The organism is Enterococcus sp. C74 (assembly GCF_040887125.1).
Taxonomy (GTDB): Bacteria; Bacillota; Bacilli; order Lactobacillales; family Enterococcaceae; genus Enterococcus_B; species Enterococcus_B hirae.
On the sequence record NZ_JBFOFA010000007.1, the window covers coordinates 57672 to 172277 of the forward strand.

Here is a 114606-nt window from a genome sequence, read left to right on the forward strand (position 1 = left end):
GCCATCCCACATGCAAATCCAAAATATGTAGTCAAAACAAAAATTTCTATTATCACTCTAAAAAACAAAATTACTTGGGGAGATGTAGATATAAGGGTTGTTTTATTCTTAGCGATTGCAGAAGAAGACATGATTCAAGTGAAAAATATGATTGCATTACTTTATGATGTCTTTGTCTCACCTGAGAGAATAAAAAGTATTGCAAGTAAAGAAACAAGGAATGAGATTATTAACGAAATTATAGGAAAGAGGAATTAAGATGACGAGTTATTTTGGAAAGAAAATTGCATTATTTCAATCTGAGGTAAAGAGTCAGAAGGAAGCTTTATCAATTATTGCAACTTGTCTATATCAAACAGGTTTAGTGAAGGATTCGTTTGCAGAGAATGTACTGAAAAGAGAAGAAGTGTTTCCTACTGGCTTATTAATCAATGATGTTGGGATTGCTATTCCACATACGGATGCAGAACACGTGAATGATTCTCAAATTGCATTTATGTCATTAAAAAAACCAGTAACTTTTTATGAAATGGGAACTGCAGATAAAGAAATTTCAGTCAGCTTGATTTTCATGTTGGCGTTGAAAGAACCACATGCACAGTTAGAAATGTTACAGAAGTTAATTACGATGTTTCAAAAAAAAGAGGTGGTTCAAAAGCTTCGAGCTGTAAATAATACTGAGGAGTATTATCACATTATTGAAAAAGAAGGATTCGTTTAATAACCATTTTGAGGGGGAGCATTATGTTAGATTTATTACAAAAATTTGTTGATCTCGGATCAATCGTTGTATTGCCAATCTTAATTTTTGTTTTTGGTTTGATTTTAGGAACGAAACCGAGTAAGGCTTTTATTTCAGCATTAACGGTTGGTGTTGGATTTGTCGGGTTGAATTTAGTTATCGATTTATTGACCAATAGCTTAGGACCAGCAGCACAAGCGATGGTTGAACGTTTTGGACTAAACTTAACAACCATTGACGTTGGTTGGCCGGCAGCAGCTGCGATTTCTTATGGAACCGTTTTAGGTAGTTTGGCGATTCCAGTAGCTATCGTAGTCAATGTGTTATTAATTATTGTTGGCTTAACAAAAACACTGAATGTTGATATTTGGAATATCTGGCATGCAGCATTTGTTGCTTCACTTGTCTACGCAGTAACGAATGACTTTGCAATGGGCATGTTGGCAACGGTTATTTATACAATGATGATTTTATTGTTTGGCGATATTTTAGGACCAATCATCAATAAATTCTATGGATTTCCAAATATTACCTTCCCACACGGAACAGCAGCACCCGGGTTTGTTTTTGCCTTACCTTTAAATTGGTTATTCGATAGGATTCCAGGATTGAAAGATTGGCATGCAGATCCAGAAACGATTCAAAAACGGTTTGGCATCTTTGGTGATTCAACAGTCATGGGCTTTTTAATTGGTTTGGTTATGGGGATTTTAGCTGGCTATGATGTTGCGGGAATTGGACAATTAGCGGTGAAAACTGGTGCTGTAATGGTCTTAATGCCTAAAATGGTGGCACTTTTAATGGAAGGCTTAACGCCTATTTCAGAATCAGCAAATTCATTTGTTCAAAAACGTTTCCCAGGAAGAGAATTATATATCGGAATGGATGCCGCATTGTCAGTAGGACACCCAGCTGTATTGTCTTCTTCGTTAATCTTAGTCCCAATCACGATTTTATTAGCAGTGATTTTACCAGGTAACACAACCTTGCCTTTCGGTGATTTGGCAACTATTCCATTCTTAGTTTGTTTGATGGCAGCTGTCTTTGGTGGAAACATTATTCGAACAATCTTAGGTGGGACGATCTACATGGTCACCATTTTATACATCACTTCATGGGTGGCACCATTTTTAACAAAAGCAGCACAAGCGGCAAACTTTGATTTACAAGGACATTCATCAGTAACTGCGATGGCAGAAGGTGGACTGTGGACAACACTTCTATACGTGGGTGGTGCAAAACTATTTGGTTACTTTGCCCTAGTCGGAATTGGTCTGATTATTACAGGTTTACTATTCTACGTGAATCGCATTTTACCTAAAAGAGCAGCTAAACAAACTGAAGCTTAATACAAAATAGGAGAGATGACAGATGAAAAAATTATTAATTATGTGCGGAACAGGTGTGGCTACTTCAACAGTGGTAACAGGAAAAGTAAAAGAATGGTTGAAATCAAAAGGACTCGAAAATGAAGTGAAACTATATCAATCAAAAGTTGCGGATGAGATTGGCAAAATTGATGACTACGATATTGTGGTCAGTACGACCGTGGTTCCTGACAACATTAAAGATAAAGTAATTATGGGGCTTCCTTTATTAACCGGAATTGGCATTGATGGGTTGTTTGACGAAATTGAAGCGAAGATTAAAGCCTAAAAAATACTTGAAAAGAAGGTAATCAAATGTTAGTTACAACGAAAGAGATGTTTGAAAAAGCACAAAAAGAAAACTATGCGATTCCGGCAGCGAACTTTTTTGATTTAGATTCTGCAAGAACCTTTGTAGAGGTTGCAGAAAAAATGCAAAAGCCATTAATTTTAGCCTTTGCACAAGCGCATATTGAAGAATGTCCTCTTGAAGAGGCAGCGTTAATTGCAACATATTTAGCCAAAAAAGCAAGTGTTCCAGTAGCACTTCATTTGGATCATGGACAAGATGAGGAAATCATCAAGCAAGCAATCGAGCTTGGGTTCACTTCTGTGATGATAGATGCTTCGCAGGATGAGATTGAAACAAATATTCGTCGTTCAAAAGCAGTTGCGGAATATGCTCATGAAAGAGGCGTTGTGGTAGAGGCCGAGATTGGACATGTGGGAACGGGAAATAGTTATGAATTTAAGGAAACCACGGACACCATTTATACCGAAGTGGAGGAAGCAGCACGTTTTGCGAAAGAAACCGGCGTCGATTCATTGGCAGTTTCGATAGGTACAGCTCATGGGCAATACAAAGGAACACCGAAAATCAGCTTTGAGCGGTTGGAAGAAATTAAAAATGAAGTTTCAATTCCATTAGTGTTGCATGGTGGTTCATCATCTGGTGATGAAAATCTCCACAAATGTGCTGTTTCAGGGATCAATAAAATTAATATCTTTACTGATTTTATTACAGCAGCAATGGATGTAATTAACGAAGAAAAACCAGAGGATTATTTTACACTTAAACGATTAGCGAACCAAGCGATTGCGGATACGTTATCGCATTATTACAAAGTATTTGCAACAAAATAGAGGAGGGTTCTCATGAGAACAGTAAGAAAACCATTTTTTGTGGTTAATCCTAAATCTTATTTGTATGGTGAACAGGCATTGGAACTAGCAAAAACAGCGGATCAATTAGCTGCAGCATACGACATCGATATCATTTTTACTTGTCAACATGTTGATGTTCGGCTAATTAAAGAACAGACAACGCAGTTGATTGTGAGTGTTCAACATATCGATGGGATAGTCCCTGGTAGAGGGATGGGACACGTTTTACCTGAAGGCGTTGCAGCGGCTGGAGCAGAAGCGACCTTCCTTAATCATGCAGAACGTCCTTTATCGGTTAGTGAGCTGTGTGATGCCGTCAAGCGAGCAAAGGAACTTGGTCTATTGACTATTGTCTGTGCGAATTCTTTAGAAGAGGCGAAGCTCGTAGCTTCATTGAAGCCGGATGTAATGGTTTGTGAGCCTACGGAATTAATAGGTACAGGTCAAGCAAGTGACATTTCTTATATGATTCAAACCAATGAAGCTGTACGTAAGGTGGATCCTGAAATTTTTGTTCTGCAGGCAGCAGGGATTTCAACGGTAGCAGATGTTCGCAAAGCACTTGATTCGGGGGCTGATGCAACGGGTGGAACCAGCGGGATTGTTTGTGCCAAAGATCCTGTGGACACATTGAAAGCGATGATTGAAGAAGTAAGTAAATGGAAAAAGGAGCAATCGACAAAATGATAACTTATACTGAGCAACTTGTTTTGACTTCAAATGGACAGCGAGTGACGTATCATAATATTACCGAACAAGTAAAAGAAATTGTGGCAAAAAGTGGGATAAAAAATGGCATTTGTCTTGTTCAGTCGCCACATACTACTTGTTCAGTTATTTTTGAGGAATTCATGCACGATTTGGATTTTAATGGGGATGAATTTTTACAGGTTGATTTAAATCGGATTCTTGATCGGATCATTCCTCGAGAATTAACGGAAAATACCGATTATCGTTATCCTGGTCCGAAGCATCTTGATTTCTTGCTGTCCTTAGATGATCCAGACTATGCTGGTGATGCTGGAACGATTTTAAATGGAGATGCACATATCCGAGCATCATTCTTCGGAGCAAGTGAAAATTTCATTGTCAAAGAGGAAACATTAATGACAGGAGCTGTCGGCTCGATTTATTTCATTGATTTTGATCAAAACCGTGTTAGAAATCGAAAATGCCATATTTTAGTAATGGGTGAATAGAAAAGTAATAAGAAACAAACATTTGGGAAACTAATTGAATGATCACACCTATAAAAATTAATACGAAAGATAATAGTTAGTTCATTCCGTTTTTTTGGTTAAACTACTAAAATTCATCATAGAGAATACTATAGGGAAACAAAAACTATTTAGTTTAGAAAAAGTATAGCCAGTTATCTGATCGGTAAATAAGATCATTGGGAAGACCTTGCTTAAGGCGTTCTTCTCAGTGATCTTAATTTATTGTTATTTAAATCCATCCTTGCTTTATTGCAAAATTTATCGCTTCAATTCGTGAACGTGATGCTGTTTTGCTTAGAATAGCAGAGATGTAATTACGTACAGTTCCCTCACTCAAAAATAGAGTTTGGGCAATTTGTTGGGTGCTGATGCCGGTTTTTAACAACGTTAAAATTTCAAGCTCTCTTGGGGTTAAAGGGTTTTTTTGAGTAATGAATGATTGAATAACCAATTCAGGTGAAAAAATCGTATCACCCGCCATGATTGAGCGGATTGAACGAATAAGTTCTTCACTGGGACTATCTTTTAGCATATAACCGTTGACATTGTTCTGTAAAGCTTGCTGAAAATAGTGTTCTTGCGCAAAGGTAGTCAGAACCATAATTCTCACATCCTGTTTTAATAAACGAAGCTGCTTAGCAATTTCCAAGCCAGTCAACTTAGGCATTTCAATGTCTAATAAAACGATATTTGGTTTCAATTTGATGATGTCAGATAATGCCGTATCACCATCTGTTGCAGAACCAATAACTTCAAAATCTGTTTCAAGATTCAAAATCATCGTTAATGCAGTGTTCAATAATTGTTGATCCTCTGCCAAATACAATTTAATCATGCTCATTCTCCTTAGGCAACGAAATGACAATCTTTACTCCTTGTGTTCCAGTGATCGTCAACTGTCCTTTTTCAGTTTGAATCCGTTCTTTCATTCCGCTGATTCCATAGCCGGTTGATTTTAGTTGAGTGAATCCTTGTCCATTATCTTGAATGGTAATAAAATAGGTGTCTATATTCTCGGTAAAATCAATCATCGCAATACTAGCTTTGCTGTGACGAATCATATTTGTGATGGCTTCTTTAATAACTGCGGATACTGTATGTTGAATGTTCGTCGGCCATTTTTCGGCTAGTTCCTCTCCTACAGAATGAAGCTGAATATTGGTAAGAACTAAATTTTTTTCTTCTTCTAGCATCGTTTGGGCAATTGTTCGCTCTTGTAAATTTGAAACGATCCCACGAACTAATGATAAGTTTTTTCGGGAAGTCTCAGCAATATCATGTAATTCATTGGTTGCTTGGCGTGAATCAATTGCTATTAATTTCTCCGCTAATTCAGCCTTTAATGAAATGATGGAAAACGCTTGGCCTAAATGATCATGGAGATCACGAGCAATACGATCTCGTTCATTTTGGCGCACAACTGCTTCTAAACGTTTATTTTGTTGGTTGAGGCGATAGATCCGCCGATAAGATTCCCCTACCGACTTAGCTGCTAGTGGTGTAATAATAGCAGCTATGATAGTGATACCTACATTAATGTAACTGGATGAATGGGTGAAACGAGTGGTCCACAACATAGCGCCAAGACTAATCATGACGCTTACATAATAACCAGTCAAATAATGATAGAATAAACGTTTGGTTACTGGCAGGGAGCCAATCTCCCAGGCAACGAAAATAAAGAGATATCCATTTTTTTGAAAGATACCAAATAAGCAGGCAATCAATAATTGAAGGAAAACGTCCCATGTTAAAAATTTATGAACTTCATAGCCATCTCGGTAAGCTTTTAAAAAAATAACTAAAAGTAATATAAATAACCAGTCAAACCAAGAAGTAAGGGGGAACAATGAATAGATCGTCGGTATTAAAAATACTAACCAGAAATAAGGTGCAATGCCGAATCGTTTTGGGAAAAATATGTGCTTTTCGAAAAAACTCATATGGTAGAAACCTCACTTTTACTTTGAAAAAAGACGACTACTTTGAACAGTACGAATAAAATGATCGTCCAAACTAAGAGTACCCCAAAACTAACAAAATTAAAACGTTGATAATTGATAAATCTTCTTAAAATTACAGCTGTTTGATAAGTTGGTAGCCAGTGTCCAACCTTTTGTACCCATGGGGGCATTATGCTAAGTGGCCACCATAGTCCGCTTAAAATTGCCATGGGAAAAACGATGAGATTACTAAGCAAATTTACTACGTTATCTGAACCTAATAGAGAGATGATCATTCCAATCAATATAAGTGGGAATGATAACAATGGAACGAGGAATAAAAGACCTATTAAATGAAACCAATTAATTGTTAGCTGATTTACTAAAATTCCAGTCATTATTAGTGCCAAAACCGAAAGTATATTTAACGATAGAAAGACGATTAACATCGATAGATAATATTGTGATTTTGAACCTGGACGTAGTGCTACAAATAAATCGAACTTTCTAGTATGATCTTCTAACAGAGTATGTGCGACTGTCATAACAGAACTAATCAATGAGCTATACACAATCATACTAATCATATAAGCGATATTCCATGTTTTCGAAGCTACTGGTTGTGTTATTACCTGAGTAAATATAAGGTAAAAGCCTGTTGGCATGGCGATACTGAATAAGAGGAAGCGCAAGTTACGGAATACGATGCGTTTATAGTTGATTTGAACTTGAAACAAGAATTTTTTCATTTACCGCTACCTCCAATTACTTTTTGAAATAAAGAAGCCAACGAATTTTGCTGAATGGCTAATTCGTCTAATTGATTAAGATAAGGAATTAAAGCTTCCATCACTACGTTTGGCTCATCAGTTATTAATTGAATATGCTGATTAGTTTTTAAACATTCTTTAACAGCTGAAATGGATGTGAATGTTTCTTTTGGTAATGGAGTGGTAAATTGGATGGTTATATGACCACTTTTTTTCCGCAATGATTTCAAGGTACCATCGTATACTAACCTAGTATCTTTTAAAATAAGGATTCGATCTGCAATCTGATCTAGTTCCTCCAGATAATGGTTAGTAATAAAAAAAGTCTTTCCATTTTGCTTCAAACGGTCAATACTTTCCCAGAATGATTGTCGACTATTACTATCCATTCCAGCAGTCGGCTCATCTAAAAAAATTAGTTGAGGGTTTCCTGCCATAGTTGTTGCAAAAGTCAACCGACGTTTTTGTCCGCCAGACAATTGATCTAAGTAACACTTCTCTTTTTCTTTTAAGTTGGCTAAGCGAATCAAGGCTTCATAAGATAATGGGTTGTGATAGTAACTACGAGCAAGATTTAAACACTCTTTGACGGTGACTCGTTCGAGTGATAAGTTTTGTTGCAACATTACACCGACTTTGTCACGGACTTTCCTGATATCTTGGGTTCCCATCACATAGGTAGTCCCTGAATTTGGTTGAATCAATTGGTTAAGTAGATTGATCAGAGTGGATTTTCCTGCACCATTTTCTCCTAATAGTGCGACAGTCTCTCCGGGTGCAATCTGAAATGAGATATTATCTAAAACGGTTGTCCTGTTATACACCTTCGATAAGTTTTGTACATCGATTATTGGATTCATATTCTTTCCTCCTGCTGATGTTATCTTAGCTATTTTTTGAGTTGTAAAACAGTCATGGATGTCATCAGTTGGACATGACAATTGTCATGTCTAAAGAACACAGAAATGTAGACTGCTGACTGAATAGTCAAAAAGTTGTTATTATTAATTAAAGAAGTGGAGAAAAGCTAAACTACCTTGTTGATTGTTCATTATGGAAACTCTTTTCACTTATATCTACTATTAAATTTCGCTAATTTTGATGTGGGGGAGACCTTTTGTTACTTGGAAATCAACTGATTTTTTTGGGAATTTGTGATTCAGGGGGCACGTAAATTACTCTAATCAGACGTTCTACGGTATAATAAATGACGGACATGTTTCATTCATTTTCCTCTTACAACCAATTGAAAGCGTTTGTATTTTTGATTCAAGAAAGATACTTAGATGCTTGGAGTATACTTTCGTTGATATCATTGATTGGAAAACGATACCTGATGCGCTTGTCACTAAAGTTTTTCCTGACAAGTGTGCATTTGGTGGTGTTCTAACTTCGTTTACTAAAGCAATTGAAATAAATTTGAGATGAAAAAGGAGCGGATAGGATGGCTTTTCCAGAGAATTTTTTATGGGGCGGTGCATTAGCAGCCCATCAATTTGAAGGTGGTGTAATTGGAACGTCAAAAGGGCTTTCGGTGGCTGACGTGATGACAGCTGGCTCACATGGTGTACCTCGAGTGATCACGGATGGAGTTGTGGAAGGTAATTATTATCCCAATCATGTAGGGATTGATTTTTACCATCGCTATAAAGAAGATATTGCACTGTTTGCTGATCTTGGGTTCAAATGTTTTCGTACATCGATTGCTTGGTCACGTATTTTTCCAAATGGAGATGAGCTGGAACCTAATGAAGAAGGTCTTCAATTTTATGACGATGTCTTTGACGAGCTGTTGAAATATGGAATCGAACCGGTTATTACATTGTCCCATTTTGAAATGCCCTATCATATTGCCAAAGAATATGGTGGATTTATGAATCGTCAAACGATCGATTTCTTTCTTAAGTTTGCAGAAGTGGTATTTAAGCGCTATCAAAATAAGGTGAAATACTGGATGACATTCAACGAGATCAACAACCAAATGAACTATTCAAATGATATTTTTGGTTGGACCAACTCAGGTGTTCATTTTGGCGATTATGAAAATCCAGAGGAGGCGATGTACATTTGTGGCCATCATACGTTAGTTGCTTCTGCTAAGGCGGTTAAACTAGGAAAATCAATCAATCCAGATTTCGAGATTGGGAATATGATTGCGATGGTGCCTATTTATCCATTTTCTTCTCGACCAGCGGATCAAATCTTAGCGCAACAGATGATGCATGATCGTTGGTTTTTCTGTGATGTACAAGTTCGTGGACACTATCCAAATTATGCCCTTAAAATGTTTGAGCGTAAAGGGTACCAGATCGATATAACAGAAGCAGATCGACAAGCACTCGCTGAAGGTACAGTGGATTATATCGGTTTTTCATACTACATGAGTAATACGGTCGATTCGCAAGTCCATCAAGATGTTTCAACGAATGTTAGTGGTGGAAGTACGTACTCCGTAACGAATCCATTTATTAAGGAATCTGACTGGGGGTGGGCGATCGATCCAGAAGGTCTCCGCTATTCATTGAATGCTTTTTATGAGCGTTATGAACTCCCATTATTTATTGTTGAAAATGGGTTTGGTGCCATTGATGTTCTGGAGGCGGATCACACGATTCATGATCCTTACCGTATCGAATATTTACGTAGTCATATCCAAGAGATGGAAAAGGCGATCAATGAAGATGGTGTCGTGCTTTTGGGTTACACGCCGTGGGGTTGTATTGATTGCGTGTCATTTACAACAGGGGAGATGAAAAAGCGTTACGGTTTTATCTATGTTGATCGGAACAATGATGGTTCTGGTACACTAGAAAGGTATAAAAAAGACTCCTATGATTGGTATAAGCGGGTAACAACCTCTAATGGAACAGAGCTTTAGACGAGCAAACATGTAAATAGACCACAAAAAATCAGCTGGTTGTTTTCAAATCAGCTGATTTACTATTTATTTGTATTAAATTGAAAGAGAGTAAAAAGTTTATGCAAGTTGACCAACCTTATTTATAGAACCGTTTTTATTTTTTCCCATAAGTGATCCAGATCCATTGTTCCGTACTCTGCTTTAGAAATAGCTATCACTGGTATCTGAGGGAATTTCTTTTCAATTTCTTCTTTGGCATAGGCAAACGTTGGGGTTAGTAAAATAATATCTGCTTCCGAGGCGTGTTCGTCTATCTGACTTGCTTCATATATTTTAAGAGCCCAAGATTGATTTTTTTCTCTTAAAAACTTCGCTAATTTCATTTCTAAGAACTGGGTTTGCAAACTACCATTGGTAGAAATAAAATTAAAAGACAGATCAAAAATGACAATAGTTTTCATTTTTTGTTCCGCATGTTTTTGAGGATTGTTCATCGAAGTAGTAGCCATTTGTTTTCTTCCTTTCGTTTCACCTATTCGTTATCTCTAGTATACGACAATTATTTTGTAAGCGCTATTTTAAGTTGGTAGAAATAAGTGTGCTTTTTCTTTTAATTTCATTTCATATAGCTACATAGTGAATAAATATGAATAAACAGCTATTTTATGTTGAACTTTCATTATTCAGCTCATAAAAGGGGTCAAACAATGCTATACTTTATCCAATGGAAAACAGAATAGGAGAAAAATGTATGGATCAAAAAACATTTATTGTGCTATTGATTTGTGGCGTGATCGTTTTGCTCATTGCTCTAGATTTCAATGCGCGTCGAAAATTAAAAGAAAGTGTCCATCAGAAATGGGGAAGAGTGCCTTATCAACCTCGATTTGATAAAGAAAAAAGTTTAAAGGAAGCGTGGCTCACAGAAAAAGAATTTCGTTCATGGTCAAGTGAAGTGGATGACTTGACGTGGTACGATTTGGATATGTTTGAAGTTTTTGAAGGCATCAACCTGACATACTCTAGTATTGGTTCAGAAGCTTTATATCAACGGCTGAGGAGCTTTAACTTTGGAAAAGATCAGCGATTAGAAAAGTTAATTGCTTTTTACCAAGAAAACCCTCAAACAAGAGAAAAAATCCAATATCAATTTGCACGACTAGGGAAAAAAGATGGTAATTTTACGAAGCAATATTTAGCGGATGGCCAAAGTAAACAGATCGGACATGTCGGCTTTTATACTTTTTTAGGTCTCTTACCGATCATTGGTTTAATTTTATTATTATTTGGACAAGTCTTAGGTATCTATCTAGCGATTGGTAGTTTGATTTTTAACACACTTTATTATCAAGTCAAGAAACAGACATTAGAAACTGAGATTAATAGTATGGGTTACCTAGTCTCAACGATCTCAACAGCGAATCAAGTAGCAAAGATTGCTACACCGGTTCAAGATGAATTACGGCAAAATGTTAAACCATTAAAAGATATTCCTAAATTTGGGTTTTCCTTTCGAGTTAAAAGTGGGTCGGAAGCAGAAATTTTATTTGATTATGTCAATATGATGTTCATGTTGCCGTTTATTTCTTATCACTTTGTTATTAGCAGGTTAGAGAAAAAAACGAAAGAGGCAATGAAGGTTTGGGAATTATTGGGAGAAATGGAAGTAGCGGCTGCAGTTCTCAACTACCGTACCTACATGCCTATTACCTGTCAGCCAGAATTTACGGATAATGGCGTAGAGGCAGAAGACCTCTATCATCCTCTCTTGAAAGAAGCGGTAGTGAACCCGGTAGATTGGCATCAGAACATTTTAGTGACGGGCTCGAATGCTTCAGGTAAATCTACTTATGTGAAAAGTATTGCGATCAATTGTATCTTAGCACAGACGATCCAAACAGCCCTCGCAGAAAAGTTTACCTTGCAGCACGGTCACGTACTGACTTCTATGGCGATCGAAGATGACTTGTTTGCAGGAGATAGTTATTTTGTTTCAGAAATCAAATCGATTAAACGTCTACTAGATCAAGTGGAAAAAGGAGAAAGATGTTATTGTTTTGTGGATGAGATTTTAAAGGGAACCAATACGATCGAACGGATTGCTTCTTCTGCAGCAGTAGTAAGATGGTTGGCAGATTATCCTTCACTAGCTTTTGTGGCGACTCACGATATTGAATTGACTGAGATCTTGAAAAATGAATGTGAGAATGTCCATTTTGAGGAACAGGTCACAGCAGAAAAAGGAATCAGTTTTGATTTTAAATTAAAGCAAGGTCCAGCAAAAACCAGAAATGCGATTGCATTATTGAAAGTCTTAAATTATCCGGAAAAACTAGTTGCGGATGCAAAAGAAGCAGCAACATTTTTTGATCAACATCGAAAATGGGAGGTAGTTGAATAATATAAATCTATTTTGGTTATCTTTATAAGTTCCGAAAGAAAAGACACTTTTTCCTAGTTGAAAGGTGTCTTTTTTGATATTTATTTAATAACTAAAAAACTTTAATTTTATTAGTAAATATATCTGTTTTTTGGTCAATAAATTATGTATATAATTAAGCTGATTTATTCAGAAGGAGAGGAAGAAATGAGTGAGGTAATTGGGAAAATTTTTGTGACAAAGGACTATGCAAAGTTCAAAAAATTGAAAGGAAATCGTCAAATAAAGAAAAATCAAAACTTAGAAGAATCGATAAAAAACAGTGGTATCATGATACCAATAGAAGTAAACGAACATTTTGAAATTTTAGATGGACAAAATCGTTTTGAATTAGCAAAAAAATGGAATCAATTGATTCCATATCGGATACTGGATGGTTCTGGAATCCAAGAAGTGATTGAACTTAATTCAACTACTAAATCTTGGACATTAATAGATTATATCAATAAATATTGTTTGGACGGCAAGGAAGATTATCTTTTACTGAAAGAACTAAAAAACAAATACATAAAAATACCTATCTCATCTTTAGCTTCGGCGGGTGAAGGATATTTAAACCTTAATCAACATGTAACAAATAGCATCAGAGAAGGAAATTTTTCCTTTTATAATTATGATATTTTTTGTACATTTCTCGAACAGTATTCGCTCTTTCTAACGGAAACAGGAATTAAAAGTGGGCAATATACATTGTTTGCTTTCTTTAACTTATATACCACAAAGGGGTTTGACCTTGAACGTTTAATTACGGGAGTCGCCAACGAAGTAGAGTCTGTTAATGATAATAATAATTTTTATGTAATCATGGAAATATTCCTCAAAGCTTATGAGTATAGTCGTCTAAAGGATAAAAAATCAGCTATTACCTACGAAATTAATGATAAGGAACAACCGGACATATTAACTACTAGAAATACAACATTATGGAATGGAAAAAGGTGAAGTAATGGATGAAGTAATGGATGCCGTGTATGGAGAAATTTATTCTACAAAGGATTATAGCCAATTCAAACTTATTCGTGGTAACAGAAAAATTTCAACAAATTTGAACTTAGAAAAATTAATTCAGAAAAGTGGTGTTTTAAGGCCTATAGTAGTAAATAAAGAGATGGAGATTTTAGATGGACAGCATCGTTACGCCATAGCAAAAAAGTACAAGCTAGAGTTGCCGTATTATATCAGTCCTTCTAAAAGTGTAGAAGATATCATTATTTTAAATACTTCATCAAAACGTTGGCAAGCAGAAGATTATATTCAAAAATATAAAGAAGATGGACTGAGAGATTATATTTTATTAGATAGAATACTTAAAGAGTATATTAAAATCCCACTAACGGATATTTGTTATTGTGCGCAAGGATACTTCAAGAAAAAAGGAAAGCTAATGGAAAAAGTAAAAGATGGACAATTTAAATTCATTGATAGCGATGGTTTTATAGAATGTTTAATAGATTTTCAAAAGTTTATATATGTAACAGGAATACATCCTATCAAAGGAGTATTTTCAGCTTTTTTTGGATTATATATCGTTGAAAAATTTAATTTAGAACATTTTATTAGCAAAGTTAATTCACAAGACTTAAAAACAAAAATAGTTGGTATTAACAATGAGAAACTACTGTTAAAGAGGTTTGTAAAAGACGCTTATAATTTTAATGTAAAGAAGACATCTGACAAATATATAAATTTTAAATTTAACAATGATAATGAAAAGAGTATTTATATTTTAGAAAAATTAAAAAAACATCTAATCCATCCTAAGTTTAACGATCGAATTTATTAAGAAAAAAATGTAAAAAGCTATCTCTAGTTAATAGAAGGTGGCTTTTTATGTTTCGTAGAAAAATGAGTAATTTAAATGTGAGGATACATTTATTTCTTTTAAAACATTTTTTATTATCCAAGTGTTGTATCCATGTTACAATAGAGAATCAGATGGAAAAAAGGAGATCGTTAAAAAAATGACACAGGCTCTTGAAATAAAGAATTTAAAAAAAGTATACGCAACGGGAGTTGAAGCGTTGCGAGGGATTGATTTAACGGTGGAAGAGGGCGATTTTTATGCCTTGCTTGGTCCTAATGGTGCGGGGAAATCTACGACAATTGGGATCATCACTTCACTTGTGAATAAAACTTCTGGTGAAGTAAAAGTGTTTGGTTATGACTTGGATACTGATTTGGTTCGTGCCAAACAACAAATCGGATTAGTACCGCAAGAATTCAATTTTAATCCTTTTGAAACAGTTCAACAGATCGTAGTGAATCAAGCAGGATATTATGGTGTTTCACGACAAGAAGCAATCAAGCGTAGTGAAAAATACCTTAAGCAATCCAATCTATGGGAAAAAAGAAATGTTCGTGCACGCATGCTTTCTGGTGGGATGAAACGGCGACTGATGATTGCTAGAGCATTGATGCATGAACCGAAACTATTGATTTTAGATGAACCTACTGCAGGTGTAGATATTGAACTAAGACGTGAGATGTGGGAGTTCTTGCGAGAATTAAATGAACAAGGTACCACGATTATTCTAACGACTCATTATTTGGAAGAAGCCGAAATGTTGTGTCGGAATATCGGGATTATCCAATCAGGTGAATTGATTGAAAATACAAGTATGAAATCATTACTTTCTAAATTACAATTTGAAACGTTTATTTTTGACTTAGCACCGTATGAACAAGCGCCAGTTCTACAAGGGTACACTAGTACGTTTGAAGATGAGAGGACCCTTGCTGTTGAAGTAGAACGGGATCAAGGGGTCAACGGAATCTTTGATCAATTAAGTGAACAAGGGATAAAAGTGCTTTCGATGAGAAATAAATCGAATCGCTTAGAAGAATTATTCTTGAAAATCACGGAAGAAAATGGTCATGTGGAGGAAAAAAATGTTTAGTCTTTATTTTACAGCTTTAAAAAGTTTAGCCATCAAGGAAACCAATCGCTACTTGCGGATTTGGGTCCAAACACTGGTACCACCAGTGATTACCACCTCACTTTATTTTGTGATCTTTGGGAAAATGATTGGCGGACGTATTGGTGATATGGGTGGATTTTCCTACATGGAATTTATTGTTCCAGGGTTGATCATGATGTCCGTTATCACTAGTTCTTATTCCAATGTTTCGTCCTCATTTTTTTCTCAAAAATTCCAGAAAAATATTGAAGAAATTTTAGTTGCGCCCGTTCCCACACATGTGATTATTTGGGGATTTGTGATTGGTGGACTGGGACGTAGTATCTTGGTCGGGGCGTTGGTAACAATGATTTCGCTCTTCTTCGTTCCGCTAAATGTCTTCTCTTGGGGCATCGTGATTGTTACTTTGCTGATGACATCGATTTTATTTTCACTAGCGGGTTTGATCAATGGGATTTTCGCACAGTCGTATGATGATGTGTCGATCGTGCCGACCTTTGTCCTTCAGCCATTGACATACCTCGGTGGTGTCTTTTATTCGATCTCTATGTTGCCACCAATCTGGCAGGCAATTTCTAAAGTTAATCCGATCGTTTACATGATTTCAGGATTTCGTTATGGGTTCCTTGGAACGACAGATGTACCCATCATAGTTTCGATCACGATTCTTGTGTTATTTAGTTTAGTGCTTTATTCACTATGCTGGTATTTAATCAATAAAGGTAGAGGGTTAAGAAGCTAGAGTTTGTGGAATGATCAAAAAAACTTATTCGGTTTTCTACAGAAACGGATTGATTTGATCAAATTTTTGGTAATAGACAAGAAATAGTTGAGTCTAGGATAGATGCTTATCCTAGACTTTTTTTGTTCGATTAAAGGACTTCCTCATACAAATTTAGACGATCTACTCTTAAATTAACTAAATATAATATGTTAAAATGATAACTAAACTTTAGTTTTTAGTGTCTTATCTAGTATAGAAAAATAAAAAGGGGATATGGAATGACAATTGAATTTCGCGAAACGACGTTAGCTGATGTGCCAGCCGTCATGAAAATCATTAATGAAGCAAAACGGTTGTTAGCTTCCGCTGATAGTCCGCAATGGCAAAATGGTTATCCAAATGAAGAAACGATCAGGCAAGATATCGAAAAAACATGGTCTTATGTTTTGGTAGTCGATGGAATCATTGCTGGAACATTAGCCTTACAAAAAACACCTGATAAAAATTATCAAGAAATCTTTGAAGGAAGTTGGGAAAAAGCTGATGCGCCCTATACAACAATCCATCGCATTGCACTAGCTGATGCATTTCGCGGACAAAAGCTGGCTTACCGACTCGTTGAGTATGCAGAAGCAGAAACAAAGGCCTTAGGAATGGCACAAGTAAGAGTTGATACGCACAAAAAGAATACTAGTATGCAACGTATCATGGCTCATTGTGGGTTTGAGTTACGTGGTATCGTCTATGTTGACGATGAGATAGACAATGAACGATTGGCGTATCAAAAATTGCTTTAGTAAAGGAAGCAGTGGTTTTGCTTCTTTTGTTGATTCCTAGTATAATGACTCTGTTTTTTAGAATAGTGAACGAAGAGTATTACATGGCGAAACTACAATGAAATGGAGAGTTATCAGTGAAAGAAAATTTTTGGGCAGAATTACCGAAGCCCTTTTTTATATTAGCACCAATGGAAGATGTCACAGATGTGGTGTTTCGACATGTTGTGCAGGCGGCAGGAGCGCCCGATGTGTTTTTTACAGAATTTACAAATTCCGATAGTTTCTGCCATCCTGATGGTAAAGAAAGTGTCAGAGGTCGCTTGACATTTACCGAAGATGAACAGCCGATGGTTGCTCATATCTGGGGTGATAAACCAGAATTTTTTAGACAAATGAGTATCGAACTAGCAGAAATGGGTTTTAAAGGGATCGATTTGAATATGGGATGTCCGGTTCCTAACGTTGCTGAACGTGGGAAAGGGAGTGGCTTGATTCTTCGTCCGGAAGTTGCAGCGGAACTGATCGAAGCAGCGAAAGCAGGAGGATTACCTGTAAGCGTCAAGACAAGAATCGGCTATACAGAACAAGAAGAGTTGGAAGGTTGGTTGAGTCATTTATTGAAACAAGATATCGCCAATCTTTCTGTTCATTTACGTACGAGAAAAGAAATGAGTAAAGTAGATGCTCATTGGGAGTTGATCCCTCAAATCGTAGCATTAAGAGATCAACTTGCGCCACAAACGTTGCTTACGATCAATGGCGACATTCCTGATCGGCAAACGGGCTTGGAATTAGTTGAAAAATATGGTGTAGACGGGATTATGATCGGTCGTGGGATCTTTAAAAATCCTTTTGCTTTTGAAAAAGAACCAAGGGAACATTCAGCAACTGAATTGATTGATCTTTTACGTCTGCAATTAGATCTCCAAGACCAATATGCCAAAGAAATCCCCCGTTCAATGACTGGGCTACATCGTTTCTTTAAAATCTATGTCAAAGGATTTCCTGGCGCAAGTGACTTACGTGTTCAATTAATGAATACTAAATCGACCGACGAAGTCAGAGCGCTTTTAAATGCTTTTTCTAATCAAGAATAACCGATGAAAATTTCAAGAATACTGTATTCTGTTTGTATTTTTGAATCTTATAAAAGAAATCAGAGGTAGATAAAACGCCGAATGATCCGAATGAATTTTCGTGATCATTGGGCTTTTTTTGTAAAAGTAGTTATTTAATGAGAAAATTGAATGGCAAATGAGACAAAAGTAGCATCTTCGGAAATAAGCTGAAATTTACCAAAAATTTGAGAAGCACCAAGTAGGTAACAATCAACATCAAAAACTAGTTTTTGTGTTTCTTGTCAATTTTCGGAAATTCCTTCTTATTTCTTGATGCTAAACACTTTTGTCTCAACCTCTTTGAGCATATTAGTTTATCACTTGATAAATTTTACGTTATCATTAAATTTATCAAGTGATAAAAAAGGTAAGTAGGTGATCCCATGAAAAAAATTATTGTCATTGGGGCGGGAGTAGCTGGATTAAGTGCCGCAGTTCGGTTGCAAAAGCTAGGATATGAAGTCACACTGTACGAAAAAGATCGTCAAGTTGGCGGGAAAATGAATCAAATCAAAACGGCAGGATTTACCTTTGATTTAGGACCAACGATTGTGATGATGCCAGAAATTTATCGGGAAGTATTTGAATTTTGTGGGAAAGACCCCGATGACTACATTCCAATGAAAAAAGTTGATCCAATGTTAAAACTGTATTTCAACAAAGAGGAACCAATCGAGTTTTCCAATGATTTAATTGAATTGACAAAGACGTTGGAAAACATTTCGCCAGAAGATACACAAGGTTATTTCGCATTTTTAGCAGATATCTATCAGCGATATACGATCGCAAAAGAAGCCTTTATCACGAAATCATTTCGTGGTTTTTGGGATTTTTATAATCCTAAATCATTATGGGCAGGGATCCGCTTGCGGACATTCAGCGATGCGTATACGTCTATTTCTAAATTTGTGAAGGATGACCGTTTGCGTAAATCATTGGCTTTTCAAACACTTTATATCGGGGTATCGCCTTATCAAGGTCCCTCTTTATATACGATTATTCCAATGATCGAATTATTTTATGGTGTTTATTTTATTGAAGGTGGAATGTATACGTTAGCGACTTCATTGGCTCGATTGTTTGAAGAATTAGGTGGAAAGATCGTTTACGAAACATCAGTAGATGAAATCCTAATTGACAATAAGATTGCTAAAGGGATCCGAATCGGGAAAGAACAAGTGATGGCTGATGCTATTGTATGTGGCGCTGATTTTCCTTATGCGATGAAGGAATTAATTCCTGATGAAAGAAAACGGGGAAAGTATACAAATAAAAAAATCGCTAAATTTGAATATTCATGTTCTTGTTTTTTGATGTATCTTGGCTTAGACAAGAAATACCCAGAGGAACACTTGCATAGTATTTATTTTGCAGAAGACTTTAAACAAAATGTTGATGATCTCTTTGAACGAGGAAAGTTACCAGATGATCCATCTTTTTATTTGTACCGACCGTCATTGATGGATGATTCGCTTGCACCTGAGGGTCAGGAAGGCTTATATGTCTTAGTACCAGTGCCAGAATTGTCAAAATATGAGAAGTGGACGGAACAAACGATGCAAGCCTATCGCCAAAAAATCATCCGATTGCTCAAAGAAAAGACGATTTTTAAGGATATCGATGAGCATATCGTATCCGAAACATTGATCACGCCCAAAGATTTTTCTGACCGTTTCAATGCTTATAATGGAGCGACTTTTGGCTTAAAACCGACATTGAAACAAAGTAATTATTACCGCCCGCATAACAAATTTTCTGCAGCAGAAAATTTATATTTTTGTGGGAGTAGTACCCATCCTGGCGCAGGGGTACCAATTGTTATGCAAAGCGCAAAATTAGCGGTAGAGGAGCTGTTGAGAGATGATAACCATTAACAATGATCCTTTTCAAGAATACCAAAAAGATTTTGCCTATTGTGAATCAATCATCAAAAAAAATTCAAAATCGTTTTACCTGGCTTTCTCACAGTTGCCTAAACGAAAAGCTCAAAGTGTCTATGCCGTGTATGCGTTTTGCCGACGTGCAGATGATTTGATTGATCGCGACAACAATCAAGCGGGATTGAGACAGTTAGAACGGCAATTGCTAGATTTTAATGAGGGAAAGGTTCCCAACGATCCAGTCTGGCGTGCGCTATCAGTGGTCTTTGACAATTTCCCCATGGTAACCGCTCCTTTTTTTGATATGCTGACTGGTCAACGAAAAGATGCTGATTTTAAGCAACCAGAAACAAGAAAAGATCTTGAAGAATATTGTTATTACGTTGCAGGTAGTGTAGGTTTGATGTTGCTTCCGCTTTTAACTGAGCGCCCAGCTGACATCGTTGTACCAGCTAAAAAATTAGGAGAAGCGATGCAGTTAACGAATATTTTACGAGATGTTGGAGAAGATTATCAAATGGGGCGAATCTACCTGACAAAAGAAGACATGACTAGATTTGGGGTGGCAACTACCATGTTAAAAGAGAAGCAAGCCCAAACACAATTAGTCGCTTTATGGGAATCACTGGCTAAGCAGGCTGAAAACTTATATGAAGAATCTTTTGAGATGTTTCCTCTTATCACGGAAGATTGTCGTCAAGCACTTGCCAGTGCTGCGTTTATTTATCGTGAGCAATTAAATATCGTGAGAAAACAGCATTATTCTTTATTTGATAATAAGAATAAAGTTAGTCATTATCGAAAAGTACAGCTTTTAAAAGAGGTCAAAAGTTATCTCAAAAGCTATTGAACCGTCTGATTATTAAAGAACCGAATATAAATTCAATATTGTTGTTTTCAAACGATTATTAGTTGAAAAAATTGAAAGCAATGAGCCCGAGACCAAAAAGGTTGTCGGGCTTTTTATCACTGTTTTGTTACATAGGTCTTTCTATGCGAGAAAAATTTTCAGATAAAAATAAAGATTTAGCGGAATATTTTAGAACTTGTCGTATATTATTCATGACCAAGGTAATAGTTTTACCAACTAAATGCTAGGAGGATGGAAGAATGGGACCAATTGCAGTTACGCCTGATCAATTAAAATCACAAGCGAAGATCTATCAGCAATCAGCGCTCCAAATACAAGAGGCTATCCGAAAAGTAAATACGATGAACCAGCAAATTGCTCATAATTGGAAAGGACAAGCTTTTCAAGCATATCTTGATCAGTATCACCAGTTAGAAGGTAGCGTTAAACAAATGACACAATTATTTGAAAGTATTTATGAGCAACTCAACAACTATGCGAATACCGTTTCAGAACGGGATCGTCAAGATGCTCGGAATTTTGGGTTGCTATAGCGTTTATCAGTAAAAACCAATCTTCGTTTGACTTGTACCCATTAAAGCAGCAAATGTCAGTTGTTTTTTAGCTATTTTCATTTGGTTTTTGTTTTGATTCCTTGACTTTGAATGTAAAAAATAAGCCATACATGAAAAAAGGGGTAACTCAATGAAACAGGGAATAGACATTGATATTTGTTTGCAAATCGAACAGCAAACGATCGACTTGCAAATACCTAGGGAAATAACCATTAGGCGCTTAAAGGAATTATTTGTGAACGCGCTTCAGGTTTCTTCGATCGTGCTACCGGCTGCGTTCGATTTAGAAGTGACAAATAAATCAATACGATTGAATGAAGAATTTCTTTTATCAGATTATCCAATTAGTCATGGTGACCAACTGTTAATCAAGCCACGTATCCTTAATGGTGGTGACAACAAGTAATTGAAGAGCGAAAAGGATGTATTTAAAAAAGAAGGTATTAAAATAACCGATGAACGAGTGGAAATTCAGCTACAAGCGAATCAATATGCGTTGGATCAGATCGAACAATATACATTTTTTTTAAAACCTAAAAGAAATTTACTGGCAGGTGACGTTAGCCATTTATCTACAGAAAAATTAATCATTCAATACAAAAAAACAAATCAAATGAAGTGTTTCTCACAGGTTTTGATTAAATTAGATTTTTACCAACGATTATTGCTTGCCCAAAAAGTCAATCAATTGTGTGATTTTATGAATGGACCGATCCAACCATTGTTTCATCCCGATAATTTGTTTCTGTTTGGAGAAGAGATTTTTCTTGCACATCGAGGGTTTATGCAAGTTATCGCTCCATATACGGTCACTGAAAATGATTTTCTGAAGCAATATCGGGCACTGGTGTTGGCTATCTTATATCCTAATTTGAGTTATGAGAGTTTAAATGGAGGAAGTGAAGGATTAACAGATGACTTGTCGAAATTGCTCCATGGAGCAAAAAATGTAACAGAAATCAATCAGATTATTAGCGACCAAATCGAAACACAAAAGGAGATTCGAACGACAGAATTACGTGTGGTCAGTAGGAAAAATTACTTTATTTTTAAATGGGGTAGCCTTTTATTCAGCTTGTCAACCATCCTTTTTGCTTTATTAACAGGAAATTATGCGTTTTATCAATTACCACAGATAGAACGGAGCGTGGATGCACAAGCAAAATATATAGCCAAGGATTATGCAGGTGTTTTAACGGCTTTAGCAGATGTATCCCCCAGTTTGTTTTCTCAAAGTATCAAATATATAGTGGCTGTTAGTGTCATTCAATTAGATCATTTAACTTCATTAGAAAAAACAGCTATTTTAAATCAATTATCTCAAGAGTCAAGTGAGAATCGTTTGCTTTATTGGATTTACATTGACAGAAATAATCTCCAACAGGCATTGGATATCGCTCAAAACACTGGAGATGAGCAGTATCTTTTGCATGTCTATACTAAGTTATATCTGACAGTAAAAATGAACGATCAAATGAGTGGTGAAAAAAAGCAAAAATTACTAAAAAACTATCAAGAAAAAATTAGTCAATATAGCAAAAAGCCAGGAGAGAATAAATCTGAAAATCCCACAAAATAAGACACTATGCACCGAAAATCAGATGAATATCAGTCTTTCCATCCTTTTTGATCTCTTTTATTTTGGGGAGATGTTTATTCATGAAGTATTTACTCAAAATGATAAAGAGCTGGTGATCGCCGGCAAAAAAATCTGTTATATCAAACAGCATATAAATTTTTCAGACTCTTCGATCAAAGATGATCCGAGGTTTCTGATATTAAAGCATGAAACATTGCAGAGAAAGTGGATCGATCCACCGAATCAATTGATTGATATTTCATGTGCAACGACCTCTGCTTTGATGATTGAATCAGATGCAATGATTGCGATAGATTATCAGGATAATAACTATCAATTGAGTATATATCCTAGTAAAGCACCCGTTTATTATAACCAGCAACTTGTAACAAAAGGTGTATTTACTTTCCAAGTAGGTGATCAGATCGTAGTGGATCAGTGGATTATCGAAAGGCGGGAAAAGCAGTGGCAGATCATCGGTTTAGGTCAAGCGATCCAATTAAATCCATGGGTACTTTCTGAAGTCCCTTATATACCTGAATATCCTAAGCACTTCCCCTTTTTTAGAAGAAGCCCTAGAATCTATCTGGAAGAGCCAAAAGTACAAGTGGAGGTTCGATTACCGAGACACGAAGCAGCTCAGGAGAAACAATCCTTTTTTAAATTGGTTCTCCCCTCTTTAGGCATATTTATCTTAAGCGGAATGTTTCTATTTTTTAGCAATCGAAACCTGCTTCTGATACTAGGTATGTATGGACTTAATTTATTGACGTCCAGTATCTCTACTATCAATTATTTATTAAATAAAAAGAAAATAAAACGAAAAAAAAGTGAACAAAAAATAACTATCCAACAATATAGAATCAAAAAAGCTTTTGAATTAAACAGGTTACAGCAAAGACAGAAAGAAGTTTTACAGTACATGTATCCTTCTAATAATCAATTAGCACGAATGACAAAGGAATGTCATCCAAGAATCTATGAACGTCGACCAAAGGATAAAGATTTTTTAACCGTTCGCTTAGGAATAGGCGAACGTCCATCCAGTTTTAAAATTGTTAGTTCTTATTTGGATGAGGATCAATGGAACGATGAAGTTCTATCCGATTTTATTCGTCCTTATCAGAAATTAAAGAACGCACCTATTGCGATTTCGTTAGCAACTCAGTCAGTGGGGCTTGTCGGTCCATCGAATGTTTTGCAGGAAGCTCTTCAATCTTTACTATTTCAAATTTCTGTCTTGCACTCTTACCAAGAGGTTGAGTTTATCACGCTTCTTCAAGAAAAAGAATATGAAAAAACATGGAAAAATTGGCGTTGGTTACCACATCATACGTTGCGATCCTTTCCACTTAAACAAAGAGGGCTTCTATTCAATTTAAAAAATCGAGAGTTGGTTTTGAGTGCATTTTATAAGATCCTTTCTAAAAGGAAGCAACAACTACAACATGCTGATTATCAGAAGATAGCTTTTAAACCAACTTATGTTTTTTCAATTATCACAGAAGAAGGCTTGTGGGAGCATGAAATCAGTGAGTTTTTAACGGAAGAATTAAATCGGTATGGTGTCGTAGTTATTTGGGCGAAGGAATCTATCGATCAGTTGCCTGAAACTGTAACGACGTTAATAGCGTATCAAAGTCAAGATATTGCTATGTTGATCAATCATAAAGAACAACACATTAATCAACCATTTACACCTAATCGTTTACCAACTAGTTATCCACTTGAACAAGCAATTTTTCGCTTAGCTAACTTATTCCATGAAGAAATTGAAAATCAAAATCTGCCAGAAAAAATCAATTTATTAGAGCAATATCAAGTTCAGACTGTTGAGGAGTTAATGATTTCTAAGCGCTGGTTGAACGCAGAGCCAAGTAAGACATTGCGTTCATTGATCGGCTGGCAGAGAAAAAATCAGGGGATCTACTGGGATCTCCATGAACAGGCACATGGACCTCATGCTTTAATTGGTGGCACGACTGGTTCAGGGAAGTCAGAATTTCTGATTACTTATTTAGTGGGATTAGCCATCAATTTTTCTCCTGAAGATGTAGGGATTCTAGTGATTGATTGGAAAGGTGGCGGCCTCGCACAAACAGTAAGTAAGTTGCCACATTTTATGGGTGCGATCACTAATTTAGACCGAGTTGGTACGTCCCGTGCATTGATCAGTATCAAAGCGGAGCTGGAAAAGCGACAAAGGTTACTTGCGACCTATGAAGTAAACAACATCAATGAGTATATGCAGTTATACAAACAACGAAAACAAAGGAACGTTTCTGAATACCCTGATCAGCCGCTGCCTCATCTTTTTCTAGTATCCGATGAGTTTGCCGAATTAAAAGTCAATGTGCCAGAATTTTTGGAGGAGCTGACTTCAGTAGCTCGGATTGGTCGTTCACTTGGCGTCCATTTAATTTTAGCTACCCAAAAACCAGCCGGAGTAGTCAACGACCAAATCGAGGCGAATAGTAAAAGTAAAGTGGCATTGAAAATGGCAAGTGTTCAAGACTCAAAGGAACTTTTACAAACAACAGATGCAGCTTATGTGTCAAGACCAGGGAGGGGTTATCTTAAGGTAGGAGAAAATGACGTCTATGAATTGTTCCAAAGTGGTTATACAAAAGCACCCTACGCACCAAACCAATCTCTTGAAGATGAACGGATCGTTGTTGTGAATGAATTTGGTCAAAAGGAAGTCCTCTTTTCTCCTACAGAAAAAGATTCGAGGAAAGCAGCGGGCAGTATAGTTACGCAATATGAGGCAGTCAGAATGTTGATTGTACAAACTTTTCAACAATCAACATTCAGCCAACCATCACAACCTTGGTTACCAGAATTACCAACGTGGTTAGTAATGCCTATCTTTAAGGGAAATGAACGGAATACATTAAAGGTTCCCATAGGCTTGTTAGATGTACCTCATGAGCAAAAGCAAAGTCATTATTACTATGATTGCGAGAAAAGTAGTCATACCGTTGTATTCGCTAGTTCTGGATATGGAAAATCTACGTTACTACAAACAATTGTTTTAAGTCTTGCAAGACAAAATACTCCAAATCAAGTATGGTTTCATCTAGTTGATTTTGGTACTAATGGCCTTTTACCGTTGAAGAAGTTGCCACATGTCGTTGACATCGTCACTTTAGAAGAAGAAGAAAAAAGACAAAAAATGTTTGTGAGAATCAATCGATCATTGGCGGAGAGAAAACAACTGTTTAAAGAAAAGGGTGCCACAAATCTCTACCAATACCAAGAAAAAACGAGCATCCAATTACCGATCATTTTTATTATATTAGATAGCTACGAGAGTTTGGGGATAGAGGATAAACGAAAAGATTCCATCGATGAAACAATCGTGCATTTACTAAGAGATGGTGCAAGTTTAGGGATTTATCTTATTCTATCTGCAAATCGTGTCGGGAGTATTCGCCTAAATATGATGAGTCAATTTGCAACAAAGCTGTTTATGTATTTACATGATGAAAGTGAAATCAAACAAGTGCTGGGAAGAGAAGCGATTGTTGCGTTGCCTATTAAAGGAAGAGGGCAAGTGATGCTTGACCGACCAACGATATTACAATTTTATTTACCCACTAATGGTCAAAATGAATCAGAAATATTCGAAAAAATGGCAGAAGAAATAACAAATATAGATCAAGACTGGGTAGGAAAACGTCCTGAAAAAATCCTGATGGTGCCCGAACGGTTAACAACAAAAATTTTCAGTCAGTTTGTGCGCAACAAAGAAAAAGACTTGGTGTATCTAGGTTTGAATAAGCAAACAGTTGAGGTGGAATCATTTGCATTTTTTCTTGGAAAGCAGCTAGGTTTATTTTTTACTTCCAATGTACAATTGCAGAGGATGTTTTCATGGTGGCTGTCACAAATGATGGATGTGGAAGAAAATGTTATTTTAATCGATGTTTCTGGAACATTGGAGCAAATAAAAAACGAAGTGACTTCGTATTTTAGCTTGCATGATGTCGCAAAACGAAGTGAGAAATTTACTCATTTCTGGGATGAACTGTGGTTCACGCCAAAAACGAGAAAAATCGTGGTTCTTAATGGACTGGCTGATTTCGTGGAAGAAATGGGGTTACTCTCGGGAGAAGTGGGCAAGTTATTAAATAGAGGAAATTCGCGTTTTCAATTCATTTTTATTGATCTGTTAGCGAAAACTGGCAATTTTTATGGTGGAATGACTCAAATAGTAAAAGAAAATGTTTCTCAGATCCTTTTTGATGGGAGTCTCCAAACTCAAGGATTTGTTGATGATTTTACATTTACAAGAGAAAATAACCCAAATAATAAAAATAGTTTTTACAGTTTAAAGGATGGAAAGTTGGAAATCATAGTAGTTCCTGTCGAAGAAGAGTGAGGGTAAAAATGATACCGCACTAAAAATAATGTACCCGAACAAGAGGACACGGGTGCAAGGGTTAGCTCCAACAACAGAAGGAAGAATTTTTTGTAATAGCTTCTCAAGTGTTCGAAAATTCATGCGATTTCGAGGAATTAATTCTGGAATGTCTATTTGGTAAGAAGGTATGCTCACCATTTATTCATTTTTACACCTAAAAGAGTCTGGGAAGTCCTTTTTTGTCCCAGACTCTTAACGGTAATTTTTTTGAAAACTTCTTCTTATTATTGAAGTTTAAAGCGTTTTTTTCTGTCTTTGGCAAAAAACTCAGGATCACTCGTAAATAACGTTGGCATAATAAATAGTTACATTTTTTTTTCGAGTAATTTTAATTCTTGGATCATTGCTTTTTTTCGCGGGTATTTTTCTTTTAATTCTTTGATCAACAATTGAACTGAGATCATGCTGTTTGGTAAAGTAGCCATTTCTTCAATATATCTCACCAGTTTATGATAATGATTCCGAGTAGTCATAGTGTGGGCTATTTTCCGCAATTCATATTCATATTTCTGTAATAGTGCTTCGGGAGTCTGTTTTTTTAAAATATTGAAATAACGATTAGCTTCTTTGATTCCAGAGGTCTCTAACACACGATTCAATAATAGATCATAGCATTTTTCCTGTGAATAAAGTAAGCCAATGTCTTGATGATTATGTAATTCTTGGAACAAACGGTTTCGCAACGATATCCATTCGTCTTTTGAACAAGTTTTTTTCAATTGATGAACTAGATTCATATCTAATGCATCATTCTCAATCAATAACTTAAAAACTTGATTTATGTATGCTTCTTTTTTTCCTAATTTATAATAGAGTTTTTTTAGAGAATAACGATGAAGTTGAACGAGATCAGGAGATTGACGATCCAAAAGCAGACTCTCCTGTAATACTTTTTCTGCTTCTTTGTATATTCTATTTTTAAGTAAGTAATTAACATATTGTGTCCTGATAGTAGGGGAGTGCCAGTTTTCTTGGATAGTATGTTGAATTTTTTGCTTGGAATAGTTTAAGTACTCCATTTGTTTAACAGATAAAATTTGTTTTTTTTTTTTCAATCCTCTTTTTTTGTCTGCGGGTTCTTTCTTCAACGAGGAAGCAGATTGTTTCTCATAGTATGCTTGATATTTATTGATATCAAAAGAAGCATCTGAATAAATATATTGTTGAAAACGTTTTGCTAAGTGGTCATTTTCCTTTAAAATCATCTTTAAAAAAGGACGGATTTGTGAATCTTCCGCGTAGGAAACCAAATATGCGCTGTTATTTGCATCTTTCTTTTGTAAGTATTTATTGTATTCGAATAAAACGGCTACTAAATGGGGACAATGATCGTTCGATAAGCAGGGGCAGCTACAAACCATTTTTTCTAAATAAAAGTGGTCAACGAGGTCAATGATTGCATGATAGTTTTCATTACTAGTAATGTTGGCAGTAATCTGTTTTTGCTTAACCTTAAAGTTTTTTACCTGTTCCCCAATAAAATAGGAGTATCCTAAATCTATTGTAGTTTCTAAAAAATATTCTTTCCAGTTGTTCACCTAATCTCCTCCTTTATATTAATTCTTACTTAATAAGTTTAACGGATAAATGAATGAAAAACAGTATTTTTTTGTTGATACGTAAGTTATTTAATTTTAATATAAACGGCTATTTTTAAGTATATTTTTTATAGTAAAATAATTACCAATTGTTGTTTAAAGAAATTTTTTTATTCTTTCGTGATTGTGAGGGCGTTTTTCAATTTCTAATACAGCAATTTTGTGTAGCAAAGAGTCTAACGTGATATGTGACATTTCTTCCTCTACTTTTGCTTGGAGTTGGGTATAGCTTGCCGTCAATGTTTCTTGAATATTCGCACCAACGATACAATTTGGGTTTGTTTTCGGATCCACTTGAATGAGATTAGTATTTCCTTCAATACTTTTATAAATATCTAAAAGTGAAATTTTTTCAGGAGAACGAGCTAAAGAAGGTGCAGCTTTTCCGACTTGCGTAATAATCAAATTCGCTTTTTTTAGTCGGCTCATGATTTTACGGACATTAGCTGCACTGGTTTCAATACTTTTCGCAATCATCTCACTAGATAACATATCGCTATCTTGAAAAATTGCTATGTAGGCTAAGATGTGGATCGCATCGCTCAATTGTAAAGAATATTTCATACTATCCCATTCCTTTCGACGTTTATTCTTGACTTATTTTAACATACTCTTTAAGATAATGGTGTAACTTAAAAATGTACAGGTTTTATTTAAAAAATTTATCAATGTGAAAAAAGGAGTGGTTAGAATGAATTATCTCATTACTGGAGCAACTGGTGGTTTTGGTAACTATGCTATGGAGTACTTAAAACAGCTCGTTCCTCAGGAAAATATCTATGTGTTGGCGCGGAATGAAGAAAAGGGAAAAACACTTGAAGAAAAGGGTTGGAATGTCCGTTTCGGAGATTATGCTGATTATTCTTCTATGAAAAATGCCTTACAGGGAATTGATCGCTTGTTGTTTGTGTCTGGTGCACCTGGTAATCGGCAAGCTGAGCATGAAAATGTTGTGAAGGCCGCAAAAGCAACTGGTGTTTCTTACATTGCTTATACTAGTTTTGCTGATGCCGATCACTCGACCAGTATTCTAGCGCCAGATCATCAGTTTACAGAGAAAGTAATTGCTGATTCTGGAATCGCACATACTTTTTTACGTAATAATTGGTACTTAGAAAATGAATGGCCACTCATTGAACTTGCCTTAAAGAATGGGCGCTTTATTTATTCAGCAGGTGAAGGTAAAACTGGCTGGGCATTAAAACGAGAATATGCCGAAGTTGCAGCAAAAGCACTAGCAAACTTGAACTTTCCAGAAGTTCTTGAATTATCGGGTAAACCGATCACGTATGAAGAACTAGCTAAAGAATTAAAAGAAGTGACAGGCAAACCTATTGATATCGCAGCTACCGATGACCATGAGTTCATCAAAAATTTAGAGGAGGCTGGTTATCCTGAATCTGCTGCACAAATGTTTGCAGCTATTCAAAAAGATATCAAGAATAATCAACTCGATGTTTCCTCAAAAGATTTTGAACAAGCTTTGGGACATCCACTTGTCTCTTTAAAAGATGGACTAGAAGAATTGTTGAATCAATAGTTGTAAAAAGCGGTTGAGACAACGTTATTAATTTTATGAAACAAGGGTAAATTCTCGCAAGTGACAAGAAGTATAAAAATAAGGTTTTTACGGTTGACACTTACCTGCTTACTGTTTCTTATTGCGTTTATTGCTGAAAGTTTAGTCAGTGAAAACCGTGAACAAAAGGTCGTGAAGTATCGTTTAGCTCTGATAACCTTAAGAAAGATTTTTTGGAACCAGTTTTTTGGTTTTGAAAAATTCGGACTTATTTCAAAGAGTAGCTGGTTGAACACTGTTTATTCGTTTTCACACCTATTTAAAGAGTCTGGGATCAGGCTCTTTTTTTTGCATTTAAGTGATAAGTAGAAGATTGACTTTTTTGAATGTAATAAAAAAAACACTTACGAGAAAATGAGAAATATGCTACGATACTTTTCGTGACAAATTTAAAGGAGTGGTATAGTTGCCTACAAACAAAAAAGAAGGAATTATTTTTACATCACTAATGTGTTTTCTCATGGTCTTAGGAATGAGTGTGTATAATCTCTGGCTTCATGGGGATTTATATTTTTCAAATCTATTGATTGGTTTAGTTCCAGGATTCATCGTGGCGTTTATTCTAGATGTCTTTATTGTTGGTGTGATTGCGAAAAAAATAGCTTTCAAGTTGCCAGTAAATTCAGAAAGTAAATTTCAAATGATCGTAACGATTTCTTGTCTGATGGTCCTAGGAATGGTTACCTGTATGTCGTTGTTTGGTGTTGTGATTGAGCAGGGAATACCTGACCAATTACTTTCAGCGTACCTTACTGCATGGAAAATGAATGTGATTGTTGCATTGCCTTTGCAATTACTAATCGTAGGTCCCATCTCTCGATTGGTATTAAGCACGATCCAAAACTAAAAAGATCTTTTAGATTATAAAAAAAGAGGATGCGACTTGTTTAGCATCAAGAGATAAAAGAACTTGCCTAAAATTGCGTATACGCTTATTAGGAAGTTTCGTTTATTTTTTGAATGAGCTACTTCAGTCACATGCTCTTTTTTTTAAGAACAATTAATCAAAAAATGTTTGCATCATTTCACGAACCTGTGTACACCATTGTAGTTCTTGCTGGCAAAGTAAAATTCTTCGTTGAATAACGACATAACGTCCAAATTCCTCTTTTTTATTTACTGAAAGATCTGCTAGTTTTGCTTGGTTTTTTTGCATGATTTTGTTTAATTGTTGTTCTCTTGTAAATAAAAGACCCGTCGCTGTTGTTTTATCTAAGGTAGAAAAAGCGTACAGTTTGGCTAAAAATTCATCTTTTTGAGTAGGAGCAGGGGTCTCTTCTTTGATCCATTCTTCTACGATCGCTTTTCCTTCATTGGTAAGGGTATAAATTTTTTTCTGCGAATGTTCTTCGATTTCCAGGACAGAAATATAACCTTTCTGGTCTAATTTAGCCAGTGTCGTGTAAATCTGACTGTGGTGAGCTTCCCAGAAAATGGTGATTAATTGTTTTAGTTCATAACCGGAACGAGGTTTAGACAAAAGAACGCATAATAAGATATAGGCTAAAGTATTCATACGATACCTCCTGACTGATTTTCTCTTATTATAGCATATTTTTTATTTTTGTTTTTACATGTGCATATTGACATGTAAAATAAATCATGTATGATGCTAGATAGAGAAAGGAATGGGGAATTTGGAGAATCAAATAGAAATCAAAGAAGAACTAACAGAGAAAGGACAGGAACAAAGTAAAGGAAAGAATTCAGCGTTAGTAGTCGCTGCGACTTGTATGTTTGCATTTATGGGAGTCGGCTTAGTAGATCCCATTTTAAAAACGATTGCTGCTCAATTAGATGCAACACCTGCCCAAACGACATTATTATTTACGAGCTACATGTTGGTAACGGGAGTAGTGATGTTGTTTACAGGTTTTTTATCGAGTCGAATTGGTTTGAAAAAAACATTGATGGCAGGTTTGGTCATTATTGTTGTATTTGCTGGCTTAGGTGGATTATCCAATGATATTGGTACATTGATCGGATTGCGTGCTGGTTGGGGTGTAGGGAATGCTTTATTTGTTTCAACAGCACTTGCGACTATTGTAAGTATTTTAGTGGGGAATACTGAAAAAGCTATTATGATGTATGAAGCAGCACTAGGCTGTGGGATGGCTGTTGGACCATTAGTTGGCGGCATACTAGGAAGTGGCTCGTGGCGGTATCCTTTTTATGGAGTAGCTACGTTGATGTTTATTGGCTTTTTAGCATTGGCGATTCTTCTTCCAGAGGCAGGAAAACCACAAAGAAAGGTTGGTTTTTGGGAAGGGGTCAAGGCATTAAGTAATCACAAATTGCGTTCAATTGGTCTGATTGCCTTATTATATAATTTTGGTTTCTTTACGTTGCTTGCCTATGCACCATTCTTATTAGTGGGGTATAGTGAGTTAGAGGTAGGTTTTGTTTTCTTTGGATGGGGCGTTTTATTAGCAATTGCTTCGATTTTTGTCGCACCAGTACTAGAACAAAAATTCACTACTTACCGAACGATTTTAGCAGCGTTTGTTTTCTTTATTATTTGTTTGGCGTTACTAGGTGCCGGTTCATCTATCCAAATTTTAGTGCCAATCAGCATTGTACTTTCAGGTTTTTTCCAAGGGATCATCAATACATTATTGACAACGATTGCTATGGAGATACCAGGTTTACCAAGAAATGTGGCTTCTTCAAGTTATAGCTTTGTTCGTTTCTTTGGTGGGGCATTAGCGCCATTTATTGCAGGGATCATTGGCGAAAAACTAGGTGAAAGTTATGCTTTTTATTTTGCTGCGATCATTGTCGTAATTAGTGTCTTTTGTATTATTCATCATCAAAATTATTTTGTAACAGATGAAGATCAATAAAAATGAGGTTTTGAAAGAAAGAATAAAAACCGAAAAAATAGTTAATGATGAATCAATAAAACCTTGAATTTCACATACTGTGTTTCAAGGTTTTTTTCTGTTATTTGTGACGTTTGATCTACAGTTCTGGTAACTGGTATCGTGAGAGGGTTTATTTTTAACATGTGTTTCAACGAAAAAGGTCAATGAATACACTGTTTTTGTCATAAATCATGTTATGATGAGAATAAGACACAGCCAGTAAAAAGTGAGGAAAAGCGATGATTGAAGAATATTTCAAAGAAGTAGGTATCACGTTGGTTGAACTTCCCATCGAGTTGGTGGATGATCGACCCGTTTATGGTGGTTATCTAAAAGAGCTGCCTGTAATCAATGCGACAGGAGAATCTCGAAAAATCATGCACCAGAAACTAGCGAGTATGTATCAAGCCTATCGTGAACAACTACTTACAGATATGGAAATAGAAAAAGAAAAAACAATGAATCTGTCGACAGAAGAATTGTTAAGATATTATGATGGTGAGACATTCGATGGGTTTGCTATTTTTTCTAACGATAATGAAGATCATCTTGGCTAAAATAAGCTATTATCGACTTAAAGTTACGCTAAATGCGTTTCTTTTAGTCGATAATAGCTTATTTCAATCATTGTAGTTATGAGGCATTCTAGTTAAAGCGCTTGGGTAAGTTATTTTTGTTTAATTGATATTTGAAAGACAAATGGAAAATCCCGGCAATCAATAAAGTGATCGTATAAGCAATCGAATGGTGGAACGCTAGATTGTAATTGATCACAGCTAAAATGCCTAAAGCGAGCATATAACTAACATGTAGCCTTTGAACAATGCCTTTAGGACCAATTTTTTGAAGATAAACTTGCCATTTTTCCTGAGTGGGATTAAAATTTCTTTTTTTTATTTGGAAAAAAGTGGCTAAAATCATCACTCCTATAAAGGCAGCGATGTTTAAAGAAATCAAGTATACTAAAAATATCGTGAAAATTTCGAACATAAAAGTAACCTTTCTAACTAAAAAACTTTTCAAGAATCAAAAAATAAAGAAAAATTTTGTCATATTTTTATTGTGAAGACTAAAATGTTTCGTGTGAAACATTTTAGCGGATTTGACCTTCGCCGTAAATGATATATTTCGTAGAGGTCAGTTCATTCAATCCCATCGGACCTCGAGCATGTAATTTCTGAGTAGAAATACCGATTTCAGCACCAAAACCAAAAACAGCTCCGTCAGTAAAACGAGTTGAGGCATTCACATAAACCGCAGCGGCGTCCACTTCGTTCAAGAAACGTTGGCTTGCTTGGTAACTATCCGTAACGATGGCTTCAGAATGTTTTGTATTATGGCGATTGATATGGTCGATTGCTTCATCTAAAGAATCAACGACTTTCACAGCCAGAATATAGTCTAGATATTCCGTATCCCAATCAGCTTTTTCTGCAAGGGTTGCAGTTTCTAAATATTCCATGGCACGCGTATCTGCACGTAGAGAAACCCCATGTTCTACTAATGCTTTTTCAATAACAGGTAAAAAGAAAGGGGCGATCTCTGAATGGATCAACAATGTTTCTGCAGCATTACAAACAGATGGACGAGAAGCTTTTGCATTGACGATGATATTCGTTGCCATGGTCAACTGAGCATCTTTATCGATATAAATATGATTGTTACCAGTGCCAGTCTCAATGATTGGGACTGTGGCTTGTTCCTTCACTCTTCTGATCAAATTTGCGCCGCCTCGAGGAATCAACACATCTAAGTACTCTGTTAATTTCATTAATTCAGCAGCCGTTTCATGAGATGTATCGTCCACAAATTGAACAGCATAAGGAGACAAGCCAGCATCAGTTAACATTTGTTGCAGAAGCTTCACTAATAATTGATTGGAAAAGAAAGCTTCCTTTCCGCCTCTAAGAATAACAGCATTCCCTGATTTAAAAGCCAAGCTGGCTGCATCAGTCGTCACATTCGGTCTAGATTCATAAATGATTCCGATGACACCAAGTGGGACACGTTTTTTTCCAATCAGTAACCCATCAGCATTCTTCCACATTTGTTCTACTTTTCCAATTGGATCCTCTAATGAAGCGATTTTACTGATTTCTTCAGCCATATCATGGATACGCTCAGGCGTTAAGCGTAAGCGGTCAAGCATCGTTTCGCTCATCTGATTTTCGGTTGCTTGCTCTAAATCTTTCTGATTGGCTTCAAGTATCGCTCCTTGATTTTTTTTGAGCATCAATGCCATCTGTTTGAGAAGGTCATTTTTCTGTTCTGTGCTCATCAAGGCGAGAGTTTGGGCGCTTTGTTTTGCATTTTTTCCAAGTTGATTTAAATCAGTCATACGTGTTCCTCCTTAAATAAGGTTCCAAGTTCTTTACCGGCTAAAAGATCGAAGATAATGGTAGGATTTTTTCCGTTTGCCAGGATCATTGTACTGTTGGCTTCAAAAATACGTAATGCTGCTTGTAACTTACTAGACATTCCTCCTGTTCCAAAGGTGCTGCCAGCACCACCCGCTTGTGCCATTAAACACTCGTCAATGACCGAAACAGTTTGATACATCTTTGCATCTGGATTTTTTGAAGGATCGGCGGAATAAAATCCGTCAATATCAGATAAAACAATTAATAAATCTGCTGTGATCAATTTTGTAACGATCGCAGATAGTTGATCATTATCACCAAATTTCGTTGTATGTTCAAGTTCATCGACTGCTACAGTATCATTTTCATTAACGATCGGGATGGTTCCCATTGCTAATAACTGTTCAAGTGTGTTGATCACATTGACTCTACTTTGAGGAAAATCGATCACATCCCGAGTAACGAGGATCTGAGCTGTTTGCTGATTGTAAACACTGAAACGTTGATTATAAATGTTCATCAATTCTGCCTGCCCGATCGCAGCGATTGCTTGTTGTTCCGGGATCGTTGTGGGGCGTGTAGCTTGATTCATTTTGTGCATCCCGACACCAACAGCGCCGGATGAAACTAATACGACTTCTTTCCCTTGATTCCGAAGATCAGACAAGACAAAGGCAAGCTGATCAATCGCAGCGAGGTTGATGTTTCCATTGGGATAGATTAAAGTACTCGTTCCCACTTTAATAACAATTCGTTTGGCTTTTGTAACTTCTTTTCGCATGTGACACCTCTAACTAAATACACGTTTTGATTTCGTTCTATTCTACTTGTTTTACACCATAAAGTCATGTATAAAATTTATTTTTTTATGACAGCAGTATTTTATTCATCTTAACATAAATTAATGAAGAATTTTTTAAGTCGTCCTTTTGGTATCATGAATATGGTAAAATAAATATAGTCTATTTTGGGAGGAAATTCGGTGAGAAAAAGAGGATTTGAAGTTATTTCAACATATGCACAACAAAAGATACAATTACCTCAACGAGCAACTCATCATGCTGCTGGATATGATTTTGAAGCGGCAGAAGATATTGTTATTCCAAGTATTTGGAAAGCTGGATTAAAACAAGGGATAACAGCTCTTTCAGAGGTATTGAAAAATGAAGAAACAACAGTCGACGAGAAAAAATTAAAACCAGTTCTTGTTCCTACTGGGATCAAAGCCTATATGGGAGAAGATGAATTTTTACAATTAGCCAATCGTTCAAGTAATCCGTTGAAGCGTTTTTTAGTTTTAAGTAACGGAGTAGGTGTCATTGATAGTGATTACTATAATAATGATGCAAATGAAGGGCATATCATGTTCCAATTTACTAATTTTGGTTTGAAGGATGTTGTCATCAAAAAAGGTGAGCGAATTGGACAAGGAATTTTCTTGCCATTCTTAAAAGCAGATCAAGACCAAACAGAACAGGCCCGTAAAGGTGGCTTTGGTTCATCAGATGTATAACCATTCAAGGTTTATTTAATTCAAAAATAATTATTTAAAGGAGGCGGGACAATGGCAAAAAAAGCGAAAGTCCAGTTTGTTTGCCAAAATTGTGGCTATGTTTCGCCTAAATTCTTAGGGCGTTGCCCAAATTGCGGGAAATGGAACACGATGGTCGAGGAAATCGAGCAAGATACGACTGACCGTAGAACACGAACAAGTTTGACTGGAGAAAAAGCCAAACCAACGAAAATTGCAGAAGTGATTCCTAAAAAGGAACCACGAGTCAAAACAAAATTAGATGAATTGAATCGAGTTTTGGGTGGGGGCGTAGTTCCGGGGTCAATGATTTTGATTGGTGGCGATCCAGGCATCGGTAAATCCACATTACTTTTACAAGTATCCCAACAATTAGCTGATATTGGCGGGAAAGTGTTGTATGTTTCTGGAGAAGAAAGTGCGGAACAAATTAAATTACGTGCCGAGCGGTTGGGCTCTATCAATACAGAATTTTACTTATATGCTGAAACTGATATGAATGAAATTAGCCGTGCCATCGAACAGATTTCACCAGATTATGTGATCATTGATTCGATTCAAACGATGACACAACCTGATATTACGAGTGTAGCAGGGAGTGTCAGTCAAGTGAGAGAAACGACTGCTGAGTTGTTGAAAATAGCGAAAACAAATGGGATTGCGATTTTTATCGTAGGACATGTAACGAAAGAAGGCTCGATTGCGGGTCCACGTATGCTTGAACATATGGTTGATACTGTTTTGTATTTTGAAGGAGAACAGCATCATAGTTTTCGAATTTTGAGAGCAGTAAAGAATCGATTTGGTTCAACAAATGAAATTGGTATATTTGAAATGCATGAACATGGATTAGAAGAAGTCGCTAATCCTTCCCAAATCTTTTTGGAAGAACGTTTAGAAGGAGCAACAGGCTCAGCGATTGTTGTGGCGATGGAAGGTACCCGCCCAATTTTAGTGGAAATCCAAGCACTGGTAACACCAACAATGTATGGAAATGCTAAACGAACCACTACTGGCTTAGATTTTAACCGAGTATCATTGATCATGGCAGTTCTCGAAAAACGAGCAGGCTTACTGTTGCAGAATCAAGATGCTTACTTAAAAGCAGCAGGTGGGGTAAAATTAAATGAACCAGCCATTGATTTAGCGATTGCTGTGAGTATTGCTTCCAGTTACAAAGAAAAAGGGACACAACCGACAGAATGTTTTATTGGCGAAATCGGGTTGACGGGCGAAATTCGCCGTGTCAGTCATATTGAACAGCGTGTCAAAGAAGTACAAAAGCTGGGTTTCACAAAAGTTTATTTGCCAAAGAACAATCTAGGAGGGTGGAATCCTCCGACTGGCATTGAAGTCGTAGGTGTCGCTACCTTGGCGGAAACGTTAAAACGTGTCTTTCGTTAAAAATAGTAAAATTAAAGAAATGGAGGAAAGAGTATGCAAAAACGTGTCATCACCTTGCTGATGATTATTGTCGGTGCCAGCTTAGGTATTTCTTTTTTACCAATGGCTTGGCAGACAATTGGTCAGCAAACAAATGGATGGCTGAATAATACATTTACCAATAGCCTGTTAGGTGCACTTATTTTCTTTTTATTGTCTTTGCTATTGGCAAAACATATCTCAGCTGTTATCAAGCAAATTGAGGAAAAATTAAGTGAGGTTAGTTTAACTTACCTATTGTTTGGTGCAATTGGTGGGATTATCGGGCTAACTTTAGGTGTAATTATTTCAACGCCACTATATAATTTGAAAATTCCGTTTGTAAATAGTGTTCTTCCCATCTTATTAATGGTTATTTTAGGCTATTTAGGATTCAGGATGGGAACCACTCGAATCGATGAATGGAAAAAAATCTTTGGTTCAAGAAACAAGAAAGTGGAACAAGAAACACCTAGTCAAGTGGAGAGCCAAATACTGGAACGGAAATTAGGCGAGAACTTTCATAAATACAAGATCTTAGATACTAGCGTGATCATTGATGGACGAATCTATGACATCACCAAAACTGGTTTTTTAGAAGGCACGCTGATGATTCCGAATTTTGTGCTTTATGAATTACAGTATATTGCTGATTCTGGCGATAGCCTAAAACGTGTTCGCGGACGCCGCGGGCTGGATATCCTCAATGCTTTGCAAAAAGAAGAAGGAATCTCTGTTGAAATGTATGACGGTGATTTTGAAGATATCACTGAAGTGGACAGCAAATTGATCAAATTAGCGAAACTTTTAGATGGTGTCATCGTGACAAATGATTATAACTTAAATAAAGTCTCAGAGTTTCAAAATGTACCAGTGTTGAATATCAATGCTTTAGCGAATGCAGTAAAACCGGTAGTTATTCCAGGTGAAAACATGAATGTTTTAGTCGTAAAAGCAGGAACAGAACGTCAACAAGGGGTTGCTTATCTCGATGATGGCACCATGGTGGTCGTGGAAGATGGACAGCATTATATGAACGAACATATCGAAGTGGTTGTTACAAGTGCCTTACAAACAGCTGCCGGGCGGATGATTTTTGCAAAACCAGCCCATGCAGGTCGTGGGATCGATAATAAAGACAATAAAAAAGAAACTGAAAAAAGTAAACATGCTTAACGAAAGAAAAATCGGAATATGAGTATAAAAAGTAGCCAACTGGTAAGGAAATTCAACCAGTTGGCTTTACTATTTCCCATATTAAAGGTAAAATTTGTGCTGAGTGGCTTTCATTTTAATGGAAAAGCCTTTAAGAAATATGAGGATGTAAAACAGAACATGTTTTTCGTGTTTTGTCTCATATTTTAAAGTCTAGTTTGAAAGAAGAGGAAGAAAATGACGAAAGTACGCGTACGCTATGCACCAAGTCCAACTGGGCACTTACATATTGGGAATGCTCGAACAGCATTGTTCAATTATCTATTTGCTCGCCACAACGATGGAGACTTTATTATTCGTATTGAGGACACAGACCAAAAACGAAACATTGAAGATGGTGAAAAGAGCCAATTGGAAAATTTGGCTTGGTTAGGTATCGATTGGGATGAATCTCCTGAAAATCCTGGAGAATATGGTCCTTATCGTCAATCTGAAAGAAAAGAAATTTATCAGCCTTTGATTGATCAACTTCTTGCAAGTAATCGGGCATACAAATGTTACTGTACAGAAGAAGAGTTAGAAGCAACTCGTGAAGAACAACGTGCACGTGGAGAAATGCCTCATTACGCGGGTACTTGTGCAAATCTAACACCAGAAGAACAAGCAGAAAAAGAAGCGCAAGGGATTAAACCAGTGATCCGATTCCGTGTACCACGTAATACGGAATATGCGTTCAAAGATATGGTCAAAGGGGATATCACCTTTGAATCAGATAATATCGGTGGCGACTATGTCATTCAAAAACGTGATGGTATGCCAACATATAACTTTGCTGTAGCTGTAGATGATCATATGATGAAGATTACTCATGTCTTACGTGGGGATGACCATATTGCAAATACACCTAAACAATTGATGATCTATGAAGCTTTTGGTTGGACACCACCAACATTCGGTCACATGACATTGATCATCAATACAGAAACTGGGAAAAAACTAAGTAAACGTGATGAATCGATTTTACAATTTATCGAACAGTATCGTGAATTAGGTTACTTACCAGAAGCAATGTTCAACTTTATTGCATTATTAGGTTGGTCACCAGTAGGCGAAGACGAAATTTTCAACCAAGAAGAATTGATCAACATGTTTGATCCAAATCGTTTGAGTAAATCACCTGCAGCCTTCGATGCGAAGAAATTACAATGGGTGAATAACCATTACATGAAAGAAATGGATTTAGATAAGTTAACAGACATGTGCTTGCCTTACTTGATCGCTGACGGTCGAGTACAAGAAAATCCTGATGAAAAAACGATCGAATGGGTCAAAAGAATCGTTAGTCTGTATCAACCACAAATGAGTTACGCAGCTGAAATCGTAGAAGCTTCTTCCTTATTCTTCAATGAACATCCTGTATTGAACGATGCGGCTAAAGAAGTATTAGCAGGCGAAACTGTCCCACTTGTTCTTAATGCGTTTAAAGCACAACTAGAACAAATGGAAGTCGTGGATGCCCCAACCGTAAAAGCAGCAATCAAAGCTGTCCAAAAAGAAACTGGTGTTAAAGGTAAAAATCTTTTCATGCCAATCCGAGTAGCTGTTTCAGGACAAATGCACGGACCAGAATTACCAGATACGATCGAATTGCTTGGTCGTGAAAAATCATTAGCACATTTAAATCAAGTCATCAACTAAACACGATGAACAGAAAGAAGTAAGTAATCATTGATCTCAAGAGAGGTGACGGGCGGTGGAAGTCACTGATCGATGTTTACTGAAATGCCTCTGGGAGTGGTTTCGGCGAGTGAAATAGACACATCTCTTTGTGACGAATTTCAGGTAGTCGAGAACGTATAAGCTTACGTTAACAGCTAGAGGTAATCATATCTGATTATAAATAAAAGTGGAACCACGCCAATTAGCGTCTTTTAATAAGGAAACTTGTTAAAGGCGCTTCTTTATTTGTCAGAGAACTACATAAATTATTGAGAGGAAGGAGCGATGACGATGGGGTGGTTTGCCCGAGCGGTAGAGGCAGCTAAAAAAAATGACCCGGCTGCTCGTTCAACATTAGAAATCGTTTTGACATATCCAGGGTTTCATGCCTTATTTTGGCATCGGGTGTCACATTACTTATATCAGCATAAACTTTATTTGCTGGCAAAAATCAATGCACAATTTTGGCGATTTATAACAGGAATCGAGATACATCCTGGAGCCCAGATCGGACAAGGTGTTTTTATCGATCATGGGATGGGGATCGTGATTGGAGAAACCGCAGAGGTCGCTGATGATGTAGTTCTTTTTCATGGAGTTACGTTAGGTGGTACAGGTAAAGAAACGGGCAAAAGGCATCCCACAGTGAAACAAGGGGCAATGCTTTCTGCCAATGCTCAAATATTAGGACCGGTCACGATTGGGAAACATACGAAGATTGGTGCCGGTGCAGTCGTTTTAAAAGACATTCCAGATTATGCTACAGCCGTGGGGGTTCCTGCAAAAGTAGTACGGATTAATGGAGAAAAAGTGAGGAGATCAGAATGATAAAAATTTACAATACATTGACTAGACAAAAAGAGGAATTTGTACCGATTCAAGCAGGAAAAGTCGGTATGTACGTGTGTGGTCCGACTGTTTATAACTATATTCATATTGGAAATGCCCGCAGCACGATTGCTTTTGACACGATTCGACGCTACTTTGAATATCGGGGATATCAAGTCGATTATGTTTCCAATTTCACTGATGTAGATGATAAAATCATTCGTGCTGCTAATGAATTAGGGATCACGGCGCCAGAAGTAGCCAACCGTTTTATCCAAGCATTTGAAGAAGATACCAAGGCGTTGAATGTGGAGCCAGCTACTGCGCATCCTCGTGTGATGGAACATATGTCAGATATTATTTCTTTCATCCAAGTATTGATCGAAAAAGGTTATGGATATGAATCAAATGGCGATGTCTACTACCGTACAAGAAAATTTCCAACCTATGGACAACTTAGTGATCAATCGATTGATGAGTTAGAAGTGGGCGCGAGTCAACGGACGGGAGCAGAACAAAGTCAGAAAGAAGATCCGCTTGATTTTGCACTATGGAAAAAAGCAAAACCTAATGAGATCTCTTGGGATTCTCCATGGGGACCCGGACGTCCAGGATGGCACATCGAATGTTCCGTTATGGCAACGAAACATTTAGGGGAAACAATTGATATCCATGGTGGTGGGCAAGATTTAGAATTTCCACATCATGAAAATGAGATTGCCCAAAGCGAAGCAAAAACGGGAAAGAAATTTGCCAATTATTGGATGCACAATGGTTACGTCACGATTGGCGATGATGATCAGAAAATGAGTAAATCATTAGGTAACTTTATTACTGTCCATGAAATGATCCAAACGGTAGATCCACAAGTGTTACGCTTCTTCATGGCAACAACTCAATATCGCCGACCGATTCGTTATAGTGAGGCAACGATGAAGGAAGCAGCGACAAACTTGCAACGCTTAAGAAATACATTTGATAATCTTAAATTCCGCCTAGCAACAGCAGAAAAATCTCTGGCGGATGACACAAAGTATTTAGCTGAGCTTGAACAAATCGAACAACGCTTTATTGAAGAAATGGACGATGATTTTAATGCTGCGAATGGAATTACCGTCGTTTATGAATTGGCAAAATGGTTAAACACGTATTTGGAGAAAACAACTGTTTCAGCGGATGTTCTAGCAAAAGGGGAAGCATTATTTACCCAATGGTTGGCTATTTTTGGTATTTTATTTACATCTGAGGAATTACTTGATGAAGAGATCGAGCAGTTGATCGAAGAACGTACGCAAGCAAGAAAAAATCGTGATTTTGCCCGTAGTGACGAAATCCGTGACCAATTAAAAGAAAAAGGGATCTTGCTTGATGACACACCGCAAGGAACTCGTTGGAGAAGAGAAGCATGAAAGACTATACACAATTAAACGGACTAGCTTTAGCTTATGTAGGAGATGCCATCTATGAGATCTATATTCGTGACTATTTGATCGAACAAGGGGCGACTAAACCGAATAAACTTCATAAAGCAGCCACGAATTATGTTTCAGCAAAAGCACAAGCTTATCTGATTAAAGAGATGCTAGAAGAAAAATTGATGACACCAGAAGAAGAAACTTTTTATCGTCGTGGTAGAAATGCCAAAAGTCATACAAGTGCAAAAAATGCAGATGTCACAACTTATCGAATTGCCACAGGTTTTGAAGCTTTGATGGGGTATCTGCATTTGACGAAACAAACAGAACGGTTAGAAGAATTAATTGAATGGTGTATCCAGAAAGTCGGTGAAAAAAATGGGTAGAGAACAAAAAGAACGTCATTATAACAAACGTAAAAAAGCAACGAAACAGCCAATGAACGCTTCATCACAGAAAAAATCGCAAAAAAAGCGAAACCATTATGACACTTCCTATGAACCTGTAGTTGGGGAGAAAAAAGAGGAAGCAATCGAAGATAATTTTGTCTTTGGTCATCATGCAACAGTAGAAGCCTTACAACAAGGTAGAGGGAATAAATTATTTTTACAAGAGGACTCACGGGGAGAAAAAACCGAAGAGTTAAAGAACATTGCTAGAGATCAAGCTGTACCAGTTAAATGGGTACCAAAACAAAAATTAGATACATTAAGTGATCATGGTGTACACCAAGGAGTAGTCTTAGCGATTACCCCGTATGAATATTTATCCTTAGACCAGCTTCTTCAGCAAACCAAAGAAAAAACAGAAACACCTTTCTTTGTCATTTTAGATAGTATTGAAGATCCTCACAATTTTGGTTCGATCCTACGAACAGCGGATGCAAGTGGGGTAGATGGCGTAATCATTCCTAAGCATCGGGCGGTAGGCATTACGCCAATCGTTACAAAAACCTCTACTGGAGCAGTCGAACATGTACCTGTAGCACGAGTGACCAATCTTGTTCAAGCAGTCCAACAACTAAAAGAAGCCGGTTTTTGGGTTTTTGGGACAGATATGGATGGTACAAATTTCCAAAAATGGAATGCAAAAGGCGCTATTGCTTTAGTGATTGGTAACGAAGGACGAGGAATGAGTCCTGGATTGAAAAAAGAAATGGACGAACTTTTGACCATTCCAATGGTCGGTCACGTTCAAAGTTTGAATGCGAGTGTTGCTGCTGGATTGTTGATGTATCAAGCTTTTTCTCAACGTCAAGGAGAGTGATCAGATGAAAAAGCAGCTCCTAATTGTTGATGGTTATAACATGATCGGTTCTTGGCCAGAACTCGTTTTGTTGAAAAAACAAGAAAAGATGGCGGATGCTAGAGAAGCTTTGTTGCATCGTTTGTCAAATTATGCCAAATACGAAGGAATTGAAGTGATAGTTGTTTTTGATGCACAATTGGTTCCAGGCATTCAGCAAAACTACAAGAAATACCAATTAGAAGTCGTCTTTACAAAAGAAGATGAAACGGCAGATAGTTATATTGAACGTATTGCTGGCCAATTGAATGATCGTTTAACGCAAGTAACTGTTGCCACGAGTGACTTAGCCGAGCAATGGATGATCTTTTCACAAGGGGCTTTGCGGACTTCTGCCTATGAATTATATAAAACGATCCAGAAAACAGAGAAAAACATTGCACAAGATAATATAAATATGCAATTTGATAATTTTCGTCGTAATTCGCCTTGGAGTAAAGAACAATTAGAAAAATTGTCCCAAAAGTTAGACGATTTAATGCGAAAAGATAGATAACACAGTTATATGATTAGTCAATCGGATGATTGATGGTAAGATTCCTCCATAATCGAAAGAGATGGAGGAATTATTTTATGTCTGAGGAGTTATTGCGCGCCGCACGTGACGGTGATGAAGAAGCATTCGCTATCCTATATCAAAAATATTTTCCACTTTTATTACGTTTAAAAAATATGTACTACCTAAGAAATTATGTGTATGAAGATTGGGAACAAGAAGCAAGGATCGCCTTATACCAGGCTTTAAAGACTTATGAAAATAACAAAGGCGTTAGCTTTGGCAGCTATTATAAAAGCATTATCAGTAATCAAATTTATTCATTATTAAGAAAACAAAATGCCTTGAAACGCAGAGACCAAAAAGATGAATTATCGATTGATCAGAAGGTTGAAACAGAAGGTCCGGACTTTTTAGCAGAAATCACTACTCAAGAACCACTTGCGATGCAACGATTACTGTTAAATGAAGCCATTGAAGATTGTGAAATCAAATTTTCAAAAAAGGAAGCAAAAATATTTTATTATTATATGCAAGGAACCGATTTCAAGAGGATGGCAGAGGAACTTTCAATGGATGTCAAACAAGTCAAGAGTGCGTATAGCCGTGTGAAATTTAAAATAAAACAACATCTCAAAAATTATCATGAGGAATAATTTATAAAATTATTAATGTTTTTCTTATTTGTTTTTATTGCATTTCTTTTTTTTATATGGTAAACTTGAAAATTTTTAGAAAGTGTGGTATATTGGGTAATGAGGTGAACTGTATGCCAACAACTTTAGCTACAATCAAAAAAGATTTAGAAGGTCGTATCGGCAGCCCAATCATGCTGGTTGCTCAGACAGGAAGAAAGCGTCAAACAGAACGCCGAGGCGTTTTAACAGAAACCTATCCTTCAGTATTCGTTGTTGATTTGGATCCTGAAGAAAATTCTTTTGAACGAGTATCGTATAGCTATTCAGATGTACTTACTCGAACAGTCGAGATTGAATTTTTAACTGAAGCAGTTTAAAAAGCAAGCGAGCCTAGTTTTTTATAAGGTTCGTTTGCTTTTTTGTTTGGAAATAGGTATGCTGAAAAAAAGAGAATTGGAGGCACTTTCAAATGGAACATTATGTAAAAAAATTTGCAGATTTGACCACTCAAGAATTTTATGAGATTGTCAAAGAACGCATTGCTGTTTTTGTCGTAGAACAAAATTGTCCCTACCAAGAAGTGGATGAAATTGATAGCCAAGCTTGGCATACGTATTTCAAAGATGAAGCAGGGAAAATTTCTGCTTATACACGTATTTTTGAAGAAGATGGAACCATTCATTTTGGTCGAGTGTTGGTCAATAGTGAGCATCGTAAAGAAGGGTTGGGACGTAAGATCGTGCAACGTACGATTGAAGTGATTGAAGCGAATTACCCTCAAAGACCGATCGTCATTGGGGCACAAGTTTATCTTCAATCTTTTTATGAGTCATTTGGATTCGAAGCCATTTCAGATGTTTATTTAGAAGATGATATTCCCCATATCGATATGAAAAAATTGAGCTAAAGTGATCATGAAGATTAAGTAGCGCAATACAAAAAAAGAACAGTTACAGTGAAAACTGATAGCTGTTCTTTTTTGTGTTATTTAGTTGTCTTTATTTTTCAGTTGTCTGATCAACTGTAGCTTGTGTAGTTGGTCGTCCGTTGTTTTCTGCTGTTTGTTGTGCAAGTAGATCACGAATGTCGCTCAAATAATCTTCAGCAGTTGGTTTGGCAGGTGCTTCTTCTGTTTCTTTTTCAGGACGTAATCTTTTAGCGTGATTGGCTGCTTTCACCACTAAGAATAAGACAAACCCTGTAATAATAAATGTTATGATTGCACTAATAACATTGCCGAAAGCAAACGTAACTCCTTTAGTAGGTGACCAGTCCAAGATAGAAAGGGCGCCTTCCAAATCAGACGTGCCAGTAATCATCGCTACAACCCAGCCTACAAGAGGTGTGATCAAACCTTGAACGATCTGATTGACAATGCTAGTAAATGCACTCCCGATAACAACCCCAACGGCTAAATCTAATACGTCGCCACGCATAATAAACTCTTTAAATTCTTTAATCATTTTTCTCCTCCTCTCATTTATCCTTAGTATAACGAAGAATAAAAAAATATAAAAACGACATGCATTTATGGCTAAGGTCTGTCGTTCAAGTACTTATATGCTATACTAGAAGGTGACTCTTAAGTGATGCAAGAGAGAATCAAAGCAGTAAAAAATAGTAGCCACATATTCTTTTATCCTCCAAGATAAAATCAACCATGTCGGAGAACGAACTGCTAATAAAGGAGCATGTACTATGACATATCAACTGGCAGAGGGTGTAAACCTCCACGTCTTGCAAACAAAACAATATAAAACGGTTCGTATCTTTGTTCGCTTTACTACGCGTTTAAAAAAAGAAGTCATCACGAAACGTTCCCTTTTAAGTAGCTTGTTAGAAACGAACAGTTTAAATTATCCTGACCAGACTCAGTTAAGTGCAAAATTGGCGGATCTTTATGGTGCTAGTTTTGGAACGTCCGTGAGAAAAAAAGGCAATCTTCACTGGTTGGATGCTAGCATCAACTTTGTCAATGGCAAGTATATCAACGATACCAGCATTTTAAACCAAGCTGTTGCTTTTTTGAAAGAAGTTCTCTTTTATCCAAACATTACGGGAGAAAAATTTGATCCAGCCACTTTTGCTTTAGAAAAAAACAATTTGAAACTTTATTTAGAGAGCTTAAATGAAGACAAGCAAACGATGGCTTCACTGGCGCTTCAAGAGTTGTATTTTGATCAGTCGGAGGCGCAGAAAATACCAAGTTTTGGAACAATCGAAGATCTAGATGAACTCACAGCTGAAGTGTTAGCTGACTATTATCATCAGATGATCACAGAAGATCAGATCGATATCTTCGTAGTGGGAGATGTCTCTCCTGCAGAAGTCCAAGCAGCTTTTAGTGAATGGGCATTTCCAGAGCGAGAAAGATTACACCCGGAAATTTTTTATAGCCAACCGCAAGAAAATATCATCAAAGAACGACAGATCGAAGAACCAGTGACTCAGGCGAAATTAAATTTGGCTTATCAAACCAATGTCTATTATGACCAACCGGATCGTTTTTCATTGATGGTCTTCAATGGATTATTTGGCGGTTTCCCACACTCTAAATTATTTATGAATGTTCGTGAAAAAGAGAGCCTAGCTTACTATGCTTCCAGCAGCATTGATACTTTTCGTGGATTCCTAAGTGTACAAACAGGAATTGATGGACGTAAACGTAACCAAGTATTGCATCTGATCCATGAACAATTAGAAAGTCTACGAAATGGGGAAGTCACAGAACTTGAATTGACACAAACTAAGGCCATGTTACGAAACCAATATCTATTATCATTAGATGCCCCGCAAGTAGCTGTCGAGACTGCCTATTTAGAGAATTGGTTGCCAGAAACGAAATTAACAGATGACGAATGGTTAAAACGGATGGAAAAAGTAACGGTCGAAGACATCCAAAAAATAGCTCGACAAATCGAGTTGCAGGCAATTTTCTTTTTAGACGGAGGTACAACAAATGAATAAAACAGAATATGATCAAATCAACGAAACACTGTACCATGAAGTATTACCAAATGGTTTGACTGTTTATTTATTACCTAAAAATGATTACCATAAGACATATGGTTTATTTAGTACAAATTACGGTTCGATCGATAATGAATTTATTCCATATGGTTCAGATAAAAAGATAAAAGTTCCAGATGGTATTGCCCATTTCTTGGAACATAAATTGTTTGAAAAAGAGGATGGCGATGTCTTTCAATTATTTGGACAACAAGGGGCCTCAGCTAACGCGTTTACCAGTTTTACCAAAACAAGTTATTTATTTTCAACGACAGATCAAGTTGAAAAAAATTTGACGACTTTACTTGATTTTGTCCAAGCACCTTATTTTACGGAAGAAACTGTTAATAAAGAAAAAGGGATCATTGGACAAGAAATACAAATGTATGAAGATGATCCAAATTGGCGGATGTTTTTTGGCATTTTGAATAATTTATACCCTGAACATCCTTTGCATATCGATATAGCTGGCACAGTTGAAAGTATTGAAGCAATCACTGCTGATGATTTATACACGTGCTATCGGACATTTTATCAGCCAAGTAATATGGTCTTGTTCGTAGTAGGAAAATTAGAGCCGGAAAAGTTGATGGAATTGATTCGAACCAATCAAAATGCTAAGGATTTTCCACCAGCTCAAAAAATCGAACGTTATTTCCCTGACAATAATGGTGATATTATTGCGAAAAGCTCAATGCGCTCAGCAATCACTAGAGATAAGTTTGTCTTGGGAATCAAAGGGCTAGATGTTTTACCAGCAGAAGGGAAGGAATTATTGAGATACAAGACTGCTCTCAATCTTTTATTCCAATTGTTATTAGGGAATACTTCTCAAAATTATTTGAAAATGTACAATGATGGTTTAATTGATGACAGCTTCGGTTTTGAATTTAGTTTAGATCGAGAATTTCATTTTGCTGACTTTAGCGGAGACACGGATCAGCCAGAAAAAGCAGCTGAAAAAGTGAAAGAAATTCTTCTGCATTTTGAAGAGGATCAAGAACTGTCTGAAGAAAATCTAACATTGTTGAAGAAAAAGATGTTAGGACAATATTTCCAAACATTAAATTCACTGGAATACATTGCAAACCAATTCACGCAAAGCCTATTTGGGGATCAAACATTATTTGATTTACCAGAAATTATTGAATCCATTCAATTAGCAGATGTATTAAAAGTAGGTCGTTCTTTTATCAAAGAAGAAGCGTTCAGTGAGTTTTATATGCAGCCAAATGTCTGATATAGAAGTAGAGATGACGAATGGGAAAGTAGTTAAACTCTTAAATTTCGTTATAGAGTGCATTTAATGTTACCCTAAGATAACTTCGTTTATGGTATTCTTAAGAAGATAAAGAATAAAAAATGGGCGTTGGTGTATGGCGTATTACATTCTTAACGAAAAGGAACAATTAGACGACTAGCGTTTATACAATTGCTGGTTAGAATAAAAAGACTGGAGAAGATGAACGAGTGGCTTTTGAAACCATCGGAGAAACATTAAGGCAAGCTCGCCTAAATAAGAAAATATCTTTAGATGAATTACAGCAGATTACGAAAATTCAAAAACGTTATCTAGAAGCAATCGATAATGATGATTTTGATCAACTACCTGGAAAATTTTATGTTCGGGCATTTATTCGTCAATATGCAGAAGCTGTCGGTGAAGATGGCGATCATTTAGTTGATGTATTTGATGGGAAAAGCAAATTATCAGCTGGAGAAGTTGTCGCACGTCCTGAACCAGAAACAGTGAGTGGTTCGAGAAAAGCGATGCATCAGGAAGAAGCCAATCCAAGTAAGTTTTGGACAAGTCTACCGGTTATTTTACTTGGTTTAGTCGCTTTAGCAATTATTACTGTTGTGGGTTATATGACTTGGCAGGATCGAAAATCTGACCCGATTATTGATACAACGGCAACTTCAGTTTCGGTTGACGGTGCAATTACACAAACGACATCTAGCACTAAGAAAGAGCGTGAATCCTCTTCTTCAACAAGTACGACAACCACTTCAACAACACAAGAAGAGAAAAAGATGGCGATTACGGCTGGTGAAGACACAGGTAGTACGATCGCAGTGAATGTTACGGATGCGAAAAAACCTGTTACACTTGAATTTGCAGCGACTAACCGAATTTGGATCGGTGTATTAGTGGATAATGCCTATGTTTATCAAGGGACATTAGCAGCAAATGAAACACAAAGCACGCAATTACCGGAAACGGCAACCAATGCAACGATTCGATTAGGAGCTGCAAGTAATGCAACGGTTAAGATAAACGGGGAAGAAATCCCTGTTAATCCAGGAGCGAATAATCAAAATCCTAAAAATGTCACATTGACACTACAGTATGCAGAGTAAATCGCTTATAAGTAGAATGATGTGAAAAAAGAAAACAAGATAAGTACCTGGGAAGGCAGATTCATCTTAGGTGCTTATCTTTTTTCACGACTGCTGATAAAAACTGATCATTATCGGTGGAAAGTTTAGAACGAGTCACGTAGAATAGGGAAGAAAGGAGTCGATAGTGTGAATTTACCAAATAAATTAACTGTACTTAGAATTTGTATGATCCCGATTTTTATTTTAGTTGTCGGATTACCCTTAGATTGGGGACAAGTAACCGTAGGAACAACATCACTTGCTGTGACGCAATTAGTAGGAGCGATTATTTTTGCTTTAGCAAGTATTACCGATTGGCTCGATGGAAAAATTGCTCGTGCCAGAGGATTAGTCACCAATTTTGGAAAGTTTGCTGATCCATTAGCAGATAAAATGTTAGTGATGACCGCTTTTATCATGTTGGTGGGGCAAGGTAAGGCACCAGGATGGGTAGTTGCGATTATCGTTTGTCGAGAACTAGCTGTTACCGGTCTGCGACTATTGTTAGTCGAAGATGGGGAGGTCATGGCAGCAGCGTGGCCAGGAAAAGTAAAAACGGCTACGCAAATGGTGGCTATTATTTTGTTATTCATCAATAATATTCCATTTAATCTGATCAATTTACCGATGGATCAAATCATGCTGTATGCTTGTTTGATCTTCACGATTTATTCAGGTGTTGATTATTTTATGAAAAATAGTGGTGTGTTCAAAGGTTCGATGTAAGATTCCTTACAAAGATGTACCATTTCGATAATTCGTCTTACCCCAAAATAACATTTTATATTTTGGGGTAAGACGAATTTATTTATGCTGATTCACGTTTCAATCATTTATTTGATCGCCATTTTTCTAAACTAGCTAGATGCCTAGCTATCTTATGATGAAGATGAAAATAATGAAACTCTTTATCAGAAAATGAGCAAATGATAAATGAAACGTTTAGCAAATGGCGTATACTATTAGTAGATAAAAAGAGATTGAGAAGAGACCAAAACAGGCCAACGAGAATTCGTCTGTTGTAATGAAGGAAGCGAAAAAATGAAATCAGAAATCATAGCAGTAGGGACAGAACTTTTACTAGGACAAGTAGTCAACACGAATGCCACGTTTTTATCCGAACAGTTAGCAGACCTCGGGATTGATGTGTATTATCAAACGGTGGTTGGTGATAATCCCGACCGCTTAGAATCATTACTCCAATTAGCAGAAACCAGAAGTGACTTGATCATTTTATGTGGAGGGTTGGGACCGACAGAAGACGACCTGACGAAAGAAGTTACTGCGAAACATCTAGGGAAAGAATTGATCCAAAACACCGAAGGCTATAAAAAATTGTTAGCATTTTTTGAAACGACCAAGCGTAAAATGACTGAAAATAATTTACAACAATCACAAATCATCGATGGGGGGATTGCTTTACCTAATCGCACAGGCTTAGCATTAGGTACGTTCTATCAAACAGCAGACCATGTCTATCTCTTGTTACCTGGACCACCGAGTGAATTAAAGCCAATGTTCATTGAACAAGCTCGCCCATTATTGGAGCAAAACTTTCCATCTGAAGAAATGCTGATCTCAAAAGTTTTACGTTTTTACGGTATCGGGGAATCCCAACTAGTCACAGAATTAAAAGACTTGATTGAAACACAGATCAACCCAACGATTGCCCCTTACGCAAAACCTAACGAAGTCACTTTACGATTAACTGTGAAGACCAAAGACAAACATGCAGGAAACCAAGCCTTACTTGCTTTGGAAGAAAAAGTATTGGCGACAGTAGGAGAGTACTTCTATGGATATGGTGATGATAATTCATTGCCTAAAGTGGTCGTAGAATTATTAAAGGAAAGAAACCAAACAATAACTGCAGCAGAAAGTTTGACTGCTGGAGCCTTTCAATCAGCTTTGGGAGAGATCTCTGGTGTTTCTCAAGTCTTCCCAGGAGGCTACATTACCTATTCTTTAGAAACTAAATCAGAATTTTTACACATCGATGATGCACTATTGAAGCAGCATGGAACCGTCAGCCAAGAATGTGCAGAACAAATGGCTATCCAAGCACGTAATTTAGCAAAAACAGATTATGCGATTTCGTTTACTGGAGTGGCTGGACCAGATACCTTAGAAGGACAGCCAGCTGGAACAGTTTGGATTGCGGTTGCAACAAGTGAAGGGGAGGTCATTTCGCAGAAATACCAATTTACCAGAGACCGTTCTCATATAAGGAATAGCGCAGTAATGCAAGGATTTGATCTCATTAGAAGACAACTATTAAGAAAAAAATAAATGCGAATATTTGTTCGGTTTTTTCTTGCTTTTTGTCATTAAAAACGATATGATTAGTACAATGAAATGTCGCACTGATTTGTGAATATAAGGAGGATTATCGTATTGGCAGATGATCGTAAAGCAGCCTTAGATGCTGCGTTGAAAAAAATTGAAAAGAACTATGGGAAAGGCTCGATCATGAAACTTGGCGAAAAAATCGACCAACAAGTTTCGACTATCCCAAGTGGTTCTCTTGCATTAGATGTTGCTTTAGGTGTTGGTGGTTACCCACGAGGACGTATCATTGAAGTATATGGTCCTGAAAGTTCAGGTAAGACAACCGTTGCCTTGCATGCAATCGCTGAAGTACAAAAAAATGGCGGAACAGCCGCTTTTATCGATGCTGAGCATGCCTTAGACCCACAATATGCTCAAAAATTAGGGGTAAACATTGACGAATTACTTCTTTCACAACCAGATACTGGGGAACAAGGACTAGAAATCGCTGATGCGCTTGTATCAAGTGGTGCAGTAGATATCGTAGTAGTCGATTCGGTTGCCGCTTTAGTTCCGCGTGCTGAAATTGATGGAGAAATGGGTGACTCTCACGTAGGGTTACAAGCTCGATTAATGTCACAAGCACTACGTAAACTATCTGGGTCGATCAATAAAACCAAAACGATCGCTATTTTCATTAACCAAATTCGTGAAAAAGTTGGAGTGATGTTCGGTAATCCTGAAATCACACCTGGTGGACGTGCATTAAAATTCTATGCAACGATTCGTTTAGAAGTGCGCCGTGCGGAACAATTGAAACAAGGAACAGACATTGTTGGTAACCGTACGAAGATCAAAGTAGTTAAAAATAAAGTAGCTCCACCATTCAAAATTGCTGAAGTCGATGTGATGTATGGGCAAGGAATTTCTCAAGAAGGAGAATTGCTTGATATGGCGGTTGAAAAAGATATCGTTGATAAAAGTGGTGCTTGGTATTCTTACAAAGAAGATCGTATTGGACAAGGTCGTGAGAATGCAAAAAATTACATGTCCACTCATCCTGAAATGATGGCAGAAGTTTCTGCTTTAGTCCGAGCGGCTTATGGGATCGGTGAAGATGTAGAAATACCCGAAGAAACGCAAGCAGAACTTCCTTTAGAGGAATAAGACGAAGTAAGAATAGAAATAATCGAATAACTATTCAAAGGATGTTTGAGCATCGAGAGAACTCGCGTCGTTCAGAGAAAGTGTTTTCCTTTGATATGTTGTCGATTGAATCTAATAAGCCGAAATTTTTTAAAATTTCGGCTTATTTTTTGTCTTTTAAGTAGTCATTTGACTATACTTTCTCCTAAAACATAATGGAAAATGGGGGATGTTTAAGCAGTGATTGACTACATCGACAGAAAGGGACTATTCTACTTAAATGAAAGGATAACATGTTACTTAAAAGTCATTTTTTGTTCTTAATTTTCATTAATGCAAAGTTATTTGTTCTTAATATGTTTTGGTTATTATTTAATATTATCTTTTATTCATAAAATGACCTTTAAATGAAAATCGAGAAAGCCGTTTCTTATGTATTTAAAGTTGACACTACGGGGTACAAACATTAGAATAAACTTGTGCATGTTTTTGTACACCTATGCATAAAGCATATTAACAAGTTTAGAGTACTTTATCATAAAAGTTATATAGATGATAAAAATGAAAAAGATAGTATGGAGGTGGATTTTATGGTATTCAATATTCTCCTCGCTATCATCGGTTTAATTGTCGGTCTTGGTTTAGGGTTTATGGTTGCAAAGTCACGTCATGAAAAAGAAATTGCAGGTGCTCAATCATCAGCAGCTGGAATTATTGATAGTGCAAAGAAAGAAGCAGAAACTCTAAAAAAAGAAGCATTGTTAGAAGCTAAGGAGGAAAACCAGAAATATCGTTCTGAAGTGGAGAGTGAGTTGAGAGAAAGCAAGTTAGAATTAAAATCTCAAGAAAATCGTTTAATTCAGCGTGAACAAACGTTGAATCGTAAGGATGACTCATTGGAAAAACGTGAGACCTCACTTGAAAGCAAAGAAGAAGCACTTAGTTCAAAACAGCAATTGATTGAAGAGCGAGAAAAAGACGTTGAAAAGTTGATTGAAGAACAACAAAGAGAATTAGAAAAAATTGCTGGTTTATCTAAAGAAGATGCAAAAGATGTCATCATGAAATCAACTGAAGAAGAATTGAATCATGAATTGACGTTAATGGTCAAAGAATCGGAACAACGTGCAAAAGAAGAAGCAGATCGTAAAGCCAAAAATCTTTTATCGTTAGCGATTCAGCGCTGTGCGGCAGACCAAGTATCTGAAACAACTGTATCCGTAGTAACTTTACCAAATGATGAAATGAAAGGACGCATCATTGGTCGAGAAGGACGAAATATCCGTACACTAGAAACATTGACTGGAATTGACTTGATCATTGATGATACACCAGAAGCAGTGGTCCTTTCAGGTTTTGATCCAATTCGTAGAGAAATCGCTCGGATGACTTTAGAAAAACTGATCCAAGATGGACGGATCCATCCTGCACGAATCGAAGAAATGGTCGAAAAATCGCGTAAAGAAATGGATGAACGAATCCGTGAGTATGGGGAAGAAGCGGCGTTTGAAGTTGGTGCGCATACCCTTCATCCAGATTTGATCAAAATCATGGGTCGTCTTCATTTTAGAACTAGCTATGGACAAAATGTTTTGAAACATTCAGTAGAGGTTGCTAAATTGTCAGGTATACTAGCCGCTGAGTTAGGCGAAGATATCCAATTAGCTAAACGAGCTGGTTTGCTTCATGATATCGGGAAAGCATTAGATCATGAAATCGAAGGTTCTCACGTAGAGATCGGCGCAGAGTTAGCTGCTAAATACAAAGAAAATCCTGTAGTGATCAATGCGATTGCATCTCATCATGGAGATGTTGAAGCAACGTCAGTTATTTCTGTCTTGGTAGCTGCTGCAGATGCCTTATCCGCTGCACGACCAGGAGCTAGAAGTGAATCCTTGGAAAATTATATCCGTCGCTTAAGAAGCTTAGAAAACATTTCAAATAGCTTTGCCGGAGTAGAATCTAGTTTTGCTGTTCAAGCTGGACGAGAAGTTCGGGTTATGGTAAAACCAGAAGAGATCTCTGATTTAGATGCAGTTCGTTTAGTACGAGATATCCGTAAACGAATTGAAGAAGAATTAGATTATCCAGGGCATATCAAAGTCATCGTTATTCGCGAAACGCGTGCGACAGACTACGCTAAGTAAAAAATAAAAGAACGTTACGATTAGTTAGGATAATCGTAGCGTCTTTTTTGTTTTAAACCACTATTTAATCAAGCTTGATCGTTTTAACATTATTTTGATAAGAGGTTGAGCAGCTATAAACATGGTGTGTTAACTTTGAGTTCTAAATTAGCTTCTTAATAAGAAGTAGGCATAATCTAACTAGAGACGATTATTCTATCATTAAAGTAAATCAAAATTATTCTTAATGACTACTAGAAAATCAAACTAGGATGAAGAATAGTTAGGAAATAAAATTTGTTGCATTAGTGTACATTTTGTTAACGAGAGATAAAAGTTGTATAAACTCGTAATATATTGATCTATGAGTTTGAAATCAATTTTATGTACAATTTTTTACTAGGATTTATTGGGTAGAAAGATATAGTTTTTGTTCTTGAAAACACAAGTAATTGATTCTATATGATCTAAATATAGATGAGGTGGGATAAGCAGATGGATAATTATGAGTTGTTGGAATACAATTTAGCAGAATTTATGACTTCAGATATGCAAGAGGAATTTTTACAATTTTTTCATTTTCAGAATATTAATGAATTTAAGGAACAGTATGTTCATTCAAAAAAACTGCTAAAAGATCAGAACGAAGAGATGTTGAATGAACTAAAAGAATGGAGACAAGTTGATTCAATTGAAAAATTCTCGCAACAAGTAACAATAAAGCTAACTGAGCAATATTTTATGAAGTACCCAAATCTAATAAAATACAAAAATGTTAGCAATAACATTAATGAAAACCTTTGCAAAGATATTCATGAGATTCTTTTGCGAACGATTGTTTATGACTTTAATCTATTAAAGTCACAGTTACAAAAACTCTCTGTGAAAAGTTATATTAGAAATTATTTATCTAATGAGAAATACGTCACAGGTTTGTTTCAAAGATTTCCTGTTTTATTCAATTTAATAGATAAAAAAATCAAAGAAACAATCTGTTACATTTCTGAAGTTATCCAACATGTAGAGTATGATTCAAAGGAAATTAACGAATTGTTTAGTATTCAACTTGATCAAGAAATAGGAGTTGAATTTTCTTTGGGTGATCCGCATCTGTCAGGAAAATTTCCACTCGTGATAACAGGTAAAAAGAATAAAATTATTTATAAACCACGAAGTAATTACAATGATTTATTATTTGGAGAATGCGTTGCTTTATTTAATAAAAATAATTTTAACAAACAACTAGCACAAATAAAATTATTGAATCGTAAAACGTATTCTTGGTCAGAATTTATTGTAAGTGATCCTTGTCAATCAGAAGAAGAAGTTCAAGATTTCTATTATAAAATGGGGGCAATTATTGCAATTCTTTTCTATTTAAATGCTTCGGATATTCATCTTGAAAATCTAATTGCAAGTGGTGGTTCACCCATGCTCATTGATTTAGAATGCTTGTTTAACAATTTAGATCGTATGGAAGCATTATCTGTAAATGATAAGATACATGAAATTTTGACTAATTCTGTTCTTAATTCTGGAATTGTACCTATGTACAACGAATTTTTTAAAGATGATATTTCGGCTTTAGGAAGCCATGAAAACTTATTCCAACGTTTTTCAGTACCACAATTGATTGTTTCAGAAGATGATTTAGAAATTAAATTCACTGAAAATTCTGATGGATTTAAATATTCATATTCTAATGTTCCGATGTATCATGGACAAAATTATCGTTTTTTAGACTATAAGCAACAGATCTATCAAGGATTTACAGAAACATTTCACCTATTTTTGGATAAAAAATCAGAGCTGATTGATATTGTTGAGCGCTATAAAAATGATATTACTATCCGACATTTAATAAAACCAACAGCAACTTACAGTAAAATAGCGACTTTAAGTTATCATCCTAGGTTCTTGACAGCACCGTTTGATCGCTTGTTATTTGTCTATTCTCAAATGGCAAGATTTGGTTCTACACCATTTCTTACCTATGAAATTGAGGACATACTAGAGGGGGATATCCCTTATGTTTTTTCAAAACTTAACTCAAATACACTTAACATTTCAAAAAAAATGACATTTACGAATAACAGTCGTATAGATTTCTTAACACTATGGAAAAAAAAGATCCATTCTCTTAGTGAGAAAGATTTAAACTACCAATTAAATATTTTGCAAAAAAGCTTTGGAGATAAAAATATTACGTTAGAAGATCTTTTTATAATTGGAGAAAAAAATGATGAGATCAAGACTTTAGAATCTTACATCCATAGTAAAAGGATAGTACACAATAAGCAGGTGACGTGGCTTCATACCGGTTATGAAGATTTAACAAAAGACAAAGATTTTAAAATTCGTTTAAAACTGCAGCCAATGAATAACAGTTTGTATAATGGGAAAATTGGTGTAGCAATCACTTACTATTATTTATGGAAAACCAAAAATGATTTTGATTACAAAAACAGATTTCTATTAATATTGAATGATTTACTTGATCATTTTGATTTATCTAATCAAAAAAATTATGATATAGGGGTTTTTTCTGGATTAGGTGGTTATATCTATTTATTTAATTTGATTGCTCCATCCTTGCGAACATCAAAACTGATCGCAATTGAGCAAGATATCCTTCAATATCTGGGACAAAAAATAAAAAAAGACAAAATTCTGGATATTATGAGTGGTACGGCGGGGTTATTACTACTTTTTTGTAATATTTATAAAAAGAGCCCTAATAAAGAATTAAAAAAATTAATTGGACTTTGTGTGGAGAATTTATTAAATAATTTAATAGAATCAGAGGGAAAAGGAAGTTATTGGGAATCCTCTGTAGAAAAGAAACTTATTTTAGGTTTTTCTCACGGAACATCAGGTATTCTTTATGCTTTAGCGATTTATGAAGAGTTATTTTCGGTAACCAAAATAAAAGAAACGATTGGCGCAGTTACCTTATTTGAAAACCAACATCGTAAAAACGGTGTGTGGTTTGATACAAGAGGAGAAAAATGGATTGAGCAAAATACTTTTTATTGTAATGGTCTTGTAGGAATGCTTACTCATCGATATCTTATGGAAGGAGAAAGCCCAGAGGAGCTATTATATTTTGCTCGATTAAAAGAAGAATTAAACAAAGAACGTGTAGATAGTTGCTTATGTCATGGCTTTTTAGGAAATATGTGGCTTTACCGTCATTTCTTCATTCATCATAATATAAAGTCATATGCGTTCTTACTCGATGATTGGAATGCATACTTAGACAAACGAACAATTAATGAAAGTTGTTTAGAAGACGAGTTTCTAGATGTTGGTTTGATGACCGGTCTTTCCGGGGTGATTTTGGGATTGTTAGCGTTGGAGAACCCTAACATACCAAACATACTTTTATTCGATTTATAGATAAATCCTTCCATCGAAAATACGAATGAAGAGATAGGATCTGATTGAATAATAGATTGATAAGTGTAACAAACAGTTGATGACAATAAAAAATGATTGATCAACTTGAAAGGAGGTGAAGAAAATGGCAGTAGGACTATTAATGAAAGCAGGCAATGTTTCTGAAGAATTAGCAGTATTAAACAACGAACATAGTTTGAATGCTTCGCTAGATACCATCTGCGGAACAATGGGTAGCCTTGGTTGTGGTAGTTTTGGTTGTGGCTCTTTATCTAGCTGTTGCTAAAATATATACGGATGAAAGGTTTCAGAGGTTTTATTGTGAATATTGAAAAATAATAATTCAGAATGAAGAGTCTGAATCTGGGACATTAATCAGAAAAAATCTGATTAATGTCCTACTTTTTTTAGTAAAAAGATTCCTTCAGACTCATTCGTTTTATTTCTTATCCAGCATTTCTCGATCTTTTTCGATCGTTGTATTGATCCCTTTGATAATAGCAGGAATGAAGCCAGCTTCTTCTAAAGCCACAACACCTGCAACGGTTGTTCCGCCAGGGGAAGAAACCTGGTCAACCAGCTCCCAAGGGTTTTCATCACTTGCTAGGAATTTTTGACAAGATCCCATAATAGCTTTGGCAGCGATCTCGGTTGCCATTTTTTTAGGTAAGCCATTAAAGACACCCGCACGACCCATGGCATCGATCAACATATAAATAAATGCTGGTGAACTACCGGCTAACCCAATAAACGTACTGAAATCACCTTCTGCCAGTGGATAGACACTGCCGATCGCTTCAAAGATTTGCGTTGCTTCTTTGAATTCCTCATATGTGACATGATGATTTTTACAGATAGCAGAGACACCTGCACCCACACTAACGTTTACGTTTGGCATGACACGAATGATTTTCGCTTCGGGGTCATTTAGGGCTTTTTCCAGATCATGTAATGATTTTCCTGAAGCAATTGAAATAAAGAGACATTTCTGACTATATTTTCTTAAATCCTTCAGTACTTGGTCAATGATTTTAGGTTTGACTGCCAGTAAAATGACATCTACTTGTTTTGCGACTTCTTGATTTGTTTGACAGGCGGTTACACCAGTTGCTTCTGCAAAACGTTGTGCATTTTCGAAATGACCACTTGAGACAAAAATATCTTCTTTAGCCACTGTTTCGTGTTCAATCAAGCCGTTAATGATTGCTTGCGCCATATTACCTGTTCCAATGAATCCAATTTTCATGTTATCCTCTCCTTTTGTTTTAGCATAGCTTTCTTTTCAATGAAGGGCAAGCAAAGAATAAAGCGTGTGGATAGATACATAAACAGGTGAAACTAGTGCATAAGTGGTAAAAATAAGGTAAATAAGCTAACATTGATTTATAAATTGAAAGTTTTCAAGTAAGGATGGTAAAGTGTGAAAAATAAAAGTCATACGGCATTTCAGTGGTTGAAAAATCATAGCTTGATTTTAAAAATGATTTTTTTTGGATCTATTATAGTTTTCGTTGCCAATCAAGTCGTAAATATTGCAAATGGAATGAGTTGGCAAGATATTTGGCAAACTATGCGACAACAAAGTTATGTTACGCTGTGTTTAATGGTTTTAGTGGGGTTGATCGGTGTTTTGACAATGTTGTTGTATGACTGGGTGACGATTCGCGTGTTGGAAAAACAAGGGAAACCTAAAATGAAGCGTCACGATTTTTTCTTAGCTGCTTTTATTACGAATACAATTAATAACTTAGCGGGCTTTGGAGGAATTGTTGGAGCTAGTCTTAGAGCAAATTTTTATGGAAAAGAAACAAATCGGAAAATGGTACTTGCTACCGTTTCTAAAGTTGCATTATTTATGTTGACTGGTTTATCATTATGGTCATTTCTAACGTTCATTGATGTTTTTTTTCTACAAACTACTAGTATTTTTAGAAGTTATTGGATTTGGTTACTTGGCGGTAGTGTGATAGCACCGGCTATTTTTTTCTTTGCTTATTTAAAAAGAAAAACATTATTTGCGGAATTCTATCCTAAGGGTCTAGTCGGGTTACTGTTAGCTTCTGTGGGGCAATGGACTGGAGCATTGGTCGTTTTTTTAGCGATTGGTTATTTGATGGATGTAGATATTTCCTTATTTTCGATTTATCCAATGTTTATTATCGCTACGTTAATCGGTATGTTGACAATGGTTCCTGGGGGTGTCGGGACATTTGATGTGTTGATGATCTTAGGTATGAGTCAGTTAGCTGTTCGACAAGATATTGCAGTGGTTTGGTTACTTTATTACCGTTTGTTTTATTATGTGGTTCCTTTTGCGGTTGGCTTATTTTTATTTCTGTCACATACTGGAGTAAAAGTGAATCGTTTTTTAGACAATATACCACGACTGCTCTTTCAAAAAATCGCGCATTTTATTTTGGTCACAGCCGTTTATTTTGCAGGGATCATGATGGTGTTACTATCTACGATTACGAATCTTTCTGCGATCAGTCGATTGTTTCAGATTTTATTACCTTTCTCGTTTAATTTTTTAGACCAAACGTTGAATCTATTGATTGGATTCTTATTGCTTGGGTTGGGAAGAGCATTAGCAATGAAAGTGAAGAAGGCTTTTTTACCAACTATTGCTTTATTAGCTTTTGGAATCATTAACACAGTTACTCGAACATTATCTTGGCAATTGATTTTAGTGTATATCTTGATTCTTCTGGCTGTCTGGCTAGCTCGGAAAGAATTTTACCGTAAGAAATTTGTTTATTCATGGGGTGCCATTCTTTTTGATCTATGTTTGTTTGGGTTTCTATTTATCGTCTATGCAATTGCAGGGTATCATAGTGGACGTTTTTGGGTAAATCGATTGACAGCTGATCGCTTTCTCCTGTTCCCATCCGATGAAGTTTGGTTTTCAGGCTTGCTTGGTCTAGGGATCTCGCTGTTGGCATTAGTAGCATTGTATCAGTACCTTGCTTCTGAAACGAATGAGTTAGGGTCAGATTTACAAATCGAAAGATTCAAACAGATGTTGACCGTCTATCAGGGGACATCTGCTAGTCATTATCTTCGTTTACCAGGATATAAATATTATTACTATCAACAAAATGGAGAGGATCAAGTCGTCTTTGGTTACCAGATCAAAGGAAATAAATGCTTTGTTTTGGGAGACCCGATTGGCAATCCTAAAATGATTCGTCCTGCTATTACAGAATTTATGCAAAAAGCTGATTGCTTAGGGTATCAAATTGCTTTTTACAAGATCTCAGAAAAATATGTGGTAATGTTGCATGAATTAGGTTTTCATTTTACAAAAGTCGGCGAGGTGGGAATGGCAGATTTGACTACAGAAGAAATGCCTTGGGTCAATCAACAGCTAGAGTACCAGCGTCTAACTAATGAAGGCTATCATTTTACTTGGTACGAACAATTACCTGAGGAATTATTAGCTGCGGTGAGTGAGGTTTCGGATCAGTGGTTACATGGTGCGAGAGAAAAGCATTTTTCTGTTGGGCGTTTTGACGAATCTTATCTGTTAGCCAGCGGTGTTGGAGTGGTACGCAAAGAACAAAAAGTGGTCGGATTTATTACAGAGCAACCAATATCTGAAAGCCAAGCAGGCTATGATCTATTACGTGTATTGCCAGATGAACCTGCTGAACTATCCGATTATTTATTAGTCAATCTATTTATTGTCTACCAAGAAAAGGGCTATCTTGAGACAAATCTTGGTTTAGCTCCGTTAGCAAATGTAGGGGAAACAGACTTTGCATTCTTTCAAGAGCGCATCATGCATATTGTTTATAATTATGGTAGTTTCTTTTACTCATTTCAATCGACCTATGAAGAAAAACTGCGCTATGTCACTCGCTGGGAAGGTCGCTATTTTGCTTACATGAAGGGAAGCAGTTTTACATTTGCCACATTACAGTTGTTTATACTAATTGGAAAGGGAAAAGAAAAAAGTATCAGTTTTGCAGAAGAAGTATTAACGGAATTGTAAATTGCGTCAATAGAGGAATAACTGGTGACGTGTTTTAGCTACCCATAGTTTAAAACGTGAAAAAGTGATTGACGGTAGCTAGAGAAAATGAATGTGGTCGAAGGATGGTTTGTTTTATCTGTAGACAGAAAAGGTCTGAGAAAACCGCTAAGATCGTAAACACGTCACTCGTATGAGCTATACTTTTATTTTTCTCTGTGATAGAATACTTGCGACTTAGACTTTTTGAATGGGTGAGAGGATGGAACTGATAGAAAAAGCACCAGCTAAGATCAATTTGGGATTAGATGTCTTGTACAAGCGTCCCGATGAGTATCACGAGCTGGAAATGGTAATGTCGAGTGTAGATTTAGCAGATCACTTATTCTTTGAAGAGATACCTGAGGATCGAATCATCGTAGAAACGAATAAGGCATTTTTGCCAGTAGATCAACGAAATAACGTTTATCAAGCAGCAACATTGCTTAAGAATAAGTATCATATCAAAAAAGGCGTAAAAATATTTGTGAAAAAAAATATTCCAGTTGCAGCTGGACTGGGTGGGGGCAGCACAGATTGTGCAGCTGCACTGAGAGGGATCAATCAACTATGGAATCTCGGTTGTTCTCTGGAAGAATTAGCTGAGATTGGTTTGGAAGTTGGTACGGATGTGCCTTATTGTGTTTATGGTAATACTGCATTTGTTGGCGGCAAAGGAGAAGTGGTCCAAGTTCTCCCTTCAATGCCTCAGTGTTGGGTAATCTTGGTGAAACCTAAAATGAGTGTTTCGACTAGGACTGTCTTCAAAGAAGTAGATGCGCAAAAAATCCAGCATCAGAACATTCCTAGACTAGTGGAGGCAATCCAGCAACAAGATTACCATACGATGATTCAATACATGGGAAATAGTTTAGAAGATGTTACCGGCAAACGTCATCCAATTATCCATCAAATCAAAGAACGCATGTTAAAGTATGGGGCAGATGCCGCTTTGATGAGCGGAAGCGGACCGACAGTCTTTGCCTTATGTCAACATTATTCAAGAGCACAAAGAGTCTATAACGGGCTGAAAGGTTTCTGTGATGAAGTATACTTAGTACGCACGTTGTAAAATAGGCCAGAACTAGTTGTTGCTAAGAGATGAAGAATAAAAAATCTCAAAACAGAAGAAGCTGTTTTGAGATTTTTTTGAGTTGGTTGCAGCTTAGCTGCTCTAAACGTTATTTATTCTATTTAGAAATTGGAAAAAATGGACTAGATAGCTTGTTGGGCTCTCAGTAACATGAACAAACTATCATTCATTTTACGGTTTACATTGAATTTGTTCGTATAAATCAGAAATTGAAGGATTTCTATTGACTCTATTTTTTTATTCTGATACATTAAGTTCCGTTGATAAATCGTAATTTTACGATTTGTTCGAAAGGAGAGTCTTATGAAAAAATATATGATTGGTTTAACACTAGCTGTAGGGATGTTTTTATTAGCGGCTTGTGGTGGTACGAACCAAAAGGATTCAAAGAAAAATGAGTTAACGATTGTTACGACCTTTTATCCGATGTATGAATTTACGAAAGAAGTAGTTGGAAATGAAGGAAACGTCAAGTTGTTGATCCCGTCTGGGACTGAACCGCATGATTTTGAACCTAGTGCAAAACAACAAGCAGAAATCGCTGATGCGGATGTGTTTGTTTATAATAGTCCAGATATGGAATTTTTTGTTGACTCATTGAAAGATTCTGTCGATACGAATAAAACATTGATGATTGAAGCAGCTAAAGGAATTGATCGTCTGAAATCAGCAGAAGAAGACCATGACCATGATCATGAACATGAAGAAGCTTCTTCTGAAAGTCATTCGCATGAGTATGATCCACATATTTGGTTAGATCCTGTGTTAGCAATCAAAGAGGTCAAAACAATTGCTTCAGAGCTTGGGAAAAAGTATCCTGATAAAAAGGCAACTTTTGATAAAAAGGCGGATGCTTATATCAAAAAATTAGAAAACCTGAACCAAAAATATACGGATGCACTCAAAGATGCCAAAAACCGCACGTTTGTGACGCAACATGCCGCATTTGCGTATTTAGCGAATCAGTATGATTTACACCAACAAGCGATTGCAGGGGTAACGCCTGATCAAGAACCCACACCAAGCCGCTTAGCTGAACTAAAAGATTTTGTGAACAAAAATAAGATCAAAGTGATTTACTTTGAAGAAAATGCATCATCCAAAGTGGCGGAAACATTGTCGAAAGAAACGGGTGTTAAATTAGAAGTATTGAATCCATTAGAGAGTTTGACAAGTGAACAAATCAAAGCCGGCGAAAATTATATTTCGGTAATGGAAGAGAACTTAAAAGCGTTAAAAGAAAGTATTAATTAAGAACGGAGGCATTTCGCGTGCATTATATCGAAATATCCGATTTGACTTTTTATTATGATGAAGAACCTGTATTAGAAGATGTGTCTTATCACGTTGATGCAGGAGAGTTCGTTATTCTAACAGGAGAAAACGGTGCAGCAAAATCAACATTGATCAAAGCTTCCTTAGGCTTGTTAAAACCTTCTAAGGGAACAGTGAAAATCGCCCCCAAAAATCAAGAAGGACAAAAATTAAGTATTGGTTACATTCCCCAACAAGTGGCATCTTTTAATGCTGGCTTTCCAAGTACAGTCTTAGAATTGGTTCGTTCCGGTCGCTATCCGAGAGGACGTTGGTTCAAACGACTTTCTGAAAAAGATCATCAGCATGTTAAACGAGCTTTAGAATCTGTTGGAATGTGGGAGATGCGTCATCGACGGATCGGAGAATTATCCGGTGGACAGAAACAACGGATTAGCTTAGCACGTATTTTTGCGACTGACCCAGATTTATTTATATTGGATGAACCGACAACGGGAATGGATGAAGAATCTCGTAATGAATTTTATCGACTATTGCGTCATAGTGCCCATGAACATGGCAAGGCAATTTTGATGATTACTCATGATCATGAGGATATCAAGCAATATGCAGATCGACAAATTCGTTTGGTAAGAAAGGAGGATTCTCCATGGCGTTGCTTTCATATGAATTCATGAGACGAGCTTTTTTAGCAGCCATTTTTATTGCGGGGATTGCTCCAATGTTAGGTGTCTTTTTAGTGATCCGAAGACAATCATTGATGGCAGATACACTGTCACACGTTTCACTGGCAGGGGTGGCATTGGGTTTCTTTTTGAATATCAATCCAACGTTGACTACGATGTTCGTAGTAATATTAGCTGCGGTGATTTTAGAATATTTACGTACGATTTATCGTACCTACTCAGAAATTTCAATTGCGATCTTAATGGCTGGCGGACTGGCGCTGGCATTAGTTTTGATGAATCTTAGTGGTGGAAACTCAGCCACAAGTATCCAATCGTACCTCTTTGGCTCGATTGTGACGATTACTTGGGATCAAGTTATCTTTTTGGGTGTATTATTTGTTATTATTGGTTTCTTATTCTTTTTGTTCAAGCGACCAATGTACGTGCTGACTTTTGATGAAGATACCGCCCATGTGGATGGTCTGCCTGTTCACCGTATGTCAATGCTGTTCAACGTGATCACGGGTGTTGCGATTGCTGTCATGATCCCAATTGCCGGGGCATTATTGATTTCAGCAATTATGGTCCTGCCTGCAGCGATCGGTATGCGCTTAGGCAAAAGTTTCAATGTGGTGATTGCCATTAGTATCGGTGTTGGCTTTATCGGCATGTTATCGGGACTAACAAGTTCCTTTTATCTAGATACGCCACCGGGTGCGACGATCACACTAGTCTTTATCGTGTTGTTTCTTGTGGTCAATTTGTTCAAGCGGGTGCTTGTTTCCATTAAGCGAAAAAATAAATAAAAAATCAAAAAGAAAAGCGATGAAAACGAAAAATTTTCATTGCTTTTTCTTATATTTAGATAAATACCGAACTATTTAACTTATTTTCTTACAAAATGCTCGAATTTTTAAATGAAAACTTATATAATGTAAAACGATATAATTTCTTAAAAGGAGCTGAAATATGTGAAAGTACGTCGCAGTGAACGTCTTGTTGATATGACTCAGTATTTATTAGATCATCCTCACGAATTAATTTCATTGACAAGTTTTGCCGAACGTTATGAATCTGCTAAATCTTCGATCAGTGAAGACTTGGCAATTATCAAAAAAACATTTAAGGAACGAGGGTATGGTACCCTAGAAACAATTCCAGGTGCCGCTGGTGGGGTTTTATTTATACCAGAGATTTCTTACGAAGAAGCCAAAAAATACATTGAGTCGTTAGCTGAACGATTGTCTGAACAAGATCGTTTGTTGCCTGGAGGTTATGTTTATCTATCCGATTTACTAGGTGAGCCCGAATTATTACGCCAAGTTGGAAAAATCATTGCTTCTAAGTATTTAGGTGAAAAAATCGATGCAGTGATGACAGTTGCTACGAAAGGCGTGCCGATCGCGCAAGCTGTGTCCTATTATTTAAATGCACCGTTTGTTATCGTACGCCGTGATTCAAAGATCACAGAAGGATCGACAGTTAGTGTGAATTATGTTTCTGGTTCTTCTGAACGAATCGAAAAGATGGAATTATCAAAAAGAAGTCTTAAACGTGGTTCTCGTGTCCTAGTCGTTGATGATTTTATGAAAGGCGGCGGCACAGTCAATGGAATGAAGAGCTTGATCGAAGAGTTTGAATCTGAACTTGTAGGAATCACCGTTTTTGCAGAATCCAAATTTAATGGTCATCGTGCAATTGACGATTATACTTCATTACTATACGTGAAAGATGTCGACACGAAGACCAAAAACATTACAGTTGTACCAGGAAATTATTTCAAAGATTAGAGATTGAAAATTTATCTATTTGCCGATCAATAATAGCTGGAAGAGATTGTGACAGAAGTGTCCAGCTCTGAGAAATAAGCCGGAGAATCCGAAAATAGTTTCACCTATTTTGGGAATTCTTTGGCTTATTTTCGATAGAAACACTACAACAACAAGCAACAACAAATCAGATATCCAGCTGTTATCTGTCAGATGAGAGAAATTCGTTCTCCTTTTTCATATAACCCTATTTTTCTCTCACTATTGTTGATTGACTAAGTGATTTTTTAACCCCCAAGATAAAAATGGTCTAGTTACAAATATAGTCTGCTTGGTTGAAAAATTGAGTAGAGTGGGCTAAACTTAAAACCATCAAATACAATTAGGAGTGACGCAGTTGGACGCACGTTATGCAATCATTTTGGCAGCGGGAAAAGGAACTCGCATGAAGTCAAAATTATATAAAGTTTTACATCCAGTTTCAGGACAGCCGATGGTGGAGCATATTATCAATCGAGTAAGTGAAACCAACCCAGATCAAATCATCACGATCGTCGGGCATGGCGCTGAGCAAGTAAAGGCACAGTTGGGTGAACGTAGTGAATACGCTCTGCAAGCAGAACAACTTGGTACAGGTCATGCAGTATTACAAGCCGCATCTTTTTTACAAGGGAAAGAAGGAACGACACTGGTGATCAGTGGCGACACACCGCTTTTAACCACTGAAACATTGAACAATTTATTTGAGTATCACCAAGGAAAAAATGCGAGTGCCACGATTCTAACCGCACAAGCCGAAGATCCAACTGGATATGGCCGTATCATTCGTGACCATATTGGGATCGTTGAAAAAATCGTTGAGCAAAAAGATACTACACCAGAAGAAGCATTGGTCCAAGAAATCAATACAGGAACTTATTGTTTTGACAATCAAGCTCTGTTTGAAGCATTGAACAAAGTAGGAACAGACAATGCACAAGGGGAGTACTACTTGACCGATATCATTGAAATCCTCAAAGATGCTGGAAAAACAGTAGTAGCTTATCAGACAGAAGACTTTGACGAATCAATGGGAGTCAATGATCGTATTGCATTAGCTAAAGCTAATGAATTGATGCGCCAAAGAATCAACAAAATGCATATGGTCAATGGTGTAAGTTTTGTTGATCCAGCAACGACTTATATTGATGCCGGGGTAGAGATTGGTTCTGATACAGTGATCGAAGCAGGCGTCCAACTTCAAGGTAAAACCGTCATTGGATCAGATTGCGTGATCGGTGCCCATTCTCGAATCGTAGATAGTGTGATTGAAGATCATGTGGTAGTTGAACATTCTGTGATCGAAAAAAGTCTTGTGAAAAGTCATGCGGACGTGGGACCATTTGCTCATTTACGACCAAAAGCAGAAATTGGTGAAGGTGTCCATATTGGTAATTTTGTGGAAGTCAAAAATGCTGAAATTGGTAAAAATACCAAAGTTGGTCATTTGACTTATGTCGGTGATGCCACATTAGGCGAAGAAATCAATGTTGGTTGTGGCGTGGTCTTTGTGAATTACGATGGGAAAAACAAGCACCGCACGACAATTGGGGATCATAGTTTTATCGGTTCTAATGCAAATATCATTGCCCCAGTGGAAATTGCTAAAAATACATCAGTAGCTGCAGGGTCAACAATCACAGAGGATATCCCTGAATATGCTATGGCAATTGCCCGTGCAAGACAGGTCAATAAAGAAGAGTATGCTAAAAAACTCCCTTATTTAAACTAAGACTTTTGTAAAACCCCTTGATTTATTCAGAAAATATGACTAGTATTTAATAGGTAGAATTCTAGAGTTGTGAAAAAGAAAGTGGAGGTCCCCATGTCAAAACATTACTTTGACCCAAGATTAAAAATTTTTGCGTTAAATTCAAATCGTCCGTTAGCAGAAAAAATTGCTGCAGCTGTCGGTGTCGAATTGGGTAAATCATCGGTTACTCAATTTAGTGATGGAGAAATCCAAGTGAATATTGAAGAAAGTATTCGCGGATCACATGTTTATGTTATTCAGTCAACGAGTAGTCCTGTAAATGATAATTTAATGGAATTGCTGATCATGATTGATGCCTTGAAACGTGCCAGTGCAAAAACGATTAACGTAGTAATGCCTTACTATGGATATGCACGTCAAGATCGTAAAGCTCGTGCCAGAGAACCAATCACTGCAAAACTTGTGGCGAACATGATTCAAAAAGCTGGAGCAACTAGAATGTTGACGCTTGATTTGCATGCTGTCCAAATCCAAGGATTCTTTGATATTCCTGTTGATCACTTGATGGGTGCACCATTGATTGCAAATTATTTCTTAGAAAAAGGGATTAAAGGGGACGATGTAGTAGTTGTATCACCTGACCATGGTGGTGTAACTCGTGCGCGTAAATTGGCTGAATTTTTAAAAGCACCAATTGCGATCATTGATAAACGCCGTCCAAAAGCAAACGTAGCAGAAGTAATGAATATTATTGGGCAAGTAGAAGGAAAAACTTGTGTATTGATTGATGATATGATCGATACAGCAGGGACGATTACCTTAGCGGCTAATGCACTAAAAGAAGCAGGCGCAGTAAGTGTCTACGCATCATGTACACATCCAGTATTATCTGGACCAGCTTTACAGCGTATTGAAGATTCTGCGATTGAACGCTTAGTTGTAACAGATTCGATCTATCTGCCAGATGACCGTAAGATCGAAAAAATCGATGAAGTAAGTGTCGGTGGTTTGATGGGTGATGCAATTAAACGTATCCACGAAAACAAACCTGTTAGTCCATTGTTTGAAACAAAAAAATAAGAATTAAAAAATTGAATAGTATCACAAAGGGGAGCCTTATGAGGCTGAGATTGAAGTTTTTCTAAACCCTTCGTACCTGTATCGGTTATGCGAGCGTAGGAATTGTGACGATCAATTGACGTTAGTCATGTAACGTTGGTTGTAGAAGTATGTTGTATTTACTTCCTCCTTTGTGATTTCAAATGAACGGAGGAAGTTTTTTTATGGAGAAAAAATATAAAGTATGGATTGAGGGGACACTTGTAGCTGCACTAGCGATGGTGTTATCCTTTATCCCTCTTCAAATAGGTAGTAGCTTTGAGATTTCATTAGGACAGATTCCACTGACATTGTTTGCGTTAAGAAGAGGCTGGAAGGCAGGGATTTTATCAGGATTTATTTGGGGGATTTTACATTTTCCAACAGGACAAGTGTATTATCTCAGTGTCATTCAAGTATTGATCGAGTATCCGATTGCTTTTACCTTTGCAGGATTTGCAGGAGTGTTCGCTAAAAGGCTGCAAAACAGTCTAACGATGGGCAATAAAAAAGGGATGACAACCACTATTATATTAGGAACTTTAGTTGGTGTTGGTGCTAGATATTTCTGGCATTTTGTCGCAGGCGTCGTTTTTTGGGGAAGTTATGCTTTGTGGGGAATGAATCCATGGCTCTTTTCTTTAGTCATGAATGGTGCAAGTGCCTTGGCTACAGGAATTGTTACAATGGTTGTTTTGCTTGGGATCGGTCGGACAGTTCCAGCTTTGTTCATCGGGAAAAAATAAACGAAAAGAGCCTCAGTCACTATAAAAGTGTCTAGGCTCTTTTTTTATAAGTATAAAATGAGGGAACATCCAAGCATCAGCTTAAAGGAGTATAGTTGAGTTCCGCAGCTTCTCCTACAAGCTCCCAGCGTTTTTCTTCTGCATGATAAACTAAGGTGCCAATTGCTTCTTCATCAAGGTATCTTGTTCCTTTTAGCTTCCAAATATAATCTTCAATGACATAGATCGGGATATGATAATCGTTATCGATCAATCCACCTTGTTCAAAAGAAAAAATGATTCCTTCTTGCATCAAATTACGCATATTCTTCAGTAATTCCACACTAATTTTTTCGACCGGAATATCTCGTTTGAAAAACGATTTTTTCTCATTGATTTTTTTTGACAAGATGATACTTAGTTTATTGGCAAAGATCCGATAAAATTCATCTAAATAGCGATAATAGATTCGTTCTAGTTGATCGTTAAGATCGAAGTAGACGAAATTATTTTGTAATTTATAAAAAAATGGGGAGTGAAGATGGGTCTTCATGTGTCCAAAATATAACAATTCTGAAATTTCTAATGGCGTTAATTCTTTCAGCATCGTTAAGTCGTTAAAATCGATCCATTTTAAATCACTCGAATGATTACGATTACGTGCAGAAGAGAAAAAGCGTTGGATATTTTCTGTTCCACGAATCACTTTCAACCCAGTATGGGATTCGTATTCACCAGCATTTTCTGAAGGATCTAATAACAATAAATTTTGTGGGAAATGCACGATGTTGTTTGAAAAATCACTAATAGTCAGCCCCTTAGTCACAACCGCATTGCTAGTAGTATCAATATGTACATAAACTGACTCAGACATCATGCTCCTCCTCTCACTCATTATCACTTTCATTTTACAACATTTATTAAAAAAAAGCTTGTTTCTTTTATTTTAAAATTCCATTACAAAATCACTTTTTTTGTGATAAACATGGACATTTTCATTGTTTTTGTATAAATGGATGGAATGGATTTTGTTATAGCTTTTACAAGAACAATGTATTCATTTTAGTATTTCTCAAAAAAATAGTATACTTTAAAAGAATATATTTGTCTTGTTATAATAAAAAAGGAGAAGATTATGCTGATTCAACAAGTGTACGGTTCAGAAAAAACAGTCCTCTACTCTACACTTCAACGAGCCAAACAATTGCTACCCTTTTATGCTACCCATCAGGAAAGCCGTGATGCCTTTTGGTTGGCAACAAAGAAAAGGCAAGCTTGGCGGATGATCGGTAACAAACATACCCTTTATTTTATTGCCGAACGAACCAGTGAACAATGGCTGATTAAAAATGTGCTAGTGGTGGGTGACATGCCTGGTTGGACGCTTTTTTTTAAAGAGATAGAGTGGTGTTCCCGTTTTTATTTCAAAAAATATTGTTCTTTTCAATGGATTGAACCACTGTCGACATATTGGCAGACACTCCTATCTCATCATGGTTATACGCAAGACAATCAGTTGGCTCAGACAATCTGGCAAAAAAAACTGACCTATCATATTGGTTTAGTATTAGGTGGCGGTGGCGCTCATGGTGCCTATCAAATCGGTGTTTGGCAAACGTTAAAAGAACATCAGATTCATTTTGAAGTAATTACGGGAACTTCAGTTGGTGCGTTAAACGGTGTATTGATTTTGCAAGATGATTTATCGCAAGCTCTTTCTTTATGGCAATCCCTCGCAACGAATCAAGTATTACAGCTACCAGAAACTGCATTATCAGAAGATCTACGGAAAAGGTTTATCCAAGAAACACGGCAAATGACGAGAGCAGCAATTATCAAGGGGGGAGCCTCAATCACCCCTTTGGAAAAGTTACTCAAAAGTAAATTAGATGCTGAGAAGATTTTAAAAATGAAAAGTCCTCGTTTATTTACCGTTTCGACTCGACTTCCTGATTTTAAAGAAGTGGTGACACCGATCCAGCAATTGGCAAGCAATGAAATTGCTGATTGGATCCTAGCTTCGGCCTCGTTTTATCCCGCTATGAGTTATCGAAACATTGCTGGACAAAAATATATTGATGGTGGTTATCGAAATAATTTGCCTGTGGATGTAGCAATTAAAGAAGGGGCAACGGAGTGCTTAATAGTAGATGTGGATGGTCCCGGAGTGACTAAGAAGATTACGATACCAGAAGAGACTGTTCCATGGCTCTGCCGCTCTAATTGGTCATTGGGAACCTTCTTGATTTTTGATCGGCAGAGAAACCAATTCAATCTCCAATTAGGCTATCTGGAAATGAAAAAAAAGTTAGGTGATTTTGAGGGGAATTGGTATACGTTCTATTCAACGAAACTTGCAGAACAATATTGGCGTAAATTTTTAAGCTATCTAGTGAATGATCTTCAGCTAGAAACAACTTTTGTTCAACAACCAAAATTTTGGCAAACTCTGCGTAATATATATAAAGACAGGGTAGTAATTGAAACATGCGGGGTGGCGATGCTTGAACTATTAGCCAAAAAAAAGCTCGTTTTACCGAATAAAGTTTATGATGTAGATGAATTGATCGAACAGATCATTCAAAAAGAATCAAGTTCATTTTTCGATCAAATGATTCGAGAGGTCGGACAATTAAATAGTAATGAGTGGCGCAGAGTCCAAAAATACCAAAAAAAGCAAAAGAGTGAACAGGAACAAATCAATGAAATTGCTCATTTAGTTAAACAAAAAAAGAACGAGCAACTTCAATCTAAGCTTCATACGCAGTTATTTGACACCCTATTGAATTTATATTTACTTTATCTAAAGGAGGAACAACCATGGCACAAGAATTTTCCTACGAAATCATAGAAGAGATCGCTGTTTTATCCGAAAATAATAAAGGATGGCGAAAAGAGCTGAACCTAGTCAGCTGGAATGGCCGCCCACCTAAATTCGATCTTCGTGACTGGGCGCCCGAACATGAGAAAATGGGTAAAGGGCTTACTCTAACCAATGAAGAATTTGAGGCATTACAAAAAGCTATCGAAAATATGTAACAGAAAGGACCCTGTTGAATGAAAAGTATGACTGGTTTTGGTAAAGCCACCCGTGAAACCGCAGAGTATCAAATAGAAGTTGAGATCAAAAGTGTCAATCAACGCTTTTTAGATATGCAAATACGTAGTCCTAAATTGTTAAATTATCTCGAAAATGATATTCGCCAATTGATGAAACAACATTTAAGTCGAGGTCGAGTCGAAGTTTTTATCAATCTGACGTATTTGGGACAAAATCAAAAACAAGTTTTTGTTGATTGGAATTTGATTGACGAGCTGATGACGAACTTAACTGAAGGAATAACCCAACGTTATGGAGAGAAACAGCAATTACAGATTGGACGTCTATTAGAAACTTTGACAACGAATGAATCTTTTGTCGTGATTGAAGAAAAAAATGAAAACAATATGGATGAACTGACAGCTTTGGTTTTAGAAACGGTCCATGAAGCACTAGATGAAATTGAAAAAAGTCGCCAAAAAGAAGGGACAGCCTTAGAGGCGATCATTCAGAAAAACAGTGATGAACTGAAACAAGTATTAAATGACTTACAACAATTTGTTGAGTTATACGAACAAGAGTATCAGGAAAAATATCAAAAGAAACTAGAAGATTACTTGGGAGCAACGGTCGATCAACAAAGATTGCTGACTGAACTCGCTATTTTATTAGAGCGAGGAGATATTCATGAAGAATTGGATCGCTTAGTGATCCATATCGGCAAATTGGATGAATTACTTCAAGTAAAACAGCCAGTTGGCAGAGAACTTGACTTTTTGATCCAAGAAATGAATCGAGAAATCAATACGATTGGTTCAAAATCAAGTGCGATTGAAATCAAAAACCAAGTGATCCAGTTAAAAACGATTTTAGAAAAAATCCGAGAACAGATCCAAAATATTGAATAGCAAGGAGACGAAAAAAATGAACTATTATGATATCACGTTTCATGAATTAAGTGGGAAAACGGTCATCAAAAGAAATGTTCCTTCTGAAAAAGCAGGATTTGAAGCTTGGCAGGATGCCTGTGCGCAAGTGACGGAGAAAGAAATCCAATTGTTAGTTAACGATGGGACTTATGTGACGATGAATCGTCAATTTATTGTGAGAATCGATGCAGAAGAAGTGAAAGACCCAACTGAAAAAGCACTCTCTCGAAAAGATGAGATCATGGGTGTTGTCAATACCTTGTCAAACATGGGTTTTTAAAAACGACGGTAATCGGCATGTTAGTGAGAAGAGCTGCAACCATATGTTGCGCTTCTCACTATTTTTTTGAAAAAGAATGCTGCTCAGTTAGAACCTGTAAGGTGAGAGGGACCTTTTTTTGAACTTTTGAATAAAGGATGAACTTGATAGTTAATCACTATCATCAAAAGCCCGAGTGAAAAGCAAAGGTTTTGCCAGTCAAAGGCGCTTTTTTTTGCTATAATCAAAGATGCCCTTGAAAGTTGTCGAAAAAAAGTGCAAAATAAACGTTAGTATAAAAAGACTAGTTGAAAGGACGTCGTCATGTCAGAGCGTGGATTATTAATCGTGTTGTCTGGACCATCAGGTGTAGGAAAAGGCACAGTGCGAAAAGCAATTTTTGAGAGTGAGGATAATGATTTCCAATATTCGATTTCAATGACTACTCGTAAGATGCGTGAAGGAGAAGTCGAAGGAGTCGATTACTACTTTAGAAGCAAAGAAGAATTCGAAGCAATGATCGAAGCCGGAGAAATGCTGGAATATGCTGAATATGTAGGGAATTATTATGGAACACCTTTGTCTTATGTCAATAAAACATTGGACGAAGGAAAAGATGTATTTTTAGAAATCGAAGTCCAAGGTGCTCAACAAGTCAAAGAAAAAGTACCAGATGGCGTATTTATCTTCCTAACTCCTCCCGATTTAGCCGAATTAAAATCAAGAATCGTTGGCCGTGGGACAGATGCAGATGAAGTAATCGAAGAACGAATGAAAGTTGCCAAAGAAGAAATTGAAATGATGGCACTATATGATTATGCCGTAGTCAATGACCAGGTACCCCTGGCGGTAGAACGAATCAAAAATATCATTGCCAGTGAACACTTTCGTGTCGACCGTGTGATCGGCAAATATATCAAAATGTTAAAGGAGATGTAGTCTTATGATGTTAAAACCTTCAATCGACTCATTGTTAGATCGCGTAAATTCAAAATATTCTCTAGTTATCTTAGCAAGCAAACGTGCACACGAGCTAGATGCAAAAGCACAACCTACGATGGATTCATTTGAATCAGTAAAAAGTGTTGGACAGGCATTAGAAGAAATCGAAGCAGGAAATGTGATCAATGATCCTCATCCTGAATTAAAACGGGAACGCTTGAGAATGGAAGATGAAGAGCGTAAAGCCAAAAAAGATCGTGAACAACAAGAGTTAGAGTCACGTATCCGTGAAGAGCAAAACCAATAAAAAGTGCTAGATTCTTTGGATAAGCCGAAATTTCCGAAATTTGTATTCTCAAATTTTTGTGGAATTTCGGCTTCTTTTTAGGATCACGTTTTAGCATATAAGAATGACTTTTCTGCGGAATGCTGCTGCGCCGTTAATTTTTTGTAAGGATTCATCAGAAAATAAGACAAACCAAGCAATCTCTAGTAAAATAGGCAAGAACGATTTTGTCTATTTGATAGAGTAACTAAAGGAGGAAGGAAACCATGCCAATCACAGCTGATGTTATCGTCGATGTACCCACTATGCAAACCGATCAGCCTTTCACCTATCTGGTTCCTTCTGAAGTAGAAACGGCGATTCAAGTCGGGATGCGAGTAGAAGTTCCTTTTGGTAACGGCAACCGTCATGTTCAAGGGTTCGTTGTAGGTTTGCGAGTACAAGATAGCATCGAACAAAAAAATTTAAAAGCGATTGTCCAAGTATTAGATTTAGCACCTGTGGTTAATCAAGAACTACTTCAATTGGCTGATTATATGAAGACGATCACTTATGCGTTTAAGATCACTTGCTTACAAACGATGCTTCCTGCTGTCATGAAAGCATCCTATGACAAACAAATCTATCCTGTAAGTGAAGCGGCGGACGTCCAGGCATTCTTTAAAGGACGAACAGAAATCTCCTGGAAAGAAGCGCAAGAAGAGGGCATTTTATCCCAATTGATCCGTTGGCGTCAGGACAAGTTAGTAGATATCAGATATGAAGTACACACTAAGAACAAAGTCAAAACGATTCGTTTGATCCGCTCAAATTTGAATAGTGTCCAGCTTGAGGAAGAGTGGGGAAAGTTAAGAGCGAATGCGAAGAAACAAAAAGAACTTCTGCTTTGCTTATCTGAGCAAAAAAAGGCTGAACCAATTAGCTATTACAAAGAAAAAGGTATCAGCACGGCAACTTTGAATCAAGGAAAAGACAAAGGCTGGTTAACTTTTGAAGAAGTAGAAAGTTATCGTGATCCTTATAAAAATCGCACGTTTGAACAAACACAAGCATTCCAGCTAAATAAAGAACAACAACATGCAGTAGAACGTATCGTTGAAGCAGGGCAACAAGAGAAGAGTCACACTTTTTTATTAGAAGGAATTACTGGAAGTGGAAAAACAGAAGTTTATCTACAGGCCATTGCTGAGGTATTAGCTCAAAATAAAACAGCGATTATGCTTGTTCCTGAAATTGCTTTGACACCACAAATGGTAGAGCGTTTTAAAGGGCGTTTTGGAGAGGCGGTCGCTGTCTTACATAGCGGGCTATCTCAGGGAGAAAAATACGATGAGTGGCGTAAAATCGAAAGAAATGAAGCTCAAGTTGTTGTTGGCGCCCGCTCGGCAATTTTTGCTCCTTTAGAAAATATCGGATTGATCATCATTGATGAAGAACATGAATCAAGCTATAAACAAGATGAAACGCCACGTTATCATGCCAGAGATCTAGCGATTTGGCGTGGAAATTATCATCATTGTCCAGTAGTACTAGGAAGTGCGACACCATCTCTTGAATCACGTGCTCGAGCACAAAAAGGGCTGTATGAATTACTCCATTTGAGTCAAAGAGCCAACTTGTCTGCTCAACTTCCAACAATTGAAGTTGTTGACATGCGACAAGAATTGCAACAACATAATACGTCCACATTTTCCAAACGGTTACAAGCAAAAATCCAAGACCGTTTGGCGAAAAAAGAACAGATTGTGCTGTTACTAAATCGGCGAGGATATTCTTCCTTTGTGATGTGTCGGGATTGTGGTTTTGTTTTACCTTGTCCCAATTGTGATATTTCTCTGACCCTTCATATGGACACCCACTCCATGCGTTGTCATTACTGTGGACATGAAGAACCAATCCCACACCGTTGTCCTAACTGTGGAGGGAATAAAATTCGTTACTATGGAACAGGGACCCAAAAAGTCGAAGAAGAATTAAAGACCCTTTTCCCAGAAGCTGGTGTTTTACGTATGGATGTTGATACGACCAGAAAGAAAGGCGCGCATGAACGTATCTTGCAACAATTCGGTCAAAAAAAGGCGAATATCTTACTGGGGACGCAAATGATTGCCAAAGGGTTGGATTTTCCTGATGTGACGTTGGTCGGCGTTTTGAATGCTGATACTTCCCTTAACTTGCCTGATTTTCGTTCAAGCGAGCATACGTTCCAATTGCTTACGCAAGTTTCGGGAAGGGCAGGCCGAGCCGAAAAAGCAGGCGAAGTGATTATCCAAACCTTTAATCCGCAACATTATGCAATTGAATTAGCAAAAGAACAAAATTATGAGCGATTCTATCAACAAGAAATGGCCGTCCGACATCGTAGTGGATACCCACCTTATTATTTTACTGTCAAAATCACGACCAGCCATGAGGAAGAACAAGTTGCTGCTAAGAAGATTTTTGAGGTTGCGAATCAGTTACGGCAAGTGTTAGGAAATCAAAGCTTGTTATTAGGACCGACCCCTAGTACAGTGAATCGGGTAAAAAATCGGTACTATTACCAGTTGATCATTAAATATAAACAGGAGCCTAATTTAGCGAATATCTTAAAAAATATTTTAGACCAGAGCCAAAAAGAACAACGACAAGGATTATTTGTCGCGATTGATAATGAACCATTACACTTTATTTAAGAAGGGAATTTACATGCGCTATCCTATATTGATCCACCCCAATGATAAATTGAAACGTGTCGCACAACCAATCGATGTGATCACAGATGAAACAATTACTTTACTAGATAACCTATATGAAACGATGGTTGCTAACGACGGTATTGGCATTGCCGCTCCACAAGTTGGTCAAAACAAGCGAGTTGCAATCGTAGAAGTAGATGAAGGTGAAAAGTTTGAATTAATCAATCCAGAAATTATTGATGCAAAGGGAGAAAGCATTGATGTAGAAGGTTGCTTAAGCATCCCTCATGTTTATGGGACCGTCAAACGGTTTGACGAAGTAACGGTTCGCTATTATGATCGTGAAGGCGAAGAAATCGAAGTAGTAGCCTTTGGTTACTTAGCTCGTGCCTTTCAGCATGAGATCGACCATTTAGACGGTATATTATTCGTTGAAAAAATGATTGAGCAAATTCCAGAAGCCGAATTAGAAGAGTATATGGAGGAACATCTTGATGACTAAATTAGTATTTATGGGAACGCCAGCTTTTTCAGTACCGATCCTTGAAGGCTTATTAGAAGAAGGGTATGAAGTAGTCGCAGTCGTGACACAACCTGATCGCCCTGTGGGACGTAAAAAAATCATCACCCCTACCCCAGTAAAAGAAGCAGCCGTGAAACACGGTTTATTGGTTTTACAACCTGAAAAAATCTCTGGTTCAGAAGAAATGGAAAAAATCATTGCCCTACAACCAGATGTGATTATCACAGCTGCATTTGGTCAATTTTTACCAGAAAAATTATTACAGGCACCTGTTCACGGAGCTATAAATGTACATGCATCTTTATTGCCAAAATATCGAGGAGGGGCGCCAGTTCATTACTCGATTATCAACGGGGAAAAAGAAACCGGTGTAACGATCATGGAAATGATCAAAAAGATGGATGCAGGGGGCATTTATGCTCAAGAAAGTTTACCAATCACTAAACAAGACGATGTGGGAACCATGTTTGAAAAGTTAAGTGCATTAGGGAAACAACTATTACTTAAAACATTACCTGATATTTTGAATGGAAATTTGAGTCCACGTCCACAAGATGAATCAAAGGTAACTTTTTCGCCAAATATCACGCGGGAGCAAGAAGCAATTGATTGGAACAAGACAGCAGAAGAGATCGACAACCAAGTCCGTGGGATGCGACCATGGCCGATTGCATTTACGACATACGAACAAACTCGTTGGAAACTTTTAAATGTAGAAGCGTTAGCTGAGAAAACTACGGCGGAGCCAGGGACCATCATCAAAAAAGATAAGAAAAATCTGTGGATTGCTTGTGGTAAACAAACGGTGTTGGCAATCAAAGAATTACAGCCAGCAGGTAAAGGAAAACAAGCGATCAATGAGTTTTTAAATGGTAGTGGACAACAGGTAATGATTGGGCAGCAGGTGAAATAATGGCAAAAATACCAAAAAAAATGAAAAAATCTGTTCGTTATATGGCACTGATCACCCTTGAAAGAGTAAACAAGGGCGGTGCTTATTCTAATTTATTATTGAACGAAATGATCAATCAAGGGGATTTAAATCAAAAAGATGTTGGCTTGTTTACTGAATTAGTTTATGGAACGATCAGTCGTCAACTTTTACTGGAATTTTATGTCGCTCCATTGATAGCAAAAGCAAAAAAAGTGGATGATTGGGTTAAAACATTACTTTATTTGTCAGTTTATCAGTTGGAATTTCTAGATAAAGTTCCAGCTCATGCGATTTTAAATGAAGCGGTCGAAATTGCTAAGATCAAGGGAAATCCTGGTACTGGGAAATTTGTAAATGGTGTTTTAAGAAATTATCAACGACAAGGTAAACCAGATGTTGAACAAATCAGTGATCCGATTGAACGCTTATCCGTAAAAATCAGTTTACCGATCTGGTTAACCAAGCGATTGACTGATCAAATCGGTTATGAAGAAACGGAAAAATTAGGACTTTCCCTCTACCAGCCAAGTCACGTCAGTGGTCGAGTAGATATCAGAAAATATCCTAGAGAACAAGCAATCGAGACACTCCAAGCAGAAGAAATTTCAGCGACAGCAAGTAAACTTAGTCCTTATGGGGTAATTGCTGAAAAAGGACATTTAGCATCTAGTTCCTTATTCCATGACGGGGTCATGACGATCCAAGATGAAAGTTCGATGCTGGTCGCACCCGCTATGCAAATCGAGCCAGAACATCATGTTTTAGATGCTTGTGCGGCACCAGGAGGAAAAACAACGCATATTGCCACGTTTTTAGATCCAACATGTGGTGGCGAAGTTACAGCACTGGATGTTCATGAACATAAAGTAAAACTCATTGAAGAAAATGCGGAACGCTTAGGTGTTTTTACAACTGTTTATGCACAAAAAATGGATGCACGTGAAGTGAAAGAGGAATTTTCAGCTGAAACATTTGATCGTATCTTAGTTGATGCCCCATGCTCAGGATTAGGACTATTGAGAAGAAAACCGGATATTCGTTATAAAAAAAATGCCAGCGAGTTAGCTAATTTACCAGCGATCCAATTGGCGATTTTGGAAAGTTGTGCATCTGTGTTAAAATCTTCTGGAATATTAACTTATAGTACTTGTACGATTCTTAAAGAGGAAAACCAAGAAGTCATTGAAACATTTTTACAGCGACATACTGATTTTGAAAGGATTGATGTTTTAGTTGATCCTGTGCTACAATCATCAATCGAAGATAAAATGTTGACTTTATACCCACATCAGTTCTATACAGATGGGTTTTTCATTTGTTGTTTGCGTAAAAAGTAATGAGGTGAAAGAATGCAGATTGAATATCAATCAGATGTAGGAAGACGACGTAATACAAATCAAGACTATGCGAGTGTTTTTACGAATCAAGCTGGAATTAAACTAGCAGTATTGGCAGATGGAATGGGCGGTCATCGTGCAGGTGATATCGCGAGCCAGATGGCAGTGACAAACTTAGGAACTGCTTGGGAAAATCTAAGTTTAAGTGATGACGAAAAAGTAGCGCAATGGTTCATCCAAACGATCCAAGAAGAAAATACTCGTATTTATCAACGTGGCCAAGAGCAACCAGAATACAATGGGATGGGAACGACGATCGTAGCAGCAGCTTTATCAGAAGATCAGTTTACTATTGCTCATGTGGGGGATAGCCGTGCCTACTTGATCCGTGAAGATAAAATCATTCAACTGACAGAAGATCATTCTTTAGTGAATGAACTAGTAAAATCTGGAGAAATAAGTGAAGAAATGGCAGCGAACCACCCACGAAAAAATATTTTAACTCGTTCTGTAGGAATGCCAGGATCTGTAGAAGTCGATGTATCGACTTATATTTGGCAATTAAAAGATCGTTTGTTGTTGTGTTCGGATGGGTTAACGAACATGTTATCTGAAGAAACGATTGGAACGATTATCAATCAAGAAGGGGCTTTGTTCGACAAGGTAACAGAATTAATCGAACGTGCAAATGAAGCAGGCGGAGCAGATAATATTACCGTTCTTCTGATCGAATACAAGGAGGACGTAGCATGATTGAGTTAGGCAAAAAGTTGAATGGTCGTTATCAAATCACTGGAAATATTGGTAGTGGGGGCATGGCAAATGTTTTTCTAGCCCATGACCTTATTTTAGATCGTGATGTCGCAGTCAAAGTGTTACGATTCGATTTCCAAAATGATCAAACGGCAATTAGACGATTTCAACGAGAAGCACTAGCTGCGACTGAACTAGTTCATCCTAATATTGTTAGTGTGTATGATGTTGGAGAAGAAGACAACATGCAGTATCTCGTGATGGAATATGTAAAAGGAATGGACCTGAAACGCTATATTCAAACCCATTATCCTGTTCCTTATGATACAGCAGTCAATATTATGCAACAAATTTTATCAGCTATTTCTTTAGCACATACGCACCAAATCATTCATCGTGATTTGAAACCACAAAATGTCTTGATCGATAATGAGGGCGTGGTCAAAATCACTGATTTTGGTATAGCAATCGCATTATCTGAAACATCGATCACACAAACGAATACGATGTTAGGCTCTGTCCATTACTTATCTCCTGAACAAGCTAGAGGAAGTATGGCTACGAAACAATCAGATATTTATGCCTTAGGGATCATTCTTTACGAATTATTAACTGGCAGTGTTCCTTTTGATGGTGAGTCTGCAGTGACGATTGCCTTGAAGCATTTCCAAGATGAGTTACCTTCAATCAAGGATCTAGACCCAACAACGCCGCAAGCTTTAGAAAATGTGGTATTGAAAGCTACTGCAAAAGAACCGGCAGATCGATATAAAACAGCAGAAGAAATGTCAGAAGACTTAGCAACAGCGCTGTCTCCTGCTCGGGCAAATGAAGCCAAATGGGTGCCACAAGCAATGACCAAAGAAACTCAAGTGATCACACCATTAGAAGAAGATACACCAATGCCAGAGTCATTTAAATCCATGCCATTACCTAAAGAAAAATCAGAAGAAACTCCTGTGATGGCAGAAGAGACACTTCCTGATCCAAAGAGTAAAAAGCATAAAAAATGGTGGATTATTTTATTGGTGATCTTAGCCTTATTAGGAATCGGAACAGCCGTCTTTTTTGCTTCTGGAGGTCGTGGAGAAGTCGAAATTCCTGACGTTTCGGGATTATCAGAAGCGTCTGCCAGAGATACTTTAGCAAAAGCTAAATTAGAAGCAGCAACAAAAACCGAAGAGATCCCTGATGAACAAATCGAAGAAGGAGACGTTGTCAAAACGGACCCAGCAGCGGGAACTACAGTGAAACAAAACCGTGAAGTTACCCTTTACGTCAGCACAGGTAAGAAAAAAATCAAGTTAGATGATTATACTGGGATGAATTTTGACGAAGTAAGTAGCCGATTGAAGAAGCTTGGTTTTCCAGCTAATAGTATCGAGAAAAAAGACGAGTTCAGTGATGAAGTAGAAAATGGACGAATCATTTCCCAGTCGGATGAAGAAGGAACGGAAGTCGATCCAACGACAGATAAGATCACATTTGTTGTGAGCCAAGGCGCGCAACCAACGATGGGGGATTATACTGGTCAAAATTATGACACCGTTCGTGGGATATTGAGCTCAAATGGTTATAAAAGGATCAGTGAGACGTATGATTACAGCGATACGGTTCCAGCTGGTTCAATCATTAGCCAATTACCTAGTTACGGTGAACCATTGACTGAAAATAGCTATATCAGTTTTGTCGTTAGTCAAGGACCAAATGCGAAAACATTAAATGATATTTCAGGCTATACGAAAAGTGATGCACAAAGTTATTTATCAAGTATTGGCGCAGAATACATCGGACATGAGTCTTATGAATATTCTGATACCGTAGAAAAAGATAAAGTGATCCGAACAGCTCCTGGCGTGGGGGCATCGATCACTCCAGGAACGATCGTCAATGTCATTTATTCAAAAGGACCAGAACCAACCAAAGAATCAAAAGAATCATCAAGTTCAACCAAAGAATCGTCAAGCAGCAAAGAAAGTTCAAGTACTACTACGTCTAAAGAAGAAAGCACGTCGTCTTCATCCAAATAGTAATAACAATAAAAAATAGCAGAGCGTTTCTAAACGTGCTCTGCTATTTTTTATTGAGTTTCGCTAAGTTTCTTGTCAGGAACGCCACATGATTTTTCTTTCCTGTGGTAAAATAAGGAAAACTGGAGGTGGCATACATCAAAGGACAAATCAGAAAAGCAATTAGTGGGTTTTATTATGTACACGCAGACGGTGAGACCTATCAAACGAGAGGACGAGGAAACTTTCGTAATCGAAAAATCACTCCGTTAGTGGGTGACCAAGTACTATTTGAAAGCGAAAACAAGACAGACGGTTATTTGTTAGAAGTGATGCCTCGTAAAAATCAACTGGTGCGTCCACCGGTAGCAAATGTCGATTTAGGTGTCGTAGTTACAAGCTTGGTAGAACCAAATTTTTCTTATAATTTATTGGATCGCTTTCTAGTGACTTTAGAATATGAATCCATTGACCCTGTCATATTTTTGACAAAAACAGATCTTACTTCAAACGAACAGCAAATCGATGAGATCAAGCAAACGTATGAAACGATCGGTTATCCAGTGATTGTTCCGAAATATCCTGGAGATACTGCAGAATTAATTCGTTACTTCCCAGAACGATTGACCGTTTTTATGGGCCAATCTGGTGCTGGAAAATCTACACTCTTAAACCAAATTTCGCCAGATCTAAACTTAGAAACGGGGGAAATCTCTGATTCTTTAGGACGTGGGAGACATACAACGAGACATGTGGAATTACTCCCATTGTATGATGGTTTAGTAGCAGATACACCAGGATTCAGCTCGATCGATTTTTTGACGATCGAAACGACTGAATTACCAAAACAATTTCCTGAATTTGTCAGTGCATCGAACCATTGCCGTTTTAGAGAATGCATGCATGCTAAAGAGCCTGGGTGCGAGGTGAAACGCCAGGTTGAAACAGGTGAGATTGCCCAAACACGTTATGAGAACTATTTGCAATTTTTACAGGAAGTCGAAAATCGAAAACCAATCTATTCTAAAAAAGAAGGTAAACGAAAATAGGAGGAAGCATTAATGAAAATAGCACCATCTATCTTAAGCGCAGATTTTTCTAATTTACAAAGAGACATCGAACTAGTAGAAAAAGGAGGGGCAGATTACATCCATGTAGATGTAATGGATGGACAATTTGTTCCAAATATTACATTTGGTCCCAATATCGTACAAGCTATTCGACCAATTACTAAGTTACCACTAGACGTGCATTTGATGATTGTTGACCCGGAAAAATATATTCCGGCGTTTGCGAAGGCTGGAGCAGATATCATCACGGTGCATGTGGAAGCCACTCCACACATTCATCGAGCATTGCAAATGATGAAAGATCTAGGCGTGAAATCAGGAGTCGTGATTAATCCAGGAACACCTATAACGATGATCAAACATGTTTTACCGATAGCAGATCAGGTCTTAGTGATGACTGTTAACCCAGGATTTGGCGGACAAAGTTTCATTGAAGAAACGGTAGAGAAAATTGCTGAATTATCAGAATTACGCGAGCAAAATAATTGGCATTATTCCATTGAAGTAGATGGCGGTATCGTTCCTGAAACCGCACAAATTTGTCAAAAAGCTGGAGCAGATGTTTTCGTTGCCGGTTCTTATATCTATAACTCAGAAGATCCAGTGGGTCAAATCAACCAGTTAAAAGAGGCATTGAAATAAATGCAGGTTTTATTAGTGGCAGGAGGTTCTCCTGAAAATTGGCCAGAACTACAAAACAGTTATGACTGTTATGTAGGCATTGATCGTGGTGCATGGTATCTTCTTCAAAACAATTTCCCCTTGGATTTAGCAATCGGTGACTTTGATTCGTTATCGGTAGATGAAAAAAAACAAGTTGAACAAGCAACGAATGAACTGATCCAAGCACCAGCAGAAAAAGATGATACAGATACGCAGTTGGGGTTGTGTCAAGCCATTGAACGATTTCCAGAAGCAACAATCACGATCATTGGCGCAACTGGTGGTCGATTGGATCACCTGCTTGCTAACCTTTGGCTGCCGTTAGAACCAAGATTTAAACCACATGCTCAAAAGATCATTATTTGGGATCGTCAAAATCATGTCACCTACTATTTACCTGGCAAACATGTGATTACCAAAATGGATAAGATGCGTTATTTGGCCTATTGTTGTTTGACGCCTGTAACAGAGCTGTCCATCCAAAAGAGCAAGTATGAACTGGAAACAACTGATGTGAGCCAAGCAACTTCTTATGCAAGCAATGAATTTGTTTCAGATACGGCTGATTTTTCTTTTTCAACTGGGATGGTCGCAGTGATTCAAAGTAAAGATTAAGTTTGCTCTAACCGAGTAAATACAACAGAAATAGTTAAAAATGACAAGTCAAATTATTTACTAAAAAAAAGCTTAAGAGAGGTGTCATACCTTTTGTTTCGCCTCAATTAGTGATAAAATTGACCATAAGAGTCTAATTAATTCGAGGTGTCTTTGTGAAGAAGTTCAATCCTAATAAAAATATTATTATTACCTTAATCATTGTTATCATTGTGGTGACAATCTTAAGTGTGACTGCCGCGCAACGAGCGAATGAAGGAAAACCTAATTTCTTCCAGTCTTTTGTCAATGACAGTGTTTCATTTGTTGACCGTGCAATCTCTGCGCCCGTAAGATGGGTCGAAAATGGAGTGGATTCAGTCCATAATCTTTTCACGACTTATTCTGAAAATGAGCGATTAAAAGAGAAAATCGATAGTTATGATGAATTAGCATTAAAAAATAAAAATGACCAAAAAGAAATCGAAGCATTAAAGAAAGAACTTAACTTAAATCAAACATTGACTAACTATGAAAAAGTAACGGCGAATGTGATTACACGTTCACCAGATACTTGGCAAGATATGTTGATCGTTGATAAAGGATCAAAAGATGGCATTGAAGTGAACATGGCGGTAATGGCACAAAAAGGATTAATTGGTCGAGTAGTTGAAGTCAATCGTACTTCTTCTAAGATCGAGCTGCTGACTTCGTCAAATGAAAGTTCGAATCATTTCCCAGTTCGGGTATCTTCTTCTAGTGGAGAAGCGTTTGGATTATTGAAAAACTATGACGAAAAACTGCAAGCATTAGTCGTGACACAATTAACTGGAGATACGAATATCAAAGAAGGCGACGTCGTTCAAACTTCTGGCTTAGGTGGGAACTCACCAGCAGATCTGCCGATTGGAACAGTCATCAAGACCAAACCAGATAGTTATGGCTTGGATCGCGAAGTATATGTTAAGCCTTACGCTGGAATGTATGATCTGCCAGTTGTGACGATCGTGCAACGACTGGTGGAGGATTAACCTATGCTGAAAAAAGATACAATGAAATATTACTTGCCAGTTGTATTGTTCTTATTGATGTTGATCGATGGGCATTTGACTAGAATGTTTGTCGAGTGGTCAAATGGGCAATACATGGCTAGTGCCCATTTTCTCATTTTGGCTTTGCTGTTTTGCAGTATGAAATTTCCTAAAAGGTATTTATTGATTACAACGGTCGTCCTTGGAGCAATCTTTGATACCTACTATATCGGTGTAATCGGGATCTATGCGGTGGCATTACCACTGATGGTCTTTATTATGTATTCGATGAGTTCTTATATCCACTTTAATATCTTTACAGAATTTTTTAGTATGATTATTTTTGTTACGGGGTATGAGTTGTTCACTTTAGCTGTACAATTGATTTTCAAATTAGTATCTGTAAATAACACTTACTTTATTACTAGATATCTTGGGCCAACTTTATTATTAACGATGATTCTATTCGCAGTTTTTGTTTTTCCATTCAAGAAATTATTCAGTGATGAATAATTTCTTTTTTTTGTACTGATTTCTGAAATAAATGTCATATTTTGTGAATAATCATTGAAACTTACATGTTTGTCATTTTAAGATTTTATTTTGAAATGTTTTTGTAACATAACTATTATATCGTTGACATACTGCTATGGTACAATTTTTATATCGTTAAGAAAGACTTAAATATATTTAGATATTTATTAAATTAAGCCAGTCGGAGGAATGAAGAGTGAAAAAGAGTTTATTATCAGCGGTAATGCTAAGTTCAATCGCTTTAACTGCCGTAGGATCACCGATCGCTGCCGCGGCGGACGATTTTGATTCTCAGATACAACAACAAGACAAAAAAATTGCAGACTTACAAAACCAACAAGCAAGTGCACAATCACAAATTGAAGCATTAGAAGGTCAAGTTTCTGCTATTAACACAAAAGCACAAGATTTATTAACTAAACAAGATACATTGCGTAAAGAATCTGCTCAATTAAAACAAGAAATCAAAGATTTACAAGAACGTATTGAAAAACGTGAAGCAACAATCCAAAAACAAGCACGTGAAACACAAGTAAAAAATACTAGTTCAAACTATATTGACGCTGTGTTAAACGCAGATTCATTAGCAGATGCTGTTGGTCGTATCCAAGCAATGTCTACAATCGTTAAAGCAAACCAAGACTTAGTACAACAACAAAAAGAAGACAAACAAGCAGTAGAAGCGAAAAAAGCTGAAAATGAAGCAAAACAAAAAGAACTTGCTGACAACCAAGCTGCTTTAGAGTCACAAAAAGGCGATTTATTAGCAAAACAAGCTGACTTAAATGTCTTGAAAACTTCATTGGCTGCTGAACAAGCAACAGCAGAAGATAAGAAAGCTGACTTGAACCGTAAGAAAGCTGAAGCTGAAGCAGAGCAAGCACGTATCCGTGAACAAGCTCGCTTAGCAGAACAAGCTCGTCAACAAGCAGCTCAAGAAAAAGCTGAAAAAGAAGCACGTGAACAAGCTGCTGCACAAGCTGCACAAACACAAGCTTCATCATCAGCATCAACTACAACAGAAAGCTCATCAGCTGCACAATCTTCAAGTGAAGAATCAAAAGCTCCTGAGTCTTCAACAACAGAAGAATCAAAAGCTCCTGAGTCTTCAACAACAGAAGAATCAACATCTACTGAATCTTCTACAACAACAGAAAATTCATCAACTGGTTCTTCTTCTACTGAATCATCTTCAACAGAAGAATCAACAGTTCCTGAATCTTCTACACAAGAGTCAACACCTGCGAATACAGAAAGCAGTTCAAGCAGCTCTAATACAAATGTAAATAATAATACAAACAATAGTACTAATAACAGCACTAATAATAGCACTAATAACAGTACAACAAATAACAACAATAACAATAATACTGTAACACCAGCTCCAACACCTACACCAACGCCTGCTCCAGCACCAGCACCAAATCCTTCTGGTAGTGTGAACGGCGCTGCGATTGTAGCAGAAGCTTACAAATATATTGGTACTCCATATGTATGGGGTGGTAAAGATCCAAGTGGCTTTGACTGTTCTGGCTTTACACGCTATGTATATTTACAAGTAACTGGCCGTGACATCGGTGGTTGGACAGTACCTCAAGAATCAGCTGGAACAAAAATTTCAGTTTCTCAAGCAAAAGCTGGAGACTTATTATTCTGGGGTTCTGCTGGCGGAACTTATCACGTAGCTATTTCATTAGGTGGCGGACAATATATCCATGCACCACAACCAGGTGAAAATGTTAAAGTTGGTTCAGTTCAATGGTACACACCTGATTTTGCAGTAAGTATGTAATAATAAATAGAATGAACAGGAGGAGAAATCTTCCTGTTCATTTTTTTTTGTGGCTCTATTCTTTTTGATGTTGGTGAAATTCACCAACATCTTTTTTATAGTTTAAAAAGTATAAAAATGATACCCTATGATTCTAAGGTTTCTTTTTACCAATATCCTTTGACAACGTGTCTTTTTTAGTCTGTAATGCAATCAGTGAGTAAAGAATGAAGTTTATATGTAGCTATAAAATAGTAGGGGACATTGGTGATTTTCACAAAAAATGATCATGGATGTTTGGAATGAGAGACGAAGCAACCAAAATAAATGAGCTAGAGTGAAGGAGGTTGGTGTAAACCAACCGCTATTCTCTCTAGCTCATTTGGACTTATTAGTCAAAATAGGATTTCCAATGAATGAAAAAACTGCTATTTTTACTGTTTATGAATCGATCATTTTACCTAGTAATGATTTAGCTTGATCAATTAATGTACATATTCTTCAGAAAGTGTCATGAAACTATTGATATCCTCTAAAACCATATCGATGCCAGCTTGCCAGAAATCTGGTTTCGTTAAGTCAACACCTAAATGTTTTTGAGCAAGTTCTTCGGTTGTCATTGAAGCTGTATCTCTTAATAACTCAATGTATTCTTGCTCAAAACTTGTCCCTTTTTTGTTTGCATAAGCATAAATACCTAAACTAAACAAATAGCCAAACGTGTAAGGGAAGTTATAAAAAGGAACATCATCAATAAAGAAATGCAATTTAGCTGCCCAGAAGTGTGGGTGGTAAGTAGCTAAGGCATCATGATAACCTTCTTTTTGAGCTTCAACCATCATTTGAGTGATTTCTTCTTCTGAAACAAGTCCTTCTTGTCGCGCAGAATAGAAACGATTTTCGAAAATGAAACGAGAATGGATATTCATAAACATGGCCAAAGCATTTTGTAATTTAGTATCTAATAAATTGATTTTTTCTTCTTTCGTTTTGGCTGCTTTTAAGGTAGCATCAGCGACAATCAATTCAGCAAATGTGCTAGCAGTTTCTGCAACATTCATTGCGTAATCACGGTTCAATGCTGGCAGATCCCACATGACACTACTATGAAAGGCATGACCTAATTCGTGGGCTAGCGTAGCTACTTCATTGACTGAGTTACTATAGGTCATAAAAATTCTGGATTCTTGGGTTTCTGGCAGCTCAGTACAGTACCCGCCAGGTCGTTTTCCCGGACGATCCTCTGCTTCAATCCAACTTTTTTCAAATGCAGATTGTGCAAAGGTTGCCATTTTGGGACTGAATTTTTGGAAATTCTCAATGATAAAAGAGGCAGCTTCGTCAAAGGTAAACGTCTTTTCCTTTAGATCTCCTAAAATAATTGGTGCATCTTGATCTTGCCACTCCATTTTTTCTTTACCGAAAAGATTGGCTTTTCTTGTTAAATAATCAACTAACGGTTGTTTATTTTTTTGGATAGTTGCCCACATCACATCAAGTGTTTCTTTTTTCAAACGATTGTATTCTAATGGTTTTTGTAAATAGTCGTTCATACCATGTAGTTTATAGGTTGATAAACGGAAACCATCTAAGTGATTTAATGTGTCCGATAGTAAAGACGTTTTTTCTTGCCAAGCTTTTTCCCAGGCAATAAATAACTTTTCACGTACGAGTGGATCTGGATCACCCATCATTTTATTGAAGGCTTGACCTGCTGACAAGTCAGTTACCTTGCCATTTTCTTCAAATGGAATCACGATTGTTCCCACAATTGTGTCGTAATGACTGCTCCACGCGTTCAGCCCGTCTAATGAGAGTGTATTGATGATGTTTTCTTCTGCTTCGGACAATAAACGATGACCGTCTCTGCGAATCTCATTCATACGAAAAGCAATCAAAGAAAATTCATCTGTTTGGAGCAATGTTTGCCAATTATTGTCAGATATTTCTGCAAATTTTTTCGATAAAATCGTATCGGCTGATTGCCAACGTGGTAATAGTGCATATAATTTTCCTGATAAAAGCTTTGCTTTGGTATCTTTGACATTCGCAGATAACAAAGCCGTAATATAACTATTACATTGAGAAAAACCTTCTGTAATTGTTTCTTGTTGTTTGATCAGTGTCGTAAGTTCATCATTTGTACTGACTGAATGATCCCATTGATTAACGGATTGATAATAGGTATTGATTTGTTTTTCTAATTGTTCTAAACGTTCATTTAAGGCTGGGGAATCACTTCCGCCTGAAAAAATTGAATCAAGATCCCAGTTTAGTGAATATGTCATGAAAAAGCTCCCTTCAATTTATAATACAATTAGTATAGCATTATTTTCTTATTTAAGTCTCTAAGAAAAGTTTGTTGTTTCGTAAAAAAAGAGCTATTATAAATGGCAGAGGTGACTTATGAATTCAATAAAAAAACAAATGAAAAATGGCAACTTTTATTTAGTTATTGCAGTACTCATCATGGCTCTCTTATTTTACAGTTCATCGCAAACTTACGGACAACAATCCCAAGTCTCCAGGATCGAAGAGTGGTTTCCCAATCATCCGTTTAAACAAGTATTTGATAATATTCGTTTTACTTATGGCGATGGTGTAGTGAGTGTAGATCATTTAGGTTATGGTAAATTCGTTGAATTTTTCTTACGAAAAGGTGCTCATTTTGGGTCTTATTTTATTTTAGGTGGTAGTTTGTTTTTAGGGGTCTTTCCTAAAATGAAAATCTGGTGGTTAACAAGTGTCTTAGCTTGGTTATCGGCGACCGGTTATGCTGGGTTAGATGAATTTCATCAGATGCTTACAGGGGATCGAACACCGTCTTTCCAAGATGTCATGCTCGATTCAATGGGGGCATTGACAGCGATTGTCTTATGCTTGATCGTTGGTTTTGTGAGAAAAAAATTTTAGGTAGAAGTATCAATTAGTGTACATGAAAAAATGAGTTATAGAAGTAATTAAAATTGAGTATGAAGCCGAAAAATCCTAAAATAGTTTTCTATTTTAGGATTTTTCGGCTTCATTTCGTAGTATACTTGTGATTCATTTTTATAAAATAGAACTTGTGGATCAAAGCCAGCTGTTGTTTATTTATTGATAGATTGGATTGGAATTTATTTTAAGAGTGATTGATTTTATCTTTGAATCATTATTTGTACCTCTCTTTGGGCACTAGTTTTTTATACGGTGACGCCTTTTGTGTATCGCTGTATAATCCTTTCATTATTTCTTCAAACAGAAGTTCATATGTATGTAATAATTTCTGGTGATTAGCCAACTCATTGGATGATGAGCGAAAAAACCTATTCCATAGCGAATTATTTTGATCTTGATTCGCGATCGTAGTATGAATATTATCCAGCTGCTGAAGGATTGAACAGAGGAGGCCCTTACCATTTAAAAATGATTGCATTTTTCTCTTGTCACTGGCTAGTTTTTTGACTAAAATCTTTTGTTCAAATTCATTATTCTCTGGTTTGACGAGTAGTTTTTGCTGGTCTGCGATACTGGCGGATAATTCTAAGATCTGTTGCTCAGTGTAACCAAGAAACTGTTGATAATAAGTTTTTTTAGCTTGTAACTTATCGTCCATGTTATTCCCCCTTTGATAGTGATAGACGTAAAAAAACTGGTCTCTCTAAAGTTTAAGATAAACTTTGTTGAGAAACCAGTTTTTTTATGAATTCATTTTTTATTGAAGCTATCAGAAAATGATTACTGGTGTACCTTTTTCTACCATGCCAAACAATTCTTTCATGACACTTGGTGGCGTATTGACACATCCATGAGATCCACGAGTTTTCCAAAGATCGCCACCATATTCAGGTTGCCAGTCGGAATCATGGATACCAACACCGGTCCAGTCAACTGGCATCCAGTAGTTTACAGGACTTGCATAAGGGGTTCCATCATCATTCGTTCCTTTTAATGTAGCATTTTCCTCTTTGTTCCAAACATAGAAAACACCAGCTGGAGTAGGGGTCTTAGGTTTTCCAGACACGATGTCAGTTTCTAGCGCAACTTTACCATCTTTGTAATACCACATATGCTGGTTTTTTAAATCAACTTCGATATAGGTATCTTCTATTAAAGGATGATCAGCTGTTGTGGCACCTTGAACAATTGGTGATCGGGTAAAGTCTTTACCTGCTAAAATGGCTGACTTCAAAGCTTCTGTTTCTGCATCAGTTTTGATTGACCAACTATAGGTACCCACAGGAACCGTTACTTCACCACGTTTTGTACTTTTAAATTTTGTGTCATTCGTACTTGTGTTATATTTTTCTCCTAAACCTGTTACATAGTTTTTAACTTGTGTTGTATCTAAATCAACTTTACCATCTGTGTAAGTTAGCCAGTTAGCAATTTCAGAACGAGGTATCTGGAAAGTATTGCCGTTGATACTATAGGTTCCTTTGATATTAGCAATGGCATTCATTTCATCGACTTGTTTTGTTAAATTTTTATCGGTCGCTGTCACTTTTGGTTTTGTTTGAAATTTAGTTAAATCAATTTTGTTTTTGCCATCCTTCACACTGGTTTTCAGCGCGTTGATAGCTGCTGTCACATCAATCGTATCGCCAGTTACTTCTGGTTTTATTTTGAAAGAGTCACCAGATTTTTCAATCGTCGCATCTTGTGTCTGTGTCCGATCTTTATTTAATTCGGTTAGCTTATTCGTCGTGGAAGCCAGCGTTTCATCTAGTTTTTGATGATCAGTATCTTGTGGATCAATTTCTTGTTTTTCACTAGCGGAAACATAGTTCATGCCCCATGACCAAGCATTTTGTTGGTTTAACAATCGAGATAAATCTGCTGAAAAGTCATCTTTATAACCAAGCTCAGATTTTGCGATCTCTTCCCAAACTTTCCCATTTTCTTCAATCGTCAGCTTTTTATTGGAAAAGGTGTCTTTTAATTTGTCATTTGCCTGTTGCACGGTCAGGTTACTTACATTGATGGAATTAATTTCCGTGTTAGGTAAAAAATGATTGGTGTAATATGTACTGCGGTAAGCGTAAAAGCCGATTAATGCGAGGAATACGCCTAGCGTAGTTAATAGACCAATGTGTAGCGATTTCGATTTTTTATGATGAGAAGATCTTGTCATGCGGGCAGCTCCTTATTTGATAGTTTAGCGTATAACGAACTAATCATAGCATATTTTGAGAAAAAAGACGAAGGGGACAAATGATTTAGCAAAAATTTAACGATCATTAAGTAAAAAAATCAAGCAGAATGCTGACATTCTGCTTGATTAAGTGGTTAAATTTATTCTAATTATTCAGCGTCTAATTTAGAAAAAGCTTCATCTAAGATTTCTTTTAATTGTTTAGCTGAAGCAGCCATACGATCTTGTTCGCTGTCACTTAGAGGGATTTCGATAACTTTTTGGATACCTTGACGGTTGATTACTGCAGGGGCACCAATGTAGATATCGTTCAAGCCGTATTCACCATTCATAAATACAGATAGTGGAAGTACAGCATTTTCATCATCTAAGATGGCACGAGTGATACGTGCTAAGGCTACAGCGATACCATAGAAAGTAGCGCCTTTCTTTTCAATGATTGTGTAAGCAGCATCACGTACACCAAAGAATAAGTTAACCATTGCTTCTTCATCAACGTCTGGATTGTTTTTAACCCATTCATAAATTTGTAAACCAGCAACGTTAGCATGTGACCAAACAGGAAATTCTGAGTCACCGTGTTCACCTAAGATATAAGCATGGACGTTACGTGCATCAACATCAACTAATTCTGCAAGTGCTTGACGGAAGCGAGCTGAGTCAAGTGAAGTACCTGAACCGATTACGCGTTCTTTAGGGAAGCCTGAGAATTTCCAAGTTGAGTAAGTTAAAATATCTACTGGGTTAGCAGCAACTAAGAAAATACCATTGAATCCTGATTCAACAATTTGTGTTACTACATCGCGGTTGATTTTTAAGTTTTTATTTACTAAGTCTAAACGAGTTTCACCTGGTTTTTGTGGTGCACCAGCAGTGATAACTACTAAGTCAGCATCATGTGCATCTGCATAAGTAGCAGAGTAGATTTTTTTAGGTGAAGTAAATGCTAGAGCATGTGATAAATCAATAGCATCTCCTTCAGTTTTTGCTGTGTTGATATCTACGATACCTACTTCTTGTGCAATGTTTTGAGTAACTAGAGCAAAGGCATAGCTAGAACCTACGGCGCCATCTCCAACAAGAATTACTTTTTGATGATCTTTTTTTTCTGCAGCTGCAGTCATTATATATCAATCCTTCCATTGATTTTGTTTTTTCCCATGCCTATGCTAACATTTATCAAGCCCGCTGTCACGCTATTTGGCTATAAAATATAACAGATAACAAGGTTGTATTATATGTAAAAGCTTACATGTGCGTGATTTCACTATTTTTAAAAGGTTATTAATTTATTAGACTTTGAAGAAAATTTTAATTTCTTTATCATTTGTTAAACATTCTCTTTTTGTTGAAACAGGTACTTGTGTGTTATACTTAATAGTAGAAAGTAAAAAAATGAAAAAATGAGTCAAAGACTGGATTGCTTTAGGGCGCTCCAGCCTTTTGTGCTGCTTTTTTCAATTAGGTGGTAGAACAAATGAAAATGATCGTAGGGCTTGGAAACCCAGGAACCAAATATGCACAAACCAAACATAATATCGGCTTTATGGTCGTTGATCGCATGGCTGAAAAGCAACAAGCTGTGTTTAAAAAAAATACATTTGAAGCGGAAGTTGCAGAGTTTTTCTATCAAGGAGAAAAAATCTTATTAGTGAAGCCGCAAACTTTTATGAACGAATCTGGTCGTGCTGTAGGACCATTAATGACTTATTTCGGTATTTATCCGGAAGAATTAGTTGTTGTTTATGATGATTTAGATCTTGTAACTGGCAAGATCCGCTTGCGCCAAAAAGGGAGTGCTGGAGGGCATAATGGAATAAAAAGTATCATTTCTCACTTGAATACGAATGTATTTGACCGTATCAAAGTAGGCATTGGTCGACCAGAAGGAAACAAAACTGTTGTTCAACACGTGCTAAGCCCATTTAGTAAAGAAGTTCAACCATTGATTGAAGCAAGTATCGATCAGTCAGTGGCAGCACTCGAGTTTATGCTGGATGGTCATTCGTTTATCGATACGATGAACAAATTCAATTAGCGAAGGAGGAAAAAAATGGATATCGTTCAATTAATTGGTAAAGATCCACAGGTAAAGGAATGGCTCAACCAGATAGAAGAAAAATCACCAAGACAATTGATCACTGGTTTAGCTGGTTCAGCCAAAACTCTTCTCTTTGCTCGAGCGTTCAAAAAAACAAAGAAAAACTTAGTCGTATTAATGCCTAATCTGTATTATGCGAATCAACTAGCAGAAGATTTGCAACATGTTTTGCCAGCAGAACAAATACATTCTTTTCCAGTAGATGAAGTTCTTTCTGCGGAAATGGCTTTTTCTTCCCCAGAAGCAAGAAGAGAACGAGTTGCTACACTAAATGCCCTGCAACAAAAACAACCAGGGGTCTATTTATTACCAGTAGCAGCATTGCATAAACGATTACCCAGTCCAAAAGTTTGGAAACAAGCCCAATTGACTTGGCGAACGGGAGAGGAAATAGCCGTTGACGATCTGCCTCGTCTATTGACTTTATTAGGCTACGAACGAGTTGAGATGGTGGCAAAAACAGGAGAGTATAGTATTCGTGGCAGCATCATTGATATCTATCCGATCAATCTCGAACATCCCGTACGTATCGAATTATTTGATGTAGAGATTGACTCCATGCGATATTTTGAAGTAGAAACTCAACGCTCGATCGAAAAAGTAACAGAAATTTGGATCGCACCAACAAGTGAACAGGTCTACGACCAAGCTGATTTACTTCATGGGATCGACCGACTGGAAAAGTTGTTAGAAAAGAAACTAGCGACGATTTCAGAAGAAACAGACCGCCAATTCGTGCAGGATTATTTTGGACAAGTGATCGCGCAATGGCAAGCAGGAAATCCGACAGAAGACGCGAAACTTTATGCTGATCTTCTTTATCAAGAAGAAACGACGATCCTTGATTATTTTCCAACAAGTAGTTTATTCATTGTGGATGATTATCAACGAATCATGGAAACAAATCGGGAGATCGAAAGAGAAGCAGCTGAATGGCAAACACAAAAAATTAGTGAATTACGTGTCTTCTCAGAGCAAGTCTTTGTCAATGATGTGCATAAATTAGTTCAAAAAGAAAAATTTGTGACGACTTTTTTTGCGCTTTTTCAAAAGGGTATGGGGAATTTACGTTTTCAAGCGATTCACAATTTTCAATATCGTACGATGCAACAATTTTTCGGTCAAATGCCATTATTGAAAACAGAAATGGACCGATGGCGTAAGCAAGAACAAACAGTAGTCATCTTTATTCCTACGAAAGAACGGATTAGAAAAGCGGAGCAGATGTTACGTGATGAAGAGATCCTAGTCGTGGAAACCGAAAAAGAAAAACTGATCAGAGGACAAGTGCAACTAGTGGAAGGGGCGCTGCAAACAGGGTTCGAACTTCCTCAAGAGAAAATAGTCGCAATTACGGAAAAAGAAATTTTCCAAAAAACGACGAAGAAACAAACACGGCGACAAACCGTAACTAATGCGGAACGTTTAAAAAGCTATAATGAACTAAAAGCAGGCGACTATGTCGTTCACGCAAATCACGGGATCGGTAAATATATTGGGATGGAAACGTTAGAAGTGGATGGTGTCCATCAAGACTACATGACGATCCTTTATCAAAATGACGATAAATTATTTATTCCGGTTACCCAGCTGAATTTGATCCAAAAATATGTTGCTTCTGAATCAAAAGCACCTCGTATCAATAAATTAGGCAGTAGTGAATGGACGAAAACCAAAAGAAAGGTTTCGTCTAAAATTGAAGATATCGCAGATGATCTGATCAAACTATATGCTGCCAGAGAATCAGAAAAAGGGTATGCGTTTGGACCGGATGATGGGTATCAAAAAGAATTTGAAAATGCCTTCCCATACTCTGAAACGGATGACCAATTACGGAGTGCCGCAGAGATCAAACGAGATATGGAAAAAGAAAAACCGATGGATCGTCTGCTCGTTGGTGATGTTGGCTACGGTAAAACGGAAGTGGCTTTACGAGCTGCTTTTAAAGCCGTCAAGGAAAGTAAACAAGTTGCCTTTTTAGTTCCTACGACCATTCTCGCCCAACAACATTATGAAACGATGTTGGAACGTTTTGAAGGATTTCCAGTAAATGTAGGTCTATTGAGTCGTTTCCGAACGAAAAAACAACAAAAAGAAACGATTGAACAATTACGTACTGGACAAATCGATATCGTAGTCGGAACGCATCGTATCTTATCTAAAGACATTGAATTTAGTGACTTAGGGTTATTGATCGTTGACGAAGAACAGCGTTTTGGTGTAAAACATAAAGAACGTTTGAAACAACTACGTGCCCAAGTGGATGTCTTGACGTTGACAGCGACACCGATCCCACGGACACTCCACATGTCAATGCTCGGGGTTCGTGATTTATCAGTGATCGAAACACCGCCTGCCAATCGGTATCCGATTCAAACTTACGTGATGGAAAAAAATCCTGGAGCGATTCGTGAAGCTATCCATCGAGAAATGGGGCGTGGCGGTCAAGTGTTCTATCTCTATAATCGAGTAGAGACGATCGAACAAAAAGTGGAAGAAATCCAAGAACTTGTACCAGAAGCACGAATCGGTTATGCGCATGGTCAAATGACTGAAGCACAATTAGAAAATACATTGTTTGATTTTATTGAAGGACAATATGATGTGTTAGTCACAACGACGATCATTGAAACGGGTGTCGATATTCCAAATGCGAATACGCTCTTCGTTGAAAATGCTGATTACATGGGGCTATCGACTCTTTATCAATTACGAGGTCGTGTGGGACGAAGCAACCGAGTGGCGTACGCCTACTTCATGTATGAACAACAAAAAATCTTGAATGAAGTCAGCGAAAAACGTCTTCAAGCCATTAAAGATTTCACCGAACTAGGCTCTGGTTTTAAAATCGCTATGCGGGATTTATCGATCCGAGGAGCAGGAAATCTGCTAGGTGCGCAGCAGCACGGCTTTATTGATGCTGTCGGATTCGACATGTATTCGCAAATGTTAAGTGATGCTGTTTTACGTAAACAAGGAAAGAACAACCAAGTGGAAAAAACAGCAGTTGAAATCGATCTTGGGGTTGATGCTTACTTGCCAGAAGAATATGTTTCGGACCAAAGACAGAAAATTGAAATTTATAAACGGATCAGGGAACTTGATTCACAAGAAATGCTTGATGAATTAGAAGATGATCTTTTAGACCGTTTTGGGGAATACCCTGAAGAGGTGGCACATCTCTTAACGATTGGCCAAATCAAAATGGATGGCGATCGCGCCTTGATTGAAACAATTCGCAAGCAACAGCAGACTATCGTCTTTAATCTAAGTAAAGCAGGAACAAAACGCTATACTGTAGAACAGTTATTTGAAGCTTTGACTGCAACAAAACTAAAAGCAAGTTTAGGTGTAGAAAAAGAAAAAATGGTGATTCGACTAACGGTTCCTAACAAGACCGATGAAGCAGTTTGGTTGCAAGAAATCCAACGTTTTGTCAAAGCTTTACGTGAACAAAAATATCTGTCTGCTTAGGAAGGAGCGAATACTTTGGACCATAAAGAGATGCGTCGCGTGATGCATGGCGCATTTATATTGACGATTGCTTCTTTCATAGCAAAAGTCCTAAGTGCGCTGTACCGCATTCCGCTCCAAAACTTAGTTGGTGATGAAGGATTTTATGTATACCAACAAGTATACCCAATCTATGGGATTGCCATGACTTTAGCGTTGTCTGGTTTACCGCAATTCATTTCAAAATATGTCGCTGAACGAAAAGATCCAATTCAGCGAAAAGAAGCACTGCAACGGCTTTATCCATTAGTTTTTTGGACAGGGATTGTTCTGTGGCTGTTTACTTTTCTCTTTAGCCGTTGGATTGCTTGGATGATGGGGGATCAGCAATTACGACCGCTGATCCAAATCGTTTCATTTACTTTCTTACTGATGCCAGGTCTATCTTTTTATCGAGGAAATTTCCAAGGCAGATTTTTGATGGAACCGACAGCTGTTTCACAAGTCGTTGAACAATTTGTGAGAGTGGCGATCATCGTTTTCAGTGCCTTTGCTTTTCGACTATTTGGCTGGTCAGTTTACCAAACAGGAACTGCTGCTATGAGTGGTGCAGTCATCGGGGGACTTTGTGCCTATGGTGTGTTGCGCTATTATGAACAAAAGATCCATGGTGGAGCGTTAAGTTTTCGACATTTTTCGGTCACGAAACGACCTGACAAACGATTGATCCGGCGTTTTTTAGTTGAAGGGGGCTTAGTGTCAATCTATAGTGGTCTGCTGATTTTCTTTCAGCTGATCGACTCATTTTTTGTAAAAAATGCGCTTCAAGTTTATGGACTATCTGAACAAAGTGCAAAAATTGCAAAAGGGGTCTATGATCGTGGGCAACCGTTAGTTCAATTAGGACTAGTGATTGCAACTGCATTAAGTGCGACTTTCTTACCTGCATTGACGAAATACTTGATAACGGCTGTGCATAGTCAATTTCTAAAGACTGCCAAAATCTATTTACGGTTAACAACGACTTTAGCATTAGCTGCTTCTGTAGGACTAGCCATGCTTTTACCGTATATCAACTATGCGCTATTTAAAGATTACGCTGGGAATGCAGCGTTGGTGCTATTCGTCTTTGCAATTGCTTTAACAGCAATCATCCAAACCTATCAAAGTATTGCCCAAAGTAAAAATTCTTTTCGTCCCTCTTTGAAAGGTGCAGGCTGGGGGCTGTTAGCCAAAGCTTTGGCAACCCCGTTTCTAACTGGTTATCTAGGGACAGTAGGAGCTAGTTTGTCGACCTTGCTAGGATTGGCTGTCACCCTATGGTATTTTGTCCACACGGAGACTAGTGAAATCAATCAGTTCTGGAAAGAACGTCGCTTTGGAAGTAAATTGCTTCAATGTTTGGGATGGATGATCTTAGCCTTACTGATTTATTATGGCGGACTGACGATGGTTTTTGGCCCGGTTGCTCATCGGTCTTCTGCATTCTTTGCCAGTTTAGCAGGTGTAGGAATCGGGGCGTTCGTCTTTGTGAATGCTGTGATCTGGACAAAATTATTTACGGTTAGAGAATGGTTGATGTTACCGTTTGGAAAAAAGATTTTACGATTTAATAAACTTATAAAAAATAAAAGTGAGGAATCCTAATGCGATTAGATAAATTTCTTAAAATTTCTCGAATTATCAAACGCCGCTCTGTAGCAAAAGAAGTGGCAGATAAAGGAAGAATTCAAATCAACGGAAAATTGGCTAAATCTTCTAGTGATGTCAAGGTAGGCGATCAATTGAAGATCCAATTTGGAAACAAAACAATGGAAGTAAAAGTCAATGAATTACATGAGTCAACGAAAAAAGAAGATGCTCAAAAAATGTATGAGATCATTTCGGAGATTCGCAAGCAAAACACTGACGAAATAGATTAGACAACCCTCAATGATATTGGTATAATGAAAACGACAATCAAAAAAGATTGGAGCGAAGAGAAGTGACAAAAAAAAGCAACAAAATTGCTGCTTTAGATACAGAGTATGCAAAGAAAAAATATGTCGAATTTCAAGAACAACAACGCCAGTTGATTTTTCGTAGACGTCGATTAGCAGTTATTTTTATAGGTGCTTTGGTCATTTTCGCAATTTTAGGTTTTCAAATTTTTCGTGATATGCAAAGAATGAATCAATTAAACGAATTGAAAGTTGAAGCAAATACGGAATTAAGCCAAGTCAATGCTGATGTGGATCAGCTAACACAGGATGTCTCATTATTGAAAGATGATGACTATGTGGCGAAACTTGCGAGAAGCAAATACTTTTATTCAAAAGAAGGCGAGCAGGTTTATCCAGTATTAGAATCAAATACGGATGACACAGACCAAACAACTAGTTCAACAACTGCAAAATAAGCAGTATTATAAATAGGTTAATAATTAGGAGGAACATTTTTTTTATGTCAATCGAGGTAGGAGCAAAACTGCAAGGAAAAGTATCAGGAATTACAAATTTTGGCGCGTTTATTGATTTAGGAGCTGGAAAAACTGGTCTAGTTCATATCAGTGAAGTCTCAAATGGCTATATCAAAGATATTCATGATGTTTTAAGTGTCAGTGATGAAGTAACTGTTAAAGTTATCTCAGTTAATGATGATGGTAAAATTGGATTATCAATCCGTCAAACACAACCAAAACCAGCGGAATCAACAGAATCAGATGATGATAAGCGTCCAAAAAAATACCAACAAAGAGATCCTCGCGATAATCGAGGTCGTTCAACACAGAAAAAACCTTTTTCTCGCAGTCAATCTTCTAATAACCATAAAGAAGACTTCGATTCATTAATGAGTTCATTTTTAAAGGATAGTGATGATCGATTGACTTCCTTGAAGCGCAATACAGAAGGTAAACGTGGCGGACGCGGCGGACGTCGCAGCTAACCAAAAACTTAAGAGCAGGCAATTGTCGCAGACTTTTGTCCGCTCTTTTTTTCATTGGAATCTTTGATGGTAGGTTGATCGAAGCCGAGAAGGAACAAGGAAGTGATTCGATGGAAGAAGAACAAGACGCAAGGAAGATCAGACAACGTTTTTTGACAAATTGTGAAATCAATGGTTATTTGAATGAAAAAACAAGAGCGCTACTGGCGGTTTCTGGGGGAGTAGATTCTATGGTTCTTCTGGATTTAATGATGGAAGCGCAAAAAAAATGGGGTTTCTTTTTGGCAGTGACCCATATCAATCATCAATTAAGAGAAGAATCTGTTCATGAAGTTGCGTATTTAAAGAAGTATTGTCAACAACATCAACTCCCGTTACAAGTGGAAGTTTGGGAAAAGCCAACAAAAAAGGGCATTGAAACAGCGGCTCGAGAGTTTCGTTATCAAGTGTTTGCGAAGCAGATGCAAAGCGGCAGCTATGACTGCCTAATGACGGCACATCATGGGGATGACCAAATGGAAACGGTTTTAATGAAGTTGTTGCGTGGGGGGCAACTTAGTACCTATGCTGGGATCAAAGAAGCCCAACCCTTCTCCAATGGTCGATTGATTCGTCCGTTACTAGGATTTAGTAAGGCGCAATTATATCAATATGCTTCAGAGCGAGAGCTGGTTTATTTTGAAGACCATACGAATCAAGAGTTGGATGTTCAGCGTAATCGCCTTCGTCATTTGGTTCTGCCTCAACTAAAACAAGAAAATCCACAAGCAATGGTTCATTTTCAACGTTTTTCGCAGCAGATCCAATGGGCAGATCGATTGATTCAAACACACATGAAGAAAGTCTTGATGGAAAATGTCGTAGAAGAAAACGAACGGGTGCATTTTCCTTGGAAACTATTAGCGGAGATGCCAGAAGAAGAAAGCTATTATTTCTTATACGCATTCTTTGATCATTTTTTTGAAAAAACAGCGATCGTGATCAAAGAAAAACAAATCCAACTGATTTTACAACAGTGTCAACAGAAAAAAGGCCAATGGAAAATTACTCTTGAACGAGGGTGGGTTCTGCAACGTAGCTATGAAAAAATCTATCTTATCCAAGAGAAAGCTGATCCCTCAAAAACAATACAAGAACGAACAGAGGCGTATAAGTTGGAGTTGAATCAACGCATCAGGTTGGATGAAAGCTGCTGGATCGGCTTGTTTACACCTGAAGCAGCCGAAGAAGCTAGAAAAGCAGATGATTGGGACGAGTTTTCTCATGATCTTTGGCTATCTTCACATCAAGAACTGTTTGTAGGAAAGAGACAAGCAGGAGAGCGTATCCAGCTAAATAGCAAACTAAAAAAGAAAATATCCAGATATTTGATTGATAACAAAGTACCTGATTCACAAAGAAAAGAGGCATGGGTCGTGAGGGATCAAAATGAAAATATTTATAGTTTGGTCCCATTTACCTATTCCTATTTGAGTATTGGTGTAGAAACTGATAAAATACACTACATACTTCTTTACAAATATCACAAAGAAGCAATTGGAAGGAGAACCTGATGTTAGAAAAGGATATTGAAAAAGTTTTGATTACAAGAGAAGAAATACAAGTTCGTTGTGAAGAACTAGGCAAAGAATTGGCAGAAACTTATAAGCATAATAATCCACTCGTTGTTGGTGTTCTAAAAGGCGCTGTTCCATTCATGGCAGATATCATACGTTCGATTGATGCTCACTTGGAAATAGACTTTATGGATGTTTCAAGTTATGGAAATGCAACGGTTTCATCAGGAGAAGTCAAAATCGTCAAAGATTTAGATACCAATGTTGAAGGCCGTGACTTACTGATCGTTGAAGATATCATCGATAGTGGAAGAACACTCGCTTATTTGGTTGATCTATTTAAATACCGTAAAGCAAAATCAGTGAAAATTGTCACATTGCTTGATAAACCAGAAGGTAGAGTAGTTGATATTGAAGCAGACTATGTTGGATTCAATGTTCCTAATGAATTTGTAGTGGGTTACGGATTAGATTATGCAGAAGCTTACCGTAATTTACCATACATCGGTGTATTGAAGCCTAGCGTTTATCAATCAAATTAGTGCTGTATCTACTATAAATTGTGTTACAATAGAATGGTCAGGATTGATAAAAAAAATGCTAAATTAAAATAACGCATAGGGAGGGCAACTATGAACAAAAAAAACAATGGCATGATGAAAAATGCCTTGTATTATGTCCTCGTAATCTTAGCGATGGTTATGGTCGTATATTTTATCTTTGGTAATAACGGCCAACGATCGTCAGATATCGAGTACACAAAATTTACAGAACAATTACAAGCAGGTAAAATCAAAGAATTTGAAGTGCAACCTGCAAATGGTGTATATAAAATTTCTGGAGAGTATAAAGAACAGCAAACCGTCTCTAACAGTGGTGGACTTGCTATCTTAGGATCGACAGATACAAAAACGACACACTTTACAACGATTATTTTGCCAAACGATACCACACTTAGCCAAGTGACTGATTTAGCGAAAGAACATAACGTAGCTACAACAGTCAAAGAAGAATCAAGCAGTGGCGTATGGGTATCCTTATTGCTAAGCTTCTTACCAATTATTATCCTTGTGTTCTTCTTCTATATGATGATGGGGCAACAAGGTGGTGGCGGAGGCGGCGGTGGCCGTGTCATGAACTTTGGTAAATCAAAAGCCAAAGAAGCCGACAAAAAAGCTAACCGTGTACGCTTCTCAGATGTCGCTGGTGCAGAAGAAGAGAAACAAGAGTTGGTTGAAGTTGTTGAATTCTTAAGAGATCCGCGACGTTTTGTTGAGTTAGGCGCGCGTATCCCAGCTGGTGTTCTTTTAGAAGGACCTCCAGGAACTGGTAAAACATTGTTAGCAAAAGCTGTAGCTGGAGAAGCGGGTGTACCGTTTTACTCTATTTCAGGTTCTGACTTTGTAGAAATGTTTGTGGGTGTTGGGGCAAGTCGTGTTCGTGACTTATTTGAAACAGCGAAGAAAAATGCTCCAGCAATCATCTTCATCGATGAAATTGATGCTGTTGGTCGTCAACGTGGCGCAGGCATGGGCGGTGGACATGATGAACGTGAACAAACACTGAACCAATTGCTAGTTGAAATGGACGGATTTGATGGGAATGAAGGTGTTATCGTCATTGCTGCAACAAACCGTTCAGATGTACTTGACCCTGCACTTTTACGTCCAGGACGTTTTGACCGTCAAATTTTAGTTGGTCGTCCAGATGTGAAAGGCCGTGAAGCAATCTTACGTGTTCACGCACGAAACAAACCGATGGCAGATGACGTTGATTTGAAAGTCGTGGCACAACAAACACCAGGTTTTGCTGGTGCAGATTTAGAAAATGTCTTAAACGAAGCAGCTTTAGTTGCGGCTCGTCGTAACAAGAAGAAAATCGATGCTTCAGATATTGATGAAGCAGAAGATCGCGTGATTGCAGGTCCAGCTAAGAAAGATCGCGTAATCAGCAAAAAAGAACGAGAAATGGTGGCTTATCACGAAGCAGGTCATACGATCGTTGGTTTAGTCTTGAGTCGGGCACGTGTGGTTCATAAAGTAACCATTATTCCACGTGGACGTGCAGGTGGTTATATGATCGCCTTACCAAAAGAAGATCAATTCTTGATGACAAAAGAAGATATGTTTGAACAAATCGTTGGTTTGCTTGGTGGTCGAACAGCAGAAGAAATCATCTTCAACGTTCAATCAACTGGGGCTTCTAATGACTTTGAACAAGCAACAGCTTTAGCACGAAGCATGGTAACTGAATATGGAATGAGTGATCGTTTAGGTCCAGTTCAATATGAAGGAAATCATCAAGTATTTGTTGGTCGTGACTATGGTCAAACGAAAGCTTACTCTGAACAAGTGGCCTTTGAAATTGACCAAGAAGTGCGTAAGATTTTGATGGAAGCTCATCAAAAAGCGCATGAGATCATCGAAGCACATCGAGCACAACATAAATTGATCGCTGAAAAACTGTTAGAATTTGAAACACTCGATGCGAAAGCAATCAAATCTTTATTTGAAAAAGGTGTTATGCCTGAAGGTTCAGAATCTGCTAACTATCCTAGTGAAAAAGAAGCGCAAACTTTTGAAGAAGCAAAACGTGCTTTGGAAGAAAAAGACGCAGAAAAACAAGCGGAAGAAAAGCAAGATTTTGAGCACGATAAGAAAGAATTTGAAGAAGAGAAAAAAGAATTAAATGAAGAAGAACATCAAACTTCTTCAACAGATGATTCGGATGATCAACCGAAATAATCACTAAAAAATGAGAGCTACGACAAAAGTCGTGGCTCTTTTTTAGTAGTTGTTTTATTTTTTATTATAGAATAGGCAAATAAAAGAAAAGATAACATTCATAAGTTGAAAATTATCAGCGTAACTAGTATGATTCACTATGAATTTAAAAATCGGAAAAGAGGTACATAAATAAATGGAAGATTATTTGATCAAGGCACTGGCCTATGATGGCTATGTACGTGCTTATGCAGTTCAAGCAACAAACACTGTTGCAGAAGCCCAAAAACGACACGACACTTGGCATACATCATCGGCTGCATTAGGTCGTACGCTTGTTGGCGGACTTTTACTAGGTTCGACGCTAAAAGGCGAAGACAAGTTAACTGTGCGGATTCAAGGGAATGGTCCGGCTAATGGGATTGTGGTAGATGCGAATGGTAAAGGAGAAGTCAAAGGCTATATCCAAAACCCTCATTTGAGCCTACCTTTGAATGAAGCAGGAAAAATTGATGTGCGTGGTGCTGTGGGAACGCAAGGGATGTTCAGTGTTACTAAAGACCTCGGTTTGAAAGAACCATTTTCGGGACAAACACCTATTGTTTCTGGAGAAATTGCGGAAGACTTTACCTATTATCTTGCAATCTCAGAACAGATTCCTTCAGCAGTTGGATTGAGCGTTTTAGTTAACACGGATGACAGTATCAAAACAGCTGGTGGATTTATGATCCAAATCATGCCTGGTGCAGATGAAGAAACTATCAGTAAAATCGAAGAACAATTAAAAACGACACCACGTATTTCTACTTTATTAGACGAAGGATTAACACCTGAAAAAATTCTTGAAGGTTTACTAGGAACTAGTGAGTTGAATATTTTAGAGAAAATGCCGGTACAATTCAAATGTGATTGCTCAAAAGAAAAATTTGGGGAAGCAATTATTGCTTTAGGGGCAGAAGAAATCCAAGCGATGATTGATGAAGATCACGGAGCAGAAGCCGTTTGTTCATTCTGCAACAACAAGTATGAATACAGTGAAGCAGAATTATCCGAGCTAAAAGCAGAAGCGCTGGGAGGAAAATAAGTGGAACATACATGGAAAATCGGACATGTTGAAATTCCCAATCGAGTAGTTGTCGCACCGATGGCTGGAATCACTAATTCAGCTTTTCGTGTGACCGTCAAAGAGTTCGGTGCTGGATTAGTCGTCTGTGAGATGATCAGTGACCAAGGAATCCATTTTAGAAACAAGAAAACATTAGAGATGCTGCATATCGAAGAAACAGAACATCCACTAAGTTTGCAAATTTTTGGTGGAAACAAAGATACTTTGGTCGAGGCTGCCCAATTCGTTCAAGAAAATACAGCGGCTGACATCATTGATATCAATATGGGTTGCCCAGTGAACAAAATCATCAAAGCAGAAGCAGGCGCTAAATGGTTATTGGATCCAGATAAAGTTTATGAGATGGTACAAGCTGTCTCTTCTGCCGTTGATGTACCAGTTACTGTGAAAATGAGAATCGGTTGGGATGAACAACATGTCTTTGCTGTGCAAAATGCTTTAGCGGCTGAAGCAGCTGGCGCCAGTGCAATCGCCATGCACGGACGTACGAGAGTACAAATGTATGAAGGTAAAGCAAACTGGGAAGTATTGAAAGAAGTTAAAAGTCAGCTCAAAATCCCATTTATGGGCAATGGAGATGTCAAAACTCCGGAAGATGCTAAAAGAATGTTAGAATACGTAGGAGCGGATGGTGTGATGATCGGTCGTGCAGCGTTAGGCAATCCTTGGATGATCCATCGCACCCAGCATTACTTAGAAACCGGCGAGTTAATCCCTGAACCAACACCAAGAGAAAAAATCGAGACCGCTAAATTACATTTGAAACGTTTAGTCGATTTAAAAGGAGAGGTTGTTGCGTGCCGAGAATTTCGGACACATGCTTCCTATTATTTAAAAGGAATCTCTCGAGCAGCAAAAGTAAAAGTTGCAATCAATCAAGCAGAAAAACAAGTAGAAATCAATGAACTGCTTGACCGCTTTTTAGAGAAAACAGAAAAAGTATCTGTGAAATAATCCAGTGATTTTCTAAGTTTTTCGTGAATTTTCAAGTCGAACTTTAAGTTCGGCTTGCTTTTTTTGTGTTTCATTGGCATTATAGGAAAGAGAATAACATGAGAATGGAGGAACTTTTGTGACACAGGAACAACAACATCAAGTAGAAGATTTAAACGATCAAATGCTTGTTCGCCGTCAAAAAATGGAGCAATTAAGAGAAAATGGGATTGATCCTTTTGGTAAACGATTTGAACGTACGCACAATTCAGAAGAATTACATGAATTGTTTGATCCAAGAACAAAAGAAGAATTAGCAGAGATGGGGCTAACTGCAAGTGTAGCCGGTCGAATGATCACTCGTCGTGGTAAAGGAAAAGCTGGATTTGCTCACTTACAAGATCGTGAAGGCCAAATCCAAATTTATGTACGTAAAGATCAAGTAGGTGATGAAGCCTATGATGTATTCAAACATGCTGATTTAGGAGACTTCTTTGGCGTAACAGGTGAAATCATGAAGACTGATACTGGCGAAGTTTCAATCAAGGCATCAGAAATCACTATTTTATCAAAAGCTTTACGTCCGCTACCAGATAAATACCATGGATTGACTAATATCGAACAACGTTATCGTCAACGTTATCTTGATTTGATCAGTAACCGTGAAAGTTTTGATCGCTTCATGAAACGTAGCCAAATTATTAGCGAAATCCGTCGTTACTTAGATGGTAATGGCTATATTGAAGTAGAAACACCAGTCTTACACAATGAAGCCGGTGGTGCTGCAGCTCGTCCATTTATTACACACCATAACGCACTAGATATTGATTTATACTTACGTATTGCGTTAGAACTTCATTTAAAACGCCTAATTGTGGGTGGAATGGAAAAAGTTTACGAAATCGGTCGCGTTTTCCGTAATGAAGGGATCGATACAACTCATAATCCAGAATTTACGATGTTAGAAGCTTACACCGCTTATACAGATTTCCAGGATGTCATGAACTTGACTGAAGGAATCATTCGTAATGCAGCCCAAAAAGTTCTTGGTACAGCAGAAATCACTTATGATGGCCAAGCAGTTGATTTGGAAAGTGACTTTAAACGTATCCATATGGTAGATGCGATCAAAGAGCAAACAGGTGTCGATTTCTGGAAAGAAATGACATTAGAAGAAGCATTAGCACTTGCTGAAGAGCATCACGTAGAAGTGACCGAAGCAATGGGCGTAGGACATGTCATCAATGAGTTCTTTGAAACTTTTGTGGAAGAAACATTGACACAACCAACTTTTGTTTACGGACATCCAGTAGAAGTATCTCCATTGGCGAAAAAGAATCCAGAAGATCCACGCTTTACCGATCGTTTTGAATTGTTTATCGTTGGTCGGGAATTTGCGAATGCCTTTACCGAATTAAATGATCCAATTGATCAAAGAGAACGTTTTGAAGCCCAAGAAAAAGAACGTGAGCTAGGAAACGATGAAGCACACGGTGTCGATGAAGACTTCTTGGAAGCTTTAGAATATGGTATGCCACCAACTGGCGGTCTAGGTATCGGAATTGACCGTTTAGTTATGTTATTGACGGATGCACAGTCGATCCGTGATGTTTTGCTATTCCCAACGATGCGTTAGATATGGTGAATATGAATAAAAAAGAAGCCAAGAACTGTTGGCTTCTTTTTTTATAATCTAGTAAAAGAGAGAAGTCAAAGGATCACTCTATTTTTAGTAGATAGCGTAAAACTTACACCACTTTTTGTCAGTTTCTTTTTTGAAATAATGAGGTACGGTAAAAAAATGCAAGGCGAGGATAATCGAGAAATTTATTATGTGGAGGCGTAGATAAAGGAATTGCTTGCTTGTATTTGAGTGGATTGATTAAACGATCTTCTTATTTATAACGAATATTAAAGAATAAGGGATGAGTAATATCGCAGGAAAACTATTAAAATACGAATGATTATTTTTAAAATCACAGAAATGATCGTCCAATGAAAAAAACTTGAAAAAATACAAAAAATTCGTTGACCGTTAAAGGTTTAGTTGGTATATTATTATTTGTTCAAAAGTTATCACTAAATAACTTCTGACAAAAATAAAAAATAACTTCAAAAAGTTCTTGACGTGTGAGAGATCACATGATAAGATAACTGAGTCGTTAAAAAACAACAGCTTACGAAGCTTGATTCTATCGAAAAAAACTTTAAAAAAGTTGTTGACAAATAACAAACGATGAGTTATGATAAATGAGTTGCTGAAACACTTCTAAAAAACGAAGTCAAAAAAACTTTTAAAAAAGAGTTGACAAAT

104 protein-coding genes, 1 riboswitch and 1 other annotated feature (1 of these 106 cut by a window edge) are annotated in these 114606 nt (G+C 37.2%); of the genes, 86 read left to right on the plus strand and 18 right to left on the minus strand.

The annotated features are described in order from the left end of the window. The 7 genes in view from AB3H93_RS09995 to AB3H93_RS10025 are tightly spaced (at most 26 nt apart) and all read left to right on the plus strand, a layout consistent with a single transcriptional unit that may run on beyond the window. Positions 1-258 carry the 3' portion of a transcription antiterminator gene (locus tag AB3H93_RS09995; RefSeq protein ID WP_368020515.1) on the plus strand. 1686 nt of this gene lie to the left of the window's left edge, so the window shows 258 of its 1944 coding nt (coding positions 1687-1944); the start codon falls outside the window, past its left edge; it ends in the stop codon at positions 256-258. Between the two features lies 1 nt (position 259). Then, entirely contained in the window at positions 260-721 is a 462-nt protein-coding gene (locus AB3H93_RS10000; RefSeq protein ID WP_368020516.1) for a PTS sugar transporter subunit IIA, read from the plus strand. Between the two features lie 23 nt (positions 722-744). Further along, positions 745-2091: a PTS galactitol transporter subunit IIC gene (locus tag AB3H93_RS10005; protein WP_034700117.1), complete on the plus strand. Its 1347-nt coding sequence runs from the start codon at positions 745-747 to the stop codon at positions 2089-2091. Positions 2092-2113: 22 nt separating this feature from the next. Continuing rightward, positions 2114-2398, plus strand: coding sequence for a PTS sugar transporter subunit IIB (locus AB3H93_RS10010; protein WP_010720673.1), 285 nt, complete (start codon positions 2114-2116; stop codon positions 2396-2398). A gap of 26 nt (positions 2399-2424) precedes the next feature. Continuing rightward, positions 2425-3252, plus strand: coding sequence for a ketose-bisphosphate aldolase (locus tag AB3H93_RS10015; protein WP_368020517.1), 828 nt, complete (start codon positions 2425-2427; stop codon positions 3250-3252). 12 nt (positions 3253-3264) lie between these two features. Further along, on the plus strand, positions 3265-3960 hold the full coding sequence (locus AB3H93_RS10020) for a triose-phosphate isomerase (RefSeq protein ID WP_368020518.1): 696 nt from the start codon (positions 3265-3267) through the stop codon (positions 3958-3960). Beyond that, positions 3957-4472: a YjbQ family protein gene (locus AB3H93_RS10025; protein ID WP_034700170.1), complete on the plus strand. Its 516-nt coding sequence runs from the start codon at positions 3957-3959 to the stop codon at positions 4470-4472. Before AB3H93_RS10020 ends, AB3H93_RS10025 begins: the two co-directional genes overlap by 4 nt. A gap of 250 nt (positions 4473-4722) precedes the next feature. Here the strand turns inward: AB3H93_RS10025 and AB3H93_RS10030 are convergent, their stop codons facing one another. The 4 genes from AB3H93_RS10030 to AB3H93_RS10045 are packed head-to-tail and all read right to left on the minus strand — an operon-like array spanning position 4723 to position 8066. Further along, positions 4723-5328, minus strand: a complete 606-nt coding sequence (locus tag AB3H93_RS10030; protein ID WP_034700108.1) for a response regulator transcription factor — start codon at positions 5326-5328, stop codon at positions 4723-4725. Continuing rightward, a complete protein-coding gene (locus AB3H93_RS10035) occupies positions 5321-6436 on the minus strand; it encodes a sensor histidine kinase (RefSeq protein ID WP_094940713.1) in 1116 nt (371 codons plus the stop codon). The genes AB3H93_RS10030 and AB3H93_RS10035 overlap by 8 nt, the downstream gene beginning before the upstream one ends. Continuing rightward, positions 6433-7185: an ABC transporter permease gene (locus AB3H93_RS10040; protein WP_063627659.1), complete on the minus strand. Its 753-nt coding sequence runs from the start codon at positions 7183-7185 to the stop codon at positions 6433-6435. The genes AB3H93_RS10035 and AB3H93_RS10040 overlap by 4 nt, the downstream gene beginning before the upstream one ends. Beyond that, on the minus strand, positions 7182-8066 hold the full coding sequence (locus AB3H93_RS10045; protein WP_368020519.1) for an ABC transporter ATP-binding protein: 885 nt from the start codon (positions 8064-8066) through the stop codon (positions 7182-7184). Before AB3H93_RS10045 ends, AB3H93_RS10040 begins: the two co-directional genes overlap by 4 nt. A 584-nt stretch (positions 8067-8650) precedes the next feature. Between AB3H93_RS10045 and AB3H93_RS10050 the strand changes: the two genes are divergently transcribed. Further along, a complete protein-coding gene (locus tag AB3H93_RS10050; protein WP_094940716.1) occupies positions 8651-10084 on the plus strand; it encodes a 6-phospho-beta-glucosidase in 1434 nt (477 codons plus the stop codon). 122 nt (positions 10085-10206) lie between these two features. On the opposite strand, the gene AB3H93_RS10055 is transcribed toward AB3H93_RS10050, so the two are convergent. Then, positions 10207-10575 carry a hypothetical protein gene (locus AB3H93_RS10055; protein ID WP_010737245.1) on the minus strand — a complete coding sequence of 123 codons (369 nt, stop codon included), beginning with the start codon at positions 10573-10575 and terminating at the stop codon, positions 10207-10209. A gap of 242 nt (positions 10576-10817) precedes the next feature. Between AB3H93_RS10055 and AB3H93_RS10060 the strand changes: the two genes are divergently transcribed. From AB3H93_RS10060 to essC, 13 genes are all read left to right on the plus strand, one after another. Continuing rightward, the gene (locus AB3H93_RS10060; RefSeq protein WP_368020520.1) at positions 10818-12467 is read left to right on the plus strand and encodes a DNA mismatch repair protein MutS; all 1650 of its coding nucleotides are present in this window, start codon (positions 10818-10820) and stop codon (positions 12465-12467) included. 186 nt (positions 12468-12653) lie between these two features. Next, complete coding sequence (locus AB3H93_RS10065) at positions 12654-13448, plus strand: ParB N-terminal domain-containing protein (RefSeq protein WP_368020521.1); 795 nt, start codon at positions 12654-12656, stop codon at positions 13446-13448. A 4-nt stretch (positions 13449-13452) separates the two neighbouring features. Further along, positions 13453-14289, plus strand: a complete 837-nt coding sequence (locus AB3H93_RS10070; protein ID WP_368020522.1) for a ParB N-terminal domain-containing protein — start codon at positions 13453-13455, stop codon at positions 14287-14289. Positions 14290-14467: 178 nt separating this feature from the next. Then, the gene (locus AB3H93_RS10075; RefSeq protein WP_010720660.1) at positions 14468-15403 is read left to right on the plus strand and encodes an ABC transporter ATP-binding protein; all 936 of its coding nucleotides are present in this window, start codon (positions 14468-14470) and stop codon (positions 15401-15403) included. Continuing rightward, positions 15396-16166 carry an ABC transporter permease gene (locus AB3H93_RS10080; protein ID WP_368020523.1) on the plus strand — a complete coding sequence of 257 codons (771 nt, stop codon included), beginning with the start codon at positions 15396-15398 and terminating at the stop codon, positions 16164-16166. Before AB3H93_RS10075 ends, AB3H93_RS10080 begins: the two co-directional genes overlap by 8 nt. 260 nt (positions 16167-16426) lie before the next feature. Further along, positions 16427-16945 carry a GNAT family N-acetyltransferase gene (locus tag AB3H93_RS10085; RefSeq protein WP_081128962.1) on the plus strand — a complete coding sequence of 173 codons (519 nt, stop codon included), beginning with the start codon at positions 16427-16429 and terminating at the stop codon, positions 16943-16945. A 116-nt stretch (positions 16946-17061) separates the two neighbouring features. Beyond that, complete coding sequence (locus AB3H93_RS10090; protein ID WP_010720657.1) at positions 17062-18024, plus strand: tRNA-dihydrouridine synthase; 963 nt, start codon at positions 17062-17064, stop codon at positions 18022-18024. Positions 18025-18428: 404 nt separating this feature from the next. After that, entirely contained in the window at positions 18429-19919 is a 1491-nt protein-coding gene (locus AB3H93_RS10095) for a phytoene desaturase family protein (protein ID WP_368020524.1), read from the plus strand. Next, positions 19906-20775, plus strand: coding sequence for a phytoene/squalene synthase family protein (locus tag AB3H93_RS10100; protein ID WP_010737250.1), 870 nt, complete (start codon positions 19906-19908; stop codon positions 20773-20775). Before AB3H93_RS10095 ends, AB3H93_RS10100 begins: the two co-directional genes overlap by 14 nt. A 260-nt stretch (positions 20776-21035) precedes the next feature. Continuing rightward, positions 21036-21329, plus strand: a complete 294-nt coding sequence (locus tag AB3H93_RS10105) for a WXG100 family type VII secretion target (RefSeq protein ID WP_010720654.1) — start codon at positions 21036-21038, stop codon at positions 21327-21329. Positions 21330-21480: 151 nt separating this feature from the next. Further along, the gene (locus AB3H93_RS10110; RefSeq protein ID WP_126342850.1) at positions 21481-21756 is read left to right on the plus strand and encodes an EsaB/YukD family protein; all 276 of its coding nucleotides are present in this window, start codon (positions 21481-21483) and stop codon (positions 21754-21756) included. Next, positions 21757-22929 carry a type VII secretion protein EssB gene (gene essB, locus AB3H93_RS10115; RefSeq protein ID WP_368020525.1) on the plus strand — a complete coding sequence of 391 codons (1173 nt, stop codon included), beginning with the start codon at positions 21757-21759 and terminating at the stop codon, positions 22927-22929. It begins immediately after the preceding gene. Positions 22930-22999: 70 nt separating this feature from the next. Next, the gene (gene essC / locus AB3H93_RS10120) at positions 23000-27313 is read left to right on the plus strand and encodes a type VII secretion protein EssC (RefSeq protein ID WP_368020526.1); all 4314 of its coding nucleotides are present in this window, start codon (positions 23000-23002) and stop codon (positions 27311-27313) included. Between the two features lie 347 nt (positions 27314-27660). On the opposite strand, the gene AB3H93_RS10125 is transcribed toward essC, so the two are convergent. Together AB3H93_RS10125 and AB3H93_RS10130 are read right to left on the minus strand one after the other, a co-directional pair. Next, positions 27661-28893 carry an SWIM zinc finger domain-containing protein gene (locus AB3H93_RS10125; protein ID WP_034700067.1) on the minus strand — a complete coding sequence of 411 codons (1233 nt, stop codon included), beginning with the start codon at positions 28891-28893 and terminating at the stop codon, positions 27661-27663. 156 nt (positions 28894-29049) lie between these two features. Further along, a complete protein-coding gene (locus tag AB3H93_RS10130; RefSeq protein WP_010737255.1) occupies positions 29050-29517 on the minus strand; it encodes an Rrf2 family transcriptional regulator in 468 nt (155 codons plus the stop codon). A 127-nt stretch (positions 29518-29644) separates the two neighbouring features. Between AB3H93_RS10130 and AB3H93_RS10135 the strand changes: the two genes are divergently transcribed. Together AB3H93_RS10135 and AB3H93_RS10140 are read left to right on the plus strand one after the other, a co-directional pair. After that, on the plus strand, positions 29645-30493 hold the full coding sequence (locus AB3H93_RS10135; RefSeq protein WP_367010713.1) for an SDR family oxidoreductase: 849 nt from the start codon (positions 29645-29647) through the stop codon (positions 30491-30493). Between the two features lie 445 nt (positions 30494-30938). Beyond that, on the plus strand, positions 30939-31379 hold the full coding sequence (locus tag AB3H93_RS10140; protein WP_010720646.1) for a DUF2798 domain-containing protein: 441 nt from the start codon (positions 30939-30941) through the stop codon (positions 31377-31379). A gap of 153 nt (positions 31380-31532) precedes the next feature. Here AB3H93_RS10140 and AB3H93_RS10145 read toward each other — a convergent pair whose 3' ends face one another. Then, positions 31533-32048 carry a PadR family transcriptional regulator gene (locus tag AB3H93_RS10145; RefSeq protein WP_010720645.1) on the minus strand — a complete coding sequence of 172 codons (516 nt, stop codon included), beginning with the start codon at positions 32046-32048 and terminating at the stop codon, positions 31533-31535. Between the two features lie 112 nt (positions 32049-32160). On the opposite strand from AB3H93_RS10145, the gene AB3H93_RS10150 reads away from it, so the two are divergent. Then, positions 32161-33375, plus strand: a complete 1215-nt coding sequence (locus tag AB3H93_RS10150) for an MFS transporter (protein ID WP_367010712.1) — start codon at positions 32161-32163, stop codon at positions 33373-33375. Between the two features lie 260 nt (positions 33376-33635). After that, a complete protein-coding gene (locus AB3H93_RS10155) occupies positions 33636-33953 on the plus strand; it encodes a hypothetical protein (protein WP_010737260.1) in 318 nt (105 codons plus the stop codon). 88 nt (positions 33954-34041) lie between these two features. Here the strand turns inward: AB3H93_RS10155 and AB3H93_RS10160 are convergent, their stop codons facing one another. The 3 genes from AB3H93_RS10160 to proB all read right to left on the minus strand — a co-directional run bounded on the left by AB3H93_RS10160 (position 34042) and on the right by proB (position 36537). Then, a complete protein-coding gene (locus tag AB3H93_RS10160) occupies positions 34042-34386 on the minus strand; it encodes a hypothetical protein (RefSeq protein ID WP_010720642.1) in 345 nt (114 codons plus the stop codon). Between the two features lie 103 nt (positions 34387-34489). Continuing rightward, positions 34490-35734, minus strand: coding sequence for a glutamate-5-semialdehyde dehydrogenase (locus tag AB3H93_RS10165; RefSeq protein ID WP_368020527.1), 1245 nt, complete (start codon positions 35732-35734; stop codon positions 34490-34492). After that, complete coding sequence (gene proB, locus AB3H93_RS10170) at positions 35731-36537, minus strand: glutamate 5-kinase (RefSeq protein ID WP_010720640.1); 807 nt, start codon at positions 36535-36537, stop codon at positions 35731-35733. Before proB ends, AB3H93_RS10165 begins: the two co-directional genes overlap by 4 nt. A 201-nt stretch (positions 36538-36738) precedes the next feature. Between proB and AB3H93_RS10175 the strand changes: the two genes are divergently transcribed. From AB3H93_RS10175 to AB3H93_RS10230, 12 genes are all read left to right on the plus strand, one after another. Next, on the plus strand, positions 36739-37269 hold the full coding sequence (locus tag AB3H93_RS10175; protein WP_010720639.1) for a dUTP diphosphatase: 531 nt from the start codon (positions 36739-36741) through the stop codon (positions 37267-37269). 51 nt (positions 37270-37320) lie between these two features. Continuing rightward, on the plus strand, positions 37321-38691 hold the full coding sequence (gene radA, locus AB3H93_RS10180; RefSeq protein ID WP_010720638.1) for a DNA repair protein RadA: 1371 nt from the start codon (positions 37321-37323) through the stop codon (positions 38689-38691). 33 nt (positions 38692-38724) lie between these two features. After that, positions 38725-39885 carry a PIN/TRAM domain-containing protein gene (locus AB3H93_RS10185; RefSeq protein WP_010720637.1) on the plus strand — a complete coding sequence of 387 codons (1161 nt, stop codon included), beginning with the start codon at positions 38725-38727 and terminating at the stop codon, positions 39883-39885. 216 nt (positions 39886-40101) lie between these two features. Further along, complete coding sequence (gene gltX, locus AB3H93_RS10190; RefSeq protein ID WP_368020528.1) at positions 40102-41562, plus strand: glutamate--tRNA ligase; 1461 nt, start codon at positions 40102-40104, stop codon at positions 41560-41562. Next, positions 41559-41799 (plus strand) — a binding site (T-box leader). Its footprint overlaps the gene before it by 4 nt. 75 nt (positions 41800-41874) lie before the next feature. Then, complete coding sequence (gene epsC, locus AB3H93_RS10195; protein ID WP_010720635.1) at positions 41875-42411, plus strand: serine O-acetyltransferase EpsC; 537 nt, start codon at positions 41875-41877, stop codon at positions 42409-42411. Continuing rightward, complete coding sequence (cysS, locus tag AB3H93_RS10200) at positions 42408-43820, plus strand: cysteine--tRNA ligase (protein ID WP_053765951.1); 1413 nt, start codon at positions 42408-42410, stop codon at positions 43818-43820. The genes epsC and cysS overlap by 4 nt, the downstream gene beginning before the upstream one ends. Then, the gene (locus tag AB3H93_RS10205; protein ID WP_010720633.1) at positions 43817-44212 is read left to right on the plus strand and encodes a Mini-ribonuclease 3; all 396 of its coding nucleotides are present in this window, start codon (positions 43817-43819) and stop codon (positions 44210-44212) included. Before cysS ends, AB3H93_RS10205 begins: the two co-directional genes overlap by 4 nt. After that, a complete protein-coding gene (rlmB, locus tag AB3H93_RS10210) occupies positions 44205-45092 on the plus strand; it encodes a 23S rRNA (guanosine(2251)-2'-O)-methyltransferase RlmB (protein ID WP_178306310.1) in 888 nt (295 codons plus the stop codon). The genes AB3H93_RS10205 and rlmB overlap by 8 nt, the downstream gene beginning before the upstream one ends. 4 nt (positions 45093-45096) lie before the next feature. After that, positions 45097-45627 (plus strand): NYN domain-containing protein, encoded by a 531-nt coding sequence (locus tag AB3H93_RS10215; RefSeq protein WP_034700055.1) that lies wholly within the window; start codon positions 45097-45099, stop codon positions 45625-45627. A 77-nt stretch (positions 45628-45704) separates the two neighbouring features. Continuing rightward, a complete protein-coding gene (locus tag AB3H93_RS10220; RefSeq protein WP_034700053.1) occupies positions 45705-46283 on the plus strand; it encodes a sigma-70 family RNA polymerase sigma factor in 579 nt (192 codons plus the stop codon). A 113-nt stretch (positions 46284-46396) separates the two neighbouring features. Next, a complete protein-coding gene (locus tag AB3H93_RS10225; protein WP_005875105.1) occupies positions 46397-46642 on the plus strand; it encodes a Veg family protein in 246 nt (81 codons plus the stop codon). A gap of 92 nt (positions 46643-46734) precedes the next feature. After that, positions 46735-47172 carry a GNAT family N-acetyltransferase gene (locus AB3H93_RS10230; protein WP_368020529.1) on the plus strand — a complete coding sequence of 146 codons (438 nt, stop codon included), beginning with the start codon at positions 46735-46737 and terminating at the stop codon, positions 47170-47172. Between the two features lie 91 nt (positions 47173-47263). Here AB3H93_RS10230 and mscL read toward each other — a convergent pair whose 3' ends face one another. Next, positions 47264-47728, minus strand: a complete 465-nt coding sequence (gene mscL / locus AB3H93_RS10235) for a large conductance mechanosensitive channel protein MscL (protein WP_010720627.1) — start codon at positions 47726-47728, stop codon at positions 47264-47266. A 235-nt stretch (positions 47729-47963) separates the two neighbouring features. Between mscL and AB3H93_RS10240 the strand changes: the two genes are divergently transcribed. The 9 genes from AB3H93_RS10240 to AB3H93_RS10280 all read left to right on the plus strand — a co-directional run bounded on the left by AB3H93_RS10240 (position 47964) and on the right by AB3H93_RS10280 (position 60881). After that, entirely contained in the window at positions 47964-49232 is a 1269-nt protein-coding gene (locus AB3H93_RS10240) for a pitrilysin family protein (protein ID WP_342081964.1), read from the plus strand. After that, positions 49225-50514 carry a pitrilysin family protein gene (locus AB3H93_RS10245; RefSeq protein WP_034867280.1) on the plus strand — a complete coding sequence of 430 codons (1290 nt, stop codon included), beginning with the start codon at positions 49225-49227 and terminating at the stop codon, positions 50512-50514. Before AB3H93_RS10240 ends, AB3H93_RS10245 begins: the two co-directional genes overlap by 8 nt. A 230-nt stretch (positions 50515-50744) precedes the next feature. Further along, entirely contained in the window at positions 50745-51635 is an 891-nt protein-coding gene (locus AB3H93_RS10250) for a RodZ domain-containing protein (protein WP_010720624.1), read from the plus strand. 168 nt (positions 51636-51803) lie between these two features. Further along, positions 51804-52382, plus strand: coding sequence for a CDP-diacylglycerol--glycerol-3-phosphate 3-phosphatidyltransferase (gene pgsA / locus AB3H93_RS10255; protein WP_010720623.1), 579 nt, complete (start codon positions 51804-51806; stop codon positions 52380-52382). A gap of 315 nt (positions 52383-52697) precedes the next feature. Beyond that, positions 52698-53945, plus strand: a complete 1248-nt coding sequence (locus AB3H93_RS10260; protein ID WP_368020530.1) for a competence/damage-inducible protein A — start codon at positions 52698-52700, stop codon at positions 53943-53945. 105 nt (positions 53946-54050) lie between these two features. Next, positions 54051-55091, plus strand: a complete 1041-nt coding sequence (recA, locus tag AB3H93_RS10265) for a recombinase RecA (protein ID WP_010720621.1) — start codon at positions 54051-54053, stop codon at positions 55089-55091. A 569-nt stretch (positions 55092-55660) separates the two neighbouring features. Next, positions 55661-57217 carry a ribonuclease Y gene (gene rny, locus AB3H93_RS10270; protein ID WP_010720620.1) on the plus strand — a complete coding sequence of 519 codons (1557 nt, stop codon included), beginning with the start codon at positions 55661-55663 and terminating at the stop codon, positions 57215-57217. Between the two features lie 474 nt (positions 57218-57691). Beyond that, positions 57692-60595: a type 2 lanthipeptide synthetase LanM gene (gene lanM / locus AB3H93_RS10275; RefSeq protein WP_368020531.1), complete on the plus strand. Its 2904-nt coding sequence runs from the start codon at positions 57692-57694 to the stop codon at positions 60593-60595. 124 nt (positions 60596-60719) lie between these two features. After that, positions 60720-60881: a hypothetical protein gene (locus tag AB3H93_RS10280; protein WP_010720618.1), complete on the plus strand. Its 162-nt coding sequence runs from the start codon at positions 60720-60722 to the stop codon at positions 60879-60881. A gap of 153 nt (positions 60882-61034) precedes the next feature. Here the strand turns inward: AB3H93_RS10280 and proC are convergent, their stop codons facing one another. After that, positions 61035-61841, minus strand: coding sequence for a pyrroline-5-carboxylate reductase (gene proC, locus AB3H93_RS10285; protein ID WP_010720617.1), 807 nt, complete (start codon positions 61839-61841; stop codon positions 61035-61037). 174 nt (positions 61842-62015) lie between these two features. On the opposite strand from proC, the gene mprF reads away from it, so the two are divergent. From mprF to thiT, 9 genes are all read left to right on the plus strand, one after another. Then, on the plus strand, positions 62016-64589 hold the full coding sequence (gene mprF, locus AB3H93_RS10290; RefSeq protein ID WP_368020532.1) for a bifunctional lysylphosphatidylglycerol flippase/synthetase MprF: 2574 nt from the start codon (positions 62016-62018) through the stop codon (positions 64587-64589). A 241-nt stretch (positions 64590-64830) separates the two neighbouring features. Further along, the gene (ispE, locus tag AB3H93_RS10295) at positions 64831-65679 is read left to right on the plus strand and encodes a 4-(cytidine 5'-diphospho)-2-C-methyl-D-erythritol kinase (RefSeq protein ID WP_014834412.1); all 849 of its coding nucleotides are present in this window, start codon (positions 64831-64833) and stop codon (positions 65677-65679) included. Between the two features lie 324 nt (positions 65680-66003). Beyond that, positions 66004-66954 carry a metal ABC transporter substrate-binding protein gene (locus tag AB3H93_RS10300; RefSeq protein WP_368020533.1) on the plus strand — a complete coding sequence of 317 codons (951 nt, stop codon included), beginning with the start codon at positions 66004-66006 and terminating at the stop codon, positions 66952-66954. A 17-nt stretch (positions 66955-66971) separates the two neighbouring features. Further along, positions 66972-67652 (plus strand): metal ABC transporter ATP-binding protein, encoded by a 681-nt coding sequence (locus tag AB3H93_RS10305; RefSeq protein ID WP_010737272.1) that lies wholly within the window; start codon positions 66972-66974, stop codon positions 67650-67652. Continuing rightward, on the plus strand, positions 67625-68449 hold the full coding sequence (locus AB3H93_RS10310; protein WP_010720612.1) for a metal ABC transporter permease: 825 nt from the start codon (positions 67625-67627) through the stop codon (positions 68447-68449). The genes AB3H93_RS10305 and AB3H93_RS10310 overlap by 28 nt, the downstream gene beginning before the upstream one ends. 165 nt (positions 68450-68614) lie before the next feature. After that, positions 68615-69433 (plus strand): pur operon repressor, encoded by an 819-nt coding sequence (gene purR, locus AB3H93_RS10315; RefSeq protein ID WP_010720611.1) that lies wholly within the window; start codon positions 68615-68617, stop codon positions 69431-69433. Between the two features lie 376 nt (positions 69434-69809). Beyond that, the gene (gene glmU / locus AB3H93_RS10320) at positions 69810-71183 is read left to right on the plus strand and encodes a bifunctional UDP-N-acetylglucosamine diphosphorylase/glucosamine-1-phosphate N-acetyltransferase GlmU (RefSeq protein ID WP_368020534.1); all 1374 of its coding nucleotides are present in this window, start codon (positions 69810-69812) and stop codon (positions 71181-71183) included. 93 nt (positions 71184-71276) lie between these two features. After that, entirely contained in the window at positions 71277-72245 is a 969-nt protein-coding gene (locus tag AB3H93_RS10325; protein ID WP_010737274.1) for a ribose-phosphate diphosphokinase, read from the plus strand. Positions 72246-72262: 17 nt separating this feature from the next. Then, positions 72263-72364: riboswitch (TPP riboswitch) on the plus strand. 84 nt (positions 72365-72448) lie between these two features. Continuing rightward, a complete protein-coding gene (gene thiT, locus AB3H93_RS10330; RefSeq protein ID WP_010720608.1) occupies positions 72449-73009 on the plus strand; it encodes an energy-coupled thiamine transporter ThiT in 561 nt (186 codons plus the stop codon). 76 nt (positions 73010-73085) lie between these two features. Here the strand turns inward: thiT and AB3H93_RS10335 are convergent, their stop codons facing one another. Continuing rightward, positions 73086-73862, minus strand: a complete 777-nt coding sequence (locus tag AB3H93_RS10335) for a hypothetical protein (RefSeq protein ID WP_010720607.1) — start codon at positions 73860-73862, stop codon at positions 73086-73088. Positions 73863-74123: 261 nt separating this feature from the next. Here AB3H93_RS10335 and AB3H93_RS10340 point away from each other — a divergent pair, with 261 nt between their 5' ends. From AB3H93_RS10340 to AB3H93_RS10425, 18 genes are all read left to right on the plus strand, one after another. Further along, entirely contained in the window at positions 74124-75839 is a 1716-nt protein-coding gene (locus AB3H93_RS10340; protein WP_034700036.1) for a patatin-like phospholipase family protein, read from the plus strand. Continuing rightward, positions 75809-76027 carry a YdbC family protein gene (locus AB3H93_RS10345; RefSeq protein ID WP_010720605.1) on the plus strand — a complete coding sequence of 73 codons (219 nt, stop codon included), beginning with the start codon at positions 75809-75811 and terminating at the stop codon, positions 76025-76027. The genes AB3H93_RS10340 and AB3H93_RS10345 overlap by 31 nt, the downstream gene beginning before the upstream one ends. Before the next feature lie 18 nt (positions 76028-76045). Next, positions 76046-76936 (plus strand): YicC/YloC family endoribonuclease, encoded by an 891-nt coding sequence (locus tag AB3H93_RS10350; RefSeq protein ID WP_368020535.1) that lies wholly within the window; start codon positions 76046-76048, stop codon positions 76934-76936. Between the two features lie 16 nt (positions 76937-76952). Continuing rightward, positions 76953-77237: a hypothetical protein gene (locus AB3H93_RS10355; protein ID WP_010720603.1), complete on the plus strand. Its 285-nt coding sequence runs from the start codon at positions 76953-76955 to the stop codon at positions 77235-77237. Between the two features lie 303 nt (positions 77238-77540). After that, on the plus strand, positions 77541-78155 hold the full coding sequence (gene gmk, locus AB3H93_RS10360) for a guanylate kinase (protein ID WP_010720602.1): 615 nt from the start codon (positions 77541-77543) through the stop codon (positions 78153-78155). 4 nt (positions 78156-78159) lie between these two features. Next, positions 78160-78465, plus strand: coding sequence for a DNA-directed RNA polymerase subunit omega (gene rpoZ, locus AB3H93_RS10365; RefSeq protein WP_010720601.1), 306 nt, complete (start codon positions 78160-78162; stop codon positions 78463-78465). 245 nt (positions 78466-78710) lie between these two features. After that, entirely contained in the window at positions 78711-81119 is a 2409-nt protein-coding gene (gene priA, locus AB3H93_RS10370; RefSeq protein WP_368020536.1) for a primosomal protein N', read from the plus strand. A 13-nt stretch (positions 81120-81132) separates the two neighbouring features. Continuing rightward, the gene (gene def, locus AB3H93_RS10375) at positions 81133-81624 is read left to right on the plus strand and encodes a peptide deformylase (RefSeq protein ID WP_010720599.1); all 492 of its coding nucleotides are present in this window, start codon (positions 81133-81135) and stop codon (positions 81622-81624) included. After that, positions 81617-82558: a methionyl-tRNA formyltransferase gene (gene fmt, locus AB3H93_RS10380; protein WP_010737278.1), complete on the plus strand. Its 942-nt coding sequence runs from the start codon at positions 81617-81619 to the stop codon at positions 82556-82558. Before def ends, fmt begins: the two co-directional genes overlap by 8 nt. Further along, positions 82558-83916 carry a 16S rRNA (cytosine(967)-C(5))-methyltransferase RsmB gene (gene rsmB / locus AB3H93_RS10385; protein ID WP_010720597.1) on the plus strand — a complete coding sequence of 453 codons (1359 nt, stop codon included), beginning with the start codon at positions 82558-82560 and terminating at the stop codon, positions 83914-83916. The genes fmt and rsmB overlap by 1 nt, the downstream gene beginning before the upstream one ends. Before the next feature lie 12 nt (positions 83917-83928). After that, positions 83929-84669, plus strand: coding sequence for a Stp1/IreP family PP2C-type Ser/Thr phosphatase (locus tag AB3H93_RS10390; RefSeq protein ID WP_010720596.1), 741 nt, complete (start codon positions 83929-83931; stop codon positions 84667-84669). Further along, positions 84666-86699: a Stk1 family PASTA domain-containing Ser/Thr kinase gene (pknB, locus tag AB3H93_RS10395; protein WP_368020537.1), complete on the plus strand. Its 2034-nt coding sequence runs from the start codon at positions 84666-84668 to the stop codon at positions 86697-86699. The genes AB3H93_RS10390 and pknB overlap by 4 nt, the downstream gene beginning before the upstream one ends. Positions 86700-86827: 128 nt before the next feature. Beyond that, positions 86828-87727, plus strand: coding sequence for a ribosome small subunit-dependent GTPase A (rsgA, locus tag AB3H93_RS10400; RefSeq protein ID WP_368020538.1), 900 nt, complete (start codon positions 86828-86830; stop codon positions 87725-87727). Between the two features lie 12 nt (positions 87728-87739). Next, positions 87740-88390: a ribulose-phosphate 3-epimerase gene (gene rpe, locus AB3H93_RS10405; RefSeq protein ID WP_010720593.1), complete on the plus strand. Its 651-nt coding sequence runs from the start codon at positions 87740-87742 to the stop codon at positions 88388-88390. Further along, the gene (locus AB3H93_RS10410) at positions 88391-89026 is read left to right on the plus strand and encodes a thiamine diphosphokinase (RefSeq protein WP_368020539.1); all 636 of its coding nucleotides are present in this window, start codon (positions 88391-88393) and stop codon (positions 89024-89026) included. 155 nt (positions 89027-89181) lie between these two features. After that, positions 89182-90036: a rod shape-determining protein MreC gene (gene mreC / locus AB3H93_RS10415; RefSeq protein ID WP_010720591.1), complete on the plus strand. Its 855-nt coding sequence runs from the start codon at positions 89182-89184 to the stop codon at positions 90034-90036. Positions 90037-90039: 3 nt separating this feature from the next. Next, positions 90040-90549: a rod shape-determining protein MreD gene (gene mreD, locus AB3H93_RS10420; RefSeq protein ID WP_010737284.1), complete on the plus strand. Its 510-nt coding sequence runs from the start codon at positions 90040-90042 to the stop codon at positions 90547-90549. Between the two features lie 217 nt (positions 90550-90766). Next, positions 90767-92362, plus strand: a complete 1596-nt coding sequence (locus AB3H93_RS10425; protein WP_368020540.1) for an NlpC/P60 family protein — start codon at positions 90767-90769, stop codon at positions 92360-92362. 464 nt (positions 92363-92826) lie between these two features. On the opposite strand, the gene AB3H93_RS10430 is transcribed toward AB3H93_RS10425, so the two are convergent. Next, positions 92827-94629, minus strand: a complete 1803-nt coding sequence (locus tag AB3H93_RS10430; RefSeq protein WP_094940751.1) for a M3 family oligoendopeptidase — start codon at positions 94627-94629, stop codon at positions 92827-92829. A gap of 118 nt (positions 94630-94747) precedes the next feature. Between AB3H93_RS10430 and AB3H93_RS10435 the strand changes: the two genes are divergently transcribed. After that, positions 94748-95254, plus strand: coding sequence for a VanZ family protein (locus tag AB3H93_RS10435; protein ID WP_010720587.1), 507 nt, complete (start codon positions 94748-94750; stop codon positions 95252-95254). A gap of 238 nt (positions 95255-95492) precedes the next feature. Here the strand turns inward: AB3H93_RS10435 and AB3H93_RS10440 are convergent, their stop codons facing one another. The 3 genes from AB3H93_RS10440 to AB3H93_RS10450 form a co-directional block, all read right to left on the minus strand. After that, positions 95493-95936 carry a hypothetical protein gene (locus AB3H93_RS10440; RefSeq protein ID WP_368020541.1) on the minus strand — a complete coding sequence of 148 codons (444 nt, stop codon included), beginning with the start codon at positions 95934-95936 and terminating at the stop codon, positions 95493-95495. A gap of 111 nt (positions 95937-96047) precedes the next feature. Then, complete coding sequence (locus tag AB3H93_RS10445) at positions 96048-97454, minus strand: L,D-transpeptidase family protein (protein ID WP_010720585.1); 1407 nt, start codon at positions 97452-97454, stop codon at positions 96048-96050. Between the two features lie 170 nt (positions 97455-97624). Next, a complete protein-coding gene (locus AB3H93_RS10450; protein WP_005875171.1) occupies positions 97625-98599 on the minus strand; it encodes an L-lactate dehydrogenase in 975 nt (324 codons plus the stop codon). A gap of 353 nt (positions 98600-98952) precedes the next feature. Between AB3H93_RS10450 and pth the strand changes: the two genes are divergently transcribed. From pth to lysS, 12 genes are all read left to right on the plus strand, one after another. Next, positions 98953-99513 carry an aminoacyl-tRNA hydrolase gene (gene pth, locus AB3H93_RS10455; RefSeq protein WP_010720584.1) on the plus strand — a complete coding sequence of 187 codons (561 nt, stop codon included), beginning with the start codon at positions 98953-98955 and terminating at the stop codon, positions 99511-99513. A 15-nt stretch (positions 99514-99528) separates the two neighbouring features. Beyond that, positions 99529-103050, plus strand: a complete 3522-nt coding sequence (mfd, locus tag AB3H93_RS10460; protein WP_010720583.1) for a transcription-repair coupling factor — start codon at positions 99529-99531, stop codon at positions 103048-103050. Between the two features lie 15 nt (positions 103051-103065). Beyond that, positions 103066-104676 (plus strand): oligosaccharide flippase family protein, encoded by a 1611-nt coding sequence (locus AB3H93_RS10465; RefSeq protein ID WP_368020542.1) that lies wholly within the window; start codon positions 103066-103068, stop codon positions 104674-104676. Continuing rightward, complete coding sequence (locus AB3H93_RS10470) at positions 104676-104951, plus strand: RNA-binding S4 domain-containing protein (protein WP_010720581.1); 276 nt, start codon at positions 104676-104678, stop codon at positions 104949-104951. The genes AB3H93_RS10465 and AB3H93_RS10470 overlap by 1 nt, the downstream gene beginning before the upstream one ends. A gap of 62 nt (positions 104952-105013) precedes the next feature. After that, positions 105014-105427: a septum formation initiator family protein gene (locus AB3H93_RS10475; protein ID WP_010737290.1), complete on the plus strand. Its 414-nt coding sequence runs from the start codon at positions 105014-105016 to the stop codon at positions 105425-105427. A 44-nt stretch (positions 105428-105471) separates the two neighbouring features. Then, on the plus strand, positions 105472-105954 hold the full coding sequence (locus tag AB3H93_RS10480) for a S1 domain-containing RNA-binding protein (RefSeq protein ID WP_010720579.1): 483 nt from the start codon (positions 105472-105474) through the stop codon (positions 105952-105954). A gap of 110 nt (positions 105955-106064) precedes the next feature. Then, positions 106065-107507: a tRNA lysidine(34) synthetase TilS gene (tilS, locus tag AB3H93_RS10485; protein WP_034700014.1), complete on the plus strand. Its 1443-nt coding sequence runs from the start codon at positions 106065-106067 to the stop codon at positions 107505-107507. Next, positions 107507-108052 (plus strand): hypoxanthine phosphoribosyltransferase, encoded by a 546-nt coding sequence (gene hpt / locus AB3H93_RS10490; RefSeq protein ID WP_010737292.1) that lies wholly within the window; start codon positions 107507-107509, stop codon positions 108050-108052. Before tilS ends, hpt begins: the two co-directional genes overlap by 1 nt. A gap of 90 nt (positions 108053-108142) precedes the next feature. After that, complete coding sequence (gene ftsH, locus AB3H93_RS10495) at positions 108143-110254, plus strand: ATP-dependent zinc metalloprotease FtsH (RefSeq protein WP_010720576.1); 2112 nt, start codon at positions 108143-108145, stop codon at positions 110252-110254. A 175-nt stretch (positions 110255-110429) separates the two neighbouring features. Next, entirely contained in the window at positions 110430-111317 is an 888-nt protein-coding gene (gene hslO / locus AB3H93_RS10500) for an Hsp33 family molecular chaperone HslO (RefSeq protein ID WP_010720575.1), read from the plus strand. Next, positions 111318-112313, plus strand: coding sequence for a tRNA dihydrouridine synthase DusB (gene dusB, locus AB3H93_RS10505; protein WP_034700012.1), 996 nt, complete (start codon positions 111318-111320; stop codon positions 112311-112313). It begins immediately after the preceding gene. Positions 112314-112431: 118 nt separating this feature from the next. Further along, on the plus strand, positions 112432-113928 hold the full coding sequence (lysS, locus tag AB3H93_RS10510; RefSeq protein WP_010720573.1) for a lysine--tRNA ligase: 1497 nt from the start codon (positions 112432-112434) through the stop codon (positions 113926-113928). The last annotated feature ends 678 nt before the right edge of the window (positions 113929-114606 follow it).

Excerpts from the sequence above, each read along its gene's own strand:
- AB3H93_RS10000 (WP_368020516.1), top strand. The coding sequence starts at position 260 with ATGACGAGTTATTTTGGAAAGAAAATTGCATTATTTCAATCTGAGGTA.
- AB3H93_RS10005 (WP_034700117.1), top strand. The coding sequence starts at position 745 with ATGTTAGATTTATTACAAAAATTTGTTGATCTCGGATCAATCGTTGTA.
- AB3H93_RS10010 (WP_010720673.1), top strand. The coding sequence starts at position 2,114 with ATGAAAAAATTATTAATTATGTGCGGAACAGGTGTGGCTACTTCAACA.
- AB3H93_RS10015 (WP_368020517.1), top strand. The coding sequence starts at position 2,425 with ATGTTAGTTACAACGAAAGAGATGTTTGAAAAAGCACAAAAAGAAAAC.
- AB3H93_RS10020 (WP_368020518.1), top strand. The coding sequence starts at position 3,265 with ATGAGAACAGTAAGAAAACCATTTTTTGTGGTTAATCCTAAATCTTAT.
- AB3H93_RS10025 (WP_034700170.1), top strand. The coding sequence starts at position 3,957 with ATGATAACTTATACTGAGCAACTTGTTTTGACTTCAAATGGACAGCGA.
- AB3H93_RS10030 (WP_034700108.1), bottom strand. The coding sequence starts at position 5,328 with ATGATTAAATTGTATTTGGCAGAGGATCAACAATTATTGAACACTGCA.
- AB3H93_RS10035 (WP_094940713.1), bottom strand. The coding sequence starts at position 6,436 with ATGAGTTTTTTCGAAAAGCACATATTTTTCCCAAAACGATTCGGCATT.
- AB3H93_RS10040 (WP_063627659.1), bottom strand. The coding sequence starts at position 7,185 with ATGAAAAAATTCTTGTTTCAAGTTCAAATCAACTATAAACGCATCGTA.
- AB3H93_RS10045 (WP_368020519.1), bottom strand. The coding sequence starts at position 8,066 with ATGAATCCAATAATCGATGTACAAAACTTATCGAAGGTGTATAACAGG.
- AB3H93_RS10050 (WP_094940716.1), top strand. The coding sequence starts at position 8,651 with ATGGCTTTTCCAGAGAATTTTTTATGGGGCGGTGCATTAGCAGCCCAT.
- AB3H93_RS10055 (WP_010737245.1), bottom strand. The coding sequence starts at position 10,575 with ATGGCTACTACTTCGATGAACAATCCTCAAAAACATGCGGAACAAAAA.
- AB3H93_RS10060 (WP_368020520.1), top strand. The coding sequence starts at position 10,818 with ATGGATCAAAAAACATTTATTGTGCTATTGATTTGTGGCGTGATCGTT.
- AB3H93_RS10065 (WP_368020521.1), top strand. The coding sequence starts at position 12,654 with ATGAGTGAGGTAATTGGGAAAATTTTTGTGACAAAGGACTATGCAAAG.
- AB3H93_RS10070 (WP_368020522.1), top strand. The coding sequence starts at position 13,453 with ATGGATGAAGTAATGGATGCCGTGTATGGAGAAATTTATTCTACAAAG.
- AB3H93_RS10075 (WP_010720660.1), top strand. The coding sequence starts at position 14,468 with ATGACACAGGCTCTTGAAATAAAGAATTTAAAAAAAGTATACGCAACG.
- AB3H93_RS10080 (WP_368020523.1), top strand. The coding sequence starts at position 15,396 with ATGTTTAGTCTTTATTTTACAGCTTTAAAAAGTTTAGCCATCAAGGAA.
- AB3H93_RS10085 (WP_081128962.1), top strand. The coding sequence starts at position 16,427 with ATGACAATTGAATTTCGCGAAACGACGTTAGCTGATGTGCCAGCCGTC.
- AB3H93_RS10095 (WP_368020524.1), top strand. The coding sequence starts at position 18,429 with ATGAAAAAAATTATTGTCATTGGGGCGGGAGTAGCTGGATTAAGTGCC.
- AB3H93_RS10100 (WP_010737250.1), top strand. The coding sequence starts at position 19,906 with ATGATAACCATTAACAATGATCCTTTTCAAGAATACCAAAAAGATTTT.
- AB3H93_RS10105 (WP_010720654.1), top strand. The coding sequence starts at position 21,036 with ATGGGACCAATTGCAGTTACGCCTGATCAATTAAAATCACAAGCGAAG.
- AB3H93_RS10110 (WP_126342850.1), top strand. The coding sequence starts at position 21,481 with ATGAAACAGGGAATAGACATTGATATTTGTTTGCAAATCGAACAGCAA.
- essC (WP_368020526.1), top strand. The coding sequence starts at position 23,000 with ATGTTTATTCATGAAGTATTTACTCAAAATGATAAAGAGCTGGTGATC.
- AB3H93_RS10130 (WP_010737255.1), bottom strand. The coding sequence starts at position 29,517 with ATGAAATATTCTTTACAATTGAGCGATGCGATCCACATCTTAGCCTAC.
- AB3H93_RS10135 (WP_367010713.1), top strand. The coding sequence starts at position 29,645 with ATGAATTATCTCATTACTGGAGCAACTGGTGGTTTTGGTAACTATGCT.
- AB3H93_RS10145 (WP_010720645.1), bottom strand. The coding sequence starts at position 32,048 with ATGAATACTTTAGCCTATATCTTATTATGCGTTCTTTTGTCTAAACCT.
- AB3H93_RS10150 (WP_367010712.1), top strand. The coding sequence starts at position 32,161 with ATGGGGAATTTGGAGAATCAAATAGAAATCAAAGAAGAACTAACAGAG.
- AB3H93_RS10155 (WP_010737260.1), top strand. The coding sequence starts at position 33,636 with ATGATTGAAGAATATTTCAAAGAAGTAGGTATCACGTTGGTTGAACTT.
- AB3H93_RS10160 (WP_010720642.1), bottom strand. The coding sequence starts at position 34,386 with ATGTTCGAAATTTTCACGATATTTTTAGTATACTTGATTTCTTTAAAC.
- AB3H93_RS10165 (WP_368020527.1), bottom strand. The coding sequence starts at position 35,734 with ATGACTGATTTAAATCAACTTGGAAAAAATGCAAAACAAAGCGCCCAA.
- proB (WP_010720640.1), bottom strand. The coding sequence starts at position 36,537 with ATGCGAAAAGAAGTTACAAAAGCCAAACGAATTGTTATTAAAGTGGGA.
- radA (WP_010720638.1), top strand. The coding sequence starts at position 37,321 with ATGGCAAAAAAAGCGAAAGTCCAGTTTGTTTGCCAAAATTGTGGCTAT.
- AB3H93_RS10185 (WP_010720637.1), top strand. The coding sequence starts at position 38,725 with ATGCAAAAACGTGTCATCACCTTGCTGATGATTATTGTCGGTGCCAGC.
- gltX (WP_368020528.1), top strand. The coding sequence starts at position 40,102 with ATGACGAAAGTACGCGTACGCTATGCACCAAGTCCAACTGGGCACTTA.
- epsC (WP_010720635.1), top strand. The coding sequence starts at position 41,875 with ATGGGGTGGTTTGCCCGAGCGGTAGAGGCAGCTAAAAAAAATGACCCG.
- cysS (WP_053765951.1), top strand. The coding sequence starts at position 42,408 with ATGATAAAAATTTACAATACATTGACTAGACAAAAAGAGGAATTTGTA.
- AB3H93_RS10205 (WP_010720633.1), top strand. The coding sequence starts at position 43,817 with ATGAAAGACTATACACAATTAAACGGACTAGCTTTAGCTTATGTAGGA.
- rlmB (WP_178306310.1), top strand. The coding sequence starts at position 44,205 with ATGGGTAGAGAACAAAAAGAACGTCATTATAACAAACGTAAAAAAGCA.
- AB3H93_RS10215 (WP_034700055.1), top strand. The coding sequence starts at position 45,097 with ATGAAAAAGCAGCTCCTAATTGTTGATGGTTATAACATGATCGGTTCT.
- AB3H93_RS10220 (WP_034700053.1), top strand. The coding sequence starts at position 45,705 with ATGTCTGAGGAGTTATTGCGCGCCGCACGTGACGGTGATGAAGAAGCA.
- AB3H93_RS10225 (WP_005875105.1), top strand. The coding sequence starts at position 46,397 with ATGCCAACAACTTTAGCTACAATCAAAAAAGATTTAGAAGGTCGTATC.
- AB3H93_RS10230 (WP_368020529.1), top strand. The coding sequence starts at position 46,735 with ATGGAACATTATGTAAAAAAATTTGCAGATTTGACCACTCAAGAATTT.
- mscL (WP_010720627.1), bottom strand. The coding sequence starts at position 47,728 with ATGATTAAAGAATTTAAAGAGTTTATTATGCGTGGCGACGTATTAGAT.
- AB3H93_RS10240 (WP_342081964.1), top strand. The coding sequence starts at position 47,964 with ATGACATATCAACTGGCAGAGGGTGTAAACCTCCACGTCTTGCAAACA.
- AB3H93_RS10245 (WP_034867280.1), top strand. The coding sequence starts at position 49,225 with ATGAATAAAACAGAATATGATCAAATCAACGAAACACTGTACCATGAA.
- AB3H93_RS10260 (WP_368020530.1), top strand. The coding sequence starts at position 52,698 with ATGAAATCAGAAATCATAGCAGTAGGGACAGAACTTTTACTAGGACAA.
- rny (WP_010720620.1), top strand. The coding sequence starts at position 55,661 with ATGGTATTCAATATTCTCCTCGCTATCATCGGTTTAATTGTCGGTCTT.
- lanM (WP_368020531.1), top strand. The coding sequence starts at position 57,692 with ATGGATAATTATGAGTTGTTGGAATACAATTTAGCAGAATTTATGACT.
- AB3H93_RS10280 (WP_010720618.1), top strand. The coding sequence starts at position 60,720 with ATGGCAGTAGGACTATTAATGAAAGCAGGCAATGTTTCTGAAGAATTA.
- proC (WP_010720617.1), bottom strand. The coding sequence starts at position 61,841 with ATGAAAATTGGATTCATTGGAACAGGTAATATGGCGCAAGCAATCATT.
- ispE (WP_014834412.1), top strand. The coding sequence starts at position 64,831 with ATGGAACTGATAGAAAAAGCACCAGCTAAGATCAATTTGGGATTAGAT.
- AB3H93_RS10300 (WP_368020533.1), top strand. The coding sequence starts at position 66,004 with ATGAAAAAATATATGATTGGTTTAACACTAGCTGTAGGGATGTTTTTA.
- AB3H93_RS10310 (WP_010720612.1), top strand. The coding sequence starts at position 67,625 with ATGGCGTTGCTTTCATATGAATTCATGAGACGAGCTTTTTTAGCAGCC.
- AB3H93_RS10325 (WP_010737274.1), top strand. The coding sequence starts at position 71,277 with ATGTCAAAACATTACTTTGACCCAAGATTAAAAATTTTTGCGTTAAAT.
- thiT (WP_010720608.1), top strand. The coding sequence starts at position 72,449 with ATGGAGAAAAAATATAAAGTATGGATTGAGGGGACACTTGTAGCTGCA.
- AB3H93_RS10335 (WP_010720607.1), bottom strand. The coding sequence starts at position 73,862 with ATGTCTGAGTCAGTTTATGTACATATTGATACTACTAGCAATGCGGTT.
- AB3H93_RS10340 (WP_034700036.1), top strand. The coding sequence starts at position 74,124 with ATGCTGATTCAACAAGTGTACGGTTCAGAAAAAACAGTCCTCTACTCT.
- AB3H93_RS10345 (WP_010720605.1), top strand. The coding sequence starts at position 75,809 with ATGGCACAAGAATTTTCCTACGAAATCATAGAAGAGATCGCTGTTTTA.
- AB3H93_RS10350 (WP_368020535.1), top strand. The coding sequence starts at position 76,046 with ATGAAAAGTATGACTGGTTTTGGTAAAGCCACCCGTGAAACCGCAGAG.
- AB3H93_RS10355 (WP_010720603.1), top strand. The coding sequence starts at position 76,953 with ATGAACTATTATGATATCACGTTTCATGAATTAAGTGGGAAAACGGTC.
- gmk (WP_010720602.1), top strand. The coding sequence starts at position 77,541 with ATGTCAGAGCGTGGATTATTAATCGTGTTGTCTGGACCATCAGGTGTA.
- rpoZ (WP_010720601.1), top strand. The coding sequence starts at position 78,160 with ATGATGTTAAAACCTTCAATCGACTCATTGTTAGATCGCGTAAATTCA.
- priA (WP_368020536.1), top strand. The coding sequence starts at position 78,711 with ATGCCAATCACAGCTGATGTTATCGTCGATGTACCCACTATGCAAACC.
- def (WP_010720599.1), top strand. The coding sequence starts at position 81,133 with ATGCGCTATCCTATATTGATCCACCCCAATGATAAATTGAAACGTGTC.
- fmt (WP_010737278.1), top strand. The coding sequence starts at position 81,617 with ATGACTAAATTAGTATTTATGGGAACGCCAGCTTTTTCAGTACCGATC.
- rsmB (WP_010720597.1), top strand. The coding sequence starts at position 82,558 with ATGGCAAAAATACCAAAAAAAATGAAAAAATCTGTTCGTTATATGGCA.
- AB3H93_RS10390 (WP_010720596.1), top strand. The coding sequence starts at position 83,929 with ATGCAGATTGAATATCAATCAGATGTAGGAAGACGACGTAATACAAAT.
- pknB (WP_368020537.1), top strand. The coding sequence starts at position 84,666 with ATGATTGAGTTAGGCAAAAAGTTGAATGGTCGTTATCAAATCACTGGA.
- rpe (WP_010720593.1), top strand. The coding sequence starts at position 87,740 with ATGAAAATAGCACCATCTATCTTAAGCGCAGATTTTTCTAATTTACAA.
- AB3H93_RS10410 (WP_368020539.1), top strand. The coding sequence starts at position 88,391 with ATGCAGGTTTTATTAGTGGCAGGAGGTTCTCCTGAAAATTGGCCAGAA.
- mreD (WP_010737284.1), top strand. The coding sequence starts at position 90,040 with ATGCTGAAAAAAGATACAATGAAATATTACTTGCCAGTTGTATTGTTC.
- AB3H93_RS10430 (WP_094940751.1), bottom strand. The coding sequence starts at position 94,629 with ATGACATATTCACTAAACTGGGATCTTGATTCAATTTTTTCAGGCGGA.
- AB3H93_RS10435 (WP_010720587.1), top strand. The coding sequence starts at position 94,748 with ATGAATTCAATAAAAAAACAAATGAAAAATGGCAACTTTTATTTAGTT.
- AB3H93_RS10440 (WP_368020541.1), bottom strand. The coding sequence starts at position 95,936 with ATGGACGATAAGTTACAAGCTAAAAAAACTTATTATCAACAGTTTCTT.
- AB3H93_RS10445 (WP_010720585.1), bottom strand. The coding sequence starts at position 97,454 with ATGACAAGATCTTCTCATCATAAAAAATCGAAATCGCTACACATTGGT.
- AB3H93_RS10450 (WP_005875171.1), bottom strand. The coding sequence starts at position 98,599 with ATGACTGCAGCTGCAGAAAAAAAAGATCATCAAAAAGTAATTCTTGTT.
- pth (WP_010720584.1), top strand. The coding sequence starts at position 98,953 with ATGAAAATGATCGTAGGGCTTGGAAACCCAGGAACCAAATATGCACAA.
- mfd (WP_010720583.1), top strand. The coding sequence starts at position 99,529 with ATGGATATCGTTCAATTAATTGGTAAAGATCCACAGGTAAAGGAATGG.
- AB3H93_RS10470 (WP_010720581.1), top strand. The coding sequence starts at position 104,676 with ATGCGATTAGATAAATTTCTTAAAATTTCTCGAATTATCAAACGCCGC.
- AB3H93_RS10480 (WP_010720579.1), top strand. The coding sequence starts at position 105,472 with ATGTCAATCGAGGTAGGAGCAAAACTGCAAGGAAAAGTATCAGGAATT.
- tilS (WP_034700014.1), top strand. The coding sequence starts at position 106,065 with ATGGAAGAAGAACAAGACGCAAGGAAGATCAGACAACGTTTTTTGACA.
- hpt (WP_010737292.1), top strand. The coding sequence starts at position 107,507 with ATGTTAGAAAAGGATATTGAAAAAGTTTTGATTACAAGAGAAGAAATA.
- ftsH (WP_010720576.1), top strand. The coding sequence starts at position 108,143 with ATGAACAAAAAAAACAATGGCATGATGAAAAATGCCTTGTATTATGTC.
- hslO (WP_010720575.1), top strand. The coding sequence starts at position 110,430 with ATGGAAGATTATTTGATCAAGGCACTGGCCTATGATGGCTATGTACGT.